The sequence below is a fragment of the Aeromonas sp. 602200 genome, from assembly GCF_049173895.1.
In the GTDB taxonomy this organism is placed as follows: Bacteria; Pseudomonadota; Gammaproteobacteria; order Enterobacterales; family Aeromonadaceae; genus Aeromonas; species Aeromonas veronii_A.
In genome coordinates this window covers 56,035-171,377 of record NZ_JAAKSL010000007.1, presented here as the reverse complement: position 1 = coordinate 171,377, position 115,343 = coordinate 56,035, and the positions used below count along the sequence as shown (strand labels likewise).

Here is a 115,343-nt window from a genome sequence, read left to right as displayed (position 1 = left end):
TCTGCGGCTTGATCTCGCTCGCCTCCAGCCAGCGGGTGAAGGAGAACCCCTTGACCAGCGAACCGAGCGCCACCCCGCGCACCTCCTCCACCGGCAAGCCGAGGGTGGTGAGGGCAGACTGATTGGCCTGGGTCACCTTGCCCTTGCTGTCGAGAGAGAAGACCAGATCCGGCAGCGCCTTGAGCAGCGCCTCGATTTCGTGGTGCTCTCGCTCGGAAGGCATGTAAGGGATGGTCTTGACGTCGTAGACGCCGGGAATGCGGCGGATCTCCGGCATCAAATGCTGAAAATCACTGAACTCCAGCTCGGGAAAGTTGAGATAGATGATGCCTGAGGTATCGATTTCGATGCCGCGCAGATCGATATTGTGCTCCACCAGGCGGTCGAGCAGTTCCCGGGTCAGGCCCAGGCGGTCTTCACAGCTGACTTCAAGACGCATTCGGGACACACTTCCTAGCTAACTCTATGAATGAGCGGATAATACAGTCTCGATCCCCCCAGTGCGAGCGCCAGCCCATAAAAATGCGGGCCTGCCCCGCTTTCGCAGGCAGGCCCGGGTCAACCGATGACGCTGGTGTGGGGTGCGATTAGCGGAGCAACTGATCGGTGCGCGCCGCCATGATGAAGTCGTTGCGATGCAAACCGCCGATCTTATGCATCCACCAGCTGACGGTCACCTTCCCCCATTCGGTCAGAAATGCAGGAAGGGGGATACTCCGCCTCAACCTGTTCTCAGATTATCTGGGCAATTGGTCTGTACGCGCAGCCATGATGAAGTCGTTGCGGTGTAATCCGCCGATCTTGTGGGTCCACCAGCTGACGGTCACCTTCCCCCACTCGGTCAGGATGGCCGGATGATGGAACTCCGCTTCCGCCAGCTCCCCCAGGCGGTTGGTAAACGCCAGCGCATCCTTGAAGTTGCGAAACGTAAATTCCCGCCGCAGTTGCAGCGCCCCCTCCACCACCAGCGGCTGCCAGTCGGGAATAAGCTGCATCAGCTCGCGCAGCTCCTCATCGCTCACCTTGGGGGCATCGGCGCGGCACGCTTCACACTGCTGGCTGGCCAGTTCGGACATGGGTTACTCCTGCTTGAATTAATGAAAATGAAATAGGGTTGTTTGCTTTTGGTCAGCTCGCCTGTTTGCCAGCGGGAACCTCAAAGCGCGGCGGATAGAGGCCAAGCCGACTGGCCTCGGCCAGAGCAGCCATGATCTCCTCCCCGGTCAGCTGGTAGAGATGATCGAGACTAGGCAGCACAAAATAGGTGGGCTGCATGATGTCGATGCGATACGGGGTGCGCAGCACAGTCAGTAGATCGAAGGGTTGCAGCAGCGGTTTGCCACAGAGGGCATAGGCGGTCTCGCCGATGGAGGAGAGAATGCCGCCACCGTAGATACGCAGCCCGTCCGGCGTTGCCAAGAGGCCAAACTCCACGGTGAACCAGTAGAGCCGCGCCAGAAAAACCCGCTGCTCCTTGCTCGCCTGCTGCCCCAACTGACCGTATAGGTGGGTGAAGTGGGCAAAGGCCGGATTGGTCAGCATGGCGCAATGGCCGAAGATCTCGTGAAAGATATCGGGCTCTTGCAGGTAGTCGAGCTCGTCGCGGCGCCGGATAAAGGTCGCCACCGGAAACTGGCGATTGGCCAGCAGGGCGAAGAAGCGATCGAACGAGATAAGTGCAGGTACTGCCGCCACCGACCAGCCGGTCGCAGGCTGCAAGACGGCGTTGATCTCGGCCAGCTGGGGGATGCGATCACGGGGCAGCCCCAGCCTGTCGAGACCGGCCAGATATTCGTTACACCCCTTGCCATCGAAGGCGGCGAACTGGCGTTCGATCAGGATCTGCCAGGTACCATGCTCCTCGTTGCTGTAGTGGATCACCCCGTCAGCATCCGGCTGGTGGGCGGTGTAAAAGGTTGCCATAGCGGTTCCATCCTCTGGCGCCACATCAGGCGCCTTGCCGTTTCATCACGGTTTCACTGTAACGAAATGGCAACAAAAAAAGCAGCCGACCCATGAGTCGGCTGCCGGAAACAGTTGTAAATAAATTGTGACAATCCGCTAACCAATCCCCACTACAGCTTGACCATGATATGGCGCGGCACTGTGTAATCCTCCAGCGCATAGAGGGAGAGATCCTTGCCGTAGCCCGACATCTTCATGCCGCCGTGGGGCATCTCGGAGGTGAGCATGAAGTGGGTGTTGATCCAGGTGCAGCCATATTGCAAGTGGCTGGCCACCTTGCTGGCGAGGCTCAGATCTTTGGTCCAGACCGACGAGGCGAGGCCATAGTCCGAGTCGTTGGCCCACTGCACCACCTGCTCGGCATCGCTGAAACGGGTCACCGACACCACGGGGCCAAACACCTCGCGGCGCACGATCTCATCCTCCTGCCGGGCCCCGACAATCAGGGTCGGCTCGAAGAAGAAGCCGTTGCCGGGACGGATCTTGCCCCCCGCCGTCACCTCCACATGACCGCTGCTCTGGGCCCGCTCGACAAAGCTGGCGACCCGGTTGCGCTGTCTGTCCGAGATAAGCGGCCCCATCTCAACCCCCTCCTCGTACTGGCTGCCCACCTTGATGGAGGCCACCGCATCGGTCATGGCGGCGACGAACTTGTCGTAGATCTTGCCCTGGGCATAGATACGGCAGGCGGCGGTGCAATCTTGCCCTGCATTGTAAAAACCGAAGGTGCGAATGCCCGCCACTACGGCCTCCAGATCCGCATCGTCGAAGATGATCACCGGTGCCTTGCCCCCCAGCTCAAGGTGGGTGCGCTTCATGGTGCGGGCGGCGCTCTGCAGGATCTTCTGGCCGGTGGCGATATCGCCGGTGAGCGACACCATCCGCACCAGCGGGTGCTCCACCAGCGGCGCCCCTACACTCTCGCCCCGCCCGCAGATGACGTTGATGACGCCGCGGGGGAAGATCTCGCTGGCCAGTTCGGCAAGCCGCAAAGCGGTGAGCGGGGTCTGCTCGGAGGGTTTGAGCACCACCGTATTGCCCGCCGCCAGCACCGGCGCCATCTTCCAGGCCGCCATCATCAGCGGGTAGTTCCAGGGGGCGATACTGCCCACAACACCAATGGGGTCGCGGCGGATCATGCTGGTGTGCCCCTCGAGATACTCCCCCGCCAGCGGCCCTTGCAGGCAGCGGGCCGCCCCGGCAAAGAAGCGGAAGCAGTCCACCACCGCGGGCAGCTCGTCGTTGAGCACAGCCAGATAGGGTTTGCCGCAGTTGAGGGATTCCAGCGCCGCAAACTCCTCGGCGTGGCGCTCGACGAGATCCGCCAGACGCAGCAGCAGGTTGCTGCGGCTTGCCGGGGTAGTGCGGCTCCACTGGGCGAAGGCGCGCTGGGCACCGTTCACCGCCCGGTTCACCTGTTCGAACGAGGCTTCGGGCACGGCGGCGATCTGTTCGCCGTTGGCCGGGTTGAGAATGGGTTCGGCCTGCCCCTCGCCGGTCACAAACTGGCCATCAATCAAGAGTTGGGTAGAGAGTTTCATGGTTGCATCCTTGCGCACGCGTTGAGTCATCATTTGCCACTGCCAGCGACATCATGGGTGTCGCGAGTGAGGTAGTAGGCAAGCAAAATGGGGATAGTGGTGAAGGCCACTATGATGAGGGCCACCACGTTGGTGACCGGCCTGTCTCGGGGACGGATCAGCTCCTGATACATCCAGATGGGCAGCGTGGTCTGCTGGCCCGCAGTGAAGGTAGTAACGATCACTTCGTCAAAACTCAGGGCAAAGGCCAGCATGCCCCCCGCCAGCAGCGCCGTGGCCAGATTGGGCAGGATCACGTAGCGCAGGGTCTGGAAGCCGTCGGCCCCGAGATCCATCGACGCCTCGATGAGGCTCTGGTTGGTGCGGCGAAAACGGGCCAGCGCATTGTTGTAGACCACCACCACACAGAAGGTGGCGTGGCCGATAACGATGGTCCAGAAGCTGAACGGGATCTCCATCAAGCCGTAGGCCGAGCGCAGCGCGATACCGGTGACGATACCGGGCAGCGCGATGGGCAACACCAGCAACAGCGACACCACCTCCTGACCGAAGAAGCGGCTGCGGGCAATGGCCCCTGCCGCCAAGGTGCCGAGGATCATGGCTGCCAACGTCGCCAGCCCCGCGACCTCCAGCGACAGCTGGATGGCACGCCACACATCGGGGCGATTGAGGGTCACCTCGAACCACTTGAGGGTGAGCCCGGGGGGCGGAAACTGGTAACTCTTGCTCTCGCTGGTGAAGGCGTAGAGGAAGATAAACAGAATGGGAAAGTGCAGGAACAAGAGTCCACCGATGGCGGCGTACTTGAGCAGGCCCGAAGGGCGCTCTCCCTGACGGCTCACTGAGCTAGCTGACATGACGGCCTCCTTGCTGCCGGTTCAAAGCGATAGAGTCAAAGCGCATCAAAGGCTCCTAACCGTTTCGCAATCGCCAGATAGATGGCGATGATAAGGATCGGCACCAGCGAGAAGGCGGCGGCAAAGGGCAGATTGCCCGCCGTTCCCTGCTGCATGTAGACCACCTGACCGATATACATGGTCGAGTTGCCGATGATGCCGGGGATGATGTAATCACCGAGGGTCAGCGAGAAGGTGAAAATGGAGCCCGCCACCACACCGGGCAACGCCAGCGGCAGGATCAGGTTGCGAAAGGTCTGGGCGGGTGTCGCCCCCAGATCGCTGCTCGCCTCCAGCAGGGATCGCGGTATACGCTCCACCGCTGCCTGAATGGGCAGGATCATGAAGGGCAGCCAGACATAGACGAACACGATAAAGGTGCCGAGCCGCGAAAAAGAGAGCGACGGGCCACCTATCACCGGCAGGGAGAGGATTGCATCGAGCAGCCACTCCAGCCCCATGCTGTCGGCCAGCCAGCTCACTACCCCCTCCTTGGCCAAAATCAGCTTCCAGGCATAGACCCGCACCAGATAGCTGGACCAGAGCGGCAGCATGATCCCCACATAGAACAGCGCCCGGGTCTTGCCACTGGTGTAGCGTGCCATGTAGTAGGCAACCGGAAAACCGAGCAGGGCGCATGCCAGGGTCACCAGCAACGACATGCCGACGGTGCGGCCGATCACATCCAGATTCTCCGGCCGCAGCAGGGCGACGAAGTTTTGCAGCCCCAGCTCGTGGCGCACCTGACCGCTGAACTCGTCCAGCCCGAACAGAGAGTTGGAGAGCAGCATCAGCAAGGAGCCGACATAGATGATGCCGAGCCACAGCAGCGGCGGCCCCAGCAGGATCGCCAGCAGCAGGCCGGGCCGACCATAGAGCAGGGTCGAGAGGCGCCGCAGCGGCCTGAAACGGGCAGGTTCGGGCTGATGGTTCATGGCAAGACTCGCACTGTGAGGGGCACTCATGGCTGCGCCCCCTGATGGGCGCCGCTCAGGCGATGGATAGCCTGCTCCGGCCAGCTGAGGCTGACCCTGCTGCCACGCGCCAGACGGGCCTGCCCCTCATTGGGGTGGTTGACGATGATCTCGAGCTGCTCCCCGAGATCAACCCGATAACGGACGAAGGGACCCAGATACTCCACCTCGCGGATCTCCCCCGACCAGCCCGGCGTGCCCGCCTCAGCGAGCCGGATCCGCTCCGGGCGCACCATCATCTGGCTGCCGTCGCCGCACAGCCGTCTGGCCTGCTCCCCTTCGAACAGATTGACGGTGCCAACGAAGCGGGCCACAAACGGCGTCGCCGGAGCATCGTAGATGGTATCGGGGGCGGCTATCTGCTCGATCTTGCCCTGGCTGAAGATGCAGATCCGGTCGCTCATAGAGAGCGCCTCCTGCTGATCGTGGGTGACGAAGATAAAGGTGATGCCCAGCTGGCGTTGCAACGCCTTGAGCTCAAGCTGCATCTGCTCGCGCAGCTTGAGATCGAGGGCCCCCAGCGGCTCATCCAGCAGCAGGATGCGTGGCTGGTTGATGAGGGCTCTGGCGATGGCGATGCGCTGGCGCTGGCCGCCGGAGAGCTGGCTCGGGCGGCGCTTGCCGACCCCGGGCAGTCGCACCAGCTCCAGCATCTCGTCCACCTTGCGGTAACGCTGTGCCTTGGCGACCCCCTTGAGCATCAGGCCATAGCCGATGTTGTCGCGCACATCCATGTTGGGAAACAGGGCATAGTCCTGAAACACGGTATTGAGGTTGCGATCGTAGGGGGGCACGGTGGAGCAGGGCTCGCCGAACAGGCGGATCTCCCCGTCGCTCGGGTACTCGAAGCCCGCGATCATCCGCAGGCAAGTGGTCTTGCCGGAACCGCTCGGCCCCAGCAGGGTAAAGAATTCCCCGGAGGGGATCTGGAAAGAGATGTCATCGACCGCCTTCACCTCGCCATAGTGGCGGCTGACCCGGTCAAATTGTACGGCGTTCATGGGGCGTCCTTGTCTGTGCTGGGATGGGCCGGACTCCTGTCCGGCCCGCTTGATTATCCGGTCTCGGCAGTCGTGCAGAGTCGGAGCGCCTTAGCGACCACCCAGAATGGCGATATAGTCGGAAACCCAGCGGTAATAGGGCACGCAAGTTCCCTGGCTCTTGCACTGGGAGACCGGAGTGCGCCAGAAACGAACCCGATCGAAGTTGTCGATACCGTTGGTTTTGCACCCGGTCGGGCCAAGCAGGGCATTGCCCTCGCAGGCGGCAGGCACCACAGGCACCGAGCCAAACCAGGCGGCGAGATCCCCCTGTAGCTTGTTGTTCAGGGAGTGCTCCAGCCACTTGTAAGCGCAGGTGAGGTTCTTGGCATCGCTGTGCACCATACTGGTATCGGCCCAACCGGTGACGCCCTCTTTGGGCACAGTGGTGGCGATAGGTTGCTTGTCGGCGATCAGGGCGTTGGCCTGGAACGGCCAGGAGCCGGAGGCAACCACCCCTTCGTTCTTGAAGTCATCGATCTGGACGAAGGCATCATGCCAGTAGCGTCCCACCAGCTGACGCTGCTTGCGCAGCAGATCGAGAGAGGCCTTGTACTGATCCTCGTTCAGCTCGTAAGGATCCTTGATGCCCAGCGCGGGCTGATGGGTCATCAGATAGAGGGCGGCATCGGCGATGTGGATCGGGCCGTCAAAGGCCTGCACCCGCCCCTTGTTAGACTTGCCATCCGCCAGGGTCTGTTCCTCGAATACCACGTTCCAGGAGTCCGGTGCCTTGGGGAATACCTTGGTGTTGTACATCAGGATATTTCCGCCCCACTGGTAGGGCACGCCGTAGTGCTTGCCATCCACAGTGTGCCAGGGGGCATTTTGCAGCCGGGGATCAATCTTGCTGTAGCTCGGGATGAGTGCCAGATTGAGCGCCTGCACCTTGCCACCGGCAATCAGACGCAGACTGGCATCGCCGGAGGCGGTCACCAGATCGAAGCCCCCCTCGTTCATCAAGGCCACCATCTCGTCCGAGGTGGCCGCCGTCTTGACGCTCACCTTGCAGCCGGTCTCTTTCTCGAATCCGGTCACCCAGTCGTAGTTCTTGTCGGTCTCGCCACGCTCAACGTAGCCAGCCCAGGCCACGATATTGAGCTGGCCTTCACCCTTGCCGAGCTCGGTCGGGGCAGCCTGGGTCTGGCCTGCCAGCAGCGCCGGAACAAGAGCCAGCATCAGAGGGGTCAATTTCATCATGCACTCCTTGCATTGTGTTGACTTGCATCAGGTGAGGGAACGCCGCCGTGTGCGTTAACATCCTGTTAACCAGCAATGAGCTTAGGGGAGTGGCAATACGATGAATATTTCAATTTTTGGTGGCTCAGGTATCAGCTAAATCGATATCGAGTGCAGATGAATCTGATTTTTGGTGGCTACCCCGCAAGAGATGGCTAGCGAGGGAGCGCCTGACGGGCCCGCAACCGGCTCTGATCCCGCGCAATATCGATAAATTCCCGCGCCGTCCAATCCAGCCGAGAACCACGGCGCCACACCAGCCCGATATCGATGGCGGGAATGGGCTCTTTGATGGGGCGCGCCTCGACCCGCTCCTGCTCCAGCGACCAGGGGCGATAGGCAAAATCGGGCAACAGGGCGACCCCGAGCTGGCTCGCCACCAGACTGCGCACTGCCTCCACCGACGCGGTGCGCAGCACGATACGGGGGGAGATGCCGTAGCGGCGCAGGCCGCCACCGATGATCTGATCCAGCTGATCGGCGGTCAGCGAGATCATCGGCTCCTCCCCCAGTGCGGTGAGCGAGAGGGTCGACTCGGCGCAGAGCGGGTGGTTGGCTGCCAGCCAGAGCCGCAGCGGCGAACGGGTCAGCAATTCGGTATCAAACGCCTCTTGCCGGATGGTGCGGTTGGTCATCAGGATCCCCACATCCACCTCGCCATTGACGATCTGGTGCTCCAGAAAAGGCTGTTCATCCTCCTTCACCTCGATCTGTACCGCCGGAAAGGCACGGCGAAAGCGGCCAAGCGCCTCTGAGAGGTAGTAACCCGCCACCAAGGTGGTCACGCCGATGGTGAGTCGCCCCTGATCCTGCTGGGCCACCGCTTTGAGGGAGTGGCTCGCCTCGGTCATGGCGCCGAGAATGCGGCGGGCGTGGAGTAAAAACTGGTGGCCTTGGGTGGTGAGGGTGACGCCGCGCGGATTGCGCTCGAATAGCGGGGCGCCGAGCTCGGTCTCCAGCTCGCGAATGGCGCTGGTGACCGCAGACTGGGAGATATGAAGCTCGGCTGCGGCACGACTCACTGAAAAGCTGTCGGCCACGGCAACAAAATAACGGATCTGGCGAAAGGTAAAGTTCATCGGGCATCCTTGCCGATTGGTACGATGAGTGTGATTGGTAAGATTGACTGCCAGCTTAACCGTAAACGGGCGCCTCGCCAAAACCGGACACTGCTGCCAACTCAATGATCTGCCGATTAAAACCATGCCCCTGCGGCTTGGCGAGCACAACAGGGGCATGGGTCATCGCAGCAAGGTGCAGACAGGGCTATCAGGATTTGTTGAGATACCCCGCCAGCTGGCCGATCAGCCGCTTGCGCAGCTCGCCGAGTTTCGGCTTCTCGTCCGCACACCAGGGCAGCGGGCGGCACGCCTCTATAGTACGCAGGCCAAGGCGAGCAGTGAGCAGCCCGGCCCCCACCCCTTGCGCCGCGCGGGCAGAGAGCTTGGCGGCAAACTCGGCGCCCAGCAAGTCCATCCCCACCTCGGTCACCAGCTCGGTAGCACCGGCGTAGAGCATGTTGCGAAACACCTGACGGATGAGGCGAATCCGGCTCCAGTAACCAAGTTCGATGGCGTAGACATCGGCGATATCTTCAATCATCCGCAGGTTGCGCCACAACATCAGCATCATGTCGACGGTGGCGAGCGGGCTGAGCGCCACCAGCACAGCGGCCTCCCCCGACCATTTGGCCACCCGCGCCTGCGCCAGTTTGTCGCGTTCGCTCAATACCAGCTGACTGTAAAGGGTCAGCACCTCCCGATCGCTGTGGCTCTCGTCGAGCTGGGCCAGCCAGGTTTGATACCCTTCGCGCCCCTTGTCGCCACTTTTGACCGCCAACCCTTCGCAAAAGGCCTGCCCCTGCCCGACACCCTGATGGGCCAGCAGATCTTCTGCCCGCGAGCGCACATCCTGACGCCGCTTGAGGGTGCGCAGGCGCAGCCACTCGCGCTCCACCACGCTGGCGAAGCCCGCCGCCACCAGCGCCGAGGCCGCCAGCCAGGCGCTGCCCCAGAGCGGGGTGGTGAGGAATTGATCGTAAAGAAAGGCGCCATACTGGCCCAACGAGAGCAGACCGACCGCCCCCAGCCCCCACGCCAGCAGCCGATGGCGGCGGCGCGGTTTGATGACGAGGGCGCTCTCCACCTCGGTGAGCTCGTCCAGCTCGTCGAGGCGCTCGAAACTCGCCTCCTCCAGCCGCTGGGCCGGTGCGGGCGGTCGCTCGTCACTGGCCACAGTCAAGGCAGGCTCTAGGATCACCTTGCCCTGCAGCGGTGGCCGCTCTTTTATCTGATCGTTCATCGCATTGTTCTCCTGTGCGCAGCCTTCGGCTCAGGTGCCAAGACTGCACACCGTTATTCGAGGTGATCCCCGAGCAGAAACTCCAGCGCCGCATCGAGCCGGATATGGGGCAGCGCCTGATGGGTGCTCATGGGCATGGGGCGAAACGCCTGAAAATCAAAGCCCTGATTGTTCCACCACTGCGCAGGCGGAATATGGGGCGGCACCTCCCCGGGGAAGAGCAGCAGCGGCTCACCGCTCAGACTGGTGCCACGGATGGCGGGGAACTCGCGGCCATTGGCCACCCCCTTGCCCACTTCGGTCGCCTTGATGGCGGCGAGCGCCAGACACTCGGTGGTGATCCCCTCAAAACGGGCCTGGCCGCGGCCACTGCGCACCAGATGCTGGAGCAGGGAGACCATGGGCGCATGCTGTTCGGGGGTGACGTGATCGGCCTTGCTCGCCACAAACAGCAGCTTGTCGATACGGGGCGAGAAGAGTCGCCGCCACCAGTTGCTCTTGCCATAGGCAAAGCTCTCCATGATGCGGGCGATGGCCTGCTGCATGTCGCCAAAGCTGGCCGCCCCGGCGTTAAGCGGCTGCAGGCAATCCACCAGCACGATCTGGCGATCAAAACCGGCAAAGTGCTGCTCATAAAAACCCTGCACCAGATGCTGCTTGTACTGCTCGAAGCGCTGCTTGAGGGTGGCGTAGAGGGTGCCATCGGCAGGCTCGCTGGCAGGCATATCCCACACCCAGGGGACAAACTGCAGCATGGGGGCACCGGCATACTCCCCCGGCAACACGAAACGGCCGGGTTGAATAAGGTGCAATCCCAGCTCCTGTTTGCAGGCGTGCAGGTAGGCGGTGTAGCGCTCGGCCAGCTCAGCCACCGGCCGCTCTTCGAAGCGCTGATCGGCCTGCCACCCGGGTGTCAGCCAGCTGGCGGCAAGCGCCTGCAGCTCTGGGCGGCGCAGCTGCTCGCGCACCTGTTCGCTCCACTGCTCGTAGCTCATCTCAAGGAGCGGCAAGTCGAGCAGCCACTCCCCGGGGTAGTCCACCAGATCCACGTAGAGGGTGGAGATCTCCCCCAGATGCTTGCGCAGAGGGTGACGGGTGCGATAGCGGATTTCGAGGCGCACTTCGGCCACGCCGCGGGTGGGCTCGGGCCAGGCAGGTGGATCGCCAAACAGGGAGTCGAGGCCACGCTCGTAGGCAAAGGTGGGGATGTGGGCATTGAGCTGCGGCACCCGGCGGGCGCCGAGGATGCGCCCTTGACGCAGGGCATCCCACAACGGCAAACGGCCATCGATGGCCGCGTGTTCCAGCTGGTTGACCAACGCCGTGATAAAGGCGGTTTTGCCGCTGCGAGAGAGGCCGGTCACCGCCAGCCGGATATGGCGATCCCGCACCCGGTTCACCACGTCGTTCGCCTTGTGTTGCAGGCGAGTCAACTTCTGTTCCAGTTTGTTGAGTATCAAGGCTTGATCCGTTCTCCCTTGGTGGTTGCATCCGGCGTGCTCAGCCGTGCGAGAGGTCGACCGCTTATCCACGTCTGGATAGTTGTCGTCGATAGTGGATCATCACAGAAGATTCCACCATCGACATTGAGTGCTTTAGCAAGCACTACAGCTTGCGAAATTCCCGCTGCAGGGTGAACTCCCTGGAGGTCACCAGTTTCTCGATCCGCTGAACTCTGGGCTCCAGCGCGTCAAGTTCCTGCTCGATACGGCCCAGCGCCTGATGAGGGGTGATCCCCGCCTGCCAGCTGCGCGCTTTCATCCGCACCTCGGCAAAGTCGGCATCCTCTTGCGAATAGAGGGTGACCGGCTTTTTGTCGAGCAGGAACCAGGCGGCGATATAGGCGGTGAAGGTGATGAAACCGGCGAAGATAAGGCCACTGATGGCGAGCAGCCGCACGATCCAGGTCTCCACCCCGAAATACTCAGCCAAACCGGCACAGATCCCGGCTATCTTGCCACGCTGGGGATCACGATAGAGGTTACGCCCTTCACGACTGACACTGCTCATACCTTGTTCCTCCAACCGGGTACTTCCGCATCCAGAATCGACTCCAGCGCGCCCACTCGCTCCTGCATCTTCTCGGTGCGAGCCAGCAGCCCTTGCAGCTGTTCCCGCTCGCTATCAGCAAGACCGGCGCCAATCCGCCCCTTGGCACGATAGTGCAGCACCAGCCAGATGGGGGCTACCACCACCATGAAGACCACCATGGGAACCATCAATACGCCCAGCAGATCTTCCATCTGTTACTCCCCCTGTTTGCCTTCGCTTTTGCTGTCGCCCTGGCCCAGCTTCTGGCGCATGGCTTCCAGCTCACGACTTATCTGATCGTCCACTTCCAGCTCGGCAAACTGTTGCGCCAGCGCCTTGTCGGACTGACCCAGATCGGCGCGCGCTTCCATTTCGTCGATGCGACGCTCCATCCGCTCAAACTTGCTCACCACCGCCTGGCTCTCGCCACGGGCTACCTGGCTCTGCACATTGAGACGGCTGCTGGCCGCTTCGGTGCGAATGGCCATCGCCTTTTGACGGGCGCGGGCATCTTCCAGCTTGGCTTCGAGCTGACGGATCTCTTCACCCAGCTTCTCGATGCCGCTATCGACCGCCTGCTGCTCGCGGTAGAGGGTCTCTGACAACTCGGTCTGTTTCTTCTTCTCGATAAGGGCGGCGCGGGCCAGATCTTCACGCCCCTTGGTCAGGGCCAGCTCGGCCTTGGCTTGCCACTCGTCGACCCGCTCCTGATGACGGGCGACCTGACGACCAATCTCTTTCTGGCTGGCGAGGAAGCGGGCCAGATTGGAACGCTCTTTGACCAGCTCGTCCTCCATCTCCTGGATGATCAGGCGCACCATCTTCTGGGGATCTTCTGCCTTGTCGAGCAGGGCCGTCAGGTTGGAATTGATGATGTCGGCCAGACGGGAAAAAATACTCATGATTGCACTCCTGTTATTGGCATGGCGTTGTTTCTCCATTGACAATGGCAACTTGTGTGCCAATCTGGAACAAAATTTAACTTGTTGATTTATATGGGGCAGAATAGCCGGATTGCAAGATGCCTCGCGCAAGAGATGATTAAAATCACCAACTTTTGGTAAGATTGACCAGCTTTTACAACTGACAGGGATCACTATGACCACGGCCACGGAAAGCCTGCTGGGGGAATCCAACGCATTTCTCGAGATCATTGAGCAGGCCTCACGGCTCGCCCCGCTGCGCAAACCCGTGCTGATCATCGGTGAGCGGGGGACGGGCAAGGAGCTGATCGCCCACCGCCTACATTATCTCTCGGCGCGCTGGGATCAAAGCTTTGTCACCATCAACTGCGCCACCCTGAGCGAGAGCCTGCTGGAAACCGAGCTGTTCGGCCACGAAGCGGGATCGTTTACCGGCGCGGCCAAGCGCCATCAGGGCCGCTTCGAGCGGGCCGATGGCGGCACTCTGTTCCTCGACGAGCTGGCCACCACCAGCGCCCGGGTGCAGGAGAAGCTGCTGCGGGTCATCGAGTATGGCGAGTTCGAGCGAGTGGGTGGGGCCAAGCCCCTCAAGGTGGATGTGCGGCTGGTCTGCGCCACCAACGAGGATCTCCCTGCGCTGGCCGACAAGGGGCAGTTTCGCCACGATCTGCTCGACCGACTCGCGTTTGATGTGATCACCCTCCCCCCCTTGCGGGAGCGGCGGGAAGATATCCTGATGCTGGCGGAACACTTCGCCCACAGCATGACGCGGGAGCTGGGCTATCCGCTGTTTGCCGGTTTCTCGCGTAAGGCAACCCAGCTGCTGCTGGATTACCACTGGCCGGGCAACGTGCGGGAGCTGAAGAACGTGGTGGAGCGCAGTATCTATCGTCAGGGCAATCCCCAGCTGCCGCTCTCGACCCTGGTGCTCAACCCGTTTGATTCCCCCTGGCGACCACAGGTCACGCAACCTGCGCAAGAGGCCCGAAGCGAGGTACAATCTGCATCCCCCCTCGCCTTGCCGCTCGATCTCAAGCAGGCGGTGGCGGAGTACGAGATTAATTTACTCAAGCAAGCGATGCAGCAATCCCAGTATAATCAGCGCAAAGCCGCTCAACTGCTGGCCTTAAGCTATCACCAGTTCCGTGGCATGCTACGCAAATATCAGCTGCTGGATGGCGATAACGATGCAGAACAAGAGTGAAGGAGTGCGGTTGATGCCGACTCCAGCAACACGCCAGCCTTCGCGCTGGCACATTTGTATCAAAACGTGCGTACAAACCCCCTATAAGAACATGGTTCAACAATGAGAATGCTCACACCCTTGCTGCTGGGTATGCTGGTGCTGGTCACCGGCTGCCAGAAGCAACCCGAGGCCTCCAAAACCGGACTCATCTATTGTGCTGAGGGATCCCCCCTCTCCTTCAATCCCCATGTTTCCAACTCCGGGGTGACACTGGATGCCAGTGCCCGTCCGCTCTACGACCGCCTGCTGGAGGTGAACCCCAATACCCTGGCGCTGGAGCCGGCGCTCGCCACCAACTGGCATGTCAGCGAGGATGGCCTCACCTATACCCTGACCCTGCGCAAGGGGGTGACGTTTCACCATACCCCCTGGTTCAAGCCCACCCGCACTTTCAATGCCGATGACGTGGTCTTCACCTATGCCCGCCAGCTTGACGAGCAGCACCCCTATCACAATGTCTCCGGCGGCGATTACCCCTACTTCTACAGCCTGGGGCAAGACCTGCTGATCAAGCGGGTGAGCAAAAAGGGGCCGCAGACGGTAGTGTTCGAGCTGAACCAGCCGAACGCTTCCTTCCTCGCCACTCTGGCCAGCGACTATGCGGTGATCCTCTCCGCCGAATACGCCGAGCAGATGTTGCAGGCGGGCACCCCAGCCCTGCTCGATAGCCGCCCTATCGGCACCGGACCGTTCAGCTTCAAGGAGTATCGCCACAACGAGTTCATTCGCTATCTGCGCCACCCCGGCTACTGGGGCGGTGATGCCAAGATTGAACAGCTGGTCTACGACATTACCCCCAAATCCGCCAAACGGCTGGCCAAGCTGCTGACCGGCGAGTGCGACGTTATGAGCACCCCTTCCGCCAGTCAGCTCTCGGTGATCAAGCAAAATCCGGCGCTCAGTCTCTCGGTCCAGTCGGGGATGAACGTCGCCTTTTTGGCCCTCAATACCCGCAAGCCGCCGTTCAACAACGTCAAGGTGCGTCAGGCCATTGCCAGCGCCATCAACATCGACAACCTGTTGCAGGCGGTCTATTTCGATACCGGCCTGCCCGCCAACAGCCTGTTGCCGACCCTCTCGTGGGGGTACAACCCCAGCCTGCCCGAGCGCAAACCCGACCTGAAACGGGCGCGCCAGCTGCTCAAGGAGGCGGGGCTGGAGAAAGGGTTCGAGATGCAGGTGCTGGTACAGCCAGACGCCCGCCCCTACAACCCGGATGCGGTCAAGACCGCCCAGCTGATCCGCAGCGATCTGGCCAAGGTCGGGATCAAGCTCAAGATCGTGCAACGGGAGTGGCCGGTGATCGAAGGCCGTCTCACCAAGGGGCAGTACGACAGTCTACTCTCCGGCTGGATTGCCGATAACGCCGATCCGGACAACTTCTTCCGCCAGCTGCTGAGCTGCTCGGCAGTGGAGCGCGGCAACAACTACAGCCGCTGGTGTAGCCCGGCCTTCGATCAGTTGCTGGATGATGCGGTCACCACGCCCCAGCTCTCGTTCCGGCTGCGTAACTACTACTATGCCCAGACCCTGCTTAACGAACAGCTGCCGCTGATCCCGCTGGCGCACGCCTTGCGTACCCAGGTCAGCCGCAGCGACATCGAGGGGCTGACGCTGATGCCCTTTGGCGGCACCTCCTTCAACCAGGCTCACAGGGAGTAAGCATGCTTCTATACACCTTGCGCCGCATCAACCTGCTGCTTATCACTCTACTGGCGCTGACCTTTGTCGCCTACCTGCTGGACTATCGGCTGATCGGCAATCAGCTCAGCTTCTGGAGCGGCTATCCCGACTTCCTGCGCCGCATTTTCGCAGGCGACCTGGGGCTCTCCAGCGTCTCCGGGCTGCCGGTGCTGGACGAGATCCGCCACTATTTTCCCGCCACCCTGATCCTCTGCCTAGCGGCATTTGCCATCTCGCTGCTGGTGGGTATCCCCCTCGGCACCCTGGCGGCCCTGTCACAAGGCAAGACGCTGGATCTCTCCATCATGACCGCCGGTCTTATCGGCTATGCGGTGCCGGTATTCTGGCTGGCACTGCTGGTGGTAATGCTCTTTTCGCTGGATCTCGGCTGGCTACCATCATCAGGACAGATCAGCCTGCTCTACGACGTACCACACATTACCGGTATTGCCCTGATCGATGTGTTGTTGAGCCACGAACCCTGGCGGCAAGCGGCACTGCACGATGCCCTGCGCCACCTTATCCTCCCGTCACTAGTGCTGGCGGTGGTGCCCACCACCGAGGTGATCCGTCATGTGCGCAGCTCGCTCATCGACGTAATGAAGCAGAACTACATCAAGGCGGCGGCGAGCCGGGGCCTGTCCAAGGCACAGATCGTCTGGCGCCATGGTCTGAAGAACGCCCTGCCGCCGGTGCTGCCGCTGCTGGGTTTGCAACTGGGCAGTGTGCTCACCTCCGCCATGATCACCGAGGTGGTGTTCGAGTGGCACGGGATCGGCCGCTGGCTCATCAGCAGCATCGCCCTGCAGGATTACGCGGCCATCCGCGGCGCCACTCTGGTGGTGGCCAGTTTCGTGATTCTGATCAGCGTCAGCACAGAGTTGCTGACCACCCTTATCTATCCGGCACGGCGCAAAGAGCTCTATGCCAAACAGGATTGAACGCGCTCATGGCGTGACCAGGAGCCAGGTACTCTATGCAAGATAAATCGAACATCTATCCCGAACTCAAGATCCTCTCGCCCCTTGAGCAGACGTGGGCATCCTATCGCCGCAATCCGCTCGCCATGGCGGGGCTCTGGTGTTTTTTGCTGTTGCTGCTTATCACGCTGGTGGGGCCGCTGGTCGTTCCCTACGGTATTGATGAACAGCACACCGACAGGCTGCTGCTCGCCCCCTCCTGGGCGGCGACCGGCAATATCGACTACTTCCTTGGCACCGATGATTTGGGGCGCGACATGCTCTCCCGGCTGGTGGTGGGGGCACGTCTCACCTTCGGCTGTGCCCTTGTCGTGGTGGTGATCGCCATGGTGGTGGGCTCCGCCATCGGCATACTCGGCGGCATGAGCAAGGGGCTGAAATCGAGCGTGCTGCACCACCTGCTCGATACCCTGCTCTCCATCCCCTCCCTGCTGATGGCCATCATCATGGTTGCCATTCTGGGGCCGGGCCTTGGCAATACCCTGATCGCCATTACCCTGGCATTGATCCCCCCCTTTATCCGGGCCACTTACAACGCGGTGCATGCCGAGATGCAGAAGGAGTACATCATTGCCAGTCGGCTCGATGGCTCGCCCCCCTTCAGGATCATGCGGCTGGCTATTTTGCCCAATATCGTCGAGACCCTGGTGGCCCAGACCACCCGCACCTTGTCTGCGGCCATTCTCGATATCTCGGCAGTCGGTTTTCTCGGCCTCGGCGCACAATCCCCTCAACCGGAGTGGGGCACCATGCTGGCCGATTCGAGTGACCTCATCTATCTCGCCCCCTGGACCGTCACTTTGCCGGGCATGGCTATCCTGTTCAGCGTGCTGGCCACCAACCTGGTTGGTGAAGGCATCCGCGAAGCACTCAAAGAGGGGAATGACTGATGCCACTGCTCGATATTCGCAATCTCACCATCGAGATCGACACACCGCAAGGCAAGGTCAAGGCGGTGGACAAGGTGAGCCTGACCCTGACCGAGGGGGAGATCCGCGGTCTGGTGGGTGAATCCGGCTCAGGTAAAAGTCTGATCGCCAAGGTGATCGTCGGCATCGAGAAGGACAACTGGACGGTACGTGCCGACCGGATGCGCTTCAACGACATGGATCTGCTGAGCATGCCTCCCAAGGAGCGCCGTCGCATCATGGGTCGCGAGATCGCCATGATCTTCCAGGACCCCATCAGCTGTCTCGACCCCTCCGAGGAGATCGGCACCCAGCTGGAAGAGGCAATCCCGACCGATTCGTTCGAGGGGCAATTCTGGCAACGCTTCCAGTGGCGCAAGAAGAAGGCCATCGCCCTGCTGCACCGGGTCGGCGTCAAGGATCACCGCAAGGTGATGCGCGCCTATCCCCATGAGCTGTCGGATGGCATGTGCCAGAAGGTGATGATCGCCATGGCCATTGCCAACCAGCCGCGTCTGCTGGTAGCCGACGAGCCCACCAGCGCCATGGAGTCCACCACCCACTCCCAGATCCTGCGACTCCTGGACAAGATGAACAAGCTGGGCAATACCACCATCCTGATCATCAGTAACGACATCGCCGCCATCGCCAACCTGACCGATACCATCAACGTGATGTACTGCGGCCAGATGGTGGAAGTGGGCACCCGGGAGCAAATCCTTGAGGCCCCGCATCACCCCTATACCGATGCCCTGCTCAAATCGATCCCCGACTTTGACAAGCTGGTGCGCCACAAGTCGCGCCTCGAGACCCTGCCCGGCGTCATCCCGCCACTGCAACACCTGCCCATCGGCTGCCGTCTGGGGCCGCGCTGCCCCTACGCCCAGAAGCAGTGCGTGCAGACTCCTTTGATGAACAAGATCAAGGGCCATCAGTTCAGCTGTCACTTCCCGCTGAACATGGAGGAGCCCAAAAAATGATGACCGTTAATGCCCCCATGAAGGAGCCCCGCTTGTGATCGAGCCATCCCTGTTGCAGGTCAGAGGCCTTAGCAAAACCTACCAGAACCGTACCGGTCTGTTTCGTCGTCAGGCAGTAGAGGCGATCAAGCCCCTCTCGTTCGATCTCGAAGTGGGCCAGACCCTCGCCATCGTCGGCGAAGCTGGCTCCGGCAAGAGTACCCTCGCCCGCATTCTGGCCGGCATGATCGAACCCACCAGCGGCGACATCGCCATCGACGGCCAACTGATGGTGCATGGCGATTACCAGACTCGCTGCAAACTGCTGCGGATGATTTTTCAGGATCCCAACACCTCGCTGAACCGCAAGATCCGGGTCGGCCAGATCCTGGAAACCCCGCTGCGTCTCAACACCGAGATGACCGAGGAGGAGCGCCGTGAGAAGGTGGTGCAAACCCTGCGCATGGTGGGGATGCTGCCGGACCACGCCCTGTTTTATCCGCAGATGCTCTCCTCCGGTCAGCAACAGCGGGTGGCGCTCGCTCGCGCGCTGATCCTCAACCCCAAGATAGTGGTGGCCGATGAGGCGCTCTCCACCCTGGATATCTCGGTACGCTCCCAGATCATCAATCTGCTGCTGGAGATGCAGGAGACCATGGGACTGAGTTATGTGCTGGTAGCCAACGATCTGGGCATCGTCAGCCATATCAGCGACGAGGTGCTGGTAATGCACGAAGGTCGGGTGGTGGAGCGCGGCAAGACTCTCAAGGTGTTTGCCGATCCCCAGCATGAGGTGACTCGCCGTCTCATCCAGAACTACAACAACGAATACCGCAAATAGAGAGGCGCTGGCCGCTCCCTTGCCGCTGTGTTTCGCCGAGCTCACTCGGCGAGATCAAAAAAGCCCACTGCATGCAGTGGGCTTTCTGTTACCGGCGTTGCTGCTTAGGCTTGCAGCAGCAGACGGTTGATACGGGAGACGAAGCTCGCCGGATCGTTCAGCCCGCCCTGCTCGGCCAGCTGGGCCTGTTCGTGCAGCAGGGTGACCCACTCACCGAACAGAGCCTCGTCTTCAATGGTGTCGAGTTTCTTCACCAGCGCATGGTCAGGGTTGAGCTCCAGAATGTACTTCTGCTCCGGTACCGGCTGGCCGGCCGCACGCATGAGCTTGATCATCTGGGTGCTCATACCGTAGGCGTCAGTGACGATGCAAGAGGGTGAATCGGTCAGACGGTGAGTGACACGCACCTCTTTCACTACATCGCCCAGGCTCTTCTTGACCCGCTCCACCAGACCGGCGTTAGCTTTTTCGGCCTCTTCCTGCGCCTGCTTGGAGGCTTCATCTTCCAGATCGCCGAGATCCAGTTCGCCACGGGTGACGGAGATGAGCTGCTTGCCGTCGAACTCGGTCAAGTGGCTCATCAGCCACTCGTCCACTCGCTCCCACATCAGCAGCACTTCGACACCCTTCTTGCGGAAGATCTCGAGGTGCGGGCTGTTCTTGGCAGCGGCATAGGAGTCAGCAGTGATGTAGTAGATCTTCTGCTGCCCTTCCTTCATGCGACCAACGTAATCCTCGAGAGAGACTGTCTGGGCTTCGCCCTCTCCAGCGGTGCTGGCAAAGCGCAGGAGCTTCGCGATCTCTTCGCGGTTGGCGTAATCCTCGGCCGGGCCCTCTTTGAGCACGTTACCGAACTCTTTCCAGAACTTGGCGTACTTCTCGGCATCGTCTTTCGCCAGCTTGGAGAGCATGGTCAGGACGCGCTTGGAGCAAGCTTTGCGCAGGGAGGCGGTCACCTTGTTGTCCTGCAGGATCTCGCGGCTAACGTTGAGCGGCAGATCGTTGGAGTCCAGCACCCCTTTGACAAAACGCAGGTAGGTCGGCATAAACTGCTCGGCGTCGTCCATGATAAAGACGCGCTGTACGTAGAGCTTCAGACCGTGCTTCTGCTCGCGGTTATAGAGGTCAAACGGTGCGCGGGCCGGTACGTAGAGCAGGCTGGTATACTCCTGCGCCCCTTCCACCCGGTTGTGACCCCACAGAAGCGGGTCTTCAAAGTCGTGGGCGACGTGCTTGTAGAACTCCTGATACTCCTCGTCCTTGATATCTTTCGGGTTGCGGGTCCACAGTGCCGTGGCGCGGTTGACCTGCTCCCACTCGCCCGGGGTGCCGACGATGGTCTCACCATCCTCTTCGCGATCCGGGGTGCCCTCTTTGTACATCTCTACAGGCACGCTGATGTGATCGGAATATTTGCCCACCACGGAGCGCAGACGCCAGTCATCGAGGAACTCGTCCTCTTCGGCACGCAGGTGCAGGATGACATCGGTACCGCGACCCTCTTTGGTCACATCAGCGACGGTGAAGGAGCCTTCGCCTTCCGATTCCCACTGTACGCCCTGCTCCGGAGCAGTACCGGCGGCACGGGAGACCACGGTCACCTTGTCGGCCACGATAAAGGCGGAGTAGAAACCGACCCCGAACTGACCGATCAGTTGGGAATCCTTACCCTGATCGCCGGAGAGGTTTTTGAAGAATTCTGCGGTGCCGGACTTGGCGATGGTACCCAGGTGCTCAATCACCTGATCACGGGTCATACCGATCCCGTTATCGGAGATGGTCAGGGTACGCTTCTCTTTGTCCACCACCAGACGCACACGCAACTGGCCGTCGTTTTCGAACAAAGAGGCATCGGAAAGCGCCTTGAAGCGCAGCTTGTCCGCCGCATCGGATGCGTTGGAGATCAGCTCGCGCAGGAATACTTCTTTGTTGGAGTAGAGGCTGTGAGCCATCAGGCTCAGCAGTTGTTTGACTTCAGTCTGAAAGCCGTGGGTTTCGGCATGAACACTTTGGGTCATGGACCAATCCTCAGAAACATCGGGTTGAACATATGCCCAACCTAGATGGGGACAGCGCTCCAAATATCAAGGGGGCGAATGTGCAATCCTGCTCATTCGCCCCCTTTTTCCATTCAACTGCCGATTTTCTGATCAGGCCGTAATGGCACAATCCTCTCCAGCCCCTTATTTGAGGCGCTGGCGCCCCATCAGGGAGTGGGAGAGCGTGGTGCCATCCACCAGCTCCAGCTCGCCCCCCACCGGCACCCCATGGGCGATGCGACTCACCTCCACCCCGGCGGCACGGGCCATGTCGGCGATATACCAGGCGGTAGCATCCCCCTCGATAGTGGGATTGGTGGCGAGGATCAGCTCGCTGATGTTCTCTTCCTTCAGACGGCGCTCGAGAATATCGAGCCCCAGCTCCTCCGGGCCTATGCCGTCCAGCGGCGACAGATGGCCCATCAGCACAAAGTAACGACCGGAAAACTGGCCGGTCTGCTCGATGGCGGCCACGTCCGCCGGGCTCTCCACCACACAGAGCAGGCCATTCTCTTCCCGCTTGGGATTGGCGCAGATATCGCAGCGATCGTTCTCGGTAAAGGTGCGGCAGTGGCTGCAGTGACCGATCTCGGTCAGGGCGCGGGAGAGCAGCTGGGCCAACCGCAAACCGCCGCTGCGCTCACGCTCGAGCAGGGTAAAGGCCATCCGCTGGGCAGACTTGGGCCCCACCCCCGGCAATACCTGCAGGGCTCTCATCATCTCATCGAGCAGGGGACTGAACTTCATAACACTCCTTACACAGGCCAGCCCCTCGCCACCACCAGGGCCACGACGGGTCAGCAAAACAGGATAACGCCATTGGCGCAGGACTATACCCGAGCCGGCCCATGACTGCCATTTGCTTTGCTGGCCAGCGCAAAAACTCGGCGCTTATATTTGGTCAAAGACAAACGGGTGGTGTAATAAAAGATCGCTCCCCTCATCAGGACAAGGAGGTTAAATGGAGACACAACATATAAAGCCTCTGGTCCGCCGAAACGGGCTAACCCTGATCTGGGCCGGGGGGCTCATCACCAGCCTGATGCTATTACTACTCTGGTTGCTTGTGGAAGGCCCGGTGCTCACGGCCTATATATTGCTACTGAGTGGCATGATGATAACCTTGATAGGCTGGTTCAAGCTCAATGAGCCCCCGATCAGCCTATCCCTATGCCAGCACTCCCTCCACTATCACCACAAATATGGCGGCTGGGCACTGAAGTGGCACAACATCCAGCGTATCGATCAACCCAGAATCCATGTTGGTTGGGATCTCCAGCCCCTGCCCTATATCGGTTTCAAGATAAAACAGTATGACGAGTTTCTGACACTGATCACTCCCAGACTGGCCGTGCATCTGTTGACAGAGCAGCGCCCTGTGTTGCTGCATGCCCTGCATAATGAGCAGCTCCATGGGCAGCCAGTGCATACCAATGACCCCTTACAAGGCATCGACTGGCTGGAAGAGAGTCACTTTTGCTCCCCGCAAGGGCTGCACTACGATGGAGCATTGGCCATGCTGGCTCAACGGATGATTCGCATGCGCCACTTGCTCGGTTATGACCTGTTGATCCCGGTAGGCAGCCTGGATCGGGAACCGGATGATTTCCTCAAACTGCTGCGCCAATACAGGCAGGAGGCGATCGTCTCTCCACTACCTTCATCAGAGCCACATGCTCAATAACCCCCATGCCAAGTGGTTGTCGCTACGTCCCAGGCACTGAACGGTGAGCTATCCAACGCGGTTGTAACACCCATTAGACGATTGCAGAGAGTGCTGATGAGAACTACCGATTCCCATAACACTAAATACTCATACCCTGAAGTAACCACCCTTCACCATGTGGTGCGGTGTTTATTTGAACAGTTAACTGCCATGGGTCATGGCAGTTAAAGAGGCTCATTTTTCGACATTGGATGCCAAAACGCTCAAGCGCTCTTGGCAACACGTTTTTATTTGTAATGGCTAACCAAAATCTAATTACCATACAAGTAACCCGAATTGCCGACGCACCTCCTACAGCGAATCATCACTTTTATTTAAGCCTTATTTTTTATACACTTAAATACATGTCGGGAGATTATTGGATGGCTTTTCCCTCAGATAACGAAGGATGTCGAGCCGAGTAAAACCAATCAGGAAGCAGAACACGTGTCCTCGAGAAGCAAACAAACCGTCAAGCTTGATGATGTCGCGGCCCTGGCCAAGGTGTCCCCCTCGACAGTCTCACTTTATGTACGTCATCCAGACAAGGTAAGAGCCAATACCGGCCATAAAATTCAGCGTGCCATTGATGAATTGGGTTATGTGCACAACAAAATTGCCAGTCAGTTTACTGCCGGGCGAAGCTCGGCAATGGCAATTATCGTTCCTTCCATTTCCAATATTACCTTTAGTACCTTTGTCCAACAGATTGAACATATCGTGAGTGATGCAGGTTTTCAGCTCTATATTGCATCTCATGATCACTCAATGGAAAAAGAGGAACAGCAGATCCGCTCCATTTTACAATGGTCTCCTGCTGCCATAACCCTCACTGGCGCGAAGCACAGTGATACTACGATTCGTATGCTGGAGCACAGTGCGGTGCCTGTGGTTCAAGCATGGCAAATCGGTGAAGCCAGTCCGTTTGTCGCGCAGGTCGGTATAGATCATTTTCAGGTGGGTTACGATGCCGCATCTTACCTGATACGCTCCGGCTGCCATAAAATTGCCTATTTCACGACCCGTTTTAACGATGACGTGCGTGCGCAGAGCCGCTACAGCGGCTTTTGCCAGGCACTTGAGACGGCGGGTATGGATCCCTTGTTGGTCGAAATCCCTTACAGCGACAATATTTACCCCGCCGCACGCGAACTACTCATCAAGACACTGCTCAAAGAGCGCAAACTCGACGGCATTTTTGCATCAAACGATACCATTGGTACTGCATTGCTGATGGAGGCGATTGCACGCAATATCCCGGTACCAGAGCAACTATCTATCATCGGGTTTGGCGATTTTCCTAGCAGCGGTTATCTGGCCCCCGTGACCTTGTCCAGTATCAATATCAATATTCACTCTGTTGCCAGCCAGGCTGCATCCATGATGTTGCGGATGGCTCGCGATCCCGATTATAAGGGCGAGATCATTGATGCAGGATTTGACTTGATCCCCAGACAGAGTACCCGGTTTGTTTTGTGACCAAGCCAATATAGTCACACCATGAACCATCACAAAACCATGGCCTTGATAAATAGCCCATGAATATAAATGCCCCCCATGTATCTACCAGAACACTATCCATTGCGTCAGATATTTTTAAGCAGGGCACCAGTCACTGCCAGCGCTACAGGGTTTTGGTTAAGTAATATCGCTGATGAAACACCGGGCACTTTTCCAACGTCATGACGACGGAATAACCCCTCGCTTGGTAAAAAGGCTTTGCTTGAAAACTAAAAGTATCGAGCTGTGAAAAACGGCAGCCGCGCTCTCGGGCAGCCTGCTCCATTGCCGCCAATAACCGGCCTCCTACACCGCGCCCCCGCAGACTGCGGGCCACCCACAGATACTCGATATAGAGCCAGTTGCCGTAGGTATGGCCACTGCATCCTCCGGCACGACGTTGCTGCTCATCCTGATAGAAGATGGCAAGTGGGCGACGTATCTGTTCACCGACAAACTCACGATTGGTGGTGATCAGATTGTCTCGTAAAAAATCGATGTCGTCCTGGCTGGGGTTTTGCACAACGTAAAGAGTGTCAATCATGCTGCTCTGCTCCTCTGGTGAAACATAATGGCCGTGAACATTGTCACGGCCATGGGTTATCCGGGTCGCATCCTCTATGGCGAACGCCGGTGCGATTTACGCCAGATCCTTTAGCTCGGCAAACAGCGAAGCCCAGGGGCTTTTGGCACGATAGAACACAGGCGGCTGGCCAATCGGTGCAGGCAGAGTGACCCGCTGGCCCCCTGTAAAGCTCTGGCCGCTCCAGACATGCGTCCACTGCTCACCTGCAGGCAGGTAAGTTGTCCACTCACACGCATCCCCTTGGTGAACCGGTGCCACCAGCAACTCTGACCCATAGAGGTATTGATCCTGTATGACGTAGGTCTCGGGATCATGTTCAAAATGCAGCATCATGGCACGTTGAACCGGATACCCTTTCTCGGCCGCTTCGTCCACCATGCTACGCAAGTAAGGAGTCAGGTGGCAATAAACTCGGGTCATCCGGGCAAAATGCGCCAACGTGCTGCCATCCTGGTCAAACTGGAAGTTCTCATCAGGGCGGTTACCTTCGTGGGTACGCATGACTGGGGTAAAGGCAGCCATTTCAACCCAGCGGTCAAACAGCTCCTTGGTTCGACGGTTGCCAAACAGTGAGGTGTAGCCACCGATATCCGAGTGGTGATAAGCGTTCCCCAACATACCGGAGGAGAGCGCCCCCGAGATCACCGTGACCAGACCGTCGTGACGGCTGAAATCGACACATTGATCGCCTGCCCACAGTAGCGGGCAGTATTGCTGCACCCCGGTGTAACCGGCTCGCATAAAGAACAGGGCATCACCGGTTTGGCCGTTCATCGCGATCGCGTCAGCGTTGCACTGGGCCCACAGAGTCGGCCAGGCATTGTGCATCAGCTTGGCATCGACACCGTTGTGCAGGTAGATGTTATCGGTCGGCAGGTACTCGCCAAAGTCAGCCATCCACCCCTTGATCCCCATGTCCAGCATGTTTTTACGCAGCACGGTATCACGGAACCAGGCCATGGCGTCTGGATTAGTAAAGTCGATACAGCCGCAATAGAATTCGCCAAAGTCGACCAGCGCAACCTGACCATCCTTGTCCAGCGCCATATAGCCGAGCTCTTTGGCGATCGGAAACAGCTTGCCATCTTCACACAGGTAGGGGTTGACGTAGGCCATGAACTCGATGCCCTGGTCATTGAGCGCCTTGATCCTAGCGGGCAGATTGGGGTAGCGATCCTGATGGTGCTGCCAATCCCAGTCCCAGAACAGGCGTTTGCCAAACGAGGTGACCCGCAAGCCGCACCAGTCTTCACTCCACAAACCCGAAACCTTGATGCCATGGTCAATGGCGTTTTCCAGGCGACTGAAGGTATTGACCTCCCCCCCCTTCAGACCAAGGATCGCCCCCTTGTAAACCCACTCCGGCAACCTGGGCTGGCGGCCAAACCGAGCGGACAGTTTTTCGATAATGCCCAGATAGCTCTCTGCGGTGCGCAACTCGATGGCCTGCGGGATCGCCCACACTTGCAGCTCATGAAACCCTTCGTGACGAAAATCGAAATCGGCATAAGCGGTGGTGTCGATATGGCAGCTGTATTTGCGAGAGGAGACAAACGTGGGTTGCGGATAGTTGGTGTGGTAGTAATCCCCACCGGCTTTGCCCATCACATCGGCTTTCCATTTGATCTCGCTGTGGGGATGGCGACCAACACCGGGCTCTGACGTCCACAACGGAAAGTGACGACCACGCAAATCGAAATAGGACATCTGCTCGCCACAACCCCAGACATGCTCTTTACGTTCGGCCGGCAATCTGACCCAAAAGCGGTTATATGCCTCGTCCAGTATGGTCGGATAAAGCATCACATCATCGCCATCACACACCACAGCCACCTGTAGCAAAGCCGGGGTCAAGGCATTCGGGGCAAAAACAAACAGGTTGTTGTCAACCTGTTCGATATGAGTCAATGCGACGCGAGACTCGATATAGTCTTCGATATCAAAATTGCCGCGATAAATTTCCATTTTTTCCCGGCCCTTGCCTATATAAAACGCCGGGGCATCCGCTTGATGAGAAAATAACAACTGCTGCTGGTGCTGAATCGTTAACGCCTGTGACGAAAATTCGAGTTGCATTGCATAAGCTCCTGTTTAGTCGGGCCATCCCCGCTTGCTCGCAAACACAATAATAGCGCTACGATTTAATTTCAATCGCGTAAAACCCAAACAGCGATCTCGATCACCAATCAACACTCGCCACACGAAAACGTTTGGCTCGTTTGCAAACACCATTTGTAAGAGAATCCTTAACCACCAGCGCAATCTCTCGATCTGGATCCCACTTTTTAACAATCACCCTTGCGCTGGCAATCGCATCGCTACGATTATTGTCGTGCCGGATGGGTTCCACACTATGGAGAATAAAATGGTTGTTCAGGCGCATATCGAAAGCAGACTGCCTTTTAGGGAAAAACTTGCCTATGGCGTCGGCGATTTTGGTTACAACTTTGTATTGAATATCACCACCCTCTATCTGCTTAAATTTCTGACCGATGTAGCAGGTATCAATGCGGCGTGGGCAGGCGTCATCTTTTTGGTGGCGAAAGTGTTCACCGGCTTCACCGACCTGGGCACCGGCATTTTCCTCGACACCCGCAAGAGCTTCGGACCTCGCGGCAAGTTTCGTCCGATGCTGCTCTGGACCATAGTGCCGCTGTTTATCTGCAACATGTTGCTGTTTTGTAATTTTGAGCTCGACAGCGAGACCAAGACCACCCTGTTCATTGTCTGCTTCATGGCCTTTGGCCTGTTTTTTAGCCTGGGCAATGCCAGCTATGGCGCCATGGTGCCCTCTATGACCAAAAACGTTCAGGATCGCGCAGAGCTGGCAGCCTGGCGTCAGGGCGGAGCCAACACTGGCTTGTTGCTGGCCACCGTCGGTTTCATGCCCATCGCCATGTTGTTTGAATCCCAGGAGACCGGCTACATGGTGGCAGCCCTGGCCTACACCTCGGTCGGCTTGGCGGCGGTGCTCTTTTGCTACCTCAACGTCAAAGAACACCACACCATCATAGGTAATGACCCTGACCAGATAGTCGAGAAGCCCACCATCAAGGAGGGGCTCAAGGCGGTACTCAAGAACAACCAGTTGCTGGTGCTGGCAGTAGCCAACCTGCTGACCCTCTCCGCATTCAACGTCAAACTCACCGTGCAGGTCTTCTACGCCCAGTACATTCTGGGTGATGTCTCCATGGTCTCTTACATGAGCTTTGTCAGCATGGGGTGCATCTACCTCGGGGTGTTGTCTGTGCCTGCGCTGGTACGCCGCTTTGGCAAAAAACCTGTCTATCTGGCCGGATTGTGCCTGTGGATCTCCGGCGACATTGCCAACTACCTGTTCGGTGGCACCGTCATGAGTTACGTGCTGTTCACCTCGCTGGCGTTCTTTGGCACCTCTTTCGTCAACAGCCTTAACTGGGCGTTTGTCTCAGATACCGTTGAGTACGGTGAGTGGAAAACCGGTACCCGTACCGAAGGCTTGGTCTACTGCGGCATGACCTTCTTTAGAAAGTGTTCGCAAGCTATCGCAGGGTTCGTCCCCGGGTTTGCTCTGGCACTGGTTGGCTACATGCCCAATGTGGAGCAAACCGATGCCGCCAAAGCCGGGATCACCGGACTGATTTTCATCTACCCGGCAAGCCTGGCCATCGTAACGGCACTGGTGATGGCCCTCTTCTACACCCTCAACGAGCAGCGCTATCAAGAGATCATCGCCAGCCTTGGTGCCCGCCGTGTGGCGACCACCCAAAGCTGACTCTCATGCAACTGGCAGCGGCGTGCTGGCCACGCTGTTGCTCTCTTCAAGGATGTGATCCCATGACATATCGCAATGTGGCAAGTGACCGTCTGGCATGGCAGGAAAAGATGGCCTACGGAGTGGGGGATCTCGGCTATAACTTCCTGCTCAACTGCACAACGCTCTATTTGCTGATCTTCCTGACCGATGTGGCAGCCATTCCGGCAGCATGGGCCGGAGCAATCTTTCTGGTTTCGAAGTTCTTTACCGCCTGCACCGATCTGGTGACCGGCAGCGTGCTGGATAATCGTTCCGAGCTCGGCCCCAGAGGTAAATTTCGCCCCTTCCTGCTCTGGACCATAGTGCCACTGGCTCTTATCAACACCGCCCTGTTTACCAGCGTTGAGCTCCCGGTCATCGCTAAAACAGTGCTGTTTACCCTGCTGTTCATGATGTTTGGTGCCTTTTACAGTTTTGGCAATGCCTCCTATGGCGCCATGGTCCCGGCCCTCACCAAGCGACTCCAGGACCGAGCCGAGCTCGCCGCCTGGCGCCAGGGCGGAGCCAATACCGGATTACTGCTCTGCTCGGTGGGGTTCATGCCGCTGGTATTGCTGTTTGACAAACCACAGGTCGGCTATAGCGTTGCGGTACTGATTTATTCGGTCATGGGGGCTGCAGCAGTACTCTTTTGCTACAGCAGAGTTCGTGAACGCCATGTGCTGCCATCGGTTGTCAACGAATCGGGGTTTTCGGCAGTACAAACCAACGCACGGGCCGTGCTGGCAAACCGTCCGCTGGGCATCCTGGCGCTGGCCAATCTGCTGACGCTGGCAGCGTTCAACACCAAGCTGATTGTTCAGGTTTTTTACGCCCAATATGTGATTGGCGACGTATCGATGATCGCCTACATGAGCTTCATCAGCATAGGGTGTATCTACCTGGGTGTATTGCTGGTCCCCTTTGCCGTGCACCGTTTTGGCAAACTGCCTGTCTATCTGGCCGGCATTGGCGTGTGGATATGCGGTGACCTGCTCAACTACCTCTACAGCGAGAGTGCTCTCGATTACATCCTCTTCACCTCCCTGGCCCTGTGGGGATCCGCTTTCGTCAACAGTCTCAACTGGGCGTTCATCTCTGACACCGTCGAGTATGGGGAATGGAAAACCGGCATCCGCACAGAAGGGCTGGTCTACTGCAGTCTGACCTTCTGCCGCAAATGTTCGGCCGCGCTTGCGGGCCTCATTCCCGGGCTGGTGCTGGCATGGTCAGACTATGTTCCCAACGCGACGCAAAGCACCGAGACCCAAAGCAGCATCGCCAATCTGATGTTTCTCTACCCGATCTGTGCCCTGATTTGCGCTGCTGCCTTGATGTTGCTGTTCTACCCGCTCACTGATATTCGCTATCAACAGATCGTCCGGGAGCTGGCACAACGCCATGCCCTTGCTTCTCCCCGGAAACCCCATCACCGAATGAGTGAACAATCTACTCCATCGCCTGACCCCCCCCCTCTTCGTGCGGGTCAGAATGGCTGAATTTAACATGCTGTTTTTATTGAATTAATCCTTAACCAAATCAGACAAAGAGAGCGCTATTCCTATGTCATTCAACAGTGAAAACCTGGCCAAGCTCGATATCTCGGCGCTGCGTAGCCAACGCTGGTATGCCCCCGACACCATCCGAGCCTTCGCCCATCGTCAACGCAGTCAGCAAAGTGGCTTGAACCGCGACGAATTCATGGGCAAGCCAGTGATCGGGATCATCAATACCTGGAGTGAAATGAGCCCCTGCCATAGCCACCTGCGTGAGCGCGCCGAGGCCGTCAAGCGAGCCGTCTGGGCCGCGGGAGGCTACCCCGTTGAATTGCCCGCGCTGTCGGTCGGGGAAGTATTGGTCAAGCCGACCACCATGCTCTATCGCAACTTTCTTGCGATGGAGGCAGAAGAGCTGCTGCGCCAGCATCCGATCGATGGGGCTGTGCTGCTCGGCGGTTGCGACAAATCCACGCCAGCCCTGCTGATGGGCGCCATTTCGATGGACTTGCCGGTGATCTTCTGCCCCGCCGGCCCCATGTCGAGCGGCAAATGGCGCGGTCATGTCACCGGTGCCGGTACCCATACCAAGAAGTTCTGGGATCAATTGCGCTTGGGGGCCATTACCCAGCATGACTGGATCGAGCTGGAGGGGGCGATGACTCGCTCCATCGGCACCTGCAATACCATGGGCACAGCATCCACCATGACCTCCATCGCCGATGCCATGGGCTTTATGTTGCCGGGGGCCAGCTCCATCCCCGCCGCTGACTCGCGACACGTCCAGATGGCAGCCCAATGCGGCCAAATCATCGTCGACATGGTGTGGCATGATCACAAACCTTCCCGCTGGCTGACCCGAGCCAACTTCCTCAATGGCGTAGTGGCCTACATGGCGCTCGGCGGCTCCACCAATGCCGCGATCCACATGATTGCGATGGCCAACCGGGCGGGCATCAACCTCACTCTGGAAGACATGGAGTCGGTGGCACGGGAAGTCCCTGTGCTGGCCAATCTGTTTCCCTCTGGTGATCAGTTGATGGAGGAGTTCTTCTTCGCCGGCGGTCTGATGGCCCAGCTGAAAAAGGTGGAGTCATTCCTCCACCTCGATGCGATCGGGGTCACCAATCGTCCCGTTGCACAGTGGATTGCCAACGCGACCTGTTATGACGACAACGTGATCCGCTCGCTAGATAACCCTGTGGTACCGCTCTCCCGTGGATGTGCATTGACAGTATTGCGCGGCAATCTGTGTCCCAACGGGGCTGTGATGAAATCATCTGCCGCCAAACCCGAACTGCGCCACCACAAGGGCCCTGCCATCGTCTTCGACAGCCATCAAGAGCTCTCGGATCGCATCGATGACCCCGCCCTGGAGGTAACCAAGGAATCAGTGATTATCCTGCGCAATGCCGGCCCGGTCGGCGCGCCGGGCATGCCGGAGTGGGGCAACCTGCCGATCCCGAAAAAGCTGCTGCAACAAGGCGTCACTGACATGGTGCGGATTAGCGATGCCCGCATGTCCGGTACTCACTATGGCACCTGTATCCTGCACGTTGCCCCTGAAGCGGCCATTGGTGGCCCACTGGCACTGGTACGTACCGGTGACCTCATCGAGCTCGATATCGCCAATGGCCGCCTCAACATGCTGGTCAGTGATGAAGAGCTGGCCGAGCGCCGCCGCACGCTCAAACCGGTACACAAAGTTTATGAACGCTCTTATGCCGCACTCTATCAACAACATGTGACCCAGGCCGATCAGGGCTGTGACTTCGATTTCCTCCAGGCTGGCAGCAAAGTGCCCGAGCCCCCGATTTTCTAAAGGAGCAAACAATGAATCCGTTCAAACTTGCGATTACTCAAGGTCCACGCCCACTGGGCACCTGGATGATGACTGGCAGCGATACGGTGGCGGAAGCCATGGCGACTGTCGGTTTCGATTTCTTGGTGCTGGACCAGGAACATGTGCCGGTCGATAGCTTGGATGCGATCCGTATCGATCGCGCCATTCGTGCCAGCAACCCGGCCACCACCCCACTCTACCGCCTGGCCTGGAACGACACTGTGTTGATCAAACGGGCGCTTGATGGCGGTGCAACGTCGCTGATGGTGCCGTTTGTCAACAGTGCAGCAGAAGCCCGCAAAGCGGTAGAGGCGGCCTACTACCCTCCCCTAGGCAAACGCGGCTTTGCCGCGGTGCATCGTGCGTCCGGTTACGGTGCCGACCCCGAATTCGTGCGTAAAGCCCGGGAAGAGCTCTGCCTGATCCTGCAAATTGAGACCCCTGACGCCATTGATGCCATGGAAGAGATGGCCATTGAAGGAGTGACCGGCTTCTTTATCGGCCCCGGCGATATGAGCGCAGCCATGGGCCATATTGGCAATCCCTCTCACCCCGAGGTGCAAGCCAAGATCCGCGAAGGGCTGGAGAAGTGCCAGCGATTGGGATTGCCTTGCGGGATCGTCGGTGGCAACCCCGAGCTGGTGAACAAATATCAAGAGATGGGTTTTAGCTTCGTGGCGCTCGGCTCCGACATGAGTTACCTGCTGGCTCGCGCCCGTGAACAGCTCGCCGCGATCCGGGGGGAACGTCTGAGCATATCCGGTGGCGAGGTTTACTGATGAAGAGGCTTCACCGCCAAAGCGGCCCGCTTGATCTGGAGCTCATCCCCGAGCTCGGTGGCGCTATCGGCAAACTGACCTGGCATGGCAGGGAGATCTTGCGCTCTCTGCCCGATGGTCAGAACGTCACGGTCAACCAGGGGGGCTGTTTTCCCCTGGTACCTTACTCCAACCGTATCGCTCATGGACGGTTTCACTTCGCCGGATGTGATTACGCCCTGCTGCGTAATTTTGGCGATCATCCCCACTCAATTCATGGCAACGGCTGGCAGCAGCCATGGCAAGAAGGGGATGCAGATGATGACTCTGTCGTGCTGACCCTGCACCATGACGCACAGGGAGCATCCGCGGCGCAATGGCCCTGGCCTTATCGGGCAACTCAGCGCTTTACCCTGCAAGATAATGCGCTGCATATCGTACTCACTTACCACAATCTGGCCGATCACGCTGTCCCGGCTGGGCTGGGCTTTCACCCCTATTTTCCCCGTGCGGCGCACGCCGAGATCCAGTTCGACGCAGGCGGTGTGGTACTCAACGACCACAAGTCCCTGCCCACTGGTCTCGCGCCACTACCGGCCCAATGGAACTATCGCACCTGGCGCAAACCTGAACCCGCCAGTGTCGATAACTGCTTCCATCACTGGAGTGGCTGTGCACGGGTGCGCTGGCCAGATGAGAAGCTGATGGTGACCCTGAGCTCACCCGATGCGCCTCACGCCATCCTGTTTCTGCCGCCCGCCGATCGTGACTTCATCGCCATCGAGCCGGTTTCTCATATCAACGATGCCATCAACAACGGTGGCTTTGGTGATCCTGCGCTGGCCATGGCCACTGTGCCAGCCAATGGGCAGTTGCAGATCGCCATGCTGCTTGAGGTTTCTCACTATGCCTAATCCTGCTCTGCTACTGGCCGACTACCGCGGCCATCTGCCCGAGTGCCCGACCTGGAGCACTGCTGAACAGGCGCTCTACTGGACCGATATTCTCGAGCGTTGCCTGCACCGCTATCACCCCGAAAGCGGCGTCATGACGACAATCCCCTTCCCCGAAGAAGTGGGTTGTTTTGCCCTGCGCGAACAGGGTGGCTTTATCGCAGCGATGCGCACCGGGATCTATCTGTGCGATCAGCACGGCCAGATCGAGCGAAAAGTCGCCGATAACCCCAATAACCCAGCGCTGGCCCGTTTTAATGATGGCGGTACCGATCAGGCGGGTCGTTTCTATGCAGGCACTTACTGGAGCCCACGAGATTACAACGGCGCCCTGCTATGCCGGGTTGATGCCGAGCTGCAGATGTCGGTGATCCAGTGCGACATTCTGGGAGCCAATGGCTTGGCATTCAGCCCGGACATGCGCTGGATGTACACCACTGATACCCCCAACCGCCGCCTTTATCGCACTCCGCTGGCCCGCGACGGTTCACTCGGTCAACGGCAACTGCTGCGCGAGTTTGCAGCCCGCGCCGGCGAAGGGCGCCCGGATGGGGCTGCAATCGATGTCGAAGGATGCTACTGGAGCGCCCTGTTTGATGGCCATCGTATCGCCCGCTTCTCTGCAGAGGGGGTATTGCTGGCCGAATATCCCTTGCCGGTACGTTGCCCCACCATGGTCTGTTTTGGTGGTGAGGACATGAAGACCCTCTTCATCACCACCACTCGCGAAAATATGGACGCCGCCGAACTGGCAGCACGTCCGCTCTCAGGTGCGCTGTTCAGCATGCGTGTTGACATCGCCGGTCTTGCTAAACCCACATTTAAGGAAAACAACGGATGAAAACTATCGGCTTTATCGGTCTTGGTCTGATGGGTGAAGCGATGTCAAAGAACATCGTCAAAAAATTTGATGGCAATGTGTTGGTATTCGATATCAATCAGGAGGCTGTCGCCCGGGTGGTCGATGCAGGCGCCATCGCCTCCCCTTCCATTGCCAGGTTGACAGCCGATGCGGATGTGATCATCTCCATGGTACCGCGCTCCGAACACGTCAAAGCGGTCTATACCGAACTGCTGCCACACCTTGGCCCCGGCAAGATCACCATCGACATGTCCACCATTGACCCGGCCGTGTCAATCGCCTTATCCCGCCAGGTAGCAGAAACCGGTGCCGTGATGCTCGATGCGCCCGTGGTCAAATCGGTCCCTGCCGCCGTGGCTGCCGAGCTCGGGATCTACATAGGTGGCGACCTGTCCGCCTACAAAAAGGTCAAGCCGTTGCTGGCCATGATGGGCAGCAACCAGATCCACATGGGGGGTAATGGCCGTGGTTTGATCATGAAGGTGCTGCACAACACCTTGGTCGCCCAAATTCAGAACAGTGTCAACGAAATGCTGGCCACCGCCGATCATTTCGGCATCGATAAAGAGAGCTTCAACACCGCAGTCTCTTACGGTGGCGGCAGCAACTTCTATCTGACCAGCAAGATAGGTGCCCTGATCGCCGAGAACTACGACACAGTCTTCTCGCTGGAGAACATGGCCAAAGATATCGGCATCATGAAGAACCTCATGGGCGAAGAGGCGCTGACCCTGCCCGGAGTCGAATTGGTGAATAACATTTACCAGCAAGGCCTGAATAACGGTTTGGGCCGTGAGGATTTCTGTGCCACTTACAAGTTGGTAAAGCAAAACATTCAATAGCTGGCTGATAAAAACCATCGCATGAGGTAATTAATTTACCTCATGCCAATCGCTGCACGATTTAATATCAACTTACCATTGGCGAGTCAATCACTATGCGTATCCACCCCAAAATATGCTTAATCCCTCTTATATGCTGCAACGCAGCTTTCGCGGGCGGTTATTTTGAAAGCCGTGAGGCATTTAACTTTGCTACCGACCAACATGAGTTATTGTTGCGACTCGGCTATAACTGGGACTCTGGTGCCGGGATTATGGCCAGCAATGCGTATAACACCGAGAAACTAGACAAGCTAAAGCACAGTTATAACGAAATTGAGGGATGGTATCCGCTATTAAATTTAACCACCAAACTCTCGGTCAATGCCGGTGGTTTGGTTAACTCCTCTAGCTCTGGCTCTGGTGGCTCTGCGTATCTGGATGGAAAGTACAACTTTACCGATAACTTTTCCGTTATTGCACGATACCGTTACAATCATCAAAATTATCTAACTACGGATCTTGATGGTTATGGCGATAATAACGACACCAATGAATATGCACTGTATATTGTCAATAAAATAACGTCAGCCTTGACCCATACTTTTGAATCGCACTATTTTTCTCGTGTTAACAATTTCAATAGTGCTAATGGGAAAGATCATCACTGGGAGCTAACCAGTCAAACCCGTTATCGAATCAATCCACAATGGATGCCTTATCTGGAATTACAGTGGTACGATAGAAATATTGCCTATGATGCAGAAGCATACCGGATCCGCATTGGTGTTAAATACTTTTTCTAATGTTGCCAGATGAATTCAATCTATGACTCACGGAGAGCAGTTATGAACTATTCCCAGCAAGTACAATATCACTCTATTGCCGGCAAGGTCGCCGTTATCACAGGTGGCGCCAGTGGCATTGGCGAAGAGTTGGTGCGCGCCTTTGTCAGCCAGGGTGCCAAAGTCGCCTTCCTCGATTTTGATAAATCAGCAGGCGAAGCACTCGCGCATGAGCTTGACTGCCTGTTTCTGTTTTGCGATGTCACCGACCTGACTCTGCTCAAAGCGTGTTTTACGACTATTGAACAACAGCTGGGCAGTGTCGATATCCTGATCAACAACGCGGGCAGCGATGATCACCACAAAATTGAGGATCTGACCGAGGAGTATTTCGAAAACCGCATCAATATCAATCTGCGTCACCAGTTGTTTGCGATCCAAGCCGTGCTGCCAGGCATGGAGCAAAAAGGGAGCGGCAGCATCATCAATATGGGATCCATCAACTGGATGAGGGGTCGCCCCGGGAGAGTCTGCTACTCCCTGTCAAAAGCCGCCATCCATGGTTTCACCCGTACCCTGGCGCAGGAGTTGGGCGCAAGAGGCATTCGGGTTAACAGCCTTGTACCAGGCGCAATCCGTACCCCAAAACAGGATGCGATGTGGGCGCAACTCGACCCTGCCGCGGTGAACCAGTTTGTCGAACTGCAAGCACTCAAATTCCGTCTCGATGGCTCACATTGTGCTCGCATGGCCCTCTTCCTCGGTTCTGACGAGTCCAATGGCTGTACCGGCCAAGATTTCATTGTTGATGCGGGGCTTACTCTGAACTAAGGCTCTGTCCCAAGGCTGTCTGCTTGAAATGATGAGGTTTGAGCAATATCTGGCTGGCATGGCATTCAACCATGCCGGGCAATCCAGAAGAGGCAAATGCTGCAGATATTGCTTGTTTTTATAGATACGCGCTTGGCTAGATGGGAAAGGTCTCGATGCAAATGGGGAAAACGCCATTAGCCCGAGTGCTCTCAATACTCCTCTCTTACAACGGGGAGTACCGGGAGAACCCACCATCTCCAGAATGATTCAATCAGATAGCATGCCAGCCAACATCAGATGACATAGTGGATGGCATATCAAAAATCGCACATAAAGAAAAAGCCCAAGCAATGTAATTGCTTGGGCTTATCATTTGGCGGTGAGGGAGGGATTCGAACCCTCATTCTCGTACATCACAGCACAAATATAACCTTCAATTTCAATAGCTTACGCATTTTTTGCCGCAATAAAAGCTACATAATTGTCTCAGGTAATTGCTATGAGACTTATCGTACTTTTATATAGGAAATTAATTAAATGTCAACCACATAGGTTGTGGCAATTGACTGCGTTGTTGATCACGGACAATTAAGTTGAAAACCATGACATTGAAGTTGGAAACTTAAAGGTCCTTCAACAGCAGGGCCTTTTTATTTTGTGTGGTGATCATATGTAATTAAATTACAAAAATGATCTCGGTTGGATCTTTCAGGCAGATCAGGGTGAATCACGTTACGTTGTTGCTGGCTATCACCAGAGTAGCCAGTCGTCGTAGACAGCTTCGGGTTGATTGGGCAAAATTTCGACGACATCGACCCGCTTAACCCGTAGCGCGGTCCACAGCTGGTCATATTCCTCACGGGTGGTGATGCCCAGCTTATCGAGCAATTCCTCCATGTCGTACATGCCTATGCTTTTTTTGATAGCAATCAGATCCGAGGTGGCGTACTGCTCAATCAGATCGAGACTGTATTTGAGACCGGTTGAGGTGGTAATGCATACATTGGCAGTGAGCTCGTCCCACGAGCAGCCGAAAAACTGGGTTGGCTGTTCAGGGAGTGTCAATGCTGGGAGGCTTTTGATGTCGTTGTTCAGCAAATGCAGATAGCCGTTTTTGGTGTAAACGCGGTTGTTTCTCAAAAAGACTTTGAAGTCATCAAGTGCATTGAGAGCGAAATGTGGTGTGGAAGTGTCTGCGTGTGTTTGGTAGTCAACAGGCGGGTGGCTGTTATTGTCTTGTGTATCTTCCTCCGGTGTGAGGTTCGATTCACTGAGCAAGCCACAGTCAGGCTGTGCGGCCAGGTGGTCGATGATGCGTGTACCGGAAAGTGTCTCGGTATTGAGGATGGCAAGGTGTTTGCCGGAGAGTTGATCGACCTTGATAAGCCCGAAACCAATACGATGCAGCAGTTTGTTGAATTTGTCGTCGGCCAGCCTCAGGCTTTCGGTGGTGGTAACCATGTTGTCGCGGCACTCACTGATCAGATCGTGTTTGTGTCGTTCTAGTAGCCTTTCCTTCACGGTGTAGAATCGCGATGGAAAATCGGGCAATAACTGGTCGGACAGGATCAGGTTGCACTCTTTGCACAGCAACACCTTGATGAAGCGGATCTTGTCGTTTCGCACGAACAGCTGAGCGGTTGTGATGGCGGGACAGTGATCCCATTCTAGGCCTGCTTGCTCGCCGCAGCACTGACACCGCTCATCATTCATGACGGGGTAGGATCGTTTGTAGAGATGACCGTAGGTGCTGAGCGATTGTTTTCTTTTCATTGACGTCCCTCAGTGAGATGCATAACGCCGCATTAAGGTGTGAGCAACGCTACCACGAAACCTAACCATACCACCGTAAACACAAAACCCAACGATGGAATGAAAAATGCCAAGCGTTGGGAATTACTCTTAAATGCGTTGTTAAGCAGATGTATTCCAACAATCTTTGCTAGAACTGTCAAAGAAAACAACCTCAACCCGACCTAGTTCTTTTCGGATCAACTCATACACATAATTGCAGTAACCTTGGTTAGCATCAAAAACAGAAACAGCTATTTTATTGACTCTAGATTCTCTAATTCGACGTAAAATATGCACATCGTGTTCACCGAAACCCCAGCCATAAATCACTAGTGTTTCTCCTAAGTCAGCAAAAACTTCTCGATATACAATACTCAAATAATGGCTATTTGTAATAGCTACTACTTTTTGATTTGAGGTTCCTTCACTAACAAACAGAGGTACACAACTTTCTGCTTCCCAGTTTTTAAGGATTGAATCTAAAAGGTCATCATGTCCACCCACATCAATTTTATACTCATTGTCAACAATATTTCGTGCGAGCAATAGATTACCATGAGGGTAAAAAATTAAAGTGTTTGAACTTTCTCTGTATAACCCACGATATCTTTTCCAATCATCAGCAAATACACCATGATACATTGCATCTTTGAATCGGTGACTTGTTCTTTGTCTATTGGCGTACATTGCTACCCAATATAGAGTCAGATCATAATTCAAGCTAAGAACGGTATCGAACTTACGTAAAAATGATGCTATATCATCAAATTGTGACTCAACATCACTATATGTTGGATGGATATCCCTAACTGCATTTATAAGGCAATCTCTAACATGCTCATAAGCTCTTTGAGTCTTGTTATCCGTTATATTGAGAGCTTTATTTACGCGACTAGCTTGCCATACAAGCCTTAAAACTAGTTCAAAGTCATCTGTTTCAAAATATTCAAACAGTGCTTTTACATTATGAGTAAGTAAGCCATGTTCAATCGAATGCTCTCTTAAAGACTTGTACATAAAGCTCTTGTCTATCGCTATAGAAGCACCATTTCCAAGTAACAATGAATCCTGAAATTCATTTGAAATATCGAGCCAATCATATATTTTATATTCCACTGAACCTCCAAATCTGCTTAACAGTGATTAGATGGAAGGCGGTACTAATCCGTTAACAGAGCCTTCCGTATAACTCCACTCTGCCCTGATAGTCATCACGGAAAAAAATCAAATTAAATCAAAATATTACCAGTCTTCCCCTGATACTTGAGCTTATTCGTTTGACCCCCTATTTTTACGCTACCGCTACTACTGTATAAAAACACAGCTTAGGAGTCAGTCATGGAAAGCACCGCCAAACCCCGCCTGCGTGAACAGGTCAGGACAGTGATGCGTTTACATCACTACAGCATCCGTACTGAAAAGCCCTACTTGTACTGGATCCGCAATTTCATCCGCTTTCATCAACTGCGACACCCGCAGGCACTCGGTTCTGCTGAGGCCAATGCTTTTCTCACCCGGCTTGCCGCCGAACGAAATATGTTGCCGATTGACAACCAAGAAATTAATACAGCCACCATGTTGCGTAACGGGTAGCCACTCGCTTACCTATCTCATCAGGCAAGGCTACCGCCCCTGAGTTACAGCCCTCAGCTCGCCGCTGTTAACCAACCTGGTGTCACGAATCGCTCCCATGACGCTTCCCTGAGAGATGGATTTTCGTTTGGCTATCTTAAGGGCGTAGATCGAGACATGGAAAGAAAGAATTGATAAAAATATGAGTAAGCTCAATCAATTAGTGAGCGACTGCTTTGTTAAACTGGTAGTTTGGTTAGCAGAGGATACGGATATTTTCCTCACCCAGCCCCTCTGCTACATGGAGAGGGAAATAGAGATCGTTCTCCGCTCCAAAGATCGGATAGTTGCAAACACTCTGGGGTGGTCATCGGTTGATGAATATGTTTTCGGATGATTATCAACCCGCAGACCCTGATCAATTTGGGAAAATTGAAGGCAATCGAGAGCTTATCTAATCACGATTTGAGTGGTTGTGTTGATCGGCTCATCAAGTGAGTCGATTGGTCGAGGTCATCGGCTCATCAAGTGGGTCGGTTGGTAGAGGTGATCGGCTCATCAAGTGAGCCGATTGGTCGAGGTGATCGGCTCATCAAATGAGCCGATTGGTCGGGGTGATCGGCTCACCAAATGAGCCTATTGTTGGTGCTTTATGGTCACATATGAACTGTTAATCAACAGGGGATGCCATGCCTAATCCGGCCGACAAGATCGATAACTGCCTGCGCTCCCATAGGCGTAGTAATCACATCGGCCGGTTTTTCACCACCTAATCCCCACGCAGAGCGGGTGAGCCATCTCATCGTTTTAGCAGTATCTCCCCGGTGTAGGGATATGGCTGCGTCCACTGCTAAGGCTGCCCAGTAAACGCGATCTCCCTGAGCTGTCGATAAGCGATTGCCCCGTTTGATTTGGCGATTCAGTGTGTCTCGGCTAATGCCAATCATCTGGCAAATTGTTCGGGTATTAGACCCCAATAGCTTGCTCAGTTTGACGACGATCTCAGGAGATACACCAGACACTATGTGCTGATGGGCGGCTAGCCAGTTACGTGGTAGACCGAGCGACTCCAGAACAGATAGATTGCTGGTTGGGGGAGATTGCTCTACATGAGTCATTATGAGTCTGCGCCTCCGTCTGGGGGTTGTTGATGGCAGCCCAATGCAAATCATCACTCAGGAGTTCATTGGGCCATCGTCTAGTTTGAGAGACCTGTACAGATCTATATTTTCTCAATTTCCCCTAAGTCCCTAGGTGACTCAAAGGAAGCCATTCCACCAACATATTCTTTGATCAGTTTGCCAACTAAACTAATACGATTCCTGTCAGTTGTTATGAAACCAATCGGTAGGCTGGCAGGCAACCTCTCTGGCCAAGAAATGTGATAGCAAACTACGGCCAAGGAGTCCGGCAAAATCAATGCTTCAACATTTCCATCCAAAAATCCTTCAACGAGCCCATGAACTTTCTTTTCGAAACAGGAAAACTCCTGTTTCCAGCGACTGATAGCTCTGCGGTCTGTTGCATCTTGTACGGGCAGATAGAGTTTCGGGTTGCAGAGTTTGGTTGGCTTCTTGCCTTTGGTGGTTGATCTATCAACCAGTTCACTGAAACACGCTGACGTACGTAGGCTTTGCCCCCAGAATCCATCCGATGGCGCAATCCAAAGTAGATCAGAGGGCTCAGTTTTTGCCTTCTTAATCTCTGCTAACTGAATCTCGAGATATTCGGATATTAGCTCCCAGTTAGCTTTCGAATAGAGTGGGCCTAAGAATGGAATCCATTCACCGTCATTTATCTTGCCAGACTGCTGTGCAGCTAATAGTTTCGCTATGTCCACCGAGTGTTCATTGAACAGCATCCTTGTTTTTTGATCCTCAAGTGTCACCATCGCTTGAGCGACTTGTTTGAAGTTTACTGGCTTACGTGCGGAAGCGATCGCATCGGTAACCAGCTCTTGTACAACAGACGAATCTTCCAAAGCCTCAAAGTCGGCTCGCTCAACCGGGAAGCCTTCTGGATCAATGGATAAATAACTGGTCAGGCGCAATGGCTCTTGGCCCAATTTCCGTACAGATTCCATTGTGTAGATACTGGGCCGCCCGGAATCGCCCTCATAGGACTTGTGCTCCCAAAAGCCCTGCTCCTGGATTTTATGGAATTTCTCCTGAAACATTTTCTTGGCAATTTTTTCACTGCTGGCAACAATTTCATTTGAAACATGCAACCACAAACCAGGGGCTCGCTTTTCATTGGTTCGTTTTCTGCCGACACAGTTGAAACTCGCCAATTCGAAAGCGAACACGCCACCACTTTCCATTAGGGACGAGACCAGAGGTGTTGATCCCAAACTAACGAAGTACCCCCGTGCTTTCGGAGTCAGCTCGATCTGACCTTTTTCCGAAAAATCGAGATCCCCCTTTTCAACCAAGTCTGTGATAGCCTCATCGACTTCCCTTCGCGACAAACCGAAGTAGGTGGCAATATCGACCGGTTTCATAGGTGAGATATGTACCAGTCTTAGAACAAACTCTCGAACAAACGACAGTCCCTTCTTGGTCACATAGGAAAAGCGGATATCAAATCTATGGGCAGGGAGCAGCAAGTCCACTTCATGGTATGCAATATTTACTTTCTGGTTCATTTGCCGCGACCTCCCTGCCCATTAGCCAGTTGAGCATCTACAAAACGATAACCTGCATCTCTACCTTGCTCTTCCAAGAAACTAGCAACACGGCCAAGTGGCAGGTGCTTGTTGTTCACACGCCACATCTGCACCGACCCAACTATTAGCAGCCTGTCCATTGCCCTAGAAAGAGCGACGTTGATTCGATTTGGAGCCCTCAAAAATCCAGGGCTTTGGTGTTTGTCTGATCGAGTCAGTGACAAGATAATGATTCTGTTTTCTTTGCCTTGATAACTGTCAACCGTGTCAATCTTCACAAGTGACTTGAAGCCCTCATCCCATTGAACCTCTTTGAACTTCTGCCTTAGCAGCCGTTTCTGTTCACCGTACATGCAGATCACTCCAATCGCGGGTTCTTCCTCTTTTACCCAAGTTTTGAGCTCATAGAGAAAATCCTTCTCTTCTGCCACTTGCTTGAGCAAATTGATGATTAGGTCTGCTTCACATCTGTTGTAGATACTTACACCCTTATCGTCTTGATGGTGTGCTCTGTTCCCCAGAGCCGATGTATCCAGCCAAGTTACGGGAAACTGAAGAGCTTCTGGCAAACCGTTGTAGATATCAGGAATCGAGCGATTTCCATTCTCGAGTTTTCCATCGTAGAACGCGCTAGATACAAGGTTTCCAATCTCAGGAGCCATACGATATTGGGTTAATAGCGTAGCCCCTACTTGCTCTCCATACTCCGACTCAAAGGCGCGAGCGAAGTCGCTTTGGAGCAACAGATCCAAGTCATTTTCAGCCGAGGAAACCCCTAATCGCCGTGCGAGTGCACGCTTGTGCGGGGTCGTATAGAGCGGAGGTAGCTGTTGATGATCGCCCACAAGCAGGACTCTTTTGCCCACTTGCATAGCAATTGCGAGTTCGCTTGCAATGGATCGTGCAGCCTCATCAATGATGACCCAATCGTACTGGTTATCACGGATACCTATGTGACGCTGTCCGATACCAACACATGTCCCGGTGACAAGTTGGCGAGAACGCGCAAAGAACTCATCGTAGTTAACCTCATCAGTTTCCAATACATCCAGCATGTCTCTGGAGAGCTTGGCCAAGGCTCTAGCCCGTAAAGACTCGTCTGGCCTCACAGCATAGTCACTGTCGAGCTTGTCGATCACCCGTTGTTTTGCTGATTCGAGACTATCCTCAGCTTTCAGCAGGAGTTTAAAGTCCTCATGCATCGTTGAACGGATCGACTCATTGAGCTCGATTAACGATTTTTTCAGCTGCTGCTCGTCTTCCTTTTCCAGCGCTGGGTCACCCAATGAATTCATAGAAGAGTTAAAGTGATCTATCTGTCTAAATAGCTTCAGCTCTGCACTCACCAAATCAGATAGATAAGCAGGCTCCAAACCTAATGCTCGTCCCAAGGCAGCGGCTCGATGTCTAGCTTCTGCCCGGAACAGCTCTCGCTTTTCGGAAACTATGGAACTCGCGTAAACGTCTTTTAGCCCCGTGGAAACAGCACCTTCGCGGTTACTAAAACGAACAACATCGAGCGGTGTCTTCAAGCGTGCACAGTGGTTACGGATTCTCTCCGCAGCCGTGTTCACTGCTTCATGGGACTGGCTAACCATCAACACTCGTTGTACTTGCTGCTTCTCGATCAGGTAGTGCACAAAGGCTGCTATGAACTCGGTTTTCCCTGTACCAGGAGGTCCCTGCAATAGAGAAAGTGGACCGTTGTTTATTAGCTTCTGAAATGCGTCCCGCTGCTGCTGATTGAGACTAATTTTATTACCTTGCTCATCCGAGCGATCGTACCTAGCAAAATCTTCATCGGTCACTTCAATACCGTAGGTTAATGCAGGTAATGAACAGGTTGGATCAAAATAAGTCACAAGTTCACGAATTACCCCCTCTTTATCGAGTAGGCACTTTAATGCCGCCTTTCTTTTCTCGTAAGAGGCTCGATCTTGTTTGGTTCTGAAGAAAACCAAATCACCATCAGAAACAAAACGAGCCTTGGCACTCAGCTTACTCAACCGAACTTCATTTAGAGCCGATTGCTTCAAGACAACTTCACCGAGTGGTGACTCTTTTTCTCCGTCAATCACCAAGGCTTCTATTACATCGGTTCTCTTGAATTGCTCTAATGCATCAATATCCGCCTGGTACGGCATAATTAGTTGATCTTTAGTATCTTTGACCTCTATCGCCCCACCCGAAACTTCAATGTAAGGATATGACTCCGTTTCCGTTTCCAGAATGGCTTTCCAGAGTTTTTCTGTCGCGATTTTTAACTCAGGTTCGGCCACCTCAGAAGTAGTTTGATCAATTTGTTCAAACGCCTTCTTAAGTTCGATCGTCAGCTCATCCGTCGCAATGGATTCAGGCTCTGTTTTCTTAAGGGCAATCTCTAACGCAAGAGAAAACGCTTCATTGCCTTCAAGTCTCTTCGATAGGCCAGACAGGTCATACCCACCTCCGGACTCAATAGCTATAGGAAAATCCAACTCCAGTTGGCTGTTGTCAGCATCAGACTTTCGAATCGATGACTTAACTCTAGGTTCAAACCCAACAACAAAGGCCTGATCTCTGGAGCTAAAAATCAGGTCAACGTAGCCTCCTATTCCGAGCACTCTAACGCGAGCATCTGACGGATCCTTTCTACTTGGCTCAATTTGAAGATAGAGATGACCATTATCGGGATAGATAGTTAGAGACTGGAAGTCCCCCTTCAACATGATTCTGACGGGCTCTATCACGTCACCTTTGGGCGCCTCGATAGCAGACTTGAATCGAGAAAGATCCTTAAATCCAAAGAGGGGGTCTTTGATCTCCTGCTCTACGGCGGTTGCAATCTCTTGGAAGTTGTCTGAAGAACCGCCCCACGGTACGCCTAAAAGTTCACAGGCCATTTTCATCACCGCATAGTTGTCTCTTTCAAACGCGGTGCAGGTATCAATATTTTCGGGGCTGTACTGATGATTGAGCGCTTCAGCCGACTCAATGCAGTAATCAGGTGTGTCGATTAACGAAAGCACATAACCGCCATCTTCCTTGCCTACAATGACGTTTCCAGGGTGTAGGTCGCCGTGAGGGATGTGCAGGGTATGCAAATGTTCTATGGAATCGATTAGTTGTTTAATGACGACAAGCTTGTTTTCCTCTTCGATCTCCAGTTCATTCCAATGGCACCCTTCAGCTTGGTCCATCACCAAGTACAGGCTGGACGACTTGGTCGCCAGGCCGAAATCTCTAATGCAAGGGATGTATGAAGGCGATAACGTTTGGAGCTTTTCAATGCGTTTCAAAAAGTGAAGTAGCTTATAGCCAACCGCTGCATTTTCCTCAGCTAGGCCTATGTTTAGCCAAGCTTTAACGACCTGTCCGTTAGAGTAGTAGACCTCTCGCTCCTCAGTCTCAACTAAGAAGTCATCATCCTCTCTGAACTGCCGGGAGTGGTTAATCGATTTTCGATAAGGATCGAGCTCAGATTGGTCGAATACCGCTTCTGTATCGTTCTTTGGTTCAGCGTTAATCAACGCATCAAAAAGCGCTATTGCATCAGAAAAACCCCTTCCCTGGAGTGCGTTCAGTAACACAGGAGCATAAACACTGTCGCTAGCTTCCAAGGCATCAGTGATGCCCTCGATGCTTTTTTGCGAGATGCGCTTAGACGTAAGAATGTGCCACGACAGCATGCCTAGGGCATAAACATCTGCTTCGAATGGGGTTAGCTTAGTGTCTTGAACTGTTGCTACACACACATCGTTGACAGAGAGCAACTGCCGATAGTCGCCCACGGTGCCTGCCGGTTTGTGGTATGCAGAGATGAAGTTGGAGAGAGCTACCTCTTTGCTCGGTGAAATCCAGATGCTGTGGTCACCAAGATCTCGGTGAGCAACTTTGACTTGATGAAGATCGGCAAATTTGGCGACCAAAAGCTTCATCAAGTTTGCGCGGTCCCGATCCGAAAATGCAGGCCCATATTTGCCGATAAACTCGTTGAATCTCACATGATTCGGCGGGAGCTCGTAGACCTCGGAGTACTCGGTCGTTACCTCATCCTTCTGAACACTGGTCAGTGAGCGAAGGCAGTGTTTATATAGGTCGTGGTTCTGATGTTTGATGAATTGCAGAACTTCCCGCTCACGAGAAACAATATCGAACCGACCGTCTGAAGTTTTCGCTTTGGAGCCTTCAAGGTTATCGAAATTCCAAAGTCGCAGTAGTGCTTCATCACCTTTTGAAATTTCAGATGCCGCCTGAAACTCCTTGTAGATTCCCTTGGGGTGTTTGAAGATCAGGTCTGTAGCCTTGTAGCCGTCAATACGGATGTGCTTCGGTGCTGTATTGTTGCCAAGAAATAGCTCATCAAAAACATGGAAGTCACGGTTGAGCACCTTCGCTTTAGGGTTGGGCCTGAACCACTTGTTGAATTTGCTTTCATTAGCGAACTCAAGGAACTCATCAAGACTTAAGGTATGATTTTTCTCATGATCAGTGATTTTGGAGAAGCTCGCATTCCCAGTCATTACTACTAGATGTTGAATAAAAGGCGTCCGCCCTTCATTACTGAATTTGCTTCTGACTCGGTCAAGCTTGTGCTTGAGCAAGTAGTACTTATTTTGGTTGACGCTGACGGGAGAGCGCCCCATGTCGGCATCGTTTTTGTACCAACGGTCTCCGCGCGATACGACTTCACCGTTATTCCAATCCTTAAGCTCAACAATCAGCACGTTACAGTGAGTGACGATGACGAGGTCAAACTCCCCTTCATTGCCTCTGGCATCAACAAACCTAAAGCCTGCATAGCCTTTCCAAGGGAGCATCGATTTGCCCCCTAAACTCCGCAGTTGATCTTGAAGTGAACCACTCGTGGCAGGTTTCGATTGGCCAACAATAGATTTGGTCGAAAATGCCTTCTGAATCGCCTCAATCGCCTTGATTTCTTGCGACTGTAAGCCGCCTTCCCACAGTTTAACTTCCATAATTAATTGTTATCCAATAGATCGAGTCAATGGTGAAAACGTTTAAAAAGCTACTCGTTCAGCCCGCTCGAGTGAGCGTTTTTTGGCGCCGTAACCGTGCTATTGTCACATTGCCTTGGACTACCAGCTTCCGGCATCATGCGAATATTTGCTACCGATTGACGACCAAGGAATGAGCACAGCCTAACGGATAGCCACTCGCTTCGATATCTCATTAGGCAAAGCTACAGCCCCTGAGTTACAGCCCGCTGCTGTTAACTAACTTGGTGTCACTAACAACTCCCAGGACGCTCCACCGAGAAATGGATTTTCGTTTCTTATCTTAGGGGCGCAGATCGAGACATGGGAAGCGGGAATTGATAAAAATCTGGTCAAGATCAATCAATTAGTGAGTAACTACGAGTCTGGCTGTTTGGTTACCAGAGGATGCAGACATTTCCCTCCCCCCTGCCAAAGGGAGATTAAAATAGATAAAGGAGCCTGTTCTGGTTCCCTTCTGGGGCGTTGTTTCCCAAATCGATGCAGCCTGAATGGAACTAACTGAGTGCGCGGTGATCTGATCACCACCATCCCCTTTAAGTCTGCATCATGGGCAAGTCGCTTCACCCCATCACCAACTGGCCTACATACAACAAGTCTTTGATTAACCGTGGTTCACTCACCTTCTGGGTTGATGCCGAGGCTATGAGCAACTGGTTTCACCACGGCCATCATGGGCGGCGGGGCACAGCCAGCTTTACACTGACCAGACCATCTGCACCTTCCTGATGCTCAAGGGGATTTTCAACCTCACTCTGCGGGCCACTCAGGGACTACTCGACTCCCTGTTCGAGTTGATGAATGTACCGTTGTGCGCACCGGACTATAGCTGTGTCAGCAAGCGAGCCCGCTCGGTGACGGTGGCTTATCGAGAGCCCCCAAAGGGACGTATTACCTACTTGGTTATCGACTCAACTGGCCTCAAGGTATTTGGTGAAGGCAAGTTGAAGGACAGAAAACACGGCGGCGAGATTCGCTCAAGTGGCATCTGGCGGTAGATCCGGTGGCCTAGGATACGGTGGCAGGAGAGGTCTCGCTGGAAAACGTTCATGATGCCGAGTGGCTGTCGGCTCTGCTCAATCCACTGCGGCACGAGCTGCGGAATGTTCATGCGGCTCGTGCCTATGGCAGCAAAGCCAGCCATCAGCTAATCTCGCGCAAAAGGGCGACAGCCTGTATCCCAGCTCGGGGTTATGAAAAAAGGGACATCCAAGAAATGACGCTGTTCTGGTGATGCGCAAGGAAGGGCTGGCACGCTGGAAGAAGATATCGCGGTATCACCGCCGTTTGCTGGCGGAGACAGCGATTTATCGGTTCAAACAGTTGCTGGCGGGGAAAATCAGTCTGCGTAACTACAACGGCCAAGTGGGAGAAGTCATGACGTTGTAAGCGCCATAAACAAATTGAATACCCTTGGCCTGCCTGTCAGTAAGGCCCGAGTGTAACGGTCACCTGGGGCTGGGGCAGTTGTGGCTTGATGGTTGATTTGGGAAACTACGCCACTATCCAGACTTTGATGCATTGAAGGCCCATGTGCGGGCCTTTATCACTGCTTACAACTTCGCGAAGCATCTAAAAGCCCTGAGATAAAGGGCTCCTATTGGGGTCATCTTTGATGCCTTGATTAAAACACCGGATCGATTCAAACTTCAACCGCACCACCTTACTCCGGGACCATACAGCTAGATTCAGGCTTCGAATTACCCCATATAACAACCAAATTTAGGGGATTACTTTTCACGAACATTATATGATTTTTTTCAGCAAAAACTCCACCAACAACTGTCGGCTCAATAAATATAATTTTCCGACTAGTTGCACCAGGTCCATATGGTTGCATACGGAAATGTCCTTTACGCCAATGAGCTCGTTTAGGATTGTGTCCATCGCTATGTTTATTATTAACATCGCTAGTATACACGATATTATCTTGCGGTTTAATTACAAGTCTATTGTATGTACGCCTAAGTTTATTACTATATTTTTTAATTTCCCGGGTTTTTTTATAGAATTGATCTTTTTTTCTAATTCCTCTCGCTCATTGAATGCGGTATCTCGATACTGCTTACAGTTGGTAAATAGTAAAACTTTTGCCATGTGTTCTAAAATTGTGGATAAATAATTTACATCATTACAAAAATCATCATCCGAACCAAAGCGCTCAATAATTAAACCGAGTTCATCTTTGATTGTTAGTTTATCATCAAAAACGTAAAAAGCCTGAACTCTCAGAGCATCATCAGCATTATTCCTTTTACCTACAGGTGAACCGGTAAACATAATATCGATAATCCTGAATGACTCATTCTTATTAAACGATTTTGAAAATAAGTTTAAGAAATGCTCACTCTTTTCATAGCTTGCCATTTGTAGCGAGCCAGGAAATATTTCAACTTCAGATAGGTATACACCTTCCAGAATGTGCTCGCCAGATTCTTCATTATAAACTCTCAGAGATGAGAGCCTATCCTCAGTGAATTCTATATAGCAGCATTTAAACGGAGGGCGTACATAAGATATAGGAATTTCATTACCTATATCTGTTTTTTCTAAAAGAAAGTCTATTTCATTTGATGTTGTCAATATATTTCCATTGAGCTTTCTAAATTTGTAAGGAACTAACATTGTAGTAACTGCCATGTCAGCATTATGCTCAGTAAGTCCTTGTGATACATAATACTCAAAAATATTAGGTGCTGCATTTTTAAGTATCGATGTCAAATACCCCATGCTACTAGACTCAAGGTCTAGATAAGAAAATATAAAATCAAAGAATTCATCCTGCTTTTCGATCTCTAATTCCATCAATTCTGTGCAGCATAAGCGTACTGGATGAGGTAATTTGTATGTCATGTCCATAATGATTCCACAAAGGATAATTTTAAAAAATACAAGAATGAAAATTGCTTAAAGTTCTCTAGTTGGAATTATTTTAATGGTTGTTAGTGTTCATAGCTGTGACTTATAAATCCAAAAACTCATATTCAATAATCTGATTCTACCTATATCATTGAACTTGGTAATTTCGATATTCACTCGCATAGTAACTCCATACTGCTAGTGTGGTCATTGGGCTGCTCAGGATGCGCTCACAGTAAACCGAGAGATTGCCATCTGTCAAGGCGCAAATAAAGGTTATTAGATTGATTTTTAAGGAGTTTTTTATTGAAAAAATAATTGTACAAATTTCGCGCCTGGTTGTTTTTTGCTCTTTTTTGGTGTTAGTTGCACGATATTTGACCGATAACATGCCCATAAACAGAATGGCTGTGGTTGGGATGGTAAATATCGTTAATGCGGTAGTCATTACATGTGGATAATATGCTCGAAGAGCAATATAAATAAAAACATTCTTGCCACTCGATTTAATGGATATGAAGTTTAAACAGAACATAAAACAGACGAATTCCTGCATATAGCATGACATCAATGCTTGAATGACATGTTCTAGTTGTCTTCAATGTGATACATATTTTATTTTGAAAACAAAGGCTCAATTGTTTATTTCAGAATCATAATGCACTTAAAATGAAATGTCTAAAATAAGCACTAGTTGCTCTTGTGCATGAAAGGGGGATATGTAAGGGGGGTAATTCTGGATGCAATCTATTTATAGATAGAGGTTCATTGCACTCTTGCATCCAGGTGGTAGATATTGTGTGTTTAGGCTGACACATCAGTGAGTAAATCTGTGGCGATATACTCATACGTTTTATCCGGCCTCCTCTCCCGCCGAACCCAAGCATTTGCGACGCATTTTCTGATATAGTTTTTTGCCTGCCGTTCCTGTATGGAAAATTCCGCACAAAAGGAGTTCACTAACTCGGATGCTGATACTGAGGTATGCCCACTCAGAGCTTTTTTCAGGGAAGTTAATAATGTATTTTTATCACTATCATTCGCGCTGACGAATATCAGATGTTCTGTTCTGTTTAATAAAATTTCATCAGGAGTTTCAACCGCTCTCGAACTAAATCTGAGACTGAATCTAGCCCCCTGCCCATCCCGCAATGCTAGTGACATAACCCCATCAGCCTCACCATGAATGGATGATGCCCCCCTGATACCAGCAGCGCCAGCATTATAGTTCTCAGCTCCTGGTGAAGATTTTCTGGCATGATGCACAACAATGTGGGCTGCGGGTCGACTTATTTTTCTGATGGACCGCATCACCTGGCCCATCATGCTATTATCATTTTCCGCCGCCGTATGCATCCTGGCTAGTACATCCCAAATAATCAGGTCAGGCTGGATCTCATTCACGATGGAGATCATTTTTTTCGCCTCTACAGGATCCAATACATCCGTTGTCTGGAAATCACCACACCGGAAAAAATTCCGCTCAATTGTTTGGTCAGTCACATTATTATGTGCTGTCATGGTTAAAAAGCGTTTCCAAAACAACCGATCTTTTAGCTCAAAATCCATATACAACACTCGTGCTGGAGTTTGATTCTGCCAGTTGAGGAACTGTCCTCCACTGGCGATGGCCAATGCGAGCTGCGTTGCGAGCAGCGATTTGCCTGATTTTGGGGCACCATTGATGATCCACTGATCACCCTGCTCAATCAGTTCGTCCAACAACCAAATCGGTTTTTGCTCACTGGCAATCCGACCCTCACTAACCCCCCAAGCTAGCATTTTATTCTCGAGCATACAGACTCTCCCCCCCAAAAAAGGTTATTATTATTTGTTGTTTTTATATATCAATGGTAGATATTCATTATTGCTTTTTATAAAAACAAAAATTGCAAACAATCTATTATTGATGATGTTCAGAAAATATAAAAAACAAACGTCATTCAGAACATTTTACAAAGAAAGATCTGAATCCATTTCATGACGTGCAGTCCTCTGGCCAGTGTGCTCGTGCTGAGATGTTAATGCATACGCTCCAGGCCTCATCCTGAAACTTGCAATTTTTTTGGCTGCTAATATAGGGTTATCCATTATGATTCTAAGACCTCGAGTAGCAATCTCACCGACCTCTGCGTACTCTCTACGGAGCCGCTCAAGATCTGAACCTGCTCCTGCAACTGTTCGAGCGAAACGCTCATCTGATGAATGGAGTTCTCGGCAGAGACGTTGCTGTCGCTGGTATGCGTGTTCAAATGCTGCAACATGGTCAGCAAGACCTGATGGTCGTTCATTATCTGCTGCTGTGTGACATGCTGCGATTGAACCTGCTCCCTGAGTGTTGCTATCGAGCTCGTCTGCTCGGTGTTGATAAAACTGAGCAACTCTAATAATTGTTTCTCTAAATTCATGATTAACTCCTAGTAATGCTAAAATAGCGCTCAAAATTTTCATCAGCAGTTGAATTAATGCCTTTTCGGTGTCTACTGTTAGGGTTCCTTCAGGGTTAATTGGGGTCAGTGTGTAACCTGCATATAGCTGCATCTGCTGTTGCCAAAAAAGCGCATTTGTTGGCTGTTTGCGATGTCTCTGGGTTATCACTGCGGCCATACCTGTCGGTCGTCTCGCAGGCCTCGGAGAGGGCATTGGGTGCAGCGTCTCAGTGACGTTATAGCGGCTCTGATTGAAGGCCCGACGTTTGGCTATCCGCTCCTCAATCTGCTGCCAGAGTGCATCCAACGACGGTTGTGGAGGCGTTGTTATCGTCAACGTCGGTCTCACCGCATCAATACTGGTAAACGCACGGCTAAATAAAGGTCCTTTCAGCCGAAAAGCCTTGATCTTTCCCTCTGGCACAATCCGGATGTAACCCTTCTTAGCCTCGACTTCGCTAATACCATACATTTGTCGAGTCTGAGGTTGCTCCAGCCAATCAATCACAGCTTGTCGGTTACATAACTGACCCTGAGTTACCCGTAACTGCACCGCATCAGATAACGCTGCAATCAAGTCCGCATTTTTACTGTACCGTGGTATTGTTCCTGTCAGCCTCTGGCGTTGCGGATCATCTGGACGTGCGAGGTTATGTTTCAGGTTGAGGTAATCGCGGATCGCATTAAAATCTCCTTCCGCACCTGGTGGGTGAGGGTTGAAATATTTTCCAGTGCGAAGATTAATCCGTGGGATTAAGAAATGATTCTCCAGATTTTGTTCATGCGTATGTTGTACCCACAAGATCATCCTGTCCTCTATGGGTAATCCAGCAAAAACCAGCTCCTCCATCAATGCACGAAATTCCTGAGCAATATCAGGATTGGAGCTCAGCGCCTGGTTGTCCTCAATTGCATGTGCAATGACACCGCTGGTGTATTTATATTTATGTGGCGATATCTCGATTGCATAAGCGATGTCTCGTGGATTTCCAGCCAACAGCTCAGGTGGTGGAGTCCGTTGTACACCATGGATCAGTCTCAGTTGTTGGTTCAACCGATGAACCAATGGAGCGTCATTTTTATCACGAGCAACCCTAATCGCATCAGCGATTGTACTACGCTTATTTTTTTGTTGCGGAGTCAGAGCGCTGTAGATACCCAGTAGGTAATCTATTGGGGCGCTGGATTTAGTCTGGCGATGCCCATTGGTTGCAAAAAATCTAATCACCGCCATAGCTCATGCTCCTCATACTCACTCTCGATTAATGCTGGATTTACCTCCACTGCATCCTCGTCATCCTCACCTGAGTGTGACCATGTAGTGTCTGGGGTCGCAGTATCGGGTTTGCCATGGCGTATAACCCGAGATGGCTGTGTTAATTGTGGTGATAACATCTCGTTAATTTTATCAACCTGCTCTTTATGTTGTTTTTCTAGTTCCCTGAGTTCGCATAAAATAAAAAGTAGATTTACATCGCCCTTATGGGAGTTACACCATTTTACCAGCTGATTGAAATTGTTATAAAACCCGGTCTGTTGCGCAATGAGATTATTTATTGTGTCGCGTAATGTTTCTGCTGGAGAAATGACGATTTTCAATTTTGTGAGAGATTGAGATGCTAACCTCGATACAGTGACTTTTGCATTTTTAGCCTTTTTCTCCCAACGACGTTTTTCCTCATATGTGCAGCGTAGCTCGATTCGATGATCCCGGATCTCTGTAAAACTCGGCAACATTTGTCGAACGATGTCTGTATCCATATTTACATCTCTAGCTATACCGTTAATAGTGACAGCAACATCGTCATTGATGCACCTGATAACGGCCCTTTCAATGAGCAGCATGAGATCAGGATCTCTTGTCAGCTCCTCACGTAAAGTGTTATTTTTTCTATTCCTTAATTTTTTATTTTCTTTTCCCACGTATTGTCTCCTGGCTGCTAAACAGCTCTAATTTATATATTGATTTAGCGGGTCTGGGCGGCAGCCCAGGTAGGTCCAGGGCGACAGCCATGGCAAGGCTCCGTACACCGTACATTGCGGAACGCAATTTGTACGGTGTAGGAGTGACCTTGCTCTTTTTATTAAAAGCAATAAACTGCCTGATTAGATAGTAGCGTCAACGATAGTTTTTAGCTGCAACGATACCGTACACACTTAGATCATATTAACCCGATAACTCTCTTTAATTTATGCGATCGTAATTCACTTCTTTTTAAGGAGCATTTCGATTAATGGTATTATCGATTGCATCTCTGGCATGGTCATCAACTCATTCCAATTTCTGTACAATGTGGCAGATGGCGCAGCAGACTGCTCTACCGTATCTACAGCATTCGAATGTAAGCACCGTTGCAAAACCGCTCCTGCCTATGCTCCAAAATCGACTGCATCCTCGACTAACCATTGGCCATAACAGCGCTGAATCATTTCAGTACCAGCATGCCCCATCTGCCGTGCAATCCATGGTACATTTATTCCGGCAGACAATAGTTGACTGGCAAATGTATGACGGAATTGCGATGGCCCGCGATAATCAACGCCAAGAGAGATACAGTACGGTTTAAAGAATTTTTCTCTGTATTCATCGACTGAGGCGTAAGGACGCCGCTTTGCACAAAAATAGGCTAACAATGTCCGAGATTCGATTAATTTAGTTCGATTATCATTCTGCGTGACTTTTATATTTTTTGCCTTTCTATTCTTGGCTTGTTCTAGCAGCAGAGTTAGCGGTTCTATTGCCTGCGCTGTCAATTCTATTGTTCGTCTAGACCCCTCATTTTTAGGGGTTTTATACACACCATTTACCAAAGCCAGATTATGGTCAGCATCTTTTTTTCGAGGTCAACCACTTCAGCACTTAAGGCGAGCAGTTCACTAATTCGTAAACCAGTTGCTATCCCTACCTGTATCAATGCAGTTTCAATTTGATAGTTTTCCTGCTTATTCTGTTGTAGCAATAGTGCAATCTCAGACTGCAAGAATGGTTTCGGCTTCTTTCTGATAAATTTACATTTCTTTATGTTTTCCATCGGATTAGATGGAATTAAACCGTCGAGTTTCGCCCTAACAAATACACTGCGCAGAATTTCCAGGTAGTGATTAACTGTACAGCCATTATATTTCTTTAAAAGTTTTACGACCATCATCTCTATGTCTGTAGAGCTAAAGTCGATCAACTTTTTCTTACCGAACCAAGTTACAAGCTGCTTGCTCTTGCGGCGATATGGTCCAATGGTCGATTCAGCATAGCGGGCTTCTTTAAATTTCAGATTTTCATTTATTGCCAGTCCAAGAGTCTTATTTAAATCTTTGGCCTGTGAGTTTTTATCATTGTTCATCGGCTCTAATCCAGTTGATTTGCGCATAGGTTATGAGCATTAAAAAAATAAGTCAACAGATTTTTGATGCACAAACGAAATTGCAAGTCAAGAAAATTATTTGGTTTTTTAAATAATATCGTTCCACCACAACATCTGAGCCAAACAGGACACGATTTCTGGTTGAATTTCCCTGTTGTAGAGCGCGACTGATCCCACCTATCAGATAAGTGAGCATTGAGTTTGGGGCTTATACGTCTATGAGCACTACAGCAAAAGCTCACCAGACGGTACTGGATTGACACTTATACTAAGTCTCTGGGAATCAACTCTATCTTTTCTTTCAAAAGAGAGACGCTTACCCGTTTACCATAGCGGCCAAAAGTGATCCCTGTTTTACTATGTCCCGCCAACTCAGCCACAATATGCTCAGCAACGTCCGCCTGCTGTAACTCATCGATGAAGCTATGCCGCAGCCCGTAAAGCGTGGGACGGCCCTGACCTACGATGCCAGCATCATTGAGGTGGCGTTGGAAGCGACAGGTGATGTTATGCGCCCAGTCGTCGTCTTTGCCTGATGGTTTGTCGTCGAACAAAAATACCTGCCCCTGACCGCGACGACTCTCCACATAGTCCAGGAATTGATGTCCGATCAACGCACTATGTAGCGGCACGGTACGGTACGCATTGGCACTCTTGAGCTGCTGATCCACCTCTCCCGCATCAACCATCAGACACCAAATCCCCTCGACCTGTTTGACGTTCAGAGTTTTGAGCTGACAGGCCTCAGAGGGACGCAGCCCTGCGTACAGGCACAAGAGCGGTACCCACCAGTCCTGGATTTTCAACTTTCTGCCTTTCTGGGATTGTTTGCTGCGCAGGCTGGCAAACAGTTGGGCCAGTTGAGGGCGATGCCAGCGCACTCGCTCTTCATCCGCCCGTTTGTTCGGTCTTTTACCAGCCGTCAGCCCATCGAAAGGGTTACGACTGCAATAGTCCAGTGCCACGCACCAACGGAAGAACTGTTTCAGGGCTGCCAGATAATCGGTCTTAGTTTTGAAACTGATGTCGCTCTTGCGCAGCAAGATGTTGCGGTACTCCTGCGCCAAGGTTGGGGTCACCTGATCGGCTTTGACCCCTTTGGCCCAAGTGACGAAGGCGTTGATCCGAAGTTGGAGCTGGCCCACGGATTTATGTTGGATCCCCTCACTCGATTTGGCGTCGAGAAACTGTGTCAACGCCTGGGTAAGGGCAATCCCCTTGGCGGGGCAAGTCGAGGACTCGATGGGGGAAGCAATGGATTGGGAGGGCGTAAGAGATGCAGCAAATCCCGCAGCTTTGAAAGCGTCTAGATCGGCGCGGATCCAGCGATAGAAACTGCGGGGTGTAGTATCGGCAGGGGTAGCCGCGATTAGTGCACGAGTACGAGCTGCCACTGCTAGGTTGCGGTCTACGGCGAGCTGCCTATCTTTGGTGCAAAGGGAAGTACGGATAGCGAAGGGCAAGCCACGGTCACGTAGTGACTTAGGCAGCGGGAGACGAGTGTAGTAGGTGCCGGAGGCATTTTTACTCAGATACATGATTGTTCCACCCAGTTGATCCAGGAAAAAAATCACGTAAGTCTAGAAATGAAAAAAACCCGTTGAAATTCAACGGGTTATATTTGGCGGTGAGGGAGGGATTCGAACCCTCGATACGTTGCCGTATACACACTTTCCAGGCGTGCTCCTTCAGCCACTCGGACACCTCACCAAATTTTTTCTCACTGCTTTATGTGCTTGAGCTGCACATTCGCTGGCGGACCATGCCGCGGCGACGGGGCGTAATGTAAGGGATACGATGGCTTTTGGTCAATGAATTTTTTTACTTTTTGCGTTCGTTTGCTCAATATCCGAACCAAGTGACTAAAAATATGCCATTTCGTATCCCTTTCAATCAATTTACTGCCGCTTCGTGCAAATGTTCACCTTTGAGCGCCTCTTCCAGCGAGCCGTAAAATTCCAGCTTGCCGGGCTGCGGCCGCACCTTGGCACGGGCCAGGGTCTTGAGCGGTTGGAACTGCAACTCGGCCACCCGCAACTCGACACCGGCTTTAGCCATCTGCTTGCCAAAGTGGAGGAAGGCAGACAGGCCGCCCGCATCGAGGATGGAAACCGCCTCCATCTGCAACACCAGCACCTTGTGCCCTTTCACTTGTGATTCCAGCTCGGCAAAGACCCGTTCGGCCGCTGCGAAGAAGAGCGGGCCGTTGATCTTGTAGAGCAGGCCATTGTTCGGCACCTCATGGGCATAGCGCTTGTGCTCGGCCAAATCGTGCAGTTTGGTCATCTTGGCGATTTCGCGCATAAAGAGCAGGGACGCCAGGATCACCCCGAAAGTGATGGCGATGACCATGTCGAAAATGACGGTGAGCGACAGGCAGACCAGCAGCACCAGCACATCGGATTTGGGCGCGCGACGGATCAGCTCCACCACCTTGTGCGCTTCACTCATGTTCCAGGCCACGATGAGCAGCAAGGCAGCCATGGCCGAGAGCGGCAACCAGGAAAGCCAGGGGGCCAGCACCAGAATGGCGGCCAGCACCACCAGCGCATGGACGATCCCCGAGACGGGGGACGTAGCGCCTGCACGCACGTTGGCGGCAGAGCGAGCGATGGCGGCGGTAGCGGTAATGCCGCCAAAGAACGGGGCGAAGATGTTGCCAAGCCCCTGCCCCACCAGCTCGGCGTTGGAGCTGTGTTTGCGACCGGTCATGCCATCGAGCACCACGGCGCAGAGCAGCGACTCGATCGCCCCCAGCATCGCCATGGAGAAGGCGGCAGGCAGCAGCCGCTCAACAGCCGCTAAGTTCCATTCAACCGGCAAGCCATCCGGTCCGGGCAAGGCCCAGGGCATCACCAGTGTCGGCGCGATGGGCGGGATCCCCATCCCCTGGCTGCCATCGGCCAGGGTATAGCTGAACTTGCTGCCGATGGTGGCCACATCCACCCCAAAGTAATGGAGGCCAAAACCCAGGCCCACCCCGACCAGTACCGCGGGCAGGTGGCCCGGCACCGGCAGACGCAGGCGTGGCCAGAGCAGCAGCACGGCCAGCGTTGCGACCCCCACCAGGGTATCGCCCCACTGCCAACTTGGCAGGGCGGCGGTCAGCGCCTCGACCTTGCCCAGATAGGTTTCCGGCATCTCGGGCACGCTCAGGCCAAAGAAGTCCTTGATCTGCAAGGTGGCGATCACGATGGCGATACCACCGGTAAAGCCCAGCGTCACTGACGGGGGAATGTACTCGATAAGGCGGCCAAGACGGGCCATCCCCATCGCCACCAGAAAAAGGCCTGAGATGAGCGTCGCCATCAACAGACCGCCAACCCCGAACTGCTGGGCGACCGGGTAGAGGATCACTACAAAGGCAGCGGTTGGGCCGGAGATGGAGTAACGGGAGCCACCGGTCACGGCGATCACGATACCGGCGATGATGGCGGTATAGAGACCGTGTTGTGGCGGTACACCGCTGGCGATGGCCAGCGCCATGGCGAGCGGGATGGCGATGATGCCCACCGTCACACCGGCGATAAGATCACGGCCGAAGCGGGCCATGCTGTAGGGTTCATCAATACAGGACTGGCGTAAGGCTATGGCGAGCTTCACGCTATTTAAAGAGGCTTGCTTGTGCATGTATATCGTAATACCAGAAGAGGGAGATAAAGGCCGGAGAGATCCGGCGCCCGATCATCATCAAGGGCCGGCAGGGCTGTCGACGCGGCGATGGTATCCTGCGTAACCTTACTCCAGACGGGCCATTTTTTCGATGGGCAGGATCAATGAAACGCGCGCTCACCCGTTATTTGGCCTATTTGCTACCAAATCGCCGATGTTGATGATTGCGCTGCCCCATTTAGCTGCAAAGTTCACCACTTGAGTCTTATTGGCTTGCCAGCACGTTCGCAATATCATGCTGGCATCATCAGGTTGATACGAACCTAACCAATGCTCCCTGCATCAGTTGGCCAAGGCGATGGCAAGGGACTGATTGTGCTGAAAATAAACCGCAAAGCGCAACTTTTGGGCAAACAGTCCGAAAATCCGGTTTTCGGGAAATTCGCGGGTTGACACCCGCCGCCCTGGTCATTAATATTCGCCCCGTCTTGACGAGACAGGCAATTCCTCCTTAGTTCAGTCGGTAGAACGGCGGACTGTTAATCCGTATGTCACTGGTTCAAGTCCAGTAGGAGGAGCCACTTTTTCCCTCGTAGTTCAGTCGGTAGAACGGCGGACTGTTAATCCGTATGTCACAGGTTCAAATCCTGTCGAGGGAGCCAAATTCTAAAGCCCAGCCTTTTGGCTGGGCTTTTTCGTATCTGCCTCAGAAGAGTCTAGAGAAGCCTAGATTACTCATCCCCACACTGGGGGCTGTCACGTCCACAAACAGGTCAATACCACGCCACAACCGAGCATGCTCACGGAGTGCTTGCTGATAGGCCCAAGTGGCGATTGCGGTAGAACGCTCGGCGTCGATGCTCACCAGAGGGGACAGCTCGTCAGTGAGGTACGCCCCATGGGTCAGGATATTCTGCTCGTACCAGGCATCCCTGTGCTCGGGAGCGGCAAGAAAATCCCGTTTGCTCCGGTTACAGTTGGCGTGTGCCAGTACGAAGTTGTGGCCCAAATCGATTGGATAACGACGCCAGGGGATGAAATGGTCTACCTCACCACTCCCGTGTATCGCCTTGTTACAGTAAAAACAGGTTCCCCCCTGCAAGTCCCTCAAAACCTCCCCCACCCGTCCCAGCGCCTGACGGCTTGAACCAAATAGAAAATTCTCCAGCCCTACACTTGGGCCAATCAGTGGCTGATTCCCCTTGATGTCGCAGATAAGCTGCAACCAATGCTGTCGGGAGAGGGAGACCACCAGATCGTAAAAGCGGTGGAGACAGTAGAGAATTCCGGGGTTCAGGCAGATATGATCCGCGCCCCTTTGATGAGGATAGAGGTGGCACTCCTCTCGCCCACCCAGGATCTGCAGACGCCACAAGGGCCCCTCAACAAGGATGCGCCGAACTCGGGCAAGAAGAGGCCGCCAGGCGTCGTACCGACGCAGTGCAGTTACCGAGCGGACCCCCTCTGCACGCAGCCGGGACAACTCCGTCAGCATGATGGCCTGACGACCGCTGCTCTGTTTGAGCAAGGTAGCCGTTTCTCCCGTCGCCGAGTAGGGCAGACTGTGCTGCCAATAAAGCTCCACAAACTTGGTGGCCAGTTCGTCCAGCGTAATAGTGCGCGCCGCGGTCAGATCATGGGTCTCGGTACTGCGCTCAATCGCGATATCTGCAATCCCGTGGAGCAAGGCGCACTTGTAAGTGGCCACAAAATCGCCTTCGGTAAAGATGCGTTGCAGATAGGCAATAAAAGCGAGTTGTTGCTCAGGGGAGGCGTGCATGTTCACCCCCAAGGATCAGACTCTGCCAACTCAAGCCGCTACGCGCCAAGGCATCCTCCTGTGGTTCTGACACATGGAGCAGTGTCATCCCCTCCTCCAATGCAAGCCGCTCCACCTCATCGACAGCTACCGGATACATGGCTCGCTCCCGCATCTCCTGCTCCGAGATAACCAGACGAAGACTCAGTACCAGATAACCATCTGGTGAGAGCAGCTCATGAAGACGTGCCAGCGCCAAGGGACGAGACTCCGGGGGTAGATGCATCCAGACAGCACTGAGCAAAATCAGATCAAAAGTACCGGTCACGCGAGAGAGAGCCGGCATAGCGTCATTGACCCAATCCACTGCAACATCCCGGGTACGGCACTGTCCCAGCGAAGCGAGTGCCTGACTGGGTTCGACAGCGACCACACTGTGGCCCTGATGGAGCCCGGCCAAAAACGCGGCATCCCGACCACTGCCAGCCCCTACATCGAGCAACCGGCGCGGCGCCGCCACGAGCCAAGGCTCCAGCAGAGTGAGCCAGTCGCAATGAACAGTGCGCGAAGATACCTGTTGGTAACGGGCCGCCAATTCGGTGGCGTGGCGCTGGTAGTAGTCGAGGGACACAATGCGTTCCAATCGGAAAATAAAGGGAAATAGTCTCACAAGATCAGTGGGTTGACTATGACAAGGACGACACTTTACAGACATGAACGATTAAGGGGGCAGAGGCATTTACAAAAACGGGATGCCAGCCAAAAGAAGCGCGGCCAGAGGGCTCTGAATGATGCCACCGCTCAACATTTCGGGTAATATTCGTCCAACTCACTGATCTGTTGGCACTTATTATCGCCATGATAGGTCAACGCCAGATGGAGATGGCTATTGATGAACCCAGCTGATGTCGTGGCCCTGTTTGGGGATGACAAGATTCTTTCTTTTGACCTTGAGCTGACCAGGGATGAAAAGCTGCGCCATCTGGGTGCACTCCTGGCTGATCGTGAGCTCAATCTCAAAGGCCCGCAGGATCTTTCCATCAAGGCGTTAAATGCTCTGGCACAGGGGGCTGAGGTAATCCTTGGCCATAATATTCTCGATTTTGATCTCCCCTGGTTGGCCAAACAGGCTGTACGTCCCCAGTTGCTTCTCGAAAAGCCGGTAATAGATACCCTCTATCTATCTCCCCTTGCCTTTCCCAAAAACCCCTATCACCGCTTGGTCAAGGATTACAAACTGGTTCGGGATACCCTCAATGATCCGGTCGCGGATGCAAGGCTCGCATTGCAGATCTTCTCGGAACAGTTGATAGCCCTGCAAGCCTTACCCCTGTCCCAATTGCAGCTTTATCAATATCTGTTCGACCAGGGAGTCATGGCGCAATTTAACACTCAGGGTCTGTCACTGGTGTTTGCCAGACTGACAGGCCGCCCGCCAGTGCGGGTCTCGGAGCTACCCACTCTCATCAAGAGCATTGCCCATGAGAAAGCGTGCCCCAATCAGCTCAACCGGGTGATTGGTGATGCCCTGCGTCAACCCATGCTGTTGTTACCATTGGCTTATGCCTGCGCCTGGTTGCCCGTGTCCGGCGGGAACTCCGTGTTGCCCCCCTGGATTTGGCGCCGCTTCCCCCAGACCGCAGAAATCATTCACACAATTCGTGAACGTCACTGCGGTCATGCTGACTGCAGCTATTGTCAGGAGAACCACGATGCACGCCGCCATCTGCAGCGAATCTTCGAGCTCGACAACTTTCGCAACCTGCCTGATGGGACACCATTGCAGAAGACCTTGATCGAGGAAGCCATGGCTGGCGTCGCATTGCTCGGCATACTCCCAACCAGCGGCGGTAAGTCGCTCTGCTACCAGCTCCCGGCACTGGTGCGTAACCAGCGAAGCGGTGCTCTCACGGTCGTGATATCCCCCCTGCAGGCACTGATGAAGGATCAGGTGGACAACCTTAAGCACAAGGCCGGTATTGAAGGGGTTGCCGCTATCTCGGGGCTGCTGACGCTACCAGAGCGAGGCGCGATTCTTGAACAGATCCGTATGGGGGATATCGCCTTGCTCTATATCTCCCCCGAGCAGTTGCGCAACCGCACAGTCAAACAAGCAATACGACAACGTCAGATCGGTGGCTGGGTATTTGACGAAGCGCACTGCCTGTCGAAATGGGGGCATGATTTTCGCCCTGACTATCTCTACTGTGCCAAGGCCATCGCCACCATTGCCAAGGAACAGCAGGTCCCCATGCCTCCTGTCTTCTGCTATACCGCGACCGCCAAACCGGATGTGATTGAGGATATTTGCGCCCAGTTTCTCGACAAACAGCCCAGACCTCTTCTCAGACTGGAAGGCGGGGTTGAACGTACCAACCTCGAATATGCCGTCGTTGAGTGTCCCGGTCTCAATAAACAGGGCCATATCCTTAACCTGCTCGAGCAGTTCTTCGGTGAGGAAAAGCCCGGTTCCTGCGTTATCTACTGCGCAACCAAGCGCAGCGTGGACGAGCTGGCCGATTTCCTCGGTCAGCAACAATCCCTCCCGATCTCGCGCTTTTACGCCCGAATGGACAGTGCCCAGAAAAAAGCGACTCTCGAACAATTTATCAATGGCGAGATCCGGGTCATCTGCGCGACCAACGCCTTCGGGATGGGGATCGACAAGGATGATGTGCGTTTGGTGATCCATGCCGATATCCCCGGCTCCCTCGAAAACTATCTACAGGAAGCGGGACGAGCGGGACGCGATACAGCACAAGCCCACTGCGTACTGCTGTTTGATGAACAGGATATCGAGAAACAGTTCCAGCTCGAGGCAATGAGTGAAGTCAGCCTGCGCGATATCAAGCAGATTCTGCGCGGAATACGGCTCAGGGCCAGCAAAGGCGGCAAGCAGGAGAACAACCCGCCACTGGTCGCAACCAGTGCAGAGCTCATCAACCTGCCTGAGGTGGAAACCAGCTTTGCTGCCGATGACACCAATGCGGATACCAAGGTCAAGACAGCGATCGCCTGGCTCGAGCGCGCTGGCTATCTGGAGCGCAGCGACAACATCACTCAGGTTTTTCAGGGGCGCCCTCTGTTTGCTTCCACAGAAGAGGCAATGAAAAGGGTAGACAGTCTAAAACTCGCTCCCAAGGCCAAAGCCATATGGCAAGCGGTTATCCAGGCGCTGATGAGTGCTGCCGATGATGATGGTCTCAGTGCCGATGCCATTGCCGAAGAGGCAGGCCAATACATGGCCGATCACGGAAGTGGAGTTCAGGCCAGTGAAGTGATGCGGGTACTCACCCAGATGGCGGATGTCGGTCTGCTCTCTCAGGGGATGTTACTGACTACCTGGCTTCGCCCCAAAGGAAGAGACAATGCCCGGGTGCTCTGCGGGCAAGTACACAGCATTGAAAAGGCGATGCTGGACATCTTGCGTGAAAAAGAACCCGAACCTGATACAGGGCAAGGGCTGATCTTTAACATTCGACTGGTCAATCAGGCCATCAAAGATCTGGGGCATGAGCGGTGTAACCCTGGCTTGCTGCGCAATTTGCTGACCAGCTGGGCCCAGGATGGTCGCTCGGGGGGCGAGAAAGGCTCCATTGATGTCAAATATCTCTCTCGGGATCTTTACCAACTCACCTTCAACCGAACCTGGTCCCAGATTGAGCAGACAATTGATCAACGCCATCGCGTCACAGGCGCCACCCTCGATTTTCTTTACACCCTGTTGGCAAGCAGCGAAGAGAGTGTCCAGCGCCAGGTAATGCTGTCATTTGCCCTGGAACAACTGGTCAAATACCTGCGAGAAGACATGGATGTGGCTCAGCTCATGAACAAGCGGGAGGCAAGCAGCCACCAGGAGTGGTTGCTCAAAGGCGCAGAGCGGGCACTGCTCTACCTGCATGAGCAACACGCCATCGTGCTGCAAAATGGTCTTGCCGTGTTCCGAAGCGCCATGACCCTCACGCTGACGGCTGAGCGGCAGCAACAATACAACAAGGCAGACTATCAGCCGCTTGAGCATCACTATCGCCAGAAGGTGATTCAGATCCATGTGATGAATGAATACGCCCGCATCAGCCTGGAGCACTTCAAGAAAGCCAAAAAGCTGGTGACAGACTACTTCTCCATGGAAGCTGACAAGTTCCTCAGTCACTACTTCAAAGGGCGCAACAAAATCCTGGAGCTGGCGACCAGCGAACACTCCTGGAAGCGCATTGTCGAAGATCTTCACAACCGTGCCCAGGAGCAGATCGTTCAGGCACCGCCCGAGCAAAACTTGCTGGTACTGGCAGGCCCGGGTTCAGGCAAGAGCAAGGTGATTATTCACCGCTGCGCCTATCTGATGCGGGTCAAGCAGATCTCCCCATCGCGGATCATGTTGCTCTGTTACAACCATAATGCGGCGATGTCCCTGCGCCGACGCCTGACCGAGTTGCTGGGGCGTGACGGAGCACGGGTCTCGGTATTCACCTTTCACGGTCTCGCAATGAGTCTGACGGGCAATGCGGTGCAAAATCGGACATCAGACGATATCGACTTTACCACCATCATTGATGACGCAATCAAGCTGCTCCGGGGAGAGCAGAACCAGCTTGGTCTCGAATTGGAAGAGCAGCGGGAAAAGCTGCTCGGTGGACTGCAATTTCTGCTCGTCGACGAGTATCAGGACATTGATGAACAACAGTACCAGCTTATCGCTGCACTGGTTGGAAAAAGCGAAGAGGATGAAGAAGCGCGCCTGCACCTGATGGCGGTGGGTGATGACGACCAGTCTATCTACGCCTTCCGCGACGCGAACGTCAGCTTTATTCGCCGCTTTGAGCAAGACTACAACGCCCAGACTCACTTCCTGACCTGGAACTATCGTTCCACCGCCCACATCATCGAGACCTCCAACCGCCTGATTGAGCACAATCAGGATCGCATGAAGCGTACACATCCCATCGAGATCGACGACAGGCGCAAGATGGAAGTGGCTGGGGGGCACTGGGAGGGGATGGAGACAGCACAGGGTCTCGTCATCATCCAGCAGTGCCAGGATGCAGCCCAACAGGCAGCCGAGGTCGTGAGACATATCGCGCTTATCCGTGAGAAGACTCCCACTTGCCCGCTGGAATCTATCGCCGTGCTGGCCCGTAATGGGCTGGAGAAGGAGGAACTGGCATGGGTACGCTCGGCACTGGCAGATGCTGATATTCCCTGTCGTTTTACTCTGGATAAAGAGAACGGTTTTCCTGTGCATCGCTGCCGTGAAATCTTGCGCTATCAGAATTGGCTACAACAGCAAGGTCATGCCCTGCTGACAGCGGAGCAACTTGCAGCCCCTCTCCCTCCACTCTCACTGGCCAACCGTTGGGAGGAGCTACTGCACGATCTGATTGCTCAATGGCAAGCCAGCCAGGGAGAGCACGCTCTTTCTGCCCACCACTTCCTGATGTTCCTCTACGAATATCTGAGCGAACAGAGACGCCAGATCCGCTTTGGCAAAGGAGTGCTGCTAAGCACGGTGCATGGGGTAAAGGGAGAGGAGTATCGCCATGTACTACTTCTCGATGGCGGTTGGCAACGCTCTGCCGAACTATCGTCCGGCAACCAGGAAGAGGAGCGGCGCCTCTTCTATGTGGGGATGACTCGCGCCATCGACAGACTGGTTCTCATGGCTCGCCACGATCAACGTAATCCCCATATTCCACTGATCGCCTCCCACTGCTACGTGCAGAGACCTAACGCAACCCGACCGGACAGACAACGTCGTTTCGCCATGATGGGTATGTCGCAACTGGTGCTGGGCTATGCCGGACGCAGTAGCGAGACTCATCGTATCCACCGCCTGCTCAGTCAGATAAAGGTTGGCGATGCCGTGCGTATCGCTCCCGATAAAAACAACAAGCTTCATGTGTATCACCAGAATCACGAAATAGCTCGCCTCTCCCTGTTCGGCGAAGAGACCTGGAAATTCGACATGAATAGCATCCGTGAAGCCCGAGTGATTGCTCTGGTGGAACGACGTAAAGAACAGGAGAAAGAAGAGTATCAACCCAAGATGCGCAGCGAACGTTGGGAGATCCCCATAATCGAGCTGGAGTTATGAACCAAACTGGTAGCCCCCCATGCTACCGGGATAGACCTTCACGACTTGCAGCACCAGCTGTGCCGGTACTGCAATAGGTGATAGTGAAAGCCTGGTGACTTGACGACACGTCGCCGCCAATAGCCTCAATTCAGGTCATAATGTAGTGGTCAACTAAATCCAGACTCTTGGTTAGGCCGAACCTCGGCTTTTGCTGGCGGTATCCCGTTATTGTATTGATGTGGACGCCGCCAGTTGTAGTAATCCATCAAGTAATAACTGATATCTCGTTTCGCTTCTCGCAAGCTCATATATCCCATAGCCGGGAGCCACTCTGACTTCAGGCTTCTGAACAACCGTTCCATCGGGGCGTTATCCCAGCAGTTTCCACGCCGACTCATACTCTGGGTCATGCGATAGCGCCACAGTCGTTGCCGAAATGCCCTGCTGCCATATCGGCTGCCCTGGTCGGAGTGAAACAGCACACCGGATGGGCAACCCCGCTGCTGATAGGCCATCTCCAGTGCTTTGATTGCCAATTCTGCATCAGGTTTATCAGACATCGCCCAGCCCACGACCCGCCGGGTGTGCAGGTCAAGCACCGCTGCCAGGTAATGCCAGCGTCCACCTGCCCAGACGTAGGTGATATCGCCACACCACACCTGATTGGGTTGCTGGACATCAAATTCGCGGGCCAGCAGATTGGGGATATCCGGTCGCTCAGACTGGGCGACCTGATAACGATGAGCGCCCGGCTGTTTGGATACCAGCCCGGCTTCCTTCATCAGGTTACGTACTTTGAATCGACCAATCTGATACCCCAACTCCCGCATCATCGACATCAAGGCGCGGCTGCCTGCAGAGCTCCTGCTCTCTTTGAACAACCGGCGCAACTCACTGCGTTGCTGTATCCGCTCACGGTTAATCGCCCGTCTGCGGGCCAGATAGTCGCAAAAGCAGGATGTTGGAACATCGAAAGCGCAGCAGACCAAGGTGATGGGGGCTTGCTCCCTTAATCGGTCTATCAGCGCGTACGTGTGAACTCGTACGCCATCAAGAGAGCAGTAGCTTTTTTAGAATGACCTTTTCACGTTCGAGTCGGTTGATACGGGCTTCCAGCTCCTGGATTTTCTGCTGCTCAGGAGTTAGCGCTTTGCTGATTGGGGTTGTGCCACTGCGTTCGGATTGAAGCTGCTGAACCCAGCGACGAAGCACAGTTTCACCGACATCCAGTGAACGGCTTGCTTCGGGAACAGAATACCCCTGGTCGAGCACCAGGGATGCGGCTTCGAGTTTGAATTCGGCAGTAAATGAGCGACGTAATCTTGTCATTGAACACCTCAGGTCATGGTGGCGACTGTACCACCTAAAATGGTGTCCGGGATGATTAGACCACTACATTGCTTATTGGCGGGTGACCCGGATCTGCAGGGTCTGGCGCTCGCTCTGGCTACCTCGCCCGCCCTGTAGCTGGGTGCCGAGGCTACTCCCCTGATCCGCTGAGCTGGTCGAAAGCTCTCCCACCGTCAGCCACTGGCCCGGGGCCCCGCTCACCTCAGTGGCACTCTGCCCACGATTGATGGTGCCCTGATCCAGCCTCGCCTGTTCGCTGCTCAGCGCAATCTGCACCCGATCGCCAATCAAGGTGGCCGTGGCATAGAGGCCGTTCACCAGCGGCATCATCCCCACCACGGCGCCCCCGTTCCATTGGTAGAAAGTCACCGGCTGATAGGAGCCCATCTGCAGCAGCACGGGACGGCCCGACAGCCCGCGCACCTGCCAGCTGTCGTTCTGGCTGCGCTGGTACTGCTGGGCGTTGCCATCGACCAGCCACTGCCGCTTGGCCTCGTCGCGACTGATTGAGCCCCCCAGTTGCTGACCGCTGGCGGCACCATCGACCCGCCACTCGATAAGCAGGCTTTGCGGTGGCTGGTTGATCTGCGCCAGCGTGGCTTCGGCCTCCTGCAGCTGGGCTGGCGTCCCGCTCAGCACCAGCTGATTCCCCATGGCGCTGACCCCAAGCTGGGGATAGATCTCCTTGAGGGTCTGCACCGCCGCCTGCGCCTCGAAGACCGGGATCACTTTCACCTCGGCCCACAGCGATGGGCTCCAGAGTCCCATCATGCAGCCAAGCCACAGCAGCGCCCTGCGGCCAACCTTGCCCATCCGAACCATTACGCTCTCCTCGTTCTCTGTGCTCTTCTCTCTGCTTAAGGCGTAGACCCATGCCCGCAGCAAACAGCTCAGCCCTATTCCGCTCACTCGTCGATGATGAACCCGGCGGTTGCCAAAAAACAATCGGGAATGCAGCAACTCCGTGGTTTCTCAAGGTATGAGGCTCTCATTCCACGCCCGTTATCGCGTAAGATAGCGCCATCATAGTTGCCCAAGCGGAATCCATCATGTTGAAACAGCTGTTGTTACTCCCCCTCGCCCTGCTGCTGGGGGCCTGCTCCCTGACCCAGTACAATGTCAGCGAGGCCGAAATCAACCAGTACCTCAAAGATCAGGTCTCTTTTGAAAAACAGCTGGGGATCCCCGGTATCATGTCGAGCAAGATCCGTCTGGACGAGATGCAGAGCCGTATCGGCCGCAAACAAGCGGATCGCATCGAGCTGGATGCCGCTGGCGACCTGCAGGTGAGCAGCCCCCTTGGCAGCCAGCAGATGAAGATCCGCTTTGCTTTGAGCGCCCGTCCGGACTATGTGGCCGATCAGGGCGCCATCTATCTGCGCGACCTTGAGCTGGTCTCGGTCAAAACCGAGCCGGCCGATATCGGGGCCGCCCTCACCCCACTGCTGCCCACCTTCAATCAGTCGCTCTCCCTGTTCCTGTCGCAGACCCCGGTCTACCGCCTCGACAGCAGCCGCAAGAACGAAGCCAGGATCAAGGACAAGGTTGAAGCCCTCAAGGTAGAGCCGGGCCGTCTGGTCATCCCGTTCAAGCTGCTCTGATCACCGCCGCACTGGCACTTTCATCGCAATAAACAGATAACCGCCCTCTTCGACAACGCACATCCGGTTTAACGTGCAGCCGAATGGGGCGGTTTTTTACTTCTCAAGTCCCCTCCAACACAGCATAATGCAGACCATTCTCATTTAGATTCGTCATGAGAAGCGTCAATAATAAAACCAACCAATGGTGAGAAGGGACATGAGAAAAACCGTACTGGTTCAGGCGATCGCCTGCGCACTGATCAGCGGCGCCGCACACGCTGCCGTCAAGGTCGAAGACAAGACATTCAATACCGCCGCCAACATGCTGGCCTATACCGAATTCGAGCTCTCTGGCGAGCCGCTAGCCGAAGCACTGGGGCTGGATCTGGATGTGCTGGATGCCAACCGTGCCGATGAACCAACTCCGTTCGACTTCGCTGCCGGCATCGAATCCTACGAATACTCCGAAGAGGCGATGTACGCCCTCAACTACCAATCCGGCATGGGCCCACATCTGGTGAACGGGCCGCAAAACCTGGCCCGTGGTGGCACCATGGCCTCTCTGGGGCAACGGGTGCTGGCCATGGCCGATGCGGTCGGCTTCCCGGCCGATGAAGTGCCGCAAGGCATGTATCCCCTCTCCCTGCCCTACGCCTCCGCCAATCCAGAGTTTGCCCAGGCCGTCAACGCCACTCCGGTCAATGGCGATCAGATCACCATCAAGACCGCCAAAGGGACCGAGAAAACCGTCAAGACCCAGGTGCCCGCCTACTTCCGCGACTACAGCACCCTGCGCTGGAGCGGCAGCGACAACCTGCTGGTGCCCGCAGCGGTGGGCGGCATCCTGCTCAAAGAGGTGATGTGGTCCCAGGACTTCCTCGGCGGCATGCACGTAGCCGAAACCGATGAAGAGGTAGAAGCCGCCTCCGCCACCATGGATCAGGATGGCAAGCACAAGCTGGGCGTCTCTGCCGCCGATGGCTTCAATGGCATGATGCTGACCGAGCAGTCCATCGACAAGCTGGCCATCATGCAGAACCAGCTTGGCTTCGATGGCAAGCAACTGGGCGCCAGGATCACCCCGCAGTACGATCCGGCCAAGGGCGTTGTCTACTTCCCCCATCAGGTGAAAGTGACCGAAACCAGCAACAACGATGCCGGGGCCATCGGCAAGCTGGAGGTGGTGGATGGCTCCGCCCAGCTGCGCGATGCCTGGATGATGCTGTGGCCGCTCTCCGAGTTCTATGCTTTCAGCGATCAGCGCAGCGCCAACACCAACCAGAACCCAGCCTTCCACGCCGTGTTTGACGGCGCACCGTTTGCCGCCGCACCGGCTGCCAACAAGGCCAATGACCTGGGCAAAGCCGTTGCGGGCAGCGATGCCTTCTCGCTGGCGATCAATCTCTCAAACCTCACCTTCAAGAACCTGGCGGCCCTGCACTTTGATGCCAAGGCTGGCACCCTGGTCGACAGCTGGCAGGCAGGCAAACAGGGCAAGCACGTCACCACCTTTGACGCCGCTTACGCACTGGTCGCCCTGCAGATCTTCCAGCGCGCTCAGGACGCGCTGCCGGTCGGTTACGCCGCCGGTGACAATGGCGAGCTGAACCTCAAGACCAAGCAGGGTCAAGAGGCGCTCGACTTGATCCGCAAGCAGGCCGATTTCATCCTTGCCAACCTCAAGGGCAAAAATGGTCTGGTGCATGACGGCATAACCCTGGGTGGCAAGCTCGATGCCGGCTACTCCATCGATGCGCAGTTCGCCGCTATCCGCGGTCTGACGGCCGCCTTCCTCGCTACCTCCGATGCCAAGTACCGCACCGCCGCCCGCGAGCTGTTTGTCGCTGCCGACAAGGCCTACTTCAATGCCAAGGCGGGCACCTGGCTGGCGGGTAAACAGGGTGAATACACTCCCTGGACCCAGGCGGCCATCTCTGGCGCCCTGCGCTCTGCCATGCTGAACCTGCGCAACGAAGGTGCCGAGAAGGCGCCCGAGCTGGAGCTGGCCAAACTGACCGGTCAGTACGTCAGCTGGTTCCGTGGCACCGTCAATGGTGGCATGCAGATGGCCGAGTGGATCGGCGACTCCGGCGAGAACATCATCGAAGGTGCCGGCAGCGATACCGACGAAGATGGCGTACCGCAAGTGACCGCCGCCGGTGGCAAGCACGGCACCGCCATGGTGATGGCCGCCAAAGCGGTGGTTAGCGAATAATCTTCGCCATTTACCAGCATGAAAAAGGGAGCCAAATTGGCTCCCTTTGCATTACAGCGTCTGATACAATTTCAAGGGCTTTCCTCAAACCAGCTTGTCCAGCATCTCTTTGGTCACCAGCACAATTCCCTGTTCGGAGCGGTAGAAGCGGCGGCTATCCTCATCGGCGTTTTCACCCACCACCAACCCATCTGGCAGCACACATCCCTTGTCCACCACCACCCGGCGCAGACGGCAACCGGCGCCGATCTCGACCCCGGGGAAGATGATGGCCTGATCCAGGGTACAGAAAGAGTGCACCCGCACATTGGTAAAGAGCACCGAGTTGAGCACGAACGACCCGCTGACAATGGTCCCGCCCGCAAACATGGAGTTGATGGTCATGCCGTGCTGGCCATTGCGGTCCTGCACAAACTTGGCCGGAGGCGTCAGGGTCTGGCTGGTCCAGATAGGCCAGTTCTGATCGTAGATATCGAGCTCGGGCAGCACGGAGGCGAGATCCATGTTCGCTTCCCAGAACGAGTCCAGCGTACCCACGTCACGCCAGTAGGGCTTTTGCCCCTCGCGCGCGCCGACACAGGACATGTTGAAGGGGTGAGCAAATGCCAGCCCCTCCTCCACGATGCGGGGAATCACATCCATCCCGAAGTCGTGTTTGGAGTCCTGATTGTGAATGTCCTCCTCCAGCAGTTGGTAGAGGTACTCCGCCTCGAAGATATAGATCCCCATGGAGGCCAGCGAGCGATCTTCGCAACCCGGCATGGCGGGCGGATTGGCCGGTTTTTCGACGAAGGCGCGGATCTTGCGCTGCTCGTCAATATCCATGATGCCGAAAGCAGAGGCCTCGGCCCGCGGCACTTCGATGCAGGCTACCGTCACCTTGGCGCCAAGGCGCACATGGTCGAGCAGCATGGCGGCATAATCCATCTTGTAGATGTGATCCCCTGCCAGCACCACCAGGTATTTGGGGCCATAGTCACGGATGATATCGACGTTCTGATAGATGGCATCGGCGGTACCGCGATACCAGTGCACCTCGTCCACCCGTTGCTGGGCAGGGAGCAGGTCGATGAATTCGTTCATCTGGTAACGCAGGAAGGACCAGCCCGATTGCAGGTGACGCAGCAGGCTGTGAGATTTGTATTGGGTGACTACACCAACCCGGCGGATCCCCGAGTTGATACAGTTGGAGAGCACAAAGTCGATGATCCGGAATTTGCCACCGAAATGGACGGCAGGCTTGGCTCGGTTGTCAGTCAACTGCTTTAGGCGACTGCCACGTCCACCTGCCAGCACCAGTGCCATACTCTGGTTCAACAATTGTCGTGCTTTGGCACTATTTTCTGGCTCTAACAACATGATTTACCTCTGCCTTGTTTGATCTGTTTTCAACTCATCTTCGCCTGTTTCGGTACCTGTGAAAGTGGTTTCACTCACATTTAACCGATTTCAATTGACCCTTTTCACCGAGTTGCGAGGAATAGCATGCTTTGCACCGCAAGCTTGGTTAAAATTCCCTCATAAAGCAGCCACTTCAAGGATAAAAAGATGGTTCACAAGCTTGGACGCCCCCTCTTCATGATCGCCACCATAGTGACCATACCCCTGCTGCTCCTGCAAGCAGTTTGGTTGGCCCTTCAGAGCACACCGCTCACTCTGACAGTTATTCTGGCCACCACACTGCTCGGCATGATCCTGTTGTTAATGCTGGCCATGCGCACCATGGACGGCATGGTCCAGCATCAGGAGCTCACCTGGGTCAAGGCCATCAGGAGCCGGGATCCCTCACTGCTTGATGAGCCCGCCTCCCGGGAAGTGCTGCAACAGCTGCTGGAGCAGTTCGAGAGTGCCGAACAGAGTGCCCATCGTCAGCTGACCGAACTGAGCAATCTGGCCACCACCGACGAGCTGACTCAACTACTCAACCGCCACGCCTTTCGCCGCGACATGACCGAGTTGCTGCAGCGGGATCAGGACACCCAGACCGCAAGTCTGGTGCTGATCCGCGCCACCGAGCTTGGCAAGATCAACGCCCAGCGCGGCTTCCAGTCTGGTGATGCCTACATCAAGGACATGGCGGCCCTTATCAAGCGGGTGGTGAGCCGCTTCCCGGGCAATCAGGTCTATCGCATTTCGGGGGCTGATTTCGCCGTGCTGGTGCAACCGGTGGCCAATATTCCCCCCCATCTGCTGGGACAGGATTTGAAAGTGGCTTTCGATCACTATCAGGCTCAACACGAGCTGGAGAGCACAGGTTACTCGGGGTTGACCAAGCTCAGCAGCGGCCAGAAAATCGAAGCCGTGCTGGCCAGGGCGGATTTGGCGCTGGCACGCGCCCAGACCGAAACCATCAATGGCTGGGCCATCCAGCAGGATGACAACGTCTCCGATCTGCAGGGACAGCATCACTGGCGCGAGGTGCTGACTGAAGTGCTGGCACAGGAGCGACTCAGCTTCACCTATCAGCCGATCCAGCCCCTGCACCGCAGCATGCTGGCCTACAACGAAATCTACACCCGTTTCAGCGGCAGCGATGGTACCGCCCTGCCCACCGACACCCTGTTTGCCATGGCCCAGCGGCTCGATATGGTGATGCGGCTGGAGCAACTGGTGATTGTTCATATAATGCGTCAATACCGGGCTTTTGGTGCCAATCAGAGTCGCTGGGGAGTCAATCTCTCCCCCAACCTGCTGCAAAACAGCGCCTTCCTGATCTGGCTTGACCGCCAGTTGCTCAAAGATCCCAATACCAGCGCCAATCTGGTGTTCGAGCTGGATGAAGAGCATCTGGAACGCAATCTGACCGGTGCCAAGCGGGTATTTGAACTGCTGCGCCGCAACGGCAGCCGCTCGGCGATCGCCAATTTCGGCAAGGGGATCGGCTCCTTTACCCTGTTTCGCGAGCTCAAGCCCGACTACATCAAGCTGGACCCTGCCCTTATTACCGGGCTGGAGCAGGATCAGACCAACCAGCAGTTTGTGCGGATGATCGTCGATGTATCACATCGGATGGGATGTCAGGTGATTGCTGAGGGGGTAGAACAGCTTGGCCAGAAACAGCTGCTGCAGGGGATGTACGTGGATGGCTTGCAGGGCTATCTGATCGCCCGGCCGCAACCGCTGCGACCGGATATCAGCCAGCTGGGGCTCTTTACTGAGGATGCTTCAGCTTCAACAGGGTCAGAATGATGTCATTGAGCTGGCGGTAACGCTCCAACTCCTTCTGATCGTAACGGGTCGCCAGTGTAGTAGGATTGTGGCGGTTTTTGAGGTAACGGTTGATCTGCAACCGGTTGAACCCCGCCACCTGATAGACCAGGCCAAGCAGGCTATTGAGCTCATCGTGCTCCAGACCGGCTCTGGCCAGATAGTCCCCATCGGCGGGACTCTCGGTCTGGTGGCTCCACTTGCCAATGCGACCACTCTCCTGCAGATAGCTGAGCCACTGCTCGATATAGAGCGGTTTGCACCCCGCCAACAGGTTGAAAAAGCCCACCGCATCGCAACGACAACCGCTCAGGAGCACGACCGCCAGCTGATCATCATCGCACTGGAAGGTCACTGGTCCGGCTTGCGCCCAATCCAGCGCCTGCACCCGAATGCTGGCCTTCTCACCCGCAGCTCCCGTTACGTCGAATACAAACATGGCGCTCCTCCCTTGGCAAAAGGTTGATGATGGACCATCCCCCTGACAGGTGCAAAGGCAAATCGGCTTTTAACTCATCAATCGGGCCATTCGACCATAAAAAAGACCGGCACCTTCGCGGATGCCGGTCTTTGTCCCGATGGCCTGTGCGTTCATGCCATCAATGGAGGCGCTTTCAGGCGTCCAGTTCAACCAGTGCCTTGGCCAGCTCGATGGGTTCGAGCTCCTGACCTTCCAGGTCGGCGTTCCAGTTCGGGCCAACCAGTACATCATCTTCATCCAGATCGTTGATCCAGATATCGAGAAACTCTTCCAGATCGATCACTTCCGGCTCGTAATCGGCCCACTCGTCAACACAGTGCAGACGAGCGTCCTCTTCGGCAGACCAGAGCGGCATCACGTCGGCATCTTCAAATTCGGCTGAGCGGCAGACAACCCAGTCTTCCCCATAGCGCAGTCCCCACACCTGACCCGACTCGCGGACTTGTTCGATAAACAGTTGGAAATTGGCGTCAAGATTGTCGTTAAGCATGCTCATGGGGTTCTCTCTTTCTTTCGGGTGCTGCGGCATTGTCGGGCGACAATACGATGGCCAAATGGTGTCGCAAAAGTGACATGGACTCAAGCATATTGGGGTTATTCCGGCAAAAAAGCCGGGATAACCCCCATTAGCCTGCAAAAACGCCTCCCGATGGAGGCGCCTTGCAGATTAGGAGATCAACGCTCCCAGTAAACCTCTTCCAGGCTGTCCTCTTTCTCCGGCAAACCGCGGGAGAGACGGGGACTGCTCTGGGCCAACACCTCGTAGCTGACGCGGTTGGCGTATTTGCACACCTGGGCCAGTGAGGAGTAAGTCAGGAACTCGGAGATGTGTTTGGCGGAGTTGGGCACATTCATCCGGTGATAGGAGTTGGCCACCATGTCGTGCAGCACGGCGGAAAGCGCGCCATCCCCTGCCCCGTTGGTGTTCTTGATCTTCTCCGGGCCACCCATGTACGGGGAGATGTGGGAGTAGATCCGGGTCGGTTTGCGGCACTTGGCGCGGGCCATCGGACGGCTGAACTCATACATGTTGAACTCGGGGATGACGCCCGGCAACAGGGTATGAGTGGTCTCGCGCTTGTAGTCCTCGTCGGTGTAGCTCGCCATGTAAAGACCGATGGGGCCTGCGGTACAGAGCACCATGTCGGCCCAATCGAGCGCCTTGTCGGCCGCACCCAGCGGATCTGCGATGCCGGTCAGGGCTTCACCTTCGTCTTCGTTCATCGCCAGCACAGTCACGTTCTCGGCAATGAAGTCGCGCCACCACTGGGGGTTTTCGTCGATGACGAAACGGGTGCCCAGGGTCAGCACCACGGGAATACCAGCCTCGCGGGCATAACGCACCGCGGTCATGGCCGCCTCTTTCATCGGATCACCATCGTCACCACGCACCAGATAGGCGGTGATCACCAGGGCAGATGCCCCTTTGATCACATCCTCCGGGATGTGCTGCACATCCAGCTGGTTCATCTTGCCGGCGTTGATGCCGAAGCTGCGCTCGCCGCACTCGGTGATGAAGGTGAAGCAACGACCGATGGGGCCATCCACCGGCTGCAGATAGTCCAGATTGACGCGGGAAGAGGTGTTGCACAGATAACGGTAGGCGTAGCAGCCGATGCGAATATCCTGACTCATCACACCCAGCAGGATGGAGTGGGAGTCGGCCAGTACCGAGTAGTTGTGTACCGTGTTGCCAATGGTGCCACCGGCAAACTCGCTCACTACCATGTTGTTGGCCTTGAGCTCGTCATAAATCCGTTCGGCTACATCGTCATTGATGACAACGGAGTGCCCCTTGCTCAGACCATAACGGGTCAGAAAGTCTTCATCCACATGGGCTTCAATATCAACCAGGGTCTGATCAATCCCGACCACGTAGGCTTTGCCCAGTTCGGTTAACAGGGGATTTTGCGGCACCAGGGGATCGCGTCTGTCGACAGGGAAGTAGTGTTTGGACTTGCGCTGACCGGGAAATTTCATGGCAATGTTCTGTGCTCTGGGGGAAAGAGGGGCGGGATTTTAACACAATCCGCCGCCCCGAAAAGTCGCCCTGTTTAAATAATGGAGTCAGTATAGACAAGGCCTGCAAGGAAAAACGTTTGCCTTTTCACCATAAAAAAACCACCCCGCCCGAGGTGGTTCAATAGCATACAAAGCGCCTGTTTTCAGGCAGCCGCCATGCCCTGAAACAGAGCCAGCACCGAGAAGAGGCCGAGGGCGAGCCAGAACAGCAAGGTGCCCAGAAAACGGGGCACATTGGGGGCTTTGGGGATCTGGATGCCGATGGCATGCAGGATGCGGCCGACCAACAGCATGGCGCCACCGGCATGCAGCCAGAGCGCACCGGCACCGGAGAGCTCGCACAGCGCCATCAGCAGCAGGGTCAGCGGCACATACTCGGCAAAATTACCGTGGGCCCGGATCGCCGCCAGCAGCTCGGGGGCCTCCCCCTGCCCTATCATCACCCCGGACTGGGCACGGCGTCTGACCACCCAGAAGGAGAGCCCCAGAAACAGCAGCCCCAGCAGGCCTGCGTATATCAGCGTGATATGTACCATGACTCGACTCCTTGTTTGACTGACTGCCGGTCACTCATGCCAATTCGCGGCAGATGAGCGAGACCATCATCCTGATGTGGGCCTGATCGCTGTTGAGGGCCGGAATATATTCAAACCGCTCGCCACCGGACTCCATGAAGATCTCCCGATTCTGTACCTGAATTTCCTCAAGGGTTTCGAGGCAGTCGGCCGCAAAGGCAGGGCAAATCACATCGAGCCGCTTGATGCCCGCTGCAGGCATACCGGCGATGGTCACGTCTGTGTAGGGCTTGAGCCACTCCTCCTTGCCAAAGCGAGACTGGAAACTGGCCGTCCACTGCCCGGCCTCCAGCCCGAGCGCCTCGGCCAGCAAGCTGGCGGTATGGCGACACTGGTGACCATAGGGATCCCCTTCGTTCTCGTAGCGCTCGGGAATGCCGTGGAACGACATCAGCAGGTGATCACCCTGACCGTGCTGCTCCCAGTGACGGCGTACGCTCATGGCCAGCGCCTGAATGTATTCGGGATGGGCGTGATAATCACGAATGAGCCGCACCACCGGCAGGTTACGTTCTCTCTTCATTGCCTTGCCCCAGGCATCGAAGACCGAGGCGGTGGTACTGACCGAATATTGCGGATAGAGCGGCAACAGGATCACCCGGTTGACCCCTTTGGCCTTGAGCGCCTGCCAGCCATCATTCACTGACGGGGAACCATAGGTCATCGCCAGCTCCACCGGCACCTCGACCCCCTCCCGCTTGAGCTCCTGCTCCAGCGCAGCACGCTGCTGCTTGCTTATCACCATCAGCGGCGAGCCCTGCTCGGTCCAGACCTGCTGATAGAGCTTGGCCACTTTGGGCGAGCGCGTCGGCAAGATGATGAAGTGGAGCAGCGGGCACCAGAGGTAGCGGGGCAGGTCAACCACACGGGGATCGTGCAGGAACTGGCTGAGGAACGCTTTGACGGCAGCGGTGGTCGGTGCGGCTGGGGTACCCAGATTGACCAGCAATATTCCGGTTTTCGTGGTCACGTTGGCTTCCTGTCTATCTGTAATTATGCAAAAAGGGCCCGACAGGGCCCTTCTCTTTATTTATCTGATGGCACGGGAAACAGTGCCGGCAGCAAAGATCAGCCCAGAATGGTGGCAAGCTGCTTGCTGACCAGATCAACCGGCTGGGTGCCGTCGATCTTGACGTAACGGGTGTGGCCCGCTTCCGCCTCTTTGCCGTAGAAACCGATCAGCGGCGCGGTCTGCTGATGATATACATCCAGACGCTTGCGTACTGTGGTCTCTTCGTCGTCGGCGCGGATCACCAGATCTTCACCGGTCACGTCATCCTTGCCTTCCACTTTCGGCGGGTTGAACACCACGTGGTAGGTACGGCCGGAGCCGGAGTGAACGCGACGGCCGCTCATGCGCTTGACGATCTCTTCGTCCGGCACATCGAACTCCAGTACGAAATCAACCACGACACCGGCGTCCTTCATGGCTTGCGCCTGGGGAATGGTGCGCGGGAAACCGTCCAACAGGAAGCCTTTGGCGCAGTCCGGCTGAGCGATGCGCTCTTTGACCAGACCGATGATGATGTCGTCAGAGACCAGCTGACCTGCGTCCATCACAGCTTTGGCTTTCAGACCGAGCTCGGTGCCCGCTTTGATCGCCGCACGCAGCATGTCGCCGGTGGAGATCTGGGGAATACCGTGTTTTTCCATGATGAACTGAGCCTGGGTACCTTTGCCGGCGCCCGGAGCCCCCAACAGAACAATGCGCATACACGCTCCTATTGATTGGTTATTCAAATCTTGCGAAGGCAAAAAAGTACACGGTTTCGCCCGTTTCTACAAGGGTGAGCCACTTGAATGAGCACTTTATCACCACAATAACCGGCTGATCGAACAGGATTTCATCGCAAGGGGAAGACGCAAAAATAGCCAGGGATTCAGCATAGAGCGCCAAAAGCAGGAAGGACGTACGACAGAAAAAAAGATCCCGGCTCAGGGCCGGGAATTGCGCTCAAAAGTAACTACTTGTCGCTCGTAGTAGGAACAGGGCAATAGTAGTTTGCCCCCTGTGCGTCAACAACTGTCAGATGTGACAGGCAGGCCGCTATGAAACCGGAACTGCGGATCCGGCGAGCAGATTAGCTCGGCTTCCAGCTTGCCAAAGAAGGCCACCCGCTCGCTGATATCCTCCCCTGCGTACTGTTCGGCCAGGCTCAGGTAATCCTGATAGTGACGCGCTTCGGAGCGCAGCAAAGAGACATAGAAGCGGCTCAGCTCTTCGTCCAGATGGGGCGCCAGCTTGGCAAACCGCTCGCAGGAGCGGGCCTCGATATAGGCGCCGATGATCATCTTGTCGACTATGGTGGCCGGCTCATGGGTGCGCACATGCTGCATCAATTGGCGGGCATAGCGGGAGGCCGTCACCGGCCCGTATTCGATGCCGCGGGCCTGCATGATCTCCAGCACCTGCTCGAAGTGATGCAGCTCCTCCTGAATGAGTCGTACCATGGGAAACAGCAGCGGATTGCGTTCCAGCTCGGCAAAGACGGTGCGATCAGACTCTCCCATGCTGCGTTTGCCCAGGATCTCGGCCTTCTCCGGGATGGCATCCAGCTCGCGATAAAACTCCAGCTTGGGCAGCAGATGGCGCTTGCCCTTGGGCAGGCAGTAGCGGCGCACCAGACTGTGGGCGGTGAGTGCGGCCTTGGTCTCGCAGTTGGCGTGATCGATAAGCAGGGTTGGCAAACGGGCAGGATCCCGCGCCATCTCCACCCACTCATCCGGGGTTTCGCACTGCAAAAACTGGCGCACTGGGGCTAGCAGATCATCCATCTGAACTCTCGTTTGTTAAACACGCCGGTTAAAAGCGTATCGGTCATATATGTTGCCGCCTATGCTAGCGGATCCCGCTGACCATGCCCATATCCGGCAAGATAAGCGGATGTTTTTCAAACAGATATCTCCTCCCCCTTCTGCCTGTGTGAGGCAAAAACGACAATGGGGGCAACAGGCCCCCATCTCGCTATCCCATCCGGCAAAACCGCAAACGTTTAACTACCTTCGTTAAAAATTTCCAGATTGCTGGTGCCTTCCTGCCATTCACGCACCGCTTTGGTGTCATCGTTGCGCAGGGCATTGAGGTGATCCAGATAGGACTGGTCCACGTCGGAGGTGACGTAGTGGCCATTGAACACCGAGGTCTCGAAGTGACGCAGATCCGGGTTGATCTCCCGCACGGCGGCTTCCAGATCTTCCAGATCCTGGAAAATCAGACCGTCAGCGCCAATCAGCTTGCACACCTCTTCTACTTCACGGCCGTGGGCGATCAGCTCGTTGGCGGTGGGCATATCGATGCCATAGACGTTGGGGAAGCGAATTTCCGGCGCCGCCGAGGCGAAGTAGACCTTGGCTGCCCCCGCTTCACGGGCCATCTGGATGATCTGCTCGGACGTGGTACCACGCACGATGGAATCGTCCACCAGCAACACCTTCTTGCCCTTGAATTCAGAGCTGATGGCGTTGAGTTTGCGGCGCACCGACTTCTTGCGCTGGGTCTGGCCCGGCATGATGAAGGTACGGCCGATGTAGCGGTTCTTCACGAAGCCCTGACGGTATGGCAGGTCGAGGGTATGAGCGATCTCCAGCGCCACGTCACAGGAGGTTTCGGGGATGGGGATAACCACATCGACATCGAGATCTTCCCACTCGCGGGCAATCTTCTGACCCAGCTTGCGACCCATGTTGAGGCGGGCGGCGTAGACCGAGACCTTGTCGATGCACGAATCGGGACGAGCGAAGTAGACGTATTCGAAGATGCAGGAGCTCATCTGCGGGTTCTCCGCACACTGCTCGGAGAAGAGCTGGCCCTGCTCGGTGATGTAGATGGCTTCACCCGGCGCAATATCCCGCACCGTCTCGAAACCGATGGCGTCGAGCGCCACGCTCTCGGAGGCGAGCATGTACTCCACCTGGCCCTGCTCGTCCTGACGACGACCGAGGATCAGTGGGCGAATGCCGTTGGGATCACGAAAACCGATGAGACCATGGCCAATCACCAGCGAGACCACCGCATATGCACCGCGGATCTGCTGATGGGTTCTGCGCACCGCGGCGAAGATATCTTCGGGGCGCAGGGCCATCTTGTCACAGCGATCCAGTTCGTGGGCCAGCACGTTCAGCAACACTTCCGAATCGGAGGTGGTGTTGATGTGACGACGGGCGACCTTGAACTGCTGCTCCTTGAGCTCCTTGGCATTGGTGAGGTTGCCGTTATGGGCCAGCACCATGCCGTAGGGAGAGTTCACATAAAAAGGTTGGGCTTCTGCGGCACTTGAGCTGCCTGCGGTGGGATATCTGACATGACCTATGCCGATGTTCCCTTGCAAACGCTGCATGTGGCGCACTTCAAACACGTCCTTCACCAGGCCATTGGCCTTGCGTTGCCGGAAGTTTCCACTATCAATGGTCACGATCCCGGCGGCATCCTGTCCCCTGTGCTGCAACACCGTCAAGGCGTCGTAGAGGGCCTGATTGACGGGGGTGGTGCCAACTATACCGACAATACCACACATGTCTTTGCTACCTCGAAGTCACTATACCTGTTTAAGAAAACTGGATGAGTTCAACATGAACCCGAAAAACCACTGGATCACCGGCTTGAACTCCGGCACCAGCTTGGACGCCACCCACCAGTCGCTCTGGGAGAGGCTGGTGAAGGTATCCATGAAAAAAAGCAGGGCACTGACGATCAGCACCCCGCGAATTGCACCGAAGCAGACACCCAGCACCCGATCGGTACCGGAGAGACCCGTCTTGTCCACCAACAGGCCCACCACATAGTTGACCACGCTGCCGAGGATCAGGGTCGCCACAAACAGCGCCGCGATGGCCAGACCGTTGCGAACCAGCGCGTCGGAGAAGGAGGTGAAATAGACGGCGAGATCGGGATAGAAATGGCTGGCAATAAAGAAGGCGACGAACCAGGTGACAAGAGACATAGCCTCCTTGACGAAGCCGCGCACCAGGCTGATGAGAGCAGAGAAACCGACGATGCCGATGATGGCGTAATCAATCCAGACCATAGAAAAAGATGTCCTGCGAAATTGCGGCGCAGTCTAACAAAAACGATTGCGCATTGCTTGATAAAAATGTGTTAACTGTTCAAAGCGACGCCGAAAAGCCGCATTTTTTCAGCACTAAAACGGTTGATCGGCGCCAGAATGCACAACGCCATGGCAATGCCATGGCGTTGTGGTCAGCGGCGTGAGCTTACCCGATGTGGGTCAGGCCACCCATGTAGGATTGCAGCGCAGCCGGGATGGCGATGCGCCCATCTTCCTGCTGGTAGTTCTCCATCACGGCAACCAGGGTACGCCCCACCGCCAGACCGGAGCCGTTCAGGGTGTGCAGCAGCTGCGGCTTGCCGTCGATACGCACGCGAGCCTGCATGCGGCGCGCCTGGAAGTCGGTGCAGTTGGAGACAGAGGAGATCTCGCGGTAAGTGTTCTGGGCCGGCAGCCACACTTCCAGATCGTAGGTCTTGGAAGCGCAGAAGCCCATGTCACCGGTAGAGAGCGCCATCACGCGATACGGCAGCTCCAGCAGTTGCAGCACCTTCTCGGCGTGACCCACCATCTCCTCCAGCGCATCCCAGGATTTCTCCGGGTGAACCAGCTGAACCATTTCGACTTTGTCGAACTGGTGCATACGGATGAGGCCACGGGTATCACGACCGTAGGAACCGGCTTCAGAGCGGAAGCAGGGGCTGTGAGCGGTCATCTTGATTGGCAGCTCTTGGGCGTCAAAGATCTCGTCACGGGCCATGTTGGTGAGCGGCACTTCGGAGGTCGGGATCAGGGAGAACTTGCGCAGCTTGCCCTCTTCTTCCCCTTCACCTTCGATACCGGTATTGAACAGGTCCTGGGCAAATTTCGGCAACTGGCCGGTGCCATAGAGGCTGTCCGGGTTCACCAGATAGGGCACATAGCACTCGGTGTAACCGTGCTGCTGGGTGTGCAAATCCAGCATGAACTGAGCCAGGGCACGGTGCAGACGGGCAATCTGACCCTTCATCACCACGAAACGGGTACCGGAGAGTTTGACGCCATTCTTGAAGTCAACGCCCTTGGCCGCTTCGCCCAGATCGATGTGATCGCGTACCGGGAAGCTGAACTCACGTGGGGTACCCCAGCGGCGCACTTCCACGTTGTCGTTCTCGTCACGGCCCACCGGAGTAGTCTCGCTCGGCAGGTTGGGGATGGCGTCGGCAATGGCTTTCAGCTGGGCCAGCAGGGCATCCAGCTCGACCTTGCTGGTCTCCAGCTCGTCGTTGATTTTGGTCACTTCGGCCTTGAGCGGGGCAACATCTTCACCACGACGGGCAGCTTCACCGATGGATTTGGAGCGGGCGTTGCGCTCGGCCTGCAGCTCCTGGGTACGGGACTGCAGATCCTTGCGTTTCTCTTCCAGAGCGTTGACAGCCGCTACGTCCAGAACGTAGCCACGTGTCGCCAGACGAGCGGCAGCCTCTTCGATATCGCTGCGCAGATATTTGGGATCCAGCATGGTTTACCTACTTTTTTAAAATGGGATCTGGGCCTGAGTCATCATGACGGGCTGGGAAACAGATCCGGAAGTTAACATCGGTTGGCGCACCCCAATCGTCTTCAGAATCGGGCCTTAACTATCACAGGCCTTCGAGATCAAGAAGATGGCGCAAGGCCAAGACAAGCGGGGTCAGACGGGCAGTGTAGCAGACCGCCCCCCCGCCCGAACAGGGACTATTTGTGTCGTTTTTACCGACTTTGGCACGCAAACCGTCCTGCATATTCAAACGCCTGACCAATTTTCAGCCACGCGGGGTAACAAAGGGGCTATTTGCCCCGTTGCTGCGGACTTTGCCTGTCCAGCTCATGGAGGTAATCAAGCTTCTGGCCAATCTGCTTTTCAAGGCCGCGATCGGTGGGCTGGTAGTACTGCTTGCCCGCCAGCTCGGGCGGGAAATACTGCTCGCCCGCGGCATAGGCGCCCGGCTCGTCATGGGCGTAGCGATACTCGGCGCCATAGCCCAGATCGCTCATCAGTTTGGTCGGCGCATTGCGCAGGTGTACCGGCACCTCGAAGTCAGGGAGGTTTTTGGCATCATGAAGCGCCGCCTTCCAGGCGGTATAGACCGCATTGCTTTTCGGGGCGCAGGCGAGATAGACGATCGCCTGGGCGATAGCCCGCTCCCCTTCCGCCGGCCCGATCCGATGGAAACAATCCCAGGCCGACAGGGCGACCTGCATGGCGCGCGGATCGGCATTACCCACATCTTCCGAGGCAATCGCCAGCAAGCGGCGGGCTATATAGAGGGGATCGCAACCGGCGCTCACCATGCGGGCATACCAGTAGAGCGCCGCATCCGGCGCCGAGCCGCGAATGGATTTGTGCACCGCCGAGATGAGGTCGTAGAAGTGATCGCCCCCCTTGTCGAAGCGGGCCACGTGCTCCCCCACCACGGCGGCGAGCAGGGCACTGTCGATCACCCGCCCCCCTGTGCTGTCGGTTTCGGCCATGTCGGCCAACAGCTCCAGATAGTTGAGGGACTTGCGGCCGTCCCCATCCACCGCCTTGGCCAGCGCTTCTTTGACGCCGGGGGCGAAGGTGAGTGCCGGATCATTGAGACCACGGGGATCGGTCATCGCCTGATCGAGCATGGCGAGAATATCGCTCTCCTCCAGTCGCTTGAGCAGATAGACCCGGGCTCGTGAGAGCAGTGCGTTGTTGAGTTCGAACGAGGGGTTTTCGGTGGATGCACCGATAAAGGTGATGGTGCCATCCTCGATGTGAGGCAGGAACACATCCTGCTGACTCTTGTTGAAGCGGTGCACCTCATCCACAAACAGGATGGTGCGCACTCCGCGCCAGCTGTTCTCCTTCGCCTTGTCGATGGCGGCGCGGATCTCCTTGATACCGGAGGTGACCGCAGAGAGTCGCTCCACTTCCGCCTGGCAGTAGTGAGCCATCAACTCCGCCAGCGTGGTCTTGCCGGTACCGGGCGGCCCCCACAGGATCATCGAGTGGCAGTGACCCGCCAGAATGGCTTTGCGCAGGGGCTTGTCAGCCCCCAGGATATGTTGCTGACCGATATACTGGTCGAGGTTTTGCGGCCGCATCCGGGCCGCCAGCGGACGAAAGTCCGATGAGAAATCCAGCGACAAGTTGCTCATCTGTATTGACCACCCAGCGTCACGCCACTCGCCTTTGACTGGGGCAGTGGCGAGCAATCCAACGACCGCTTGCTCATTAGCGCTGGTCGTCCAGCTCGACCCCCTTCGGGATCTTGAAAACAAATTCGTTGCCCTTGAGCACCGGCTTGCGGTTGAAGCTGCTCAGGGTGAATTCACTCCACTGCCCTTGCGCCTCTTTCACATCGAAACGACTGATGTTGTCTTGTCTGTCGAAGGTGACTCGGAAGGAGGCGATCAGCTCATCCTTGTTGCGGCTGGTGACGGTGTAGACATCCCCCTCCTGAGTCACGTCATAGTTCTTCCAGAACTTGTCGTCATTGCCGGCGATCAGAATAAAGGGGGTGTTGAGCACCGCATCTTTCAGCTTGAGGGCTGTCACCTGCTCGACGAAGGGATCATAGACCCAGACATCCTGACCATCGGCCACGATCAGGCTCTCGTCCGGCGAGGTGGTGTGCCAGTTGAAACGGTTTGGCCGCTGCACAACCAGATCGCCGCTGGCCTTTTGCAGCTCCTTGCCCTTGCTGTCATAGACGGTTTGGGCAAACTTGGCAGAGAAGAGGCTCACCCCCGCCAGCTTCTGTTTGAGATCGCTGGCCGCATCGGCCCACACCTGGCTGCTGGCCATCAGCAGCACGGTACCCATCAACAGTTGTTTTTTCATCACGCTCTTCATAAAGACGCTCTCGATAAAAGGCCACGCCCGCGGAGGGCATGGCCAGGGATAGTAAGAAACGGTGAGGCTTAGTCCCGCACCGGCGGCGGTGCCAGCACGTCGCGCTGACCATTGCCACCCGGTGAGCTGACGATGCCCTGATTCTCCATCTGCTCGATGAGACGGGCTGCCCGGTTGTAACCAATCTTGAACTTGCGCTGGACACTGGAGGTCGAGCCACGGCGGGACTCCACCACGAAAGCAACCGCTTCGTCGAACAGGGGGTCGAGCTCTTCATCGCCACCACCGCCATATTCGCCGCTGCCACCTTCGCCACCCGACTCACCGGAGAGGATCTCCTCGATGTAGTTCGGCTCGCCGCGCAGTTTCCAATCCGCCACCACCTTGTGCACTTCGTGGTCATCGACAAACGCACCGTGTACCCGGGTCGGGTTGGAGGTACCGGCCGGCATGTAGAGCATGTCGCCCATACCGAGCAGAGATTCGGCGCCCCCCTGATCGATGATGGTGCGCGAGTCGATTTTGCTCGATACCTGGAACGAGATCCGGGTCGGGATGTTGGCCTTGATAAGACCGGTGATGACATCCACCGACGGACGCTGGGTCGCCAGAATGAGGTGAATACCGGCGGCCCGCGCCTTCTGGGCGATACGGGCGATCAGCTCTTCCACCTTCTTGCCGACGATCATCATCATGTCGGCAAACTCGTCCACCACCACCACGATGTGGGGCAGTTTCTCAAGCTCCGGCGGCATCTGATCCATGGAGTCACCCGGGCGCCACAACGGATCCAGCAGAGGTTCCCCCTCCTCGATGGCAGCCAGCACTTTGTCGTTGTAGCCCTTGAGGTTGCGCACCCCGACCGCAGACATCAGCTTGTAACGGCGCTCCATCTCCCCCACGCACCAGCGCAGAGCGTTGGCGGCGTCCTTCATATCGGTCACCACCTCGGTCAGCAGGTGCGGGATCCCTTCGTAGACGGAGAGTTCCAGCATCTTGGGGTCGATCATGATGAAACGCAGGTCATCGGGGGATGACTTGTAGAGCATCGAGATGATCATGGTGTTGACCCCTACCGACTTACCGGAACCTGTGGTACCGGCCACCAGCAGGTGCGGCATCTTGGCCAGGTTCACCACCACCGGCTCCCCAGCGATGTCCTGACCCAGGCCCATGGTGAGCGGGTTGCGGCTATCTCGGAAGGCATCGCAGTCGAGGGTTTCGCGCAGGTAAACGGTCTGACGCACCCGGTTGGGCAGCTCGATACCGACGTAGGTCTTACCCGGGATCACCTCAACCACCCGCACGCTGCTGGCAGAGAGGGAACGGGCCAGATCGCGCGAGAGGTTGGTGATCTTGCTCGCCTTCATGCCCGGCGCCAGATCCAGCTCGAAACGGGTAATGACCGGGCCCGGATAGACACCCACCACCTTGGCCTGCACGTTGTAGTCGGCAAGCTTGGCCTCCACCAGACGCCCCATGCGGTCCAGCTCATCCTTGCTCATCATCTGGGTCTTGGCTGGCGGTCTGTCTAGCAGCTCGATACTCGGCAACGGCGGCAGCGTAGATTGCGGACGACGCTTGGGCTTGGTCGGTGCGACGGCTACCGGCGCGGCGACCTCGTCGTCCCCTTCGGCCCACGGCAGATCCAGATCGTCATCATCATCGGCCACAGCCAGTACCGGCTGACGGCGCCCATTCGCAGCCGCCACCGCACGTTTCGGTTTGGCAGCCGGAGCTGGCTCGTCATCCTCATCATCAAACTGGGGATCGAACTCGAAGGTATCGTCGTCGAGTTCCGGCAGCCACTCTTCGGCGGCAGCCTTCTGGTTCTTGGCCTTGGGCTTGCGAGTCCAGCTGGTGTGCGGCTCATCTTCCTCGTCATCAAACGCGATGGCCCCTACCCCGCCTTCCAGCAAGGGATCCGGCCCCTCGTTGCGGGGTTGACGCCAGCCACCGGTCAGCCAGCGGCCGAGGGTGGTCGGGAAGTGGTAAACAGCGCTGACCGAACCGGTACAGGCCGCGCCGATCTGCTCGACGATGGTGAGCCAGGACCAGCCGGTAAACAGGGTGATGCCGGTTGCCACGAAGCAGAGCAGCATCAGGTTGGCCCCGACGCCGCCAAACAGCGGCACCACGGCAGAAGCGATCACATCCCCCACCAGACCACCGGCGGAGAAGTTTTGCATATCGTTGAAGTTCATGCTGGCAATGGCCGACATGCCGAGCACAGTCAGGATAAAGCCGATGATCCGCACCCCAAGGGTGAGGTAATCCACATCAAGCAGACGGCTCGGGCGCCAGAACAGACTCCAGCCCAGCAGCACCACCAGCGGCGGCACCAGATAGGAGAAGGCACCAAAGGTAAACATGGTGATATCGGCGAGCCAGGCACCGGCACTACCGGCGAGGTTCTTCACCTCCCCTTGCCAGGAGGTCTGGGACCAACCGGGATCAGCGGGATGATAGGACAACAGGGCAAGCAGAAGATAAGCAGCCATCAGGGTGATGGCGATCAAGACGGCTTCGAAGATCCGTTGTGTACCTGATAAAGGAGTAAACAGCTTTTTATCGGCCAAACTCCGGCTCCTTTCTAAAAACATGTAATGCAGGAAATAAGGGGGCCTAGTATCCCCGAAAAGCCCATCGATTGTCAGCCAGAGCCTGATGGGACGGGGCCATATTTGCAATTATCTTTACAAGAAGAAACGAGCGGACCGGCCGCTCGTTTCTGACTGTCATGGTGTCTCATATGGGAAAGATACCACGGCATAACCTGCTTTATCGGGTGCTGATCACCAGACGACTGCTCTGCTTGACCTCTTCCATCACCACGTAGGTGCGGGTGTCATTGACACCGGGCAGACGCAGCAGGGTTTCCCCCAACAGACGGCGGTAAGCCGACATGTCGCTGACTCGGGTCTTGAGCAGATAGTCGAAGTCACCGGAAACCAGATGACACTCCTGGATCTCTTCGAGCACCTGAACAGCCTTGTTGAACTGTTCAAACACATCAGGCGCCCCGCGATTGAGGGTTATCTCTACAAACACCAGCAGAGATGCGTCCAGATAATGAGGGTTCAGAATAGCGGCATATCCTTCGATATAACCTTGTCGCTCGAGGCGACGAACCCGTTCCAGACACGGTGTAGGACTCAGGCCAACTCGCTTGGACAACTCAACATTCGAAATCCTGCCATCCTTTTGCAGTTCATTAAGAATGTTGCGGTCAATCCTGTCCAAATCCTTTAGCCGACTCTTAGCTTCCATCATTTTATTCCATCCTTTGGCTATTTTTTGGTAAGAATCACCATTCATTTTATAATTATGGTCACAAATCCTGTCAATACCTGAATATACTAGGCGCAAATGTTGGTTAACATTTTGGCAACATGAAACACCAATCTATAGACGAGGGATAGCATGATTATCGGTGTACCTAAAGAGATAAAAAACCATGAATACCGCGTAGGCATGGTTCCGGCCAGTGTACGTGAACTGACAGCACGAAACCATACTGTTTTCGTCCAAAGCGGTGCCGGAAACGGCATTGGCTTCAGCGATGCAGATTATATCGCTGTTGGAGCCGAAATTTTGGCCTCTGCAGCAGAGGTTTTCGCCAAAGCCGAGATGATCGTCAAGGTCAAGGAACCTCAGCCTGTCGAATGTGCCATGCTGCGTCCGGGTCAAACCCTGTTCACCTATCTGCATCTGGCGCCAGACTTGCCCCAGACCGAAGCCCTGCTGAAAAGCGGCGCCATCTGTATCGCCTATGAAACCGTCACCGACGGCCGTGGCGGCCTGCCCCTGCTGGCCCCCATGTCGGAAGTCGCAGGTCGCATGTCTATTCAGGCGGGTGCCCAGGCGCTGGAAAAATCGCGCGGTGGGAGCGGTGTGCTGCTCGGCGGCGTACCCGGTGTCGAACCGGCCAAGGTGGTGATCATCGGTGGCGGCGTGGTCGGCTCTAATGCAGCCCGCATGGCCATTGGCCTGCGCGCAGATGTGACCATCCTCGACAACAACGTCGATACCCTTCGCCGTCTCGATAACGAGTTCCAGGGAGCGGCCAAGGTGGTTTACTCCAACAGCGAGACGCTGGAGCGCCATCTGCTGGCGGCCGATCTGGTCATCGGCGGCGTGCTGGTGCCGGGTGCCACTGCGCCAAAACTTGTCAGCCGTGACCACATTGCGCGCATGAAGCCGGGTTCTGCCATCGTCGATGTGGCCATCGATCAGGGCGGCTGTGTGGAAACCTCCCACGCCACCACCCACCAGGATCCGACCTATATCGTCGATGAGGTGGTGCACTACTGTGTCGCCAACATGCCAGGGGCGGTGGCCCGCACCTCGACCGTGGCGCTCAACAATGCCACCCTCCCCTTTATCATCAAGCTGGCACAGCAAGGGTATCGTCAGGCACTGCTGAACGATCCCAACCTGCTGCACGGGCTCAACGTGATGGAGGGCAAGCTCACCTGCAAGGAAGTGGCCGTGGCGCATGGCCTTGCCTACACGGATCCCCTGACCCTGCTGAACTGATCTGCGCTGGCCTGCGCCAGTTGGAGATGAGTGAAAATCCGCCCGCGATGGGCGGTTTTTTTATTCCTTTATTTTGCATGTCACCCCTTGTGAACACGATTAGTGCAATCGACTCACCAGCCTTTGACCCCGGATCACGAATTACCTACAATCGCGCAAACTCATCACATCCCGGAAATGACATCATGAGCCAAGTCACTCACAGCAAATTGCTGATCTTAGGGTCAGGCCCGGCCGGTTACACCGCGGCCGTCTATGCCGCCCGCGCCAACCTCAATCCCCTGCTCATCACCGGCATGCAGCAAGGGGGTCAGCTGACCACCACCACCGAAGTGGAGAACTGGCCAGGTGATCCGGAAGGGCTGACCGGCCCTGCCCTGATGGAGCGCATGAAAGCCCATGCAGAGAAGTTCGATACCCGCATCCTGTTTGATCACATCAACAGTGTCGAACTGACTCAGCGCCCGTTCCGTCTCAAGGGCGATAACGGCGAATACACCTGCGATGCCCTGATCATCGCGACCGGCGCCTCCGCCAAGTATCTAGGTCTGCCCTCCGAAGAGGCCTTCAAGGGTCGCGGCGTCTCCGCCTGTGCCACCTGTGACGGTTTCTTCTACCGCAATCAGGAAGTGGCGGTGATCGGCGGCGGCAACACAGCAGTTGAAGAAGCCTTGTATCTGGCCAACATCGCCAAGAAGGTGCACCTGATCCACCGCCGCGACGAATTCCGTGCCGAGAAGATCCTGATCAAGCGTCTGCACGACAAAGTTGCGAGCGGCAACATCGTGCTGCACACCCACCAGACCCTGGACGAAGTGCTGGGCGATCAGATGGGGGTCACCGGTGTGCGCCTGCGCAACACTCAGGACAACAGCACCAGCGAGCTGGCGCTGATGGGCGTCTTCATCGCCATCGGCCATCAGCCCAATACCCAGATCTTCGATGGCCAGCTGGAGATGCAAAACGGCTATCTGAAGGTACGTGGCGGCCTCGACGGTTTTGCCACCCAGACCAGCATTGAAGGTGTCTTCGCTGCCGGCGACGTGGCCGACCACAACTACCGTCAGGCGATCACCTCTGCCGGTACCGGCTGCATGGCAGCCCTCGATGCCGAACGCTACCTCGACGCGCAATAAATAAGCGCAGTTGTGATATAAGGCATACCAGTCGGTATGCCTTTTTTATTTGAAGGAGTCTAATGAAACAGAAGATATTGATTGTCGAAGATAGCCTGACCATCCGCCGTATGCTGACTCAGGCCATTGCCCAGCAGACAGGCCTCGAGATTGACGCCTTCGATACCCTCGAAGGCGCTCGTCACTGTCGGGGCGAGGAGTATGTGGTCGCGCTGGTGGACCTGACCTTGCCGGATGCGCCCCGTGGCGAAGCGGTCAACGAGCTGCTGGCTCGAGGTTTGCCGGTGGTGATCCTCACTGCCGACATCAGCGAGGATAAACGTGCCGCCTGGCTGGAAACCGGCGTGCTGGACTATGTGATGAAGGATTCGCGCCACTCGCTGCAATATGCCGTCAGTCTGGTGCACCGCCTCTATCTCAACCAGTCCATCGAAGTGCTGGTGGTCGACGACTCACGCACCTCCCGTCACCGCACCATGGCCCAGTTGCGCAAGCAGCTGTTGCAGGTGCATGAGGCCAGTCATGCCCGTGAAGCGATGGCGATGCTGGAGCAACACCCGGACATCCGGCTGGCACTGGTCGACTACTATATGCCGGATATCGATGGCATCAGTCTGGTGCGGATGCTGAGAGAGCGATACAGCAAGCAGCAGCTCGCGATTATCGGGATCTCGGTCTCGGACAAGCGCGGTCTCTCTGCTCGCTATCTCAAGCAGGGCGCCAACGACTTTCTCAACCAGCCGTTCGAGCCGGAAGAGCTGCAGTGTCGGGTCAGCCACAATCTGGAAGCCCTCGAGCAGTTCAACAGCATTCAGGAGTCAGCCAATCGCGACTACCTGACCGGTCTCTACAACCGACGTTACTGGTTCAACGAAGGGCAAAAATGGTTTGAAGAGCATCAGCGCCAGCAGACGCCTCTGGCACTCTGTGTGCTCGATGTGGATCACTTCAAGCAGGTCAACGATCACTGGGGCCATGCCATCGGCGATCAACTGCTCTGCCATCTGACCCGGCTACTGACCCAGTTCTTCCCCGATGCCATGATCGCCCGATTTGGCGGAGAGGAGTTTGCCATGATGGTGCCTCACTGTACCGTCCCCGTGTTGATCAAGCGTCTTGAAGGGCTGCGTCAGCAGCTGCGCCAGCAACCCTTGTCACCGGAAACCCCGCTCTTTGTTCGCGCCAGTTACGGCGTGATCAGCGTCGGGCGGATATCCATGGACGAGGCGCTGAGCGTAGCGGATCGGCTGCTCTATCAGGCAAAGAACACCGGTCGCGACAAGATAGTCTCTCAAGAGACAGCTATCTGAATCCTCAGGGCATCAGTCCCGTGTATTACCGCCCGACAGACTTTCCAACAGGAGAGTCTGCGGGTTCCTTTCCTGCCACAGTCTCCCCATCACAATGACTATCGAAAGTCAGTAAGTCTTGTCGACCCGCACCCCATCATCGAAGTAGAGAATGCGCACCTTGTCCCCATTGGTAAAAACCATGGCGGGATCATAATCCTGGATCACGTTGATAAGGGCATTTTGCTCGTTGCGGATCAGCAGCTCCACCAGCTTGTTTTCCACCACTGTTCCCTCGGACTGGTATTGCTGCGCAGCCGCAGCACCTGCGAGCGCGCCAACGGCGGTGGCGATTTCACGGCCATGACCGCCGCCAAACTGATTGCCCAGCAGGCCGCCCAACACGGCACCACCCAGCGTCTTCCAGCCAGAGTGCTCTGACTCCAGGATCTGGCGCTGGGTAATATTGCGCACCGTTTCGACCTGACCAAACACCACCTGATTGACCGGCCGCACGGTATTGCGCTGGTAGACCTCCGCCCCGGCGGGCGCCGTGACAAAGCAGAGCAAGCTGGATACTATCAGGATAATGGCCTTCATCTATGAACCTCGTTGCCTTATGTCTCGCTATCTTACCCAACTGGATGATGAGCTTTGCTGGTTTCCCGACCCCAGCCATGCGCTGGAAGAGCCCAACGGCTTGCTGGCGATCGGCGGGGATCTCTCCCCTGCCAGATTGCTGGCAGCTTACCACAAGGGGATCTTCCCGTGGAATGAACCCCACCAACCGACCCTGTGGTGGTCACCGGATCCCCGTGGGGTGATCCGTCCCGACCAACTCCATGTGGGGCGGACACTGCAGAAGATTATCCGCCGTACCCCATTCGATATTTCCGTCAATCGCGCCTTTAATGAAGTCATTACCGCCTGCGCCGCCCCTCGTCGCACTGCCGATGGCACCTGGATCAGCCAACCCATGATCGAGGCCTACCAGCAGTTGCACCAACTGGGTCATGCCCACTCTATCGAGATCTGGCAGGAGGGAGAGCTGCAAGCGGGACTGTATGGCCTCTCTATCGGCCGACTGTTTTGCGGTGAATCCATGTTCAGCCGGATTGATAACGGCGCCAAACTTGCCATGGTGGCACTCTGTCGCCACTTTTCACGCCATGGTGGAGCACTTATCGATTGCCAGATGCAGAACCCGTTTCTGGCGACCCTGGGTATCGAGGAGTGGCCAAGGGCCCGTTTTCTGGCCGAGCTGGCGCGCCTTGGCCATCAACCACTGTTGGCTTCCTGCTGGCAAGAGGGGGAGATCAGCCTATGACTGAAGAAGTGATCCTTAAAGTAGGGCTGACTCCCAAGCATCCCTGCAGTTATCTGGACCATGAACAGGAGCAACTGCTGGTACTGATGGATCACAATCTGCTCAACGCCAACGGCTACGAGCGATTGTTGACTGCCGGTTTTCGCCGCAGTGGCAACGATATCTATCGCCCCCACTGCCCGGCGTGCCATGCCTGCCAGTCCCTTCGTATTCACAGCGAGCGCTTTCGCCCCAGCCGCGGCCAGAAGCGGATCCGCCAGCTCAACAAAGATATCGAGATCGTCCTGAGCTACGATGACAAGCCCGAGTATTACCAGCTCTACGAACGTTATATCCGCGAACGCCATCGCGATGGCAGTATGTATCCCCCCAACCGCAGCCAGTATCGCGGGTTTCTCCATTGTGACTGGATGCCGCCGCTCTACCTGGAGATGCGCAAAGAGGACCGCCTTATCGGTGTCGCCACCACAGACCTGCTCCCCCACTCCTTGAGCGCCATGTACACCTTCTTCGATCCGGATTATGCCGATCGCTCCCTGGGCACCTTTGCCATCCTCTGCCAGCTCGATCTGGCCAGGCGAACCGGGCGAAGCTGGCTCTATCTTGGCTATCTGGTAGAGGCGTGCCGCAAGATGAATTACAAGCGCAATTATCTCCCTCACGAGCTGTTAATTCAGGGGGAATGGAAAAATATCGACACCAAGCCCGAGTAAACTTTACACATAGCCTTAAATCCGGCATGATCCAGCGGTTTTTTGTTGTGGCTTATCAAGAGGATTCAATGGCTAAAGAAGACAGTATTGAGATGCAGGGCACTATTCTCGAAACCCTGCCCAATACCATGTTCCGTGTGGAACTGGAGAATGGTCACGTGGTTATCGCTCATATTTCAGGCAAGATGCGCAAAAACTACATTCGTATCCTGACTGGAGACAAAGTAACGGTAGCACTGACTCCCTACGATCTCTCCAAGGGACGTATTGTTTTCCGCTCTCGCTAAGCCAGGAATTCAGCAAAAAACCCCAACCTTTCGGTTGGGGTTTTTTGTCGTTTTCTGATCACTGACGCTTAGTGGGAAACAGCTTCAACATTGACCTGAAAATCAAAGCTGAGGCTGTCATTTACCAACTCAACCTTCACTATTCCCCCGTCAACCAGTGAACCGAACAGGATCTCGTTGGCCAGGGGTTTCTTGAGGTGCTCCTGGATAACCCGACCCATCGGTCTAGCCCCCATGGCTCTGTCATATCCCTTCTCTGCCAACCAGTGGCGGGCACGTTCGGACACCTCGAGAGAGACTCCCTTCGCATCCAGTTGAACCTGCAATTCGACAATGAACTTGTCGACCACCTGATGGATCACCGTCATATCGAGATGGTTGAACCAGATGGTGTGATCAAGCCGGTTACGAAACTCCGGACTGAAGGTCTTGTTGATCACCGCCATGGCATCGTGGCTCAAATCCTGTTGCTGGAAGCCAATCGATTTGCGCTGAGTCTCCTGCACACCGGCGTTGGTAGTCATGACCAAAATCACGTTACGGAAATCCGCCTTGCGCCCGTTGTTGTCGGTCAGGGTGCCGTTGTCCATCACCTGCAACAGCAGATTGAATACGTCCGGGTGAGCTTTCTCAATTTCGTCAAGCAACACAACGGAATGAGGATGCTTGATCACCGCATCAGTCAGCAAACCACCCTGCTCAAAACCGACATAGCCGGGAGGCGCACCAATCAGGCGAGATACGGTATGGCGTTCCATGTACTCGGACATATCAAAGCGCAGCATCTCGACACCCAATGCCTTGCCCAACTGCTGGGTCACCTCTGTTTTACCAACACCGGTAGGACCGGCAAACAGGAAGCAACCAACCGGGCGACGCTCGTTACCCAAACCTGAACGAGAGAGGCGAATCGCATCGGTCAGCACCTCGATGGCTTTATCCTGACCAAAGACCACCATCTTCAGATTGCGTTCCAAGTTCTTCAGTACTTCTTTATCTGAAGAGGAGACTGATTTTTCCGGAATGCGGGCGATCTTGGCCACAATGGATTCAATTTCCTGCACATTGATCACTTTCTTGCGCTTGCTCGCAGGCAGCAACCGCTGACCGGCGCCCGCCTCGTCGATCACATCGATCGCCTTGTCGGGTAGGTGACGATCATTGATGTACTTGGCAGAGAGCTCGGCAGCTGCACGGATCGCCTTGGCGGTATAGCGTACGCCGTGGTGGGCTTCGTAGCGACTCTTGAGCCCCATCAAGATGCGAGTGGTGTCATCGATAGTTGGCTCGACAATATCGATCTTCTGGAAGCGACGGGCCAGCGCACGGTCTTTCTCGAAGATCTGGGCGTACTCCTGATAAGTGGTGGATCCCACGCAGCGGAGCAAACCATTGGAGAGCAGCGGCTTGATCAGGTTGGCCGCATCCAGTTGACCACCGGAAGCAGCACCGGCACCAATGATGGTATGGATCTCGTCGATAAAGAGGATGGCCCCTTCCTGACGCTCAATCTGCTTGAGCAGTACCTTGAGGCGCTTCTCGAAATCACCACGGTATTTGGTGCCCGCCAGCAGAGAACCCATATCCAGCGAATAGATGGTACTGCCCGCAATCACCTCGGGGACATCCCCCTTGACGATGCGATAGGCCAGACCTTCGGCAATGGCGGTTTTACCCACGCCCGCTTCACCCACCAGCAACGGGTTGTTCTTGCGACGACGGCAGAGCACCTGAATCGTACGATTAAGCTCCTGATCACGACCGATGAGCGGATCGATGCGCCCTTCCAGCACCAGCTGGTTCAGGTTGGTGGCAAAGCTCTCGATCTGTGCGGCCGAGACATCATCATCAGACTCGGGATTGTTATTGCTGCCGAGATCAGGCTTGCTGTCCTTGCGCACCCCGTGGGAGAGGAAATTGACGACGTCAAGACGGCTGATCTCGGCTTTTTTCAGGAAATAGGCAGCTTGTGACTCCTGCTCACTGAAGATAGCGACCAGCACGTTGGCGCCGCTGACTTCGGTATTGCCGGAGGATTGCACATGGAAGACGGCACGCTGCAACACGCGCTGGAAGCCCAGTGTCGGCTGGGTTTCACGATCTTCATCGTCGCGCGGTATGAGCGGAGTAGTTTGGGTGATGAATGCGCGGATCTCCTTGCGCATCTGCTCGACATCGGCACCACAGGAGCTCAGCGCCTCATGGGCTGAACTGTTATCCAGAAGGGCTAACAACAGGTGCTCGACGGTCATGAATTCGTGGCGCTCGTCACGGGCCAGTTTGAAAGCCTCGTTCAGCGTCTTTTCTAGATCTTTATTCAACATAGGCACCTCCCCTAGTACAGCTACAATGTGGTGTCACACTCGCCATCAAGTCATCAGATTCAAGCCTTTTCCATAGTACAGAGCAGTGGATGTTCGTTGTTACGTGCATAGGTGTTGACCTGGACAACCTTGGTTTCGGCGATCTCTGCGGTAAACATGCCGCAGACACCCTTACCACTATAATGCACACTCAGCATGACCTGAGTCGCCTTGTCCAAATCCATACCAAAGAACTTTTGCAGCACCTCCACCACAAACTCCATGGGCGTGTAGTCATCGTTGTTCAACACAACCTTATACATGGGTGGCGGCTGCAGCTTTGTTTTCTCTGCTTCTGCAATCTTTTCATTAGCAAAGAGTTCTTTCTGCTTGCTCATAATCGCGCTTTGGTACCTCTAGATTACTACCGTCTAACACAAGGTTGTCAATAGACTTGTTAACCAGATCACATCAGCTGTTAACAACTTCTTGACTCGCTCAAAAGTTAGACTAGATTGGTTACTTGCTAATCTGTGCCCGTCTGCTATGGGCCCATGTCCCTAGTTATAAAGGGCTGGCGCAGGTTACTCAACGACTTCTGGGTAATCAATAAAAGGATGTAGAAGTATGGCAACCGGCACAGTTAAGTGGTTTAACAACGCAAAAGGATTTGGGTTTATCTGTCCGGAAGGGGGCGGTGAGGATATCTTCGCTCACTACTCCACGATTCAAATGGAGGGCTACAAGACCCTGAAAGCGGGTCAGGCTGTCAATTTTGAACTGCAACAGGGGCCGAAAGGAAATCACGCCTCTGTGATTGTGCCAAACGAAGCACAAAATATGTAAATAACACCCGTTGGATAAATAAAAAACCGGTTCCTCTCTGAGCAACCGGTTTTTTATTGTCAGATTTCTGGCGAACCCTGCCTCCTCACGGGATCACAGGGTTATCACCAGCCATGATCAGTCGTGATATTCACTGCAGGCGATCAGGGTATTTTCCATCAGGCTGGCGACCGTCATCGGGCCCACGCCACCGGGTACCGGGGTAATGAAGGAGGCATGGCTGCGCGCCGTCTCAAACTCCACATCCCCGACCAGCGAGCCATCAGCCAAGCGGTTGATGCCCACATCGATTACCAGTGCCCCCGGTTTGATCCACTCGCCCGGGATGAAGTTGGGCTTGCCGACTGCGACAACCAACAGATCGGCACGGCGAACCTGCTCTTCCAGATCCCGCGTAAAACGGTGACAGGTCGTAGTTGTACAGCCCGCCAGCAACAATTCGAGGGTCATGGGACGCCCCACTATGTTGGACGCGCCGACCACAACGGCGTGCAAACCATGGGTTTTGACACCGGTGGTTTCAATCAGCGTCATGATCCCTTTCGGAGTGCAGGGGCGCAGCGCCGGAATACGTTGGGCCAGACGGCCGACGTTATACGGGTGAAATCCATCTACATCCTTGTCAGGCTGGATCCGCTCCAGCACCTGAGTGGTATCAAAGTGATCCGGCAACGGCAGCTGAACCAGAATGCCATCTACGTGGCTATCCGCATTCAGCTGGTCAATCAGCGCCAGCAGCTCTTCCTGACTGGCGGTTGCACTCAGATCATAGGAGCGGGAGAGAAAACCCACCTCCTCGCACGCCCGACGTTTGCTGCCGACATAGACCTGAGAGGCTGGATCCGCCCCCACCAGAATGACTGCCAGCCCTGGAGCCCGTTTCCCTGCCGCCAACCGCTGTTGGACTTGCGCCGCGACCTGGCTGCGAATCGTTTGCGCAACCTGTTTTCCATCTATGATTTTGGCAGACATCGTTCTCCACTCACCATGTGTTCAACTGCCGCGCATTGTCGCATTTTTTTAGCCGGGATGTTAGCGGCAGACGCACGCCAGACCTGTAGCGGGCAATAAGTAGGCACTTGAATTTACTGGGGGAAAAAGTCGTTGACGCTGGCCCTTACGCTTGGCTATGATGCCCGCCCGTTGCCCAGTACGACTCATGTCGATATGCTGGTCAGGGATTTTCGGTGATTAGCGCAGTCCGGTAGCGCATCTGGTTTGGGACCAGAGGGTCAAAGGTTCGAATCCTTTATCACCGACCATGTTCATCGACTCGTCCTCAAGACGTGTTGATACAAAGCGCCCTTAGCTCAGTTGGATAGAGCAACGGCCTTCTAAGCCGTGGGTCGCAGGTTCGAATCCTGCAGGGCGCGCCATTGATGTTCCCCAATCCTTCTGGATTGGCGAGCGTTGATGAAAATTTCAGTGGTGGCTGTAGCTCAGTTGGTAGAGTCCCGGATTGTGATTCCGGTTGTCGTGGGTTCGAGCCCCATCAGCCACCCCATTATTCTGTCGATAATCGCCGCAAGGTGATGTCCATCGACTTGGTGCAGTGACCTTCTGGTCTGCTCCGCGAAAAACCGGCCTTGGCCGGTTTTTTTGTTTTTGCGCTCGACAGCGCCTTACCTTGTCTGCAAGGCCATCATCCTCTAGATCGATAAACGCGGCTCTGCCCATTTGTCACGATGTGCGCCTCCCCATCGATACACACAGCCACACTCCCCCACACATCAGCCTGTCTGGTTCTTTTTCTGTATTTCCCAGGCGCCATTGATATGCTGATCGCTCTTCTTCTCTCCTGCTTCCCGTTGGAGCTTTTCTATGCAACGCATTCTTTTTGTCGAAGATGATCCCGAGATTGGCCAGCTCATCAGCAGTTGGCTCGGTCGCCACGATATGGACGTGATCCTCGAGCCCAGAGGGGACATGGCGCTGGCCCGGGTCGAGGCCGAACAGCCCGATCTGGTGCTGCTCGATATCATGTTGCCGGGGCAAGATGGCATGTCCCTCTGTCGGGATCTGCGGCCACGCTTCGACGGCCCCATCGTAATGCTCACCTCGCTGGATAGCGACATGAACCAGATCCTGAGTCTGGAGCTGGGCGCCAACGACTACATCCTCAAAACGACACCACCACCGGTGCTGCTGGCCCGACTTCGGGTGCAGTTTCGCCAGCACCAGCAAGCATCAACCCAACCGGCCGCCACCAGCAGCGTTCCCCAGCAACTGCAATTTGGTCTGCTGCGGGTGGATGGTCCGGGGCGAGATGTGCGCCTCGATGGCGAGAGCATTGCTCTCTCGACCGCCGACTTTGATCTGCTGTGGGAGCTCGCCTGCCACGCGGGCCAAATCTTGAGTCGGGAAGCCCTTTTTCGCAGCTTGCGCGGCCGGGAGTACGACGGTCAGGATCGCAGCATGGATGTGGCCATCTCCCGCCTGCGCCGCAAACTGGGTGATAACCCCGACAACCCGACCCGGATCAAGACGGTGCGCCAGAAAGGCTACCTCTTCGTCCCCCACGCCTGGGAATAACCCTCTTTCGGGAGCACCGCCATGCGCCGTCTCTTTATCCAGTTCTATCTGTTGCTGATCGGCTGCTTCACCTTGGCCATCCTGCTGGTGGGAGTGGTCTATCAGGTGACCGCCGAACGGGCGGGTGATCGCTATCTCGAACGCATGATGCAGGGCTCTCTTGGCCTGTTGACCGGCGAGTTGGCAAGAACCCCGCCAGAGCGCTGGTCCGATCGACTGGCCGAGCAGAGCAGTCAGTTTACCCTCCCCCTCAAGATCGGCGAGCTGGTGCGCCAGCCGCTGGCCAGCGAGGATCAGGCCTTTCTGGCTGCCGGCAACATTATCATCGTCGAGGAGGATGACACCTTCCTGCAGCGCATCCCCGATACCGACCGGGTGCTGATTGTCGGCCCTGTACCCTACCTCTCCTACCTGCATGAGCTGCACTGGGTCGATGTGGGGCTGCTGCTGGTGATCGGCCTCTCTCTCGGCCTGCCCATCCTTCTGTGGCTGCGTCCCCACTGGCGCGGCTTGCAACAGTTGGAGCAAACCGCACGTCGCGTGGGCGATGGGGATCTCTCCTGCCGAACCAATCTGCCACCGGGCAGCAGTCTGGCCCGGGTGGGACGCACCTTCGATCAAATGGCGACCCAATTGCAGGCCATGATTGCCAGCCGCAAGCAACTGACCGATGCCATCGCCCACGAGTTGCGCACCCCGCTGGTCCGGTTGCGCTATCGGCTTGCCATGCTCGCTCCAGCCCCTGCCGAGCAGGAGCAGCAGGCGCTGGAGCGAGATCTGGGCGCGCTGGACGCCCTGATCGAAGAGATGCTCACCTACGCCAGGCTGGATAGACCCGAGTTGCCGTTGCAGCGCGACGAGCTTGAACTCAGCCACTGGGCACAAGCGCATCTTGGCGACTGGCAGGCGCTGGCACCCGAGAAGAGGCTCACCCTCGATCTGCCGCCACGCCACATGCCCTGGTGCGGCGATCAGCGTCTGCTGACGCGCGCGGTGGAGAACCTCATCAGCAACGCCCTGCGCTACGCCGAGAGCGAGGTTACCCTCTCCATCTCGCGGCTGCAGGAGAACTATCTGCTGGAGGTGAGCGACAATGGGCCGGGGATCGATCCGGCGCTGGCGCCCCAGATCTTCGAGCCGTTCGTACGCCTTGATCAGAGCCGGGATCGTCGCACCGGCGGCACCGGGTTGGGGCTGGCCATCGTGCGCAGCATTGCCCGTCATCACGGGGGGGATGTGGCGTTGCTGGCCAGTGACCACGGCGCCCGCTTCTGCCTCACCCTGCCTGTACATTTGGATACAAACCGTCACCAACCGCTCACTGAAGGGCCGCTGCAACCGTCATAGGATGACTGTCATGGAGAACGCTCCATAACATCAACCCGAATAAGGAAATTGAACATGAAAAAGATCATTCCCCTGACCCTGGCTGCCGTCTTCGCCCTCACCTCCGGTTTCACCATGGCGGCCACCCCGACCAAGACAGCCGCGCCGCAGGCGACCCAGACCAAGGTGGTGAAAAAACACCATAAAGCCACCCACGCCAAGACCCCTGCCGTCAAAGTCGCACCGAAAACCAAGTGATCCAACCGGTCACTGGATAGCACAGAGGGAGGCTGACGCCTCCCTTTCCATCTCTTCCCGAAATTTTCCTGACGAGCACCTCCCTCGTCCAAACCGGATCCACGACCCGGCTCCCCCTTTGCGGGAAACGGTCAATGACCACAGGAACATGGCATGTGGCGTCATCTGCTTAAATGGCTAGGCCCCTTGTGCAGCTTGTTGCTGCTCGGCACCGCACTGACCGTGCTGTATCACCTGACTCAGGCATGGCACTGGCACGATATTCGTGTGGCTATCTGGTCCCAACCCCTGCCGCGACTGGCGGGCGCCCTGTTGCTGACCCTGCTCAGTTATGGTTGTCTCTGTAGCTATGACATGCTGGCGCTCCATGCGCTGGGCAAGCGCCTTCCCTGGCAACAGGTCAGCATCACCTCCTTTATCACCTACACCTTCTCCAACACCCTGGGATTTGCCCTGCTGACCGGTACCTCGGTACGCTATCGCCTCTACTCCGCACTGGGGCTCGCCACCGGAGAAGTGGCCCGCGTGGTGCTGTTCTGCTCCATCACCTTTTTCCTCGGCCTGCTGGCGTGGGGAGGTGGCGCCCTACTGACCTGCGATGTATCACAGCTGCTGCCTGACTGGCCGCAGTGGGCAGATACCCTGCTCAGGCTGGCGGGCATGATGGCTCTGCTGTTGGTGGCCTGCTACCTCTGCTGGCCCACACACCGTCTCTCCTGGCGCGAACACAGCCTGCTCCTACCCGGGATCAAGGTACGCCTGCTGCAGCTGCTGGTCGCGCTGGCGGACTGGATGGCCGCCGCCGCCGTGCTGTTTGTGCTGTTACCCGCAGATAGTGTCCCCTACCCCGTGCTGCTCAGTGCCTTCGTGCTGGCCAGCTTCCTCGGGGTGCTGGCCCACGTGCCGGGCGGGATAGGGGTGTTCGAAGCGAGCATGAGCCTGCTGCTGGCCCACTACCTGCCGGCCGACAAGCTGCTCGCCTCGCTGCTGCTCTACCGCTGCATCTATTACGTGCTGCCTTTCCTCTGCGCCCTGCTGCTCTTTACCAGTCAGGAGATGTTGCAGCAGAAGGCTCGCTGGCAGCGGTTGCAGGGGATCATGAGCGCCATTCAGGAGTTTCTGCCCGCACTGATCAGCGTCGGCACCTTCGCCGCCGGCAGCCTGCTGCTCTGCTCGGGCATGATCCCGACCATGCGCAGCCACATCGAGGTGTGGCTGCAAGTGCTGCCGCTCCACCTGCTCGAGCTCTCCCACGTGCTCAGCAGCGTGAGCGGTATTCTCCTGATCCTGCTGGCGCGCAGCCTCTATCGCCGTCATGACGCCGCGTTTCGCATCACCCAGCTGCTGCTGGCACTGGGGATCGCCTTCTCCCTGCTCAAGGGGGGGGACTGGGAATCAGCCCTGCTGCTCGGCAGCTTCCTGCTGATCATGACTCCCTGCCGCTCTCTCTTCTATCGCAAAGGGTCGCTGCTCTATCCCCAGTACACCCCGGGCTGGCTCATCTCGGTCGGCGCCGTGCTGCTGGGAGCCCTGTGGCTGCTGCTCTTCTCCTACCGTCAGGTGGAGTATGACCACGCCCTCTGGTTCCACTTCTCGCCCCACGGCGGGGCTGCCCGCGGCCTGCGCGCCATGGGGAGCGTGGTGGCCGTGCTGGCCGTGGCCGGGGTTGCCCAGCTGCTTGCACCGCTGCGCGTGGTCGGTGAAAAGCCGGACAAGGAGACGCTGGCGCGCGCTCACGAGCTGGTGGTGCGCGAAGGGGGGATCCACGGCTATCTGGCCCAGTTGCAGGACAAGTCCCTGCTGTTCCATCCCGCCGGCGACGCCTTCCTGATGTATGGCATCGAGGGCAACAGCTGGATTGTGATGGGGGATCCGATCGGCCACCACGAGCAGATCGAAGAGCTGCTCTGGCAATTTCGCGAGCGGTGCGACGAGCACGACGCCAATCCGGTCTTTTATCAGGTGTCGGCCCGCTATCTTCCGCTCTATCTGGAGCTGGGGCTGATCCCCTTCAAGCTCGGTGAAGAGGCGATGGTCGATCTGGCTACCTTCGATCTGGCGGGCAGCCGCCTGCGCAACCTGCGCCAGAGCCACGCCAAGGGCAAACGGGAAGGGTTGACCTTCGAGGTGGTCGAGGCCAGTGCCGTGGCCCCCCTGCTGCCCAGATTGCAGACCGTCTCCGATACCTGGCTGCAGAGCAAGATGGGCAAGGAGAAGGGCTTCTCGGTCGGCCGCTTCGAGCCTGACTACCTGACCTTGAGCCCGGCTGCGCTGGTGTGGCACGAGGGGCAGATCGTCGGCTTTGCCAACCTCTGGGTGAGCGACAACAAGGAGACGCTCTCCATCGATCTGATGCGCTACAGCCTGGATACCGGCACCGCCCCCATCATGGATTTTCTCTTTGTCGAACTGCTGTTGTGGGGCAAGGCGCAGGGGTACGCCAGCTTCAATCTGGGGATGGCCCCCATGTCTGGGTTCAACGATCACCCGCTCGGCAGCTACTGGGCCCGCCTTGGCAATACCCTGTTCGTCCGTGGCAGCCGCTTTTACAACTTCCAGGGGCTCAGACGCTACAAGGAGAAATTTTCGCCCCGCTGGGAACCCCGCTACCTGCTCTGCAGCAGCAAGCTGGTACTGCCCAGAACCCTGACTCACCTGATCACCCTGATTAGCCGCGGCCCGCTGGGGCTGCTCAAGAAATAGGAGCATGGCCAATGAGAGCCTTGATTTTGCTGTTACTCAGTCTCGTACTGCCCGTTTCATCTTTTGCGGCGCACGCCGCCCCGGTCAAGGATGACCTGAGCCTGATTGAGCTGCCGGTCAAGCAGTCATCCGACACCCCCATGGTGATCTTTCTCAGCGGCGATGGTGGCTGGGCGGCCCTCGACAAGGGGCTGAGCGCCCAGTTTCAGCTGAACGGCATGCCGGTCGTGGGCTGGAGCTCCCTCACCTACTACTGGAAGAAGAAAACCCCGGAGCAGGTGACCGCCGATCTGGAGCGGATCCTCGATGATTACCAGACTCGCTGGCAGCGCCCCCGCTGGCTGCTGGTCGGTTTCTCGTTTGGTGCCGAGATTGTCCCCTTCGTCATCAACCGGTTGCCGGAGCACTATCGTCAGGGGTTGGTCGGGGCCGTGATGCTCTCCCCCTCCACCAGCTCGGATTTCGAGATCCACGTCAGCGACATGCTGACCCACAAGGCGCGGAGCTATCCGACCGAACCGCAGGTGAAGACCATCCGCGATCTACCGATGCTCTGCCTGCAAGGAGCCGATGACGATGACGGCGACCGCCTCTGCCCCCGTCTCAACCAACCCAACGTCATCAGCGTCACCCTGCCGGGAGGACACCATTTTGACGATAACTACCCCCAGCTCTATCAGACCATCACCAAGCATCTGAACCTGCCCCCGGATCCGCTGACTGTGGAGCATTAACCGGTATCACCACGGAATGCCTTTTAAGTACCGAGCAGGGCAAATCAGCGAGCAATGAAAAGGGCCTCTCTTGCGAGAGGCCCTTTTACTGAATTGGGCGGCAACTTTAAAAGGATCGACCAATGGGTTGGCCGTGGCGTCAAAGTCACCGAGGCTTTTCACTGCGATTGCCCAAGCGGTTCAGCAAGATGCGCTATCAAGAACGAAGATTTGCATTCCTATGCCAGCAACCACACGGGGATTGCGCCAGAAAGCAAAAAGCCCTGATGTTTCCATCAGGGCTTTGCAATTTGGCGGTGAGGGAGGGATTCGAACCCTCGATACGTTGCCGTATACACACTTTCCAGGCGTGCTCCTTCAGCCACTCGGACACCTCACCAAATTTTGGTCTGTGGTTTAACGTGTTCAGCCAACACAGTGTTCGCTACGCTGTTGCGCTAGAACGGGGCGTAATTTAGGGGAAAGCCCCGCCCGCGTCAACGGCTTTTTTCACCCGGCGAACCGTTCGAACACTTAATGCACAGATTCCGGTGCGACCTGGATTTCCGGCAGGTTGAGGAAGCCGGAACGTTCGCATTCGGCAACCAGTTCGTGGGTGGCAGCGATGGTGCTTTGCACGAACAGCAGGAACTGCTCGACGCTGAGTCCGGCCTTGGTAAAGACGGTGTGGCCGACCACCAGTCGCGGCAGGTTGTCATCAATGATATCGAGGAACACCTTGAGGGAGGGGTACTGCATATTGAGTCGGCCCAGTTCGGCAACCAGCAGCAGCATTGCGGAGGGGCGCACTTCCAGCTCGGAGGAGAACAGCAGGCCTTCCTCTTCCACGAAGATCCGGCTCTCCTGAATACCGTCGACCGACTGCAAAGAGACAATGTGGATACCGTGACACTGGTCGCAGACATAGTGCTCGATACGAGCCTGTTGCAACCAACGCATTATCATTTCGGAGCTGGGGATATTCATCATTTCCACGACAAGATTGGGATCAAGGGGCGCAGTCTAAACCAATTTACTATCAACAAAAAGCACGCCAATCCGATAACCCTGCGGCTCGCTTCTTTTTGGCAAGCGCTATGCATATACTCAGCCAAATCGACGACGACGCTTGCCCCACAGGGGGCCCCATGACAATCCAAGAAAAGTATCGCCTTCATCTGAAATCACTCTCGGATGAGCTGCTCACCCTGCAAAAACCCATCCGCATTCTGGATGCCATCAAATGGCCACGCCATCTGCAGGATCGCTTTCTGGCAAGCGGTGGCAGGGAGCTGCCCGCTATCGACAGGCACTTCTATGATGCCCTCCCCCTCGGCTTCGATCCGCGCAACAAGTATCTGGAGCTCAAGGAGCTGCGGGACAGGATCCGCAGAAAGTTGGGGCTACAGGACGATCTTGGCCGGATCCTGCAAGAGACGGTCGATCAGTACATGGTGGTGATCGAGATGCTGCGCCAGCGCGGCCAACCCGATTTTCAGCGTTACAGCCAGCTGCTTTATGGCTCTGCCAGCGATCACCTGCGTGGGGATCGCAAGACCCTCAAGGAGCTGGGCGCCCGCCTGTGCGATATATTCTCCCTGCCCGGCGCGCGCCATCTGGTGCGCCCCTACCCCAAGGAGTTCGAAGGAGAAGCCGCGGTCGCCAAACTGCAGGGCAAGCTGTCGAGCTACTTCAGTGACGGCACTGTGCAGGTGAAGCTGAGCGATGGGATTGTCTCCGATGCAGCGGCCGGTGGCGACTACATCAAGCTCAACTCCCACGCCCGTTTCTCCGAGCTGGACTTGCAGGTGCTGGAGGTGCACGAGGGGTGGGTTCATGTAGGCACCACCCTCAACGGTCGCCAGCAGCCCTATGCCACCTGGCTGAGCGCCGGTTCACCACGGATCACCGCCTGTCAGGAGGGGCTGGCCGTTCTGATAGAGACCCTCACCTTCAGCTCCTTTCCGGATCGGGCCAAGCGTATCTCCGATCGGGTGATGGCCATCGACATGGCCGAGCGCGGCGCCGATTTTATCGAGGTGTTTCAGCACTTCGTGCAGCAGGGCACCAGCGAGCACGATGCCTACAAGATCACCCAGCGGGTCTTTCGTGGCGGCATGGTGGGCGGCGGCGCCTGCTTTACCAAGGATCTCTCCTACGTGCGTGGCTATGTGGAGACGGTCAACTTTATCCGCAGCGCCGTGCTGGAAGGGGTGCCCGAGATCCTGCCAATGCTGTTTGTCGGCAAGGTGACACTGGATGACATTCCGGTGCTCTATCAGCACTATCTGGAGGGGCTGATCGCCGCTCCCCGCTATTTGCCGCCGATGTTTCGCGATCTCACCGGCCTCTATGTCTGGTTCGGTTTTGCCTCCGGCATGTCACTGGTCGATATAGGCCGGGTACAGCACCATTTTCGCCAGCTGTTTCAACGCCTGCCGGTGGCCGACCCCATCATTGCGCCGGTGGATATCGAGATCGACTGAACCGCAGAGAAGCACGCAGGAAAAGAACAAGGGCGCCAGATTGGCGCCCTGCTCGACGATTGAAATATCGCAGCCGAATTACTTGTAAGCCCGACCTTCGAGATAGTGTTTGCGACAGAGCGACACATAGCGATCGTTGCCGCCGATCTCCACCTGTTCGCCATCACGCATCACCTGCCCCGCTTCGTTGACCCGGGAGTTCATGTGAGCCTTGTTGCCACACCAGCAGATGCTCTTCAGCTCTTCAAACTTGTCGGCCAGACAGAGCAGATGGTAGGAGCCCGGGAACAGCTCACCGCGAAAATCGGTCTTGAGGCCATAGGCCATCACCGGAATATCCTGCTCATCGACGATGCGGGCCAACTGGTAGACCTGCTCACGGGTCAGGAACTGGGCCTCGTCCACGATAAAGACATCGATATGTTTCTTCGCATGGCGCGCTTTCACCATTTCAAACAGATCACAGCTGTCGCTGAACACGTCCACCTTCAGTTCAAGGCCAACCCGGGCACTGATCACCCCGACCCCGAAACGGTCATCGATGGCTGGTGTCATCGCCAGAGGATGCATGCCCCGCTCCAGATAGTTGAAGTGCGCCTGAATGAGCTGGGTGGATTTGCCTGAATTCATGGTGGCAAATTTGTAGTGCAGTGAAGCCATGATACTGTTCCGAAACTGAATTTATGGGGCGCATGCTAACCAAAGCCCCTGACAAAACCAAGGGGCCCGCGGGCCCCTTGCTCTATAAATGTTACGCGGTGGCCAGCACTGGCCGCGCTTTGGCCTTTTTCAGGTGATAACCGGTAAAGAGCACGAACCAGAGTGCGCTGACACTGAAACCGGCCAGGCTGGAGTGCATCAAGCCCATCGCCAGGTAACCGATGGCCGCACCGAAGGCGATGGCCAGTGCATAGGGCAGCTGGGTCATCACGTGATCGATGTGATGGCAACCGGCACCGGTAGCAGAGAGGATGCTGGTGCTGGAGATGGGTGAGCTGTGATCCCCGAACACCGAGCCAGCCAGTACCGCAGCTAGCATCGGCAGCATCAGGCTGATGTCGCTGGCGGCGGCCATGTCACCGGCCAGCGGCAGCATGATGCCGAAGGTACCCCAACTGGTGCCGGTAGCAAACGCCATGGCACAGGAGAGGATAAAGACCACAGCAGGCAGCACTTCGATCGGCAGGTTACCGTTAGCCAGCGAAGCCAGGTACTTGCCGGTCTCCACGTCGCGCACCACGGCACCGATGGTCCAGGCAAACAGCAGGATGTTGATGGCTGGCAGCATGGCCATGACGCCTTGCGGCGCGGCCTTGATCCAGTTCTTGGCTCCCAGCTTCAGGCGCATCGCCAGACCGATGGAGACCACCAGACTGCACAGGGCACCGTAGACCAGCGAAGAACCGACGTTGGTATTTTCGAACGAGCCGAGCACGCTGAATGGCAGCCCTTTCTCGCTCAGCACCGCAGCACCGGAATCGATCATGAAATAGATGGTGGCAGCGGTCAGAGTCAGGATCGGCAGTACCATGTCGATCATGCCGCCGTTGCTCTCCTCCGGGCTCTCCATATCCAGACCGATGGGGCGGCCCTTGGACTCATCCCACAGTTTGCCTTCCAGCGCCCACGCTTCGTGCTGACGCATCGGGCCGATATCGAGCTGACAGGCGATCACCACCAGCACCATGATGAGGGTGAAGACGGCGTAGAGGTTCATCGGGATCATCTCGACAAATGCCGCGATGGGGCTCTGTTCGGTCAGACCGTGGGCCGCCATGATGCCGCCCACCAGGGCGATGATATAGGCGCCCCAGGAGGAGATGGGCATCAGCACGCAGACCGGCGCCGCGGTGGAGTCCAGCAGATAGGCCAGTTTGGCACGGGAGATCTGGAAGCGGTCGGTCACCGGACGGCAGATTGCCCCCACCGACAGGCTGTGGAAGAAGTCATCGATAAAGAAGGCAAACACCATCATGCCGGTCAGGGCTTTGGCGCCCTTGCGGGTCTTGGCACGACGCTCGGCCCACTCGGCAAAGGCACGGGTCGCCCCGGAGACGCTCATCAGGCTGATGAGGCCACCCAGCAGCAGCATAAACAGGATCATGTTGACGTTGTCACGATTGAGCGCGCCATCGACCCAGAAGATCTTGAGCACGGTATTCAACATGTAATGCAGGGATTCGAGGGGTGAAAACTGATTGAGCAGCAAACTGCCGGTGACGATGCCCACACCAAGGGACAGCAGCACGCGGCGGGTCATGATCGCCAGCGCGACAGCCAACAGGGGGGGAAGAACGGACCAACCGGAGTCGGCGAAATGACTAATGTCCATGATCTCTTTGCACCTAAAGATTACAGGTGGAGATCTACCGAGAGGATCTAAAGAAACAAAACCTATGGGGAGGTCATACTCCTCAGCCCCTTCAGGTAGCGCTCCATAGTGGATGACTATGGCAGTCCTGCACCTATTAGATGCAGAACCAGCAGCCCGGTATGATGGCCTGGCCACTTCGGCGCTGACTCCTTTCCTTGTGCATCACAGGCATCACCCTCCGCACAAATACTCATAGGCAGCGCGCCTCTACTTAAAGGTATTCGCCGCACATTTTATCGAGATGGCAGCTTATAGCAAGTTTTTTGATTAAATAGTCATGACAAACATATCAAGGTCGAAAAATGGTAGTCAAATGATGCAACAACGCCAGCTTTGACGCTATTTTCACCTACTGCGGTTTCATTGGCATCCAATCTCCAAGCCTATTGCAGGCCATATTAAATATCTGTATTGATGTTCCCCACGGATATTATATTTAACCCGGCTTGACTTATTTAAATCACCAAGCAAGAATCAGCTGGAACATAATATTTTTCTCTGACTCGACGTGGTAACTCCTATGAATGAATTTTTAAAGGTACTGCTTAATATCCGCAGTCTGCGTGCGACCTGCCGCGAGCTTTCTCTGGAACAACTGGAAGAGGCACTGGAAAAACTCTCCACTATCGTTGCTGAACGTCAGCAGGATGAAGCTGCTGAGCGTCAGGCCCGTGAAGAGCATCTGCGGAAAATTAACGAATATAGCGAAATGCTGAAAGCAGCCGGTATTGACCCGGCAGAATTGGTAAGCGCTGTCGCTACCAACCCCGGCAAATCAGAAAAAGCCAAGCGGGCGCCACGTCCTGCCAAATATCGCTATCAGGATAATGGCGTAGAGAAAACCTGGACCGGCCAGGGCCGTATGCCTTCGGCTATTGCCAGCGCAGTGGCAGCAGGCAAATCACTGGAAGACTTTGCTATCTGATCTCAATCTCGTTGCTAATAAAAAACCTCGCCAAGGCGAGGTTTTTTATTGCCGCTTAAACGTGAAATATCAGATAGCCGATTGCGGGCGATCTGCTGCCTTGACCCACAGCACTTCACGATCCCCTGCTACGCAGATGAGATAGCGGGCAACGGTAAAGAACCAGTCACTCATCCGGTTCAGATAGGGCAGCACCTCGGGATTGACCCGCTCTTCCCGGCTCAATGTCAGCAGCAAGCGCTCGCAATGACGCACCAGAGTACGCACCACATGCGCTTGCGCCGCGGCACGGGAACCACCCGGCAATATAAATTGGCGCAGCGGTGGCAATGGCTCACTATAACGATCTATCTGCTGTTCAAGGCGAGTTGTCCAGGCGGCATTAACCTGCCAAATCGATTCATTCTGGGCGTCACTGGAGAATGCCAACTCCCCCCCCAGATCAAACAACTCCTGTTGCAACAGCTGTAAATCAGCCAATAAGCAGAGCTCTTGCGGCGGGACGTCACAAATCAGCAAGCCAATATGGGAGTTGAGCTCATCGATATAACCGTAGGTCTCGACCCGCAAATGATCCTTTGGCAACTGGATACCATCGGCCAGCCGGGTCATGCCCTTGTCGCCCTGCCTCGTATATATTCTCATACCGACATCCTGTTAATAATGGGAATAATCATGGATTCGAGTCCATTGAGTTTGATTTCGTAAGCCAACGCCA

95 protein-coding genes, 7 tRNA genes, 4 pseudogenes and 1 riboswitch (2 of these 107 only partly in view) are annotated in these 115,343 nt (G+C 55.7%); of the genes and pseudogenes, 44 read left to right on the top strand and 62 right to left on the bottom strand.

The annotated features are described in order from the left end of the window. The 14 genes and pseudogenes from tyrR to pspA form a co-directional block, all read right to left on the bottom strand. Nucleotides 1-439: the 5' end (the start) of a transcriptional regulator TyrR gene (gene tyrR, locus G5221_RS11000; RefSeq protein ID WP_216953439.1), read on the bottom strand. Its footprint begins 1,109 nt before the window's first position; only the first 439 of its 1,548 coding nucleotides appear in the window; its start codon is at nucleotides 437-439; its stop codon lies off the left edge, out of view. Nucleotides 440-593: 154 nt separating this feature from the next. After that, nucleotides 594-1,076 (bottom strand): annotated as a pseudogene (locus G5221_RS10995) (4a-hydroxytetrahydrobiopterin dehydratase); the annotation flags it as partial. A 52-nt stretch (nucleotides 1,077-1,128) separates the two neighbouring features. Next, entirely contained in the window at nucleotides 1,129-1,923 is a 795-nt protein-coding gene (gene phhA / locus G5221_RS10990) for a phenylalanine 4-monooxygenase (protein WP_421263236.1), read from the bottom strand. Nucleotides 1,924-2,075: 152 nt separating this feature from the next. After that, nucleotides 2,076-3,506, bottom strand: a complete 1,431-nt coding sequence (locus tag G5221_RS10985; RefSeq protein ID WP_216953438.1) for a gamma-aminobutyraldehyde dehydrogenase — start codon at nucleotides 3,504-3,506, stop codon at nucleotides 2,076-2,078. A gap of 29 nt (nucleotides 3,507-3,535) precedes the next feature. Next, the gene (locus tag G5221_RS10980) at nucleotides 3,536-4,363 is read right to left on the bottom strand and encodes an ABC transporter permease (RefSeq protein ID WP_005352644.1); all 828 of its coding nucleotides are present in this window, start codon (nucleotides 4,361-4,363) and stop codon (nucleotides 3,536-3,538) included. Between the two features lie 35 nt (nucleotides 4,364-4,398). After that, nucleotides 4,399-5,367: an ABC transporter permease gene (locus G5221_RS10975; RefSeq protein ID WP_005346227.1), complete on the bottom strand. Its 969-nt coding sequence runs from the start codon at nucleotides 5,365-5,367 to the stop codon at nucleotides 4,399-4,401. Then, nucleotides 5,364-6,377: an ABC transporter ATP-binding protein gene (locus G5221_RS10970; protein WP_139407866.1), complete on the bottom strand. Its 1,014-nt coding sequence runs from the start codon at nucleotides 6,375-6,377 to the stop codon at nucleotides 5,364-5,366. The genes G5221_RS10975 and G5221_RS10970 overlap by 4 nt, the downstream gene beginning before the upstream one ends. A gap of 90 nt (nucleotides 6,378-6,467) precedes the next feature. Next, nucleotides 6,468-7,613, bottom strand: coding sequence for an ABC transporter substrate-binding protein (locus G5221_RS10965; protein ID WP_335865069.1), 1,146 nt, complete (start codon nucleotides 7,611-7,613; stop codon nucleotides 6,468-6,470). Between the two features lie 197 nt (nucleotides 7,614-7,810). After that, on the bottom strand, nucleotides 7,811-8,734 hold the full coding sequence (locus tag G5221_RS10960) for a LysR family transcriptional regulator (protein WP_005346246.1): 924 nt from the start codon (nucleotides 8,732-8,734) through the stop codon (nucleotides 7,811-7,813). A 190-nt stretch (nucleotides 8,735-8,924) separates the two neighbouring features. Then, complete coding sequence (locus G5221_RS10955) at nucleotides 8,925-9,956, bottom strand: YcjF family protein (RefSeq protein WP_421263235.1); 1,032 nt, start codon at nucleotides 9,954-9,956, stop codon at nucleotides 8,925-8,927. A 53-nt stretch (nucleotides 9,957-10,009) separates the two neighbouring features. Continuing rightward, nucleotides 10,010-11,416 (bottom strand): YcjX family protein, encoded by a 1,407-nt coding sequence (locus G5221_RS10950; RefSeq protein WP_421263234.1) that lies wholly within the window; start codon nucleotides 11,414-11,416, stop codon nucleotides 10,010-10,012. Nucleotides 11,417-11,561: 145 nt separating this feature from the next. Continuing rightward, complete coding sequence (pspC, locus tag G5221_RS10945; RefSeq protein ID WP_421263233.1) at nucleotides 11,562-11,966, bottom strand: envelope stress response membrane protein PspC; 405 nt, start codon at nucleotides 11,964-11,966, stop codon at nucleotides 11,562-11,564. Continuing rightward, nucleotides 11,963-12,199: an envelope stress response membrane protein PspB gene (pspB, locus tag G5221_RS10940; RefSeq protein ID WP_005333672.1), complete on the bottom strand. Its 237-nt coding sequence runs from the start codon at nucleotides 12,197-12,199 to the stop codon at nucleotides 11,963-11,965. The genes pspC and pspB overlap by 4 nt, the downstream gene beginning before the upstream one ends. A gap of 3 nt (nucleotides 12,200-12,202) precedes the next feature. Continuing rightward, a complete protein-coding gene (gene pspA, locus G5221_RS10935; protein ID WP_005361184.1) occupies nucleotides 12,203-12,889 on the bottom strand; it encodes a phage shock protein PspA in 687 nt (228 codons plus the stop codon). 196 nt (nucleotides 12,890-13,085) lie between these two features. Here pspA and pspF point away from each other — a divergent pair, with 196 nt between their 5' ends. The 6 genes from pspF to G5221_RS10905 all read left to right on the top strand — a co-directional run bounded on the left by pspF (nucleotide 13,086) and on the right by G5221_RS10905 (nucleotide 19,527). Next, on the top strand, nucleotides 13,086-14,114 hold the full coding sequence (gene pspF / locus G5221_RS10930) for a phage shock protein operon transcriptional activator (protein WP_005333674.1): 1,029 nt from the start codon (nucleotides 13,086-13,088) through the stop codon (nucleotides 14,112-14,114). A gap of 108 nt (nucleotides 14,115-14,222) precedes the next feature. Further along, nucleotides 14,223-15,818, top strand: coding sequence for an ABC transporter substrate-binding protein SapA (gene sapA, locus G5221_RS10925; RefSeq protein ID WP_040069341.1), 1,596 nt, complete (start codon nucleotides 14,223-14,225; stop codon nucleotides 15,816-15,818). A 2-nt stretch (nucleotides 15,819-15,820) separates the two neighbouring features. After that, nucleotides 15,821-16,780, top strand: coding sequence for an ABC transporter permease (locus tag G5221_RS10920; RefSeq protein ID WP_158113400.1), 960 nt, complete (start codon nucleotides 15,821-15,823; stop codon nucleotides 16,778-16,780). Nucleotides 16,781-16,815: 35 nt separating this feature from the next. Beyond that, the gene (locus G5221_RS10915; protein ID WP_421263232.1) at nucleotides 16,816-17,709 is read left to right on the top strand and encodes an ABC transporter permease subunit; all 894 of its coding nucleotides are present in this window, start codon (nucleotides 16,816-16,818) and stop codon (nucleotides 17,707-17,709) included. Next, the gene (locus tag G5221_RS10910) at nucleotides 17,709-18,707 is read left to right on the top strand and encodes an oligopeptide/dipeptide ABC transporter ATP-binding protein (protein WP_244774344.1); all 999 of its coding nucleotides are present in this window, start codon (nucleotides 17,709-17,711) and stop codon (nucleotides 18,705-18,707) included. The genes G5221_RS10915 and G5221_RS10910 overlap by 1 nt, the downstream gene beginning before the upstream one ends. A 34-nt stretch (nucleotides 18,708-18,741) precedes the next feature. Then, entirely contained in the window at nucleotides 18,742-19,527 is a 786-nt protein-coding gene (locus G5221_RS10905) for an ATP-binding cassette domain-containing protein (protein WP_005333681.1), read from the top strand. Nucleotides 19,528-19,631: 104 nt separating this feature from the next. Here the strand turns inward: G5221_RS10905 and htpG are convergent, their stop codons facing one another. Next, nucleotides 19,632-21,545: a molecular chaperone HtpG gene (htpG, locus tag G5221_RS10900; protein ID WP_421263231.1), complete on the bottom strand. Its 1,914-nt coding sequence runs from the start codon at nucleotides 21,543-21,545 to the stop codon at nucleotides 19,632-19,634. 165 nt (nucleotides 21,546-21,710) lie between these two features. Continuing rightward, the gene (recR, locus tag G5221_RS10895; protein ID WP_421263230.1) at nucleotides 21,711-22,313 is read right to left on the bottom strand and encodes a recombination mediator RecR; all 603 of its coding nucleotides are present in this window, start codon (nucleotides 22,311-22,313) and stop codon (nucleotides 21,711-21,713) included. A gap of 214 nt (nucleotides 22,314-22,527) precedes the next feature. Here recR and G5221_RS10890 point away from each other — a divergent pair, with 214 nt between their 5' ends. Beyond that, nucleotides 22,528-23,250 (top strand): DUF2982 domain-containing protein, encoded by a 723-nt coding sequence (locus tag G5221_RS10890; RefSeq protein ID WP_421263229.1) that lies wholly within the window; start codon nucleotides 22,528-22,530, stop codon nucleotides 23,248-23,250. Nucleotides 23,251-23,718: 468 nt separating this feature from the next. After that, a complete protein-coding gene (locus G5221_RS10885; RefSeq protein ID WP_421255449.1) occupies nucleotides 23,719-24,750 on the top strand; it encodes a LacI family DNA-binding transcriptional regulator in 1,032 nt (343 codons plus the stop codon). 145 nt (nucleotides 24,751-24,895) lie between these two features. On the opposite strand, the gene G5221_RS10880 is transcribed toward G5221_RS10885, so the two are convergent. Next, nucleotides 24,896-25,315: a GNAT family N-acetyltransferase gene (locus tag G5221_RS10880; protein WP_421263228.1), complete on the bottom strand. Its 420-nt coding sequence runs from the start codon at nucleotides 25,313-25,315 to the stop codon at nucleotides 24,896-24,898. Between the two features lie 96 nt (nucleotides 25,316-25,411). Then, nucleotides 25,412-27,433 (bottom strand): alpha-glucosidase, encoded by a 2,022-nt coding sequence (locus G5221_RS10875; RefSeq protein WP_421263227.1) that lies wholly within the window; start codon nucleotides 27,431-27,433, stop codon nucleotides 25,412-25,414. A gap of 289 nt (nucleotides 27,434-27,722) precedes the next feature. Here G5221_RS10875 and G5221_RS10870 point away from each other — a divergent pair, with 289 nt between their 5' ends. From G5221_RS10870 to G5221_RS10830, 9 genes are all read left to right on the top strand, one after another. After that, on the top strand, nucleotides 27,723-29,111 hold the full coding sequence (locus tag G5221_RS10870; RefSeq protein WP_421236285.1) for a glycoside-pentoside-hexuronide (GPH):cation symporter: 1,389 nt from the start codon (nucleotides 27,723-27,725) through the stop codon (nucleotides 29,109-29,111). 62 nt (nucleotides 29,112-29,173) lie between these two features. Beyond that, the gene (locus tag G5221_RS10865; protein WP_421263226.1) at nucleotides 29,174-30,631 is read left to right on the top strand and encodes a glycoside-pentoside-hexuronide (GPH):cation symporter; all 1,458 of its coding nucleotides are present in this window, start codon (nucleotides 29,174-29,176) and stop codon (nucleotides 30,629-30,631) included. 64 nt (nucleotides 30,632-30,695) lie between these two features. Then, on the top strand, nucleotides 30,696-32,450 hold the full coding sequence (araD, locus tag G5221_RS10860; protein WP_216978944.1) for an L-arabinonate dehydratase: 1,755 nt from the start codon (nucleotides 30,696-30,698) through the stop codon (nucleotides 32,448-32,450). Nucleotides 32,451-32,461: 11 nt separating this feature from the next. After that, nucleotides 32,462-33,250 (top strand): HpcH/HpaI aldolase family protein, encoded by a 789-nt coding sequence (locus G5221_RS10855; RefSeq protein WP_069556388.1) that lies wholly within the window; start codon nucleotides 32,462-32,464, stop codon nucleotides 33,248-33,250. Further along, nucleotides 33,250-34,143, top strand: coding sequence for an aldose 1-epimerase (locus G5221_RS10850; protein WP_005346308.1), 894 nt, complete (start codon nucleotides 33,250-33,252; stop codon nucleotides 34,141-34,143). The genes G5221_RS10855 and G5221_RS10850 overlap by 1 nt, the downstream gene beginning before the upstream one ends. Continuing rightward, entirely contained in the window at nucleotides 34,136-35,023 is an 888-nt protein-coding gene (locus G5221_RS10845; protein ID WP_337072918.1) for an SMP-30/gluconolactonase/LRE family protein, read from the top strand. Before G5221_RS10850 ends, G5221_RS10845 begins: the two co-directional genes overlap by 8 nt. Continuing rightward, nucleotides 35,020-35,886: an NAD(P)-dependent oxidoreductase gene (locus tag G5221_RS10840; RefSeq protein ID WP_337072919.1), complete on the top strand. Its 867-nt coding sequence runs from the start codon at nucleotides 35,020-35,022 to the stop codon at nucleotides 35,884-35,886. Before G5221_RS10845 ends, G5221_RS10840 begins: the two co-directional genes overlap by 4 nt. Nucleotides 35,887-35,981: 95 nt before the next feature. Next, entirely contained in the window at nucleotides 35,982-36,671 is a 690-nt protein-coding gene (gene ompL, locus G5221_RS10835) for a porin OmpL (protein ID WP_421244287.1), read from the top strand. A gap of 42 nt (nucleotides 36,672-36,713) precedes the next feature. Continuing rightward, the gene (locus tag G5221_RS10830; RefSeq protein WP_216953421.1) at nucleotides 36,714-37,481 is read left to right on the top strand and encodes an SDR family NAD(P)-dependent oxidoreductase; all 768 of its coding nucleotides are present in this window, start codon (nucleotides 36,714-36,716) and stop codon (nucleotides 37,479-37,481) included. A 356-nt stretch (nucleotides 37,482-37,837) separates the two neighbouring features. Here G5221_RS10830 and G5221_RS10825 read toward each other — a convergent pair. The 3 genes and pseudogenes from G5221_RS10825 to G5221_RS10815 all read right to left on the bottom strand — a co-directional run bounded on the left by G5221_RS10825 (nucleotide 37,838) and on the right by G5221_RS10815 (nucleotide 40,373). Then, nucleotides 37,838-37,940: pseudogene (locus tag G5221_RS10825) on the bottom strand. A 273-nt stretch (nucleotides 37,941-38,213) separates the two neighbouring features. Beyond that, nucleotides 38,214-39,236, bottom strand: a complete 1,023-nt coding sequence (locus G5221_RS10820) for a hypothetical protein (protein WP_157160607.1) — start codon at nucleotides 39,234-39,236, stop codon at nucleotides 38,214-38,216. Between the two features lie 141 nt (nucleotides 39,237-39,377). Then, entirely contained in the window at nucleotides 39,378-40,373 is a 996-nt protein-coding gene (locus tag G5221_RS10815; RefSeq protein ID WP_157160606.1) for a DUF4917 family protein, read from the bottom strand. Nucleotides 40,374-40,595: 222 nt separating this feature from the next. Here G5221_RS10815 and G5221_RS10810 point away from each other — a divergent pair, with 222 nt between their 5' ends. Next, nucleotides 40,596-40,850, top strand: coding sequence for a phage integrase N-terminal SAM-like domain-containing protein (locus tag G5221_RS10810; RefSeq protein WP_232489848.1), 255 nt, complete (start codon nucleotides 40,596-40,598; stop codon nucleotides 40,848-40,850). A 653-nt stretch (nucleotides 40,851-41,503) separates the two neighbouring features. Here G5221_RS10810 and G5221_RS10805 read toward each other — a convergent pair. The 3 genes from G5221_RS10805 to G5221_RS10795 all read right to left on the bottom strand — a co-directional run bounded on the left by G5221_RS10805 (nucleotide 41,504) and on the right by G5221_RS10795 (nucleotide 48,452). Beyond that, nucleotides 41,504-41,947, bottom strand: a complete 444-nt coding sequence (locus G5221_RS10805) for an antitoxin Xre/MbcA/ParS toxin-binding domain-containing protein (RefSeq protein WP_080630556.1) — start codon at nucleotides 41,945-41,947, stop codon at nucleotides 41,504-41,506. Between the two features lie 104 nt (nucleotides 41,948-42,051). After that, nucleotides 42,052-43,473 (bottom strand): hypothetical protein, encoded by a 1,422-nt coding sequence (locus tag G5221_RS10800; protein WP_157160605.1) that lies wholly within the window; start codon nucleotides 43,471-43,473, stop codon nucleotides 42,052-42,054. Beyond that, complete coding sequence (locus G5221_RS10795; RefSeq protein WP_421263225.1) at nucleotides 43,470-48,452, bottom strand: AAA domain-containing protein; 4,983 nt, start codon at nucleotides 48,450-48,452, stop codon at nucleotides 43,470-43,472. The genes G5221_RS10800 and G5221_RS10795 overlap by 4 nt, the downstream gene beginning before the upstream one ends. A 588-nt stretch (nucleotides 48,453-49,040) precedes the next feature. Between G5221_RS10795 and G5221_RS10790 the strand changes: the two are divergent. Both G5221_RS10790 and G5221_RS10785 read left to right on the top strand, forming a co-directional pair. Then, nucleotides 49,041-49,936, top strand: a pseudogene (locus G5221_RS10790) (IS5 family transposase). Nucleotides 49,937-49,991: 55 nt separating this feature from the next. After that, nucleotides 49,992-50,177 (top strand): annotated as a pseudogene (locus G5221_RS10785) (IS481 family transposase); the annotation flags it as partial. A 255-nt stretch (nucleotides 50,178-50,432) separates the two neighbouring features. On the opposite strand, the gene G5221_RS10780 reads toward G5221_RS10785, so the two are convergent. The 9 genes from G5221_RS10780 to dauA form a co-directional block, all read right to left on the bottom strand. Beyond that, nucleotides 50,433-51,296, bottom strand: a complete 864-nt coding sequence (locus tag G5221_RS10780) for a hypothetical protein (protein ID WP_421263224.1) — start codon at nucleotides 51,294-51,296, stop codon at nucleotides 50,433-50,435. An 858-nt stretch (nucleotides 51,297-52,154) separates the two neighbouring features. After that, nucleotides 52,155-53,147 carry an AAA family ATPase gene (locus G5221_RS10775; RefSeq protein WP_157160602.1) on the bottom strand — a complete coding sequence of 331 codons (993 nt, stop codon included), beginning with the start codon at nucleotides 53,145-53,147 and terminating at the stop codon, nucleotides 52,155-52,157. Nucleotides 53,148-53,303: 156 nt separating this feature from the next. Continuing rightward, entirely contained in the window at nucleotides 53,304-55,013 is a 1,710-nt protein-coding gene (locus G5221_RS10770) for a hypothetical protein (RefSeq protein ID WP_421263223.1), read from the bottom strand. Continuing rightward, nucleotides 55,004-55,702, bottom strand: coding sequence for a plasmid mobilization protein (locus G5221_RS10765; RefSeq protein WP_421263222.1), 699 nt, complete (start codon nucleotides 55,700-55,702; stop codon nucleotides 55,004-55,006). The genes G5221_RS10770 and G5221_RS10765 overlap by 10 nt, the downstream gene beginning before the upstream one ends. Before the next feature lie 447 nt (nucleotides 55,703-56,149). Further along, on the bottom strand, nucleotides 56,150-56,578 hold the full coding sequence (locus G5221_RS10760) for a tyrosine-type recombinase/integrase (RefSeq protein ID WP_421263221.1): 429 nt from the start codon (nucleotides 56,576-56,578) through the stop codon (nucleotides 56,150-56,152). Between the two features lie 5 nt (nucleotides 56,579-56,583). Then, a complete protein-coding gene (locus G5221_RS10755) occupies nucleotides 56,584-57,147 on the bottom strand; it encodes a tyrosine-type recombinase/integrase (RefSeq protein ID WP_421263220.1) in 564 nt (187 codons plus the stop codon). Nucleotides 57,148-57,404: 257 nt separating this feature from the next. Then, a complete protein-coding gene (locus tag G5221_RS10750) occupies nucleotides 57,405-58,679 on the bottom strand; it encodes a site-specific integrase (RefSeq protein ID WP_232489846.1) in 1,275 nt (424 codons plus the stop codon). 84 nt (nucleotides 58,680-58,763) lie between these two features. Further along, nucleotides 58,764-58,851: transfer RNA gene (locus G5221_RS10745), tRNA-Ser, on the bottom strand. A 183-nt stretch (nucleotides 58,852-59,034) separates the two neighbouring features. After that, complete coding sequence (dauA, locus tag G5221_RS10740; RefSeq protein WP_158112243.1) at nucleotides 59,035-60,771, bottom strand: C4-dicarboxylic acid transporter DauA; 1,737 nt, start codon at nucleotides 60,769-60,771, stop codon at nucleotides 59,035-59,037. A 487-nt stretch (nucleotides 60,772-61,258) separates the two neighbouring features. On the opposite strand from dauA, the gene G5221_RS10735 reads away from it, so the two are divergent. Further along, nucleotides 61,259-61,334 (top strand) — tRNA-Asn (locus G5221_RS10735). Nucleotides 61,335-61,339: 5 nt separating this feature from the next. Then, nucleotides 61,340-61,415: transfer RNA gene (locus G5221_RS10730), tRNA-Asn, on the top strand. Nucleotides 61,416-61,459: 44 nt separating this feature from the next. Here the strand turns inward: G5221_RS10730 and G5221_RS10725 are convergent. Further along, complete coding sequence (locus tag G5221_RS10725) at nucleotides 61,460-62,533, bottom strand: HNH endonuclease (RefSeq protein WP_421263219.1); 1,074 nt, start codon at nucleotides 62,531-62,533, stop codon at nucleotides 61,460-61,462. Then, the gene (locus G5221_RS10720; RefSeq protein WP_416034159.1) at nucleotides 62,517-63,143 is read right to left on the bottom strand and encodes a class I SAM-dependent methyltransferase; all 627 of its coding nucleotides are present in this window, start codon (nucleotides 63,141-63,143) and stop codon (nucleotides 62,517-62,519) included. Before G5221_RS10720 ends, G5221_RS10725 begins: the two co-directional genes overlap by 17 nt. Before the next feature lie 261 nt (nucleotides 63,144-63,404). Between G5221_RS10720 and G5221_RS10715 the strand changes: the two genes are divergently transcribed. Beyond that, complete coding sequence (locus G5221_RS10715; protein ID WP_421263218.1) at nucleotides 63,405-68,603, top strand: RecQ family ATP-dependent DNA helicase; 5,199 nt, start codon at nucleotides 63,405-63,407, stop codon at nucleotides 68,601-68,603. A gap of 149 nt (nucleotides 68,604-68,752) precedes the next feature. Here G5221_RS10715 and G5221_RS10710 read toward each other — a convergent pair. Together G5221_RS10710 and G5221_RS10705 are read right to left on the bottom strand one after the other, a co-directional pair. After that, a protein-coding gene (locus G5221_RS10710; RefSeq protein ID WP_421263217.1) for an IS3 family transposase occupies nucleotides 68,753-69,914 on the bottom strand; the annotation gives its coding sequence in 2 pieces (ribosomal slippage) (nucleotides 68,753-69,650 and nucleotides 69,649-69,914; 1,164 coding nt in all). A 72-nt stretch (nucleotides 69,915-69,986) separates the two neighbouring features. Further along, entirely contained in the window at nucleotides 69,987-70,706 is a 720-nt protein-coding gene (locus tag G5221_RS10705; protein ID WP_374808349.1) for a hypothetical protein, read from the bottom strand. Between the two features lie 278 nt (nucleotides 70,707-70,984). On the opposite strand from G5221_RS10705, the gene G5221_RS10700 reads away from it, so the two are divergent. Further along, on the top strand, nucleotides 70,985-71,536 hold the full coding sequence (locus G5221_RS10700) for a lipoprotein (protein WP_098969277.1): 552 nt from the start codon (nucleotides 70,985-70,987) through the stop codon (nucleotides 71,534-71,536). Between the two features lie 199 nt (nucleotides 71,537-71,735). Then, complete coding sequence (locus tag G5221_RS10695; RefSeq protein ID WP_421258177.1) at nucleotides 71,736-73,733, top strand: hypothetical protein; 1,998 nt, start codon at nucleotides 71,736-71,738, stop codon at nucleotides 73,731-73,733. A gap of 84 nt (nucleotides 73,734-73,817) precedes the next feature. Here G5221_RS10695 and glgC read toward each other — a convergent pair whose 3' ends face one another. Next, on the bottom strand, nucleotides 73,818-75,092 hold the full coding sequence (gene glgC, locus G5221_RS10690) for a glucose-1-phosphate adenylyltransferase (RefSeq protein ID WP_227342601.1): 1,275 nt from the start codon (nucleotides 75,090-75,092) through the stop codon (nucleotides 73,818-73,820). A gap of 189 nt (nucleotides 75,093-75,281) precedes the next feature. On the opposite strand from glgC, the gene G5221_RS10685 reads away from it, so the two are divergent. After that, nucleotides 75,282-76,922 (top strand): EAL domain-containing protein, encoded by a 1,641-nt coding sequence (locus G5221_RS10685; RefSeq protein ID WP_421209174.1) that lies wholly within the window; start codon nucleotides 75,282-75,284, stop codon nucleotides 76,920-76,922. Here G5221_RS10685 and G5221_RS10680 read toward each other — a convergent pair. The 9 genes from G5221_RS10680 to G5221_RS10640 all read right to left on the bottom strand — a co-directional run bounded on the left by G5221_RS10680 (nucleotide 76,885) and on the right by G5221_RS10640 (nucleotide 85,042). Then, nucleotides 76,885-77,379, bottom strand: coding sequence for a hypothetical protein (locus G5221_RS10680; RefSeq protein ID WP_265783649.1), 495 nt, complete (start codon nucleotides 77,377-77,379; stop codon nucleotides 76,885-76,887). The two genes, G5221_RS10685 and G5221_RS10680, sit on opposite strands and share 38 nt — an antisense overlap. 175 nt (nucleotides 77,380-77,554) lie before the next feature. After that, nucleotides 77,555-77,917: a DUF2750 domain-containing protein gene (locus tag G5221_RS10675; protein WP_005337077.1), complete on the bottom strand. Its 363-nt coding sequence runs from the start codon at nucleotides 77,915-77,917 to the stop codon at nucleotides 77,555-77,557. Between the two features lie 179 nt (nucleotides 77,918-78,096). Continuing rightward, complete coding sequence (locus G5221_RS10670; RefSeq protein ID WP_216953402.1) at nucleotides 78,097-79,401, bottom strand: inosine/guanosine kinase; 1,305 nt, start codon at nucleotides 79,399-79,401, stop codon at nucleotides 78,097-78,099. Nucleotides 79,402-79,586: 185 nt separating this feature from the next. After that, on the bottom strand, nucleotides 79,587-79,979 hold the full coding sequence (locus G5221_RS10665; RefSeq protein ID WP_421263216.1) for an MAPEG family protein: 393 nt from the start codon (nucleotides 79,977-79,979) through the stop codon (nucleotides 79,587-79,589). A 34-nt stretch (nucleotides 79,980-80,013) separates the two neighbouring features. Next, on the bottom strand, nucleotides 80,014-80,988 hold the full coding sequence (hemH, locus tag G5221_RS10660; RefSeq protein ID WP_421263215.1) for a ferrochelatase: 975 nt from the start codon (nucleotides 80,986-80,988) through the stop codon (nucleotides 80,014-80,016). Between the two features lie 98 nt (nucleotides 80,989-81,086). After that, the gene (adk, locus tag G5221_RS10655) at nucleotides 81,087-81,731 is read right to left on the bottom strand and encodes an adenylate kinase (protein WP_005337083.1); all 645 of its coding nucleotides are present in this window, start codon (nucleotides 81,729-81,731) and stop codon (nucleotides 81,087-81,089) included. Between the two features lie 303 nt (nucleotides 81,732-82,034). After that, a complete protein-coding gene (gene miaE, locus G5221_RS10650; protein ID WP_005346385.1) occupies nucleotides 82,035-82,793 on the bottom strand; it encodes a tRNA isopentenyl-2-thiomethyl-A-37 hydroxylase MiaE in 759 nt (252 codons plus the stop codon). Between the two features lie 218 nt (nucleotides 82,794-83,011). Beyond that, complete coding sequence (gene purF / locus G5221_RS10645) at nucleotides 83,012-84,532, bottom strand: amidophosphoribosyltransferase (RefSeq protein WP_005351229.1); 1,521 nt, start codon at nucleotides 84,530-84,532, stop codon at nucleotides 83,012-83,014. A gap of 21 nt (nucleotides 84,533-84,553) precedes the next feature. After that, nucleotides 84,554-85,042, bottom strand: a complete 489-nt coding sequence (locus G5221_RS10640) for a CvpA family protein (protein WP_005337086.1) — start codon at nucleotides 85,040-85,042, stop codon at nucleotides 84,554-84,556. Between the two features lie 8 nt (nucleotides 85,043-85,050). Here G5221_RS10640 and G5221_RS10635 point away from each other — a divergent pair, with 8 nt between their 5' ends. Further along, nucleotides 85,051-85,227 carry a hypothetical protein gene (locus G5221_RS10635; protein ID WP_155395816.1) on the top strand — a complete coding sequence of 59 codons (177 nt, stop codon included), beginning with the start codon at nucleotides 85,051-85,053 and terminating at the stop codon, nucleotides 85,225-85,227. 2 nt (nucleotides 85,228-85,229) lie between these two features. On the opposite strand, the gene serS is transcribed toward G5221_RS10635, so the two are convergent. The 5 genes from serS to lrp form a co-directional block, all read right to left on the bottom strand. Further along, nucleotides 85,230-86,525: a serine--tRNA ligase gene (gene serS / locus G5221_RS10630; protein ID WP_005351225.1), complete on the bottom strand. Its 1,296-nt coding sequence runs from the start codon at nucleotides 86,523-86,525 to the stop codon at nucleotides 85,230-85,232. A gap of 308 nt (nucleotides 86,526-86,833) precedes the next feature. After that, nucleotides 86,834-88,171 carry a replication-associated recombination protein A gene (locus G5221_RS10625; protein ID WP_421263214.1) on the bottom strand — a complete coding sequence of 446 codons (1,338 nt, stop codon included), beginning with the start codon at nucleotides 88,169-88,171 and terminating at the stop codon, nucleotides 86,834-86,836. Between the two features lie 76 nt (nucleotides 88,172-88,247). After that, on the bottom strand, nucleotides 88,248-88,856 hold the full coding sequence (gene lolA, locus G5221_RS10620; protein ID WP_421263213.1) for an outer membrane lipoprotein chaperone LolA: 609 nt from the start codon (nucleotides 88,854-88,856) through the stop codon (nucleotides 88,248-88,250). An 80-nt stretch (nucleotides 88,857-88,936) separates the two neighbouring features. Then, the gene (locus G5221_RS10615; RefSeq protein ID WP_421263212.1) at nucleotides 88,937-91,447 is read right to left on the bottom strand and encodes a DNA translocase FtsK 4TM domain-containing protein; all 2,511 of its coding nucleotides are present in this window, start codon (nucleotides 91,445-91,447) and stop codon (nucleotides 88,937-88,939) included. Between the two features lie 202 nt (nucleotides 91,448-91,649). Further along, nucleotides 91,650-92,141: a leucine-responsive transcriptional regulator Lrp gene (gene lrp, locus G5221_RS10610; protein ID WP_005300047.1), complete on the bottom strand. Its 492-nt coding sequence runs from the start codon at nucleotides 92,139-92,141 to the stop codon at nucleotides 91,650-91,652. Between the two features lie 150 nt (nucleotides 92,142-92,291). Between lrp and ald the strand changes: the two genes are divergently transcribed. The 3 genes from ald to G5221_RS10595 all read left to right on the top strand — a co-directional run bounded on the left by ald (nucleotide 92,292) and on the right by G5221_RS10595 (nucleotide 95,853). Then, the gene (ald, locus tag G5221_RS10605) at nucleotides 92,292-93,407 is read left to right on the top strand and encodes an alanine dehydrogenase (RefSeq protein ID WP_047438314.1); all 1,116 of its coding nucleotides are present in this window, start codon (nucleotides 92,292-92,294) and stop codon (nucleotides 93,405-93,407) included. A gap of 185 nt (nucleotides 93,408-93,592) precedes the next feature. Beyond that, complete coding sequence (gene trxB / locus G5221_RS10600) at nucleotides 93,593-94,543, top strand: thioredoxin-disulfide reductase (protein ID WP_111900030.1); 951 nt, start codon at nucleotides 93,593-93,595, stop codon at nucleotides 94,541-94,543. A gap of 62 nt (nucleotides 94,544-94,605) precedes the next feature. Beyond that, nucleotides 94,606-95,853: a diguanylate cyclase gene (locus tag G5221_RS10595; protein ID WP_005351207.1), complete on the top strand. Its 1,248-nt coding sequence runs from the start codon at nucleotides 94,606-94,608 to the stop codon at nucleotides 95,851-95,853. 108 nt (nucleotides 95,854-95,961) lie between these two features. On the opposite strand, the gene G5221_RS10590 is transcribed toward G5221_RS10595, so the two are convergent. Then, the gene (locus tag G5221_RS10590; RefSeq protein ID WP_421263211.1) at nucleotides 95,962-96,432 is read right to left on the bottom strand and encodes a glycine zipper 2TM domain-containing protein; all 471 of its coding nucleotides are present in this window, start codon (nucleotides 96,430-96,432) and stop codon (nucleotides 95,962-95,964) included. A gap of 19 nt (nucleotides 96,433-96,451) precedes the next feature. On the opposite strand from G5221_RS10590, the gene aat reads away from it, so the two are divergent. From aat to infA, 3 genes are all read left to right on the top strand, one after another. Continuing rightward, entirely contained in the window at nucleotides 96,452-97,159 is a 708-nt protein-coding gene (gene aat, locus G5221_RS10585) for a leucyl/phenylalanyl-tRNA--protein transferase (protein ID WP_128816334.1), read from the top strand. Continuing rightward, nucleotides 97,156-97,872, top strand: a complete 717-nt coding sequence (locus tag G5221_RS10580) for an arginyltransferase (protein WP_421263210.1) — start codon at nucleotides 97,156-97,158, stop codon at nucleotides 97,870-97,872. Before aat ends, G5221_RS10580 begins: the two co-directional genes overlap by 4 nt. Nucleotides 97,873-97,940: 68 nt before the next feature. After that, nucleotides 97,941-98,159 (top strand): translation initiation factor IF-1, encoded by a 219-nt coding sequence (gene infA, locus G5221_RS10575; RefSeq protein WP_005300033.1) that lies wholly within the window; start codon nucleotides 97,941-97,943, stop codon nucleotides 98,157-98,159. Between the two features lie 68 nt (nucleotides 98,160-98,227). Here infA and clpA read toward each other — a convergent pair whose 3' ends face one another. Next, complete coding sequence (gene clpA, locus G5221_RS10570; protein WP_005337110.1) at nucleotides 98,228-100,483, bottom strand: ATP-dependent Clp protease ATP-binding subunit ClpA; 2,256 nt, start codon at nucleotides 100,481-100,483, stop codon at nucleotides 98,228-98,230. Nucleotides 100,484-100,542: 59 nt separating this feature from the next. Then, the gene (clpS, locus tag G5221_RS10565) at nucleotides 100,543-100,860 is read right to left on the bottom strand and encodes an ATP-dependent Clp protease adapter ClpS (protein ID WP_319920861.1); all 318 of its coding nucleotides are present in this window, start codon (nucleotides 100,858-100,860) and stop codon (nucleotides 100,543-100,545) included. 229 nt (nucleotides 100,861-101,089) lie between these two features. Between clpS and cspD the strand changes: the two genes are divergently transcribed. Continuing rightward, complete coding sequence (gene cspD, locus G5221_RS10560; RefSeq protein ID WP_005300025.1) at nucleotides 101,090-101,308, top strand: cold shock-like protein CspD; 219 nt, start codon at nucleotides 101,090-101,092, stop codon at nucleotides 101,306-101,308. Between the two features lie 117 nt (nucleotides 101,309-101,425). On the opposite strand, the gene folD is transcribed toward cspD, so the two are convergent. Beyond that, nucleotides 101,426-102,280, bottom strand: coding sequence for a bifunctional methylenetetrahydrofolate dehydrogenase/methenyltetrahydrofolate cyclohydrolase FolD (folD, locus tag G5221_RS10555; protein WP_005337113.1), 855 nt, complete (start codon nucleotides 102,278-102,280; stop codon nucleotides 101,426-101,428). Between the two features lie 213 nt (nucleotides 102,281-102,493). Between folD and G5221_RS10550 the strand changes: the two genes are divergently transcribed. The 8 genes from G5221_RS10550 (at nucleotide 102,494) to G5221_RS10515 (ending at nucleotide 108,861) form a co-directional block, all read left to right on the top strand. Beyond that, nucleotides 102,494-102,570: transfer RNA gene (locus G5221_RS10550), tRNA-Pro, on the top strand. 37 nt (nucleotides 102,571-102,607) lie between these two features. Further along, nucleotides 102,608-102,684: transfer RNA gene (locus G5221_RS10545), tRNA-Arg, on the top strand. Nucleotides 102,685-102,736: 52 nt separating this feature from the next. After that, nucleotides 102,737-102,812: transfer RNA gene (locus tag G5221_RS10540), tRNA-His, on the top strand. Between the two features lie 317 nt (nucleotides 102,813-103,129). Next, nucleotides 103,130-103,840: a two-component system response regulator RstA gene (gene rstA / locus G5221_RS10535; protein ID WP_236371530.1), complete on the top strand. Its 711-nt coding sequence runs from the start codon at nucleotides 103,130-103,132 to the stop codon at nucleotides 103,838-103,840. A 21-nt stretch (nucleotides 103,841-103,861) separates the two neighbouring features. Then, nucleotides 103,862-105,187, top strand: coding sequence for a two-component system sensor histidine kinase RstB (rstB, locus tag G5221_RS10530; RefSeq protein WP_421263209.1), 1,326 nt, complete (start codon nucleotides 103,862-103,864; stop codon nucleotides 105,185-105,187). Nucleotides 105,188-105,241: 54 nt separating this feature from the next. Beyond that, nucleotides 105,242-105,424, top strand: coding sequence for a hypothetical protein (locus G5221_RS10525; protein ID WP_042055686.1), 183 nt, complete (start codon nucleotides 105,242-105,244; stop codon nucleotides 105,422-105,424). Between the two features lie 153 nt (nucleotides 105,425-105,577). Then, the gene (gene mprF / locus G5221_RS10520) at nucleotides 105,578-108,127 is read left to right on the top strand and encodes a bifunctional lysylphosphatidylglycerol flippase/synthetase MprF (RefSeq protein WP_421263208.1); all 2,550 of its coding nucleotides are present in this window, start codon (nucleotides 105,578-105,580) and stop codon (nucleotides 108,125-108,127) included. An 11-nt stretch (nucleotides 108,128-108,138) separates the two neighbouring features. Continuing rightward, nucleotides 108,139-108,861, top strand: coding sequence for an AcvB/VirJ family lysyl-phosphatidylglycerol hydrolase (locus tag G5221_RS10515; protein ID WP_421263207.1), 723 nt, complete (start codon nucleotides 108,139-108,141; stop codon nucleotides 108,859-108,861). Nucleotides 108,862-109,152: 291 nt separating this feature from the next. Here G5221_RS10515 and G5221_RS10510 read toward each other — a convergent pair. Then, nucleotides 109,153-109,240 (bottom strand) — tRNA-Ser (locus tag G5221_RS10510). A 134-nt stretch (nucleotides 109,241-109,374) separates the two neighbouring features. Beyond that, nucleotides 109,375-109,830 (bottom strand): YbjN domain-containing protein, encoded by a 456-nt coding sequence (locus tag G5221_RS10505; RefSeq protein ID WP_421263206.1) that lies wholly within the window; start codon nucleotides 109,828-109,830, stop codon nucleotides 109,375-109,377. A 158-nt stretch (nucleotides 109,831-109,988) separates the two neighbouring features. On the opposite strand from G5221_RS10505, the gene G5221_RS10500 reads away from it, so the two are divergent. After that, nucleotides 109,989-111,326 carry a flavohemoglobin expression-modulating QEGLA motif protein gene (locus tag G5221_RS10500; RefSeq protein WP_157160961.1) on the top strand — a complete coding sequence of 446 codons (1,338 nt, stop codon included), beginning with the start codon at nucleotides 109,989-109,991 and terminating at the stop codon, nucleotides 111,324-111,326. Between the two features lie 78 nt (nucleotides 111,327-111,404). On the opposite strand, the gene G5221_RS10495 is transcribed toward G5221_RS10500, so the two are convergent. Both G5221_RS10495 and G5221_RS10490 read right to left on the bottom strand, forming a co-directional pair. Then, nucleotides 111,405-111,986 (bottom strand): thymidine kinase, encoded by a 582-nt coding sequence (locus G5221_RS10495; RefSeq protein WP_005351181.1) that lies wholly within the window; start codon nucleotides 111,984-111,986, stop codon nucleotides 111,405-111,407. 91 nt (nucleotides 111,987-112,077) lie between these two features. Beyond that, complete coding sequence (locus tag G5221_RS10490; RefSeq protein WP_005351177.1) at nucleotides 112,078-113,658, bottom strand: Na+/H+ antiporter NhaC family protein; 1,581 nt, start codon at nucleotides 113,656-113,658, stop codon at nucleotides 112,078-112,080. Nucleotides 113,659-113,746: 88 nt separating this feature from the next. After that, a riboswitch (Lysine riboswitch) is annotated at nucleotides 113,747-113,918 on the bottom strand. A 302-nt stretch (nucleotides 113,919-114,220) separates the two neighbouring features. On the opposite strand from G5221_RS10490, the gene G5221_RS10485 reads away from it, so the two are divergent. After that, complete coding sequence (locus G5221_RS10485; RefSeq protein WP_005359895.1) at nucleotides 114,221-114,625, top strand: H-NS family nucleoid-associated regulatory protein; 405 nt, start codon at nucleotides 114,221-114,223, stop codon at nucleotides 114,623-114,625. A 69-nt stretch (nucleotides 114,626-114,694) separates the two neighbouring features. On the opposite strand, the gene G5221_RS10480 is transcribed toward G5221_RS10485, so the two are convergent. Together G5221_RS10480 and G5221_RS10475 are read right to left on the bottom strand one after the other, a co-directional pair. Next, a complete protein-coding gene (locus G5221_RS10480) occupies nucleotides 114,695-115,270 on the bottom strand; it encodes a cob(I)yrinic acid a,c-diamide adenosyltransferase (protein ID WP_139405266.1) in 576 nt (191 codons plus the stop codon). Continuing rightward, nucleotides 115,267-115,343 carry the end of a DUF3820 family protein gene (locus tag G5221_RS10475; protein ID WP_421263205.1) on the bottom strand. 154 nt of this gene lie beyond the right edge of the window, so the window shows 77 of its 231 coding nt (coding positions 155-231); the start codon falls outside the window, past its right edge; the stop codon is at nucleotides 115,267-115,269. The genes G5221_RS10480 and G5221_RS10475 overlap by 4 nt, the downstream gene beginning before the upstream one ends.

Coding starts and splice junctions, on each gene's coding strand:
- phhA (WP_421263236.1), bottom strand. CDS start 1,923: ATGGCAACCTTTTACACCGCCCACCAGCCGGATGCTGACGGGGTGATC.
- G5221_RS10985 (WP_216953438.1), bottom strand. CDS start 3,506: ATGAAACTCTCTACCCAACTCTTGATTGATGGCCAGTTTGTGACCGGC.
- G5221_RS10980 (WP_005352644.1), bottom strand. CDS start 4,363: ATGTCAGCTAGCTCAGTGAGCCGTCAGGGAGAGCGCCCTTCGGGCCTG.
- G5221_RS10975 (WP_005346227.1), bottom strand. CDS start 5,367: ATGAGTGCCCCTCACAGTGCGAGTCTTGCCATGAACCATCAGCCCGAA.
- G5221_RS10970 (WP_139407866.1), bottom strand. CDS start 6,377: ATGAACGCCGTACAATTTGACCGGGTCAGCCGCCACTATGGCGAGGTG.
- G5221_RS10965 (WP_335865069.1), bottom strand. CDS start 7,613: ATGAAATTGACCCCTCTGATGCTGGCTCTTGTTCCGGCGCTGCTGGCA.
- G5221_RS10960 (WP_005346246.1), bottom strand. CDS start 8,734: ATGAACTTTACCTTTCGCCAGATCCGTTATTTTGTTGCCGTGGCCGAC.
- G5221_RS10955 (WP_421263235.1), bottom strand. CDS start 9,956: ATGAACGATCAGATAAAAGAGCGGCCACCGCTGCAGGGCAAGGTGATC.
- pspC (WP_421263233.1), bottom strand. CDS start 11,966: ATGAGCAGTGTCAGTCGTGAAGGGCGTAACCTCTATCGTGATCCCCAG.
- pspB (WP_005333672.1), bottom strand. CDS start 12,199: ATGGAAGATCTGCTGGGCGTATTGATGGTTCCCATGGTGGTCTTCATG.
- pspA (WP_005361184.1), bottom strand. CDS start 12,889: ATGAGTATTTTTTCCCGTCTGGCCGACATCATCAATTCCAACCTGACG.
- pspF (WP_005333674.1), top strand. CDS start 13,086: ATGACCACGGCCACGGAAAGCCTGCTGGGGGAATCCAACGCATTTCTC.
- sapA (WP_040069341.1), top strand. CDS start 14,223: ATGCTCACACCCTTGCTGCTGGGTATGCTGGTGCTGGTCACCGGCTGC.
- G5221_RS10920 (WP_158113400.1), top strand. CDS start 15,821: ATGCTTCTATACACCTTGCGCCGCATCAACCTGCTGCTTATCACTCTA.
- G5221_RS10915 (WP_421263232.1), top strand. CDS start 16,816: ATGCAAGATAAATCGAACATCTATCCCGAACTCAAGATCCTCTCGCCC.
- G5221_RS10910 (WP_244774344.1), top strand. CDS start 17,709: ATGCCACTGCTCGATATTCGCAATCTCACCATCGAGATCGACACACCG.
- htpG (WP_421263231.1), bottom strand. CDS start 21,545: ATGACCCAAAGTGTTCATGCCGAAACCCACGGCTTTCAGACTGAAGTC.
- recR (WP_421263230.1), bottom strand. CDS start 22,313: ATGAAGTTCAGTCCCCTGCTCGATGAGATGATGAGAGCCCTGCAGGTA.
- G5221_RS10890 (WP_421263229.1), top strand. CDS start 22,528: ATGGAGACACAACATATAAAGCCTCTGGTCCGCCGAAACGGGCTAACC.
- G5221_RS10880 (WP_421263228.1), bottom strand. CDS start 25,315: ATGATTGACACTCTTTACGTTGTGCAAAACCCCAGCCAGGACGACATC.
- G5221_RS10875 (WP_421263227.1), bottom strand. CDS start 27,433: ATGCAACTCGAATTTTCGTCACAGGCGTTAACGATTCAGCACCAGCAG.
- G5221_RS10870 (WP_421236285.1), top strand. CDS start 27,723: ATGGTTGTTCAGGCGCATATCGAAAGCAGACTGCCTTTTAGGGAAAAA.
- G5221_RS10865 (WP_421263226.1), top strand. CDS start 29,174: ATGACATATCGCAATGTGGCAAGTGACCGTCTGGCATGGCAGGAAAAG.
- araD (WP_216978944.1), top strand. CDS start 30,696: ATGTCATTCAACAGTGAAAACCTGGCCAAGCTCGATATCTCGGCGCTG.
- G5221_RS10855 (WP_069556388.1), top strand. CDS start 32,462: ATGAATCCGTTCAAACTTGCGATTACTCAAGGTCCACGCCCACTGGGC.
- G5221_RS10850 (WP_005346308.1), top strand. CDS start 33,250: ATGAAGAGGCTTCACCGCCAAAGCGGCCCGCTTGATCTGGAGCTCATC.
- G5221_RS10845 (WP_337072918.1), top strand. CDS start 34,136: ATGCCTAATCCTGCTCTGCTACTGGCCGACTACCGCGGCCATCTGCCC.
- G5221_RS10840 (WP_337072919.1), top strand. CDS start 35,020: ATGAAAACTATCGGCTTTATCGGTCTTGGTCTGATGGGTGAAGCGATG.
- ompL (WP_421244287.1), top strand. CDS start 35,982: ATGCGTATCCACCCCAAAATATGCTTAATCCCTCTTATATGCTGCAAC.
- G5221_RS10830 (WP_216953421.1), top strand. CDS start 36,714: ATGAACTATTCCCAGCAAGTACAATATCACTCTATTGCCGGCAAGGTC.
- G5221_RS10820 (WP_157160607.1), bottom strand. CDS start 39,236: ATGAAAAGAAAACAATCGCTCAGCACCTACGGTCATCTCTACAAACGA.
- G5221_RS10810 (WP_232489848.1), top strand. CDS start 40,596: ATGGAAAGCACCGCCAAACCCCGCCTGCGTGAACAGGTCAGGACAGTG.
- G5221_RS10805 (WP_080630556.1), bottom strand. CDS start 41,947: ATGACTCATGTAGAGCAATCTCCCCCAACCAGCAATCTATCTGTTCTG.
- G5221_RS10800 (WP_157160605.1), bottom strand. CDS start 43,473: ATGAACCAGAAAGTAAATATTGCATACCATGAAGTGGACTTGCTGCTC.
- G5221_RS10795 (WP_421263225.1), bottom strand. CDS start 48,452: ATGGAAGTTAAACTGTGGGAAGGCGGCTTACAGTCGCAAGAAATCAAG.
- G5221_RS10780 (WP_421263224.1), bottom strand. CDS start 51,296: ATGGAATTAGAGATCGAAAAGCAGGATGAATTCTTTGATTTTATATTT.
- G5221_RS10775 (WP_157160602.1), bottom strand. CDS start 53,147: ATGCTCGAGAATAAAATGCTAGCTTGGGGGGTTAGTGAGGGTCGGATT.
- G5221_RS10770 (WP_421263223.1), bottom strand. CDS start 55,013: ATGGCGGTGATTAGATTTTTTGCAACCAATGGGCATCGCCAGACTAAA.
- G5221_RS10755 (WP_421263220.1), bottom strand. CDS start 57,147: ATGCGCAAATCAACTGGATTAGAGCCGATGAACAATGATAAAAACTCA.
- G5221_RS10750 (WP_232489846.1), bottom strand. CDS start 58,679: ATGTATCTGAGTAAAAATGCCTCCGGCACCTACTACACTCGTCTCCCG.
- dauA (WP_158112243.1), bottom strand. CDS start 60,771: ATGCACAAGCAAGCCTCTTTAAATAGCGTGAAGCTCGCCATAGCCTTA.
- G5221_RS10725 (WP_421263219.1), bottom strand. CDS start 62,533: ATGCACGCCTCCCCTGAGCAACAACTCGCTTTTATTGCCTATCTGCAA.
- G5221_RS10715 (WP_421263218.1), top strand. CDS start 63,405: ATGAACCCAGCTGATGTCGTGGCCCTGTTTGGGGATGACAAGATTCTT.
- G5221_RS10705 (WP_374808349.1), bottom strand. CDS start 70,706: ATGATGGGACTCTGGAGCCCATCGCTGTGGGCCGAGGTGAAAGTGATC.
- G5221_RS10700 (WP_098969277.1), top strand. CDS start 70,985: ATGTTGAAACAGCTGTTGTTACTCCCCCTCGCCCTGCTGCTGGGGGCC.
- G5221_RS10695 (WP_421258177.1), top strand. CDS start 71,736: ATGAGAAAAACCGTACTGGTTCAGGCGATCGCCTGCGCACTGATCAGC.
- glgC (WP_227342601.1), bottom strand. CDS start 75,092: ATGTTGTTAGAGCCAGAAAATAGTGCCAAAGCACGACAATTGTTGAAC.
- G5221_RS10685 (WP_421209174.1), top strand. CDS start 75,282: ATGGTTCACAAGCTTGGACGCCCCCTCTTCATGATCGCCACCATAGTG.
- G5221_RS10680 (WP_265783649.1), bottom strand. CDS start 77,379: ATGTTTGTATTCGACGTAACGGGAGCTGCGGGTGAGAAGGCCAGCATT.
- G5221_RS10675 (WP_005337077.1), bottom strand. CDS start 77,917: ATGAGCATGCTTAACGACAATCTTGACGCCAATTTCCAACTGTTTATC.
- G5221_RS10670 (WP_216953402.1), bottom strand. CDS start 79,401: ATGAAATTTCCCGGTCAGCGCAAGTCCAAACACTACTTCCCTGTCGAC.
- G5221_RS10665 (WP_421263216.1), bottom strand. CDS start 79,979: ATGGTACATATCACGCTGATATACGCAGGCCTGCTGGGGCTGCTGTTT.
- adk (WP_005337083.1), bottom strand. CDS start 81,731: ATGCGCATTGTTCTGTTGGGGGCTCCGGGCGCCGGCAAAGGTACCCAG.
- miaE (WP_005346385.1), bottom strand. CDS start 82,793: ATGGATGATCTGCTAGCCCCAGTGCGCCAGTTTTTGCAGTGCGAAACC.
- purF (WP_005351229.1), bottom strand. CDS start 84,532: ATGTGTGGTATTGTCGGTATAGTTGGCACCACCCCCGTCAATCAGGCC.
- G5221_RS10640 (WP_005337086.1), bottom strand. CDS start 85,042: ATGGTCTGGATTGATTACGCCATCATCGGCATCGTCGGTTTCTCTGCT.
- G5221_RS10635 (WP_155395816.1), top strand. CDS start 85,051: ATGTCCTGCGAAATTGCGGCGCAGTCTAACAAAAACGATTGCGCATTG.
- serS (WP_005351225.1), bottom strand. CDS start 86,525: ATGCTGGATCCCAAATATCTGCGCAGCGATATCGAAGAGGCTGCCGCT.
- G5221_RS10625 (WP_421263214.1), bottom strand. CDS start 88,171: ATGAGCAACTTGTCGCTGGATTTCTCATCGGACTTTCGTCCGCTGGCG.
- lolA (WP_421263213.1), bottom strand. CDS start 88,856: ATGAAAAAACAACTGTTGATGGGTACCGTGCTGCTGATGGCCAGCAGC.
- lrp (WP_005300047.1), bottom strand. CDS start 92,141: ATGATGGAAGCTAAGAGTCGGCTAAAGGATTTGGACAGGATTGACCGC.
- ald (WP_047438314.1), top strand. CDS start 92,292: ATGATTATCGGTGTACCTAAAGAGATAAAAAACCATGAATACCGCGTA.
- trxB (WP_111900030.1), top strand. CDS start 93,593: ATGAGCCAAGTCACTCACAGCAAATTGCTGATCTTAGGGTCAGGCCCG.
- G5221_RS10595 (WP_005351207.1), top strand. CDS start 94,606: ATGAAACAGAAGATATTGATTGTCGAAGATAGCCTGACCATCCGCCGT.
- G5221_RS10590 (WP_421263211.1), bottom strand. CDS start 96,432: ATGAAGGCCATTATCCTGATAGTATCCAGCTTGCTCTGCTTTGTCACG.
- aat (WP_128816334.1), top strand. CDS start 96,452: ATGTCTCGCTATCTTACCCAACTGGATGATGAGCTTTGCTGGTTTCCC.
- G5221_RS10580 (WP_421263210.1), top strand. CDS start 97,156: ATGACTGAAGAAGTGATCCTTAAAGTAGGGCTGACTCCCAAGCATCCC.
- infA (WP_005300033.1), top strand. CDS start 97,941: ATGGCTAAAGAAGACAGTATTGAGATGCAGGGCACTATTCTCGAAACC.
- clpA (WP_005337110.1), bottom strand. CDS start 100,483: ATGTTGAATAAAGATCTAGAAAAGACGCTGAACGAGGCTTTCAAACTG.
- clpS (WP_319920861.1), bottom strand. CDS start 100,860: ATGAGCAAGCAGAAAGAACTCTTTGCTAATGAAAAGATTGCAGAAGCA.
- cspD (WP_005300025.1), top strand. CDS start 101,090: ATGGCAACCGGCACAGTTAAGTGGTTTAACAACGCAAAAGGATTTGGG.
- folD (WP_005337113.1), bottom strand. CDS start 102,280: ATGTCTGCCAAAATCATAGATGGAAAACAGGTTGCGCAAACGATTCGC.
- rstA (WP_236371530.1), top strand. CDS start 103,130: ATGCAACGCATTCTTTTTGTCGAAGATGATCCCGAGATTGGCCAGCTC.
- rstB (WP_421263209.1), top strand. CDS start 103,862: ATGCGCCGTCTCTTTATCCAGTTCTATCTGTTGCTGATCGGCTGCTTC.
- G5221_RS10525 (WP_042055686.1), top strand. CDS start 105,242: ATGAAAAAGATCATTCCCCTGACCCTGGCTGCCGTCTTCGCCCTCACC.
- mprF (WP_421263208.1), top strand. CDS start 105,578: ATGTGGCGTCATCTGCTTAAATGGCTAGGCCCCTTGTGCAGCTTGTTG.
- G5221_RS10515 (WP_421263207.1), top strand. CDS start 108,139: ATGAGAGCCTTGATTTTGCTGTTACTCAGTCTCGTACTGCCCGTTTCA.
- G5221_RS10505 (WP_421263206.1), bottom strand. CDS start 109,830: ATGATGAATATCCCCAGCTCCGAAATGATAATGCGTTGGTTGCAACAG.
- G5221_RS10500 (WP_157160961.1), top strand. CDS start 109,989: ATGACAATCCAAGAAAAGTATCGCCTTCATCTGAAATCACTCTCGGAT.
- G5221_RS10495 (WP_005351181.1), bottom strand. CDS start 111,986: ATGGCTTCACTGCACTACAAATTTGCCACCATGAATTCAGGCAAATCC.
- G5221_RS10490 (WP_005351177.1), bottom strand. CDS start 113,658: ATGGACATTAGTCATTTCGCCGACTCCGGTTGGTCCGTTCTTCCCCCC.
- G5221_RS10485 (WP_005359895.1), top strand. CDS start 114,221: ATGAATGAATTTTTAAAGGTACTGCTTAATATCCGCAGTCTGCGTGCG.
- G5221_RS10480 (WP_139405266.1), bottom strand. CDS start 115,270: ATGAGAATATATACGAGGCAGGGCGACAAGGGCATGACCCGGCTGGCC.